Annotated in this window: 106 protein-coding genes and 1 riboswitch (2 of these 107 only partly in view); of the genes, 51 read left to right on the forward strand and 55 right to left on the reverse strand. The window is 62.3% G+C overall.

The window, feature by feature from the left end; genetic code table 11:
* The 6 genes from AC1RJY_RS01295 to AC1RJY_RS01320 form a co-directional block, all read right to left on the reverse strand.
* On the reverse strand, positions 1 to 560 hold the 5' portion of the coding sequence (locus AC1RJY_RS01295) for a YihY/virulence factor BrkB family protein (protein ID WP_210066128.1). The gene continues 367 nt to the left of window position 1, outside the view; 560 of the gene's 927 nt are visible here — the first part of the coding sequence; it begins with the start codon at positions 558 to 560; its stop codon lies beyond the left edge, outside the window.
* 85 nt (positions 561 to 645) lie between these two features.
* A complete protein-coding gene (locus AC1RJY_RS01300) occupies positions 646 to 1,323 on the reverse strand; it encodes a 2'-5' RNA ligase family protein (RefSeq protein ID WP_014921075.1) in 678 nt (225 codons plus the stop codon).
* A 4-nt stretch (positions 1,324 to 1,327) separates the two neighbouring features.
* On the reverse strand, positions 1,328 to 2,452 hold the full coding sequence (trpS, locus tag AC1RJY_RS01305; RefSeq protein WP_498601005.1) for a tryptophan--tRNA ligase: 1,125 nt from the start codon (positions 2,450 to 2,452) through the stop codon (positions 1,328 to 1,330).
* 20 nt (positions 2,453 to 2,472) lie between these two features.
* Positions 2,473 to 3,306 (reverse strand): exodeoxyribonuclease III, encoded by an 834-nt coding sequence (locus AC1RJY_RS01310; protein WP_011773968.1) that lies wholly within the window; start codon positions 3,304 to 3,306, stop codon positions 2,473 to 2,475.
* Positions 3,307 to 3,316: 10 nt separating this feature from the next.
* Positions 3,317 to 3,883: a hypothetical protein gene (locus tag AC1RJY_RS01315; protein WP_014921074.1), complete on the reverse strand. Its 567-nt coding sequence runs from the start codon at positions 3,881 to 3,883 to the stop codon at positions 3,317 to 3,319.
* An 80-nt stretch (positions 3,884 to 3,963) separates the two neighbouring features.
* The gene (locus tag AC1RJY_RS01320; RefSeq protein WP_210064377.1) at positions 3,964 to 5,001 is read right to left on the reverse strand and encodes a LacI family DNA-binding transcriptional regulator; all 1,038 of its coding nucleotides are present in this window, start codon (positions 4,999 to 5,001) and stop codon (positions 3,964 to 3,966) included.
* A gap of 166 nt (positions 5,002 to 5,167) precedes the next feature.
* Between AC1RJY_RS01320 and AC1RJY_RS01325 the strand changes: the two genes are divergently transcribed.
* Both AC1RJY_RS01325 and AC1RJY_RS01330 read left to right on the forward strand, forming a co-directional pair.
* Positions 5,168 to 6,247: a C45 family autoproteolytic acyltransferase/hydrolase gene (locus tag AC1RJY_RS01325; protein WP_011773965.1), complete on the forward strand. Its 1,080-nt coding sequence runs from the start codon at positions 5,168 to 5,170 to the stop codon at positions 6,245 to 6,247.
* A 40-nt stretch (positions 6,248 to 6,287) separates the two neighbouring features.
* Complete coding sequence (locus tag AC1RJY_RS01330) at positions 6,288 to 7,613, forward strand: MFS transporter (protein ID WP_498601008.1); 1,326 nt, start codon at positions 6,288 to 6,290, stop codon at positions 7,611 to 7,613.
* A 27-nt stretch (positions 7,614 to 7,640) separates the two neighbouring features.
* Here the strand turns inward: AC1RJY_RS01330 and AC1RJY_RS01335 are convergent, their stop codons facing one another.
* The 5 genes from AC1RJY_RS01335 to glyA form a co-directional block, all read right to left on the reverse strand.
* A complete protein-coding gene (locus tag AC1RJY_RS01335; RefSeq protein ID WP_011773963.1) occupies positions 7,641 to 8,474 on the reverse strand; it encodes an ABC transporter permease in 834 nt (277 codons plus the stop codon).
* A complete protein-coding gene (locus tag AC1RJY_RS01340) occupies positions 8,471 to 9,325 on the reverse strand; it encodes an ABC transporter permease (protein ID WP_210064379.1) in 855 nt (284 codons plus the stop codon). Before AC1RJY_RS01340 ends, AC1RJY_RS01335 begins: the two co-directional genes overlap by 4 nt.
* Complete coding sequence (locus tag AC1RJY_RS01345; protein ID WP_043805892.1) at positions 9,318 to 10,247, reverse strand: ABC transporter ATP-binding protein; 930 nt, start codon at positions 10,245 to 10,247, stop codon at positions 9,318 to 9,320. Before AC1RJY_RS01345 ends, AC1RJY_RS01340 begins: the two co-directional genes overlap by 8 nt.
* 226 nt (positions 10,248 to 10,473) lie before the next feature.
* Positions 10,474 to 11,367, reverse strand: a complete 894-nt coding sequence (locus AC1RJY_RS01350) for a bifunctional methylenetetrahydrofolate dehydrogenase/methenyltetrahydrofolate cyclohydrolase (protein WP_498601011.1) — start codon at positions 11,365 to 11,367, stop codon at positions 10,474 to 10,476.
* Between the two features lie 155 nt (positions 11,368 to 11,522).
* Positions 11,523 to 12,815: a serine hydroxymethyltransferase gene (glyA, locus tag AC1RJY_RS01355; RefSeq protein WP_014921067.1), complete on the reverse strand. Its 1,293-nt coding sequence runs from the start codon at positions 12,813 to 12,815 to the stop codon at positions 11,523 to 11,525.
* 116 nt (positions 12,816 to 12,931) lie between these two features.
* Positions 12,932 to 13,017: riboswitch (ZMP/ZTP riboswitch) on the reverse strand.
* Positions 13,018 to 13,052: 35 nt separating this feature from the next.
* On the opposite strand from glyA, the gene purU reads away from it, so the two are divergent.
* The 5 genes from purU (at position 13,053) to AC1RJY_RS01380 (ending at position 16,390) form a co-directional block, all read left to right on the forward strand.
* On the forward strand, positions 13,053 to 13,904 hold the full coding sequence (purU, locus tag AC1RJY_RS01360; protein WP_014921066.1) for a formyltetrahydrofolate deformylase: 852 nt from the start codon (positions 13,053 to 13,055) through the stop codon (positions 13,902 to 13,904).
* Positions 13,905 to 13,925: 21 nt separating this feature from the next.
* On the forward strand, positions 13,926 to 14,591 hold the full coding sequence (locus AC1RJY_RS01365; protein ID WP_210064381.1) for a class I SAM-dependent methyltransferase: 666 nt from the start codon (positions 13,926 to 13,928) through the stop codon (positions 14,589 to 14,591).
* Between the two features lie 73 nt (positions 14,592 to 14,664).
* Positions 14,665 to 15,186: a gamma carbonic anhydrase family protein gene (locus tag AC1RJY_RS01370; RefSeq protein ID WP_210064382.1), complete on the forward strand. Its 522-nt coding sequence runs from the start codon at positions 14,665 to 14,667 to the stop codon at positions 15,184 to 15,186.
* Between the two features lie 110 nt (positions 15,187 to 15,296).
* Entirely contained in the window at positions 15,297 to 15,680 is a 384-nt protein-coding gene (locus AC1RJY_RS01375) for a PadR family transcriptional regulator (protein WP_210064383.1), read from the forward strand.
* Positions 15,677 to 16,390 carry a hypothetical protein gene (locus tag AC1RJY_RS01380; protein ID WP_210064384.1) on the forward strand — a complete coding sequence of 238 codons (714 nt, stop codon included), beginning with the start codon at positions 15,677 to 15,679 and terminating at the stop codon, positions 16,388 to 16,390. Before AC1RJY_RS01375 ends, AC1RJY_RS01380 begins: the two co-directional genes overlap by 4 nt.
* A gap of 109 nt (positions 16,391 to 16,499) precedes the next feature.
* Here the strand turns inward: AC1RJY_RS01380 and AC1RJY_RS01385 are convergent, their stop codons facing one another.
* Together AC1RJY_RS01385 and AC1RJY_RS01390 are read right to left on the reverse strand one after the other, a co-directional pair.
* Positions 16,500 to 18,206, reverse strand: coding sequence for a flavin monoamine oxidase family protein (locus AC1RJY_RS01385; protein ID WP_498601013.1), 1,707 nt, complete (start codon positions 18,204 to 18,206; stop codon positions 16,500 to 16,502).
* A complete protein-coding gene (locus AC1RJY_RS01390; protein ID WP_238324632.1) occupies positions 18,203 to 19,633 on the reverse strand; it encodes an amino acid permease in 1,431 nt (476 codons plus the stop codon). The genes AC1RJY_RS01385 and AC1RJY_RS01390 overlap by 4 nt, the downstream gene beginning before the upstream one ends.
* Positions 19,634 to 19,827: 194 nt before the next feature.
* Here AC1RJY_RS01390 and alr point away from each other — a divergent pair, with 194 nt between their 5' ends.
* Together alr and AC1RJY_RS01400 are read left to right on the forward strand one after the other, a co-directional pair.
* Positions 19,828 to 21,060, forward strand: coding sequence for an alanine racemase (alr, locus tag AC1RJY_RS01395; protein ID WP_498601014.1), 1,233 nt, complete (start codon positions 19,828 to 19,830; stop codon positions 21,058 to 21,060).
* Positions 21,050 to 22,663 carry a PucR family transcriptional regulator gene (locus AC1RJY_RS01400; protein ID WP_011773950.1) on the forward strand — a complete coding sequence of 538 codons (1,614 nt, stop codon included), beginning with the start codon at positions 21,050 to 21,052 and terminating at the stop codon, positions 22,661 to 22,663. The genes alr and AC1RJY_RS01400 overlap by 11 nt, the downstream gene beginning before the upstream one ends.
* Here the strand turns inward: AC1RJY_RS01400 and AC1RJY_RS01405 are convergent.
* The gene (locus AC1RJY_RS01405) at positions 22,660 to 23,466 is read right to left on the reverse strand and encodes a carbon-nitrogen hydrolase family protein (RefSeq protein ID WP_043471074.1); all 807 of its coding nucleotides are present in this window, start codon (positions 23,464 to 23,466) and stop codon (positions 22,660 to 22,662) included. The genes AC1RJY_RS01400 and AC1RJY_RS01405 overlap by 4 nt on opposite strands.
* Positions 23,467 to 23,777: 311 nt before the next feature.
* Here AC1RJY_RS01405 and AC1RJY_RS01410 point away from each other — a divergent pair, with 311 nt between their 5' ends.
* The 6 genes from AC1RJY_RS01410 to AC1RJY_RS01435 all read left to right on the forward strand — a co-directional run bounded on the left by AC1RJY_RS01410 (position 23,778) and on the right by AC1RJY_RS01435 (position 31,445).
* A complete protein-coding gene (locus tag AC1RJY_RS01410; RefSeq protein ID WP_011773948.1) occupies positions 23,778 to 24,968 on the forward strand; it encodes an ROK family transcriptional regulator in 1,191 nt (396 codons plus the stop codon).
* A gap of 130 nt (positions 24,969 to 25,098) precedes the next feature.
* A complete protein-coding gene (mmsA, locus tag AC1RJY_RS01415; protein WP_011773947.1) occupies positions 25,099 to 26,655 on the forward strand; it encodes a multiple monosaccharide ABC transporter ATP-binding protein in 1,557 nt (518 codons plus the stop codon).
* A 44-nt stretch (positions 26,656 to 26,699) separates the two neighbouring features.
* The gene (gene mmsB, locus AC1RJY_RS01420) at positions 26,700 to 27,968 is read left to right on the forward strand and encodes a multiple monosaccharide ABC transporter permease (protein ID WP_011773946.1); all 1,269 of its coding nucleotides are present in this window, start codon (positions 26,700 to 26,702) and stop codon (positions 27,966 to 27,968) included.
* A 54-nt stretch (positions 27,969 to 28,022) separates the two neighbouring features.
* Positions 28,023 to 29,120, forward strand: coding sequence for a substrate-binding domain-containing protein (locus AC1RJY_RS01425; protein WP_014921058.1), 1,098 nt, complete (start codon positions 28,023 to 28,025; stop codon positions 29,118 to 29,120).
* A 172-nt stretch (positions 29,121 to 29,292) separates the two neighbouring features.
* Positions 29,293 to 30,750 (forward strand): ABC transporter permease, encoded by a 1,458-nt coding sequence (locus AC1RJY_RS01430; protein ID WP_498601015.1) that lies wholly within the window; start codon positions 29,293 to 29,295, stop codon positions 30,748 to 30,750.
* A 2-nt stretch (positions 30,751 to 30,752) separates the two neighbouring features.
* A complete protein-coding gene (locus tag AC1RJY_RS01435) occupies positions 30,753 to 31,445 on the forward strand; it encodes an ABC transporter ATP-binding protein (protein WP_011773943.1) in 693 nt (230 codons plus the stop codon).
* On the opposite strand, the gene AC1RJY_RS01440 is transcribed toward AC1RJY_RS01435, so the two are convergent.
* Complete coding sequence (locus AC1RJY_RS01440; protein WP_286140272.1) at positions 31,423 to 31,569, reverse strand: hypothetical protein; 147 nt, start codon at positions 31,567 to 31,569, stop codon at positions 31,423 to 31,425. The two genes, AC1RJY_RS01435 and AC1RJY_RS01440, sit on opposite strands and share 23 nt — an antisense overlap.
* Positions 31,570 to 31,648: 79 nt before the next feature.
* On the opposite strand from AC1RJY_RS01440, the gene AC1RJY_RS01445 reads away from it, so the two are divergent.
* A complete protein-coding gene (locus tag AC1RJY_RS01445) occupies positions 31,649 to 32,719 on the forward strand; it encodes a Gfo/Idh/MocA family protein (protein WP_498601017.1) in 1,071 nt (356 codons plus the stop codon).
* Between the two features lie 65 nt (positions 32,720 to 32,784).
* On the opposite strand, the gene AC1RJY_RS01450 is transcribed toward AC1RJY_RS01445, so the two are convergent.
* Genes AC1RJY_RS01450 through AC1RJY_RS01460 form a run of 3 tightly spaced genes read right to left on the reverse strand, consistent with a single transcriptional unit; the run spans position 32,785 to position 34,710 of the window.
* Positions 32,785 to 33,225, reverse strand: coding sequence for a DoxX family protein (locus AC1RJY_RS01450; RefSeq protein ID WP_498601019.1), 441 nt, complete (start codon positions 33,223 to 33,225; stop codon positions 32,785 to 32,787).
* A 49-nt stretch (positions 33,226 to 33,274) separates the two neighbouring features.
* On the reverse strand, positions 33,275 to 33,946 hold the full coding sequence (locus AC1RJY_RS01455; RefSeq protein WP_011773941.1) for a phosphonatase-like hydrolase: 672 nt from the start codon (positions 33,944 to 33,946) through the stop codon (positions 33,275 to 33,277).
* Positions 33,943 to 34,710, reverse strand: coding sequence for a GntR family transcriptional regulator (locus AC1RJY_RS01460; RefSeq protein WP_011773940.1), 768 nt, complete (start codon positions 34,708 to 34,710; stop codon positions 33,943 to 33,945). The genes AC1RJY_RS01455 and AC1RJY_RS01460 overlap by 4 nt, the downstream gene beginning before the upstream one ends.
* A gap of 163 nt (positions 34,711 to 34,873) precedes the next feature.
* On the opposite strand from AC1RJY_RS01460, the gene AC1RJY_RS01465 reads away from it, so the two are divergent.
* The 5 genes from AC1RJY_RS01465 to AC1RJY_RS01485 all read left to right on the forward strand — a co-directional run bounded on the left by AC1RJY_RS01465 (position 34,874) and on the right by AC1RJY_RS01485 (position 39,885).
* Positions 34,874 to 36,091 (forward strand): TIGR03364 family FAD-dependent oxidoreductase, encoded by a 1,218-nt coding sequence (locus AC1RJY_RS01465; RefSeq protein WP_498601021.1) that lies wholly within the window; start codon positions 34,874 to 34,876, stop codon positions 36,089 to 36,091.
* 42 nt (positions 36,092 to 36,133) lie between these two features.
* Positions 36,134 to 37,048: a phosphate/phosphite/phosphonate ABC transporter substrate-binding protein gene (locus tag AC1RJY_RS01470; RefSeq protein ID WP_498601023.1), complete on the forward strand. Its 915-nt coding sequence runs from the start codon at positions 36,134 to 36,136 to the stop codon at positions 37,046 to 37,048.
* Positions 37,048 to 37,833 carry a phosphonate ABC transporter ATP-binding protein gene (locus tag AC1RJY_RS01475; protein ID WP_498601025.1) on the forward strand — a complete coding sequence of 262 codons (786 nt, stop codon included), beginning with the start codon at positions 37,048 to 37,050 and terminating at the stop codon, positions 37,831 to 37,833. Before AC1RJY_RS01470 ends, AC1RJY_RS01475 begins: the two co-directional genes overlap by 1 nt.
* Positions 37,830 to 38,684: a phosphonate ABC transporter, permease protein PhnE gene (gene phnE, locus AC1RJY_RS01480; RefSeq protein ID WP_498601027.1), complete on the forward strand. Its 855-nt coding sequence runs from the start codon at positions 37,830 to 37,832 to the stop codon at positions 38,682 to 38,684. Before AC1RJY_RS01475 ends, phnE begins: the two co-directional genes overlap by 4 nt.
* A gap of 91 nt (positions 38,685 to 38,775) precedes the next feature.
* Positions 38,776 to 39,885 carry an FAD-dependent oxidoreductase gene (locus AC1RJY_RS01485; RefSeq protein ID WP_014921049.1) on the forward strand — a complete coding sequence of 370 codons (1,110 nt, stop codon included), beginning with the start codon at positions 38,776 to 38,778 and terminating at the stop codon, positions 39,883 to 39,885.
* A 63-nt stretch (positions 39,886 to 39,948) separates the two neighbouring features.
* Here the strand turns inward: AC1RJY_RS01485 and AC1RJY_RS01490 are convergent, their stop codons facing one another.
* Positions 39,949 to 42,168 carry an NADP-dependent isocitrate dehydrogenase gene (locus tag AC1RJY_RS01490; RefSeq protein ID WP_011773934.1) on the reverse strand — a complete coding sequence of 740 codons (2,220 nt, stop codon included), beginning with the start codon at positions 42,166 to 42,168 and terminating at the stop codon, positions 39,949 to 39,951.
* A 243-nt stretch (positions 42,169 to 42,411) separates the two neighbouring features.
* Positions 42,412 to 43,389, reverse strand: a complete 978-nt coding sequence (locus AC1RJY_RS01495) for a GlxA family transcriptional regulator (RefSeq protein WP_498601028.1) — start codon at positions 43,387 to 43,389, stop codon at positions 42,412 to 42,414.
* A gap of 153 nt (positions 43,390 to 43,542) precedes the next feature.
* Between AC1RJY_RS01495 and AC1RJY_RS01500 the strand changes: the two genes are divergently transcribed.
* From AC1RJY_RS01500 to AC1RJY_RS01510, 3 genes are all read left to right on the forward strand, one after another.
* Entirely contained in the window at positions 43,543 to 44,109 is a 567-nt protein-coding gene (locus tag AC1RJY_RS01500) for a cysteine hydrolase family protein (protein WP_014921046.1), read from the forward strand.
* Between the two features lie 382 nt (positions 44,110 to 44,491).
* Positions 44,492 to 45,301, forward strand: coding sequence for a hypothetical protein (locus AC1RJY_RS01505; protein ID WP_498601029.1), 810 nt, complete (start codon positions 44,492 to 44,494; stop codon positions 45,299 to 45,301).
* Positions 45,302 to 45,435: 134 nt separating this feature from the next.
* The gene (locus AC1RJY_RS01510) at positions 45,436 to 46,545 is read left to right on the forward strand and encodes a trypsin-like serine peptidase (protein WP_498601030.1); all 1,110 of its coding nucleotides are present in this window, start codon (positions 45,436 to 45,438) and stop codon (positions 46,543 to 46,545) included.
* A gap of 98 nt (positions 46,546 to 46,643) precedes the next feature.
* Here the strand turns inward: AC1RJY_RS01510 and purH are convergent, their stop codons facing one another.
* Together purH and AC1RJY_RS01520 are read right to left on the reverse strand one after the other, a co-directional pair.
* Positions 46,644 to 48,314, reverse strand: coding sequence for a bifunctional phosphoribosylaminoimidazolecarboxamide formyltransferase/IMP cyclohydrolase (gene purH / locus AC1RJY_RS01515; RefSeq protein ID WP_011773931.1), 1,671 nt, complete (start codon positions 48,312 to 48,314; stop codon positions 46,644 to 46,646).
* A gap of 360 nt (positions 48,315 to 48,674) precedes the next feature.
* The gene (locus AC1RJY_RS01520; RefSeq protein ID WP_498601031.1) at positions 48,675 to 49,649 is read right to left on the reverse strand and encodes an endonuclease domain-containing protein; all 975 of its coding nucleotides are present in this window, start codon (positions 49,647 to 49,649) and stop codon (positions 48,675 to 48,677) included.
* A gap of 276 nt (positions 49,650 to 49,925) precedes the next feature.
* Between AC1RJY_RS01520 and AC1RJY_RS01525 the strand changes: the two genes are divergently transcribed.
* From AC1RJY_RS01525 to AC1RJY_RS01535, 3 genes are read left to right on the forward strand one after another with little or no spacing between them, the layout of a single operon-like run.
* Complete coding sequence (locus AC1RJY_RS01525) at positions 49,926 to 50,870, forward strand: N-acetylglucosamine kinase (RefSeq protein ID WP_498601033.1); 945 nt, start codon at positions 49,926 to 49,928, stop codon at positions 50,868 to 50,870.
* Positions 50,845 to 51,804 carry an N-acetylmuramic acid 6-phosphate etherase gene (gene murQ / locus AC1RJY_RS01530; protein ID WP_498601035.1) on the forward strand — a complete coding sequence of 320 codons (960 nt, stop codon included), beginning with the start codon at positions 50,845 to 50,847 and terminating at the stop codon, positions 51,802 to 51,804. The genes AC1RJY_RS01525 and murQ overlap by 26 nt, the downstream gene beginning before the upstream one ends.
* Before the next feature lie 51 nt (positions 51,805 to 51,855).
* Positions 51,856 to 53,208 carry an MFS transporter gene (locus AC1RJY_RS01535; RefSeq protein WP_498601037.1) on the forward strand — a complete coding sequence of 451 codons (1,353 nt, stop codon included), beginning with the start codon at positions 51,856 to 51,858 and terminating at the stop codon, positions 53,206 to 53,208.
* A gap of 57 nt (positions 53,209 to 53,265) precedes the next feature.
* Here AC1RJY_RS01535 and purN read toward each other — a convergent pair whose 3' ends face one another.
* Complete coding sequence (purN, locus tag AC1RJY_RS01540) at positions 53,266 to 53,835, reverse strand: phosphoribosylglycinamide formyltransferase (protein ID WP_014921038.1); 570 nt, start codon at positions 53,833 to 53,835, stop codon at positions 53,266 to 53,268.
* Between the two features lie 11 nt (positions 53,836 to 53,846).
* Here purN and AC1RJY_RS01545 point away from each other — a divergent pair, with 11 nt between their 5' ends.
* Complete coding sequence (locus AC1RJY_RS01545) at positions 53,847 to 54,296, forward strand: hypothetical protein (RefSeq protein WP_498601038.1); 450 nt, start codon at positions 53,847 to 53,849, stop codon at positions 54,294 to 54,296.
* Positions 54,297 to 54,350: 54 nt separating this feature from the next.
* On the opposite strand, the gene AC1RJY_RS01550 is transcribed toward AC1RJY_RS01545, so the two are convergent.
* The 5 genes from AC1RJY_RS01550 to AC1RJY_RS01570 form a co-directional block, all read right to left on the reverse strand.
* Complete coding sequence (locus tag AC1RJY_RS01550) at positions 54,351 to 55,682, reverse strand: cell division protein PerM (RefSeq protein ID WP_498601039.1); 1,332 nt, start codon at positions 55,680 to 55,682, stop codon at positions 54,351 to 54,353.
* A 434-nt stretch (positions 55,683 to 56,116) separates the two neighbouring features.
* Positions 56,117 to 57,154 (reverse strand): VOC family protein, encoded by a 1,038-nt coding sequence (locus AC1RJY_RS01555; RefSeq protein ID WP_498601041.1) that lies wholly within the window; start codon positions 57,152 to 57,154, stop codon positions 56,117 to 56,119.
* 147 nt (positions 57,155 to 57,301) lie between these two features.
* Complete coding sequence (locus AC1RJY_RS01560) at positions 57,302 to 57,679, reverse strand: hypothetical protein (RefSeq protein WP_011773922.1); 378 nt, start codon at positions 57,677 to 57,679, stop codon at positions 57,302 to 57,304.
* On the reverse strand, positions 57,676 to 58,152 hold the full coding sequence (locus AC1RJY_RS01565) for a J domain-containing protein (RefSeq protein WP_498601043.1): 477 nt from the start codon (positions 58,150 to 58,152) through the stop codon (positions 57,676 to 57,678). The genes AC1RJY_RS01560 and AC1RJY_RS01565 overlap by 4 nt, the downstream gene beginning before the upstream one ends.
* A gap of 133 nt (positions 58,153 to 58,285) precedes the next feature.
* Complete coding sequence (locus AC1RJY_RS01570; protein WP_011773920.1) at positions 58,286 to 58,708, reverse strand: Hsp20/alpha crystallin family protein; 423 nt, start codon at positions 58,706 to 58,708, stop codon at positions 58,286 to 58,288.
* Positions 58,709 to 58,861: 153 nt separating this feature from the next.
* On the opposite strand from AC1RJY_RS01570, the gene AC1RJY_RS01575 reads away from it, so the two are divergent.
* A complete protein-coding gene (locus tag AC1RJY_RS01575) occupies positions 58,862 to 59,272 on the forward strand; it encodes a MerR family transcriptional regulator (protein ID WP_498601045.1) in 411 nt (136 codons plus the stop codon).
* Positions 59,273 to 59,502: 230 nt separating this feature from the next.
* Here AC1RJY_RS01575 and AC1RJY_RS01580 read toward each other — a convergent pair whose 3' ends face one another.
* Positions 59,503 to 60,141 carry a hypothetical protein gene (locus AC1RJY_RS01580; protein ID WP_498601047.1) on the reverse strand — a complete coding sequence of 213 codons (639 nt, stop codon included), beginning with the start codon at positions 60,139 to 60,141 and terminating at the stop codon, positions 59,503 to 59,505.
* A 435-nt stretch (positions 60,142 to 60,576) separates the two neighbouring features.
* Between AC1RJY_RS01580 and AC1RJY_RS01585 the strand changes: the two genes are divergently transcribed.
* From AC1RJY_RS01585 to AC1RJY_RS01605, 5 genes are all read left to right on the forward strand, one after another.
* Positions 60,577 to 61,746 carry a glycosyltransferase family 4 protein gene (locus tag AC1RJY_RS01585; RefSeq protein WP_498601048.1) on the forward strand — a complete coding sequence of 390 codons (1,170 nt, stop codon included), beginning with the start codon at positions 60,577 to 60,579 and terminating at the stop codon, positions 61,744 to 61,746.
* On the forward strand, positions 61,743 to 63,128 hold the full coding sequence (locus AC1RJY_RS01590; protein WP_498601050.1) for a UDP-glucose dehydrogenase family protein: 1,386 nt from the start codon (positions 61,743 to 61,745) through the stop codon (positions 63,126 to 63,128). Before AC1RJY_RS01585 ends, AC1RJY_RS01590 begins: the two co-directional genes overlap by 4 nt.
* A gap of 391 nt (positions 63,129 to 63,519) precedes the next feature.
* Positions 63,520 to 63,987 (forward strand): hypothetical protein, encoded by a 468-nt coding sequence (locus AC1RJY_RS01595; protein ID WP_498601052.1) that lies wholly within the window; start codon positions 63,520 to 63,522, stop codon positions 63,985 to 63,987.
* Between the two features lie 139 nt (positions 63,988 to 64,126).
* Positions 64,127 to 64,663 carry an RBBP9/YdeN family alpha/beta hydrolase gene (locus tag AC1RJY_RS01600; RefSeq protein WP_498601054.1) on the forward strand — a complete coding sequence of 179 codons (537 nt, stop codon included), beginning with the start codon at positions 64,127 to 64,129 and terminating at the stop codon, positions 64,661 to 64,663.
* 367 nt (positions 64,664 to 65,030) lie between these two features.
* Positions 65,031 to 66,317, forward strand: coding sequence for an MFS transporter (locus AC1RJY_RS01605; protein WP_498601055.1), 1,287 nt, complete (start codon positions 65,031 to 65,033; stop codon positions 66,315 to 66,317).
* Here the strand turns inward: AC1RJY_RS01605 and AC1RJY_RS01610 are convergent.
* A complete protein-coding gene (locus AC1RJY_RS01610) occupies positions 66,314 to 67,567 on the reverse strand; it encodes an APC family permease (RefSeq protein WP_011773912.1) in 1,254 nt (417 codons plus the stop codon). The two genes, AC1RJY_RS01605 and AC1RJY_RS01610, sit on opposite strands and share 4 nt — an antisense overlap.
* A 21-nt stretch (positions 67,568 to 67,588) precedes the next feature.
* Positions 67,589 to 70,147 carry a helix-turn-helix transcriptional regulator gene (locus tag AC1RJY_RS01615; protein WP_043469876.1) on the reverse strand — a complete coding sequence of 853 codons (2,559 nt, stop codon included), beginning with the start codon at positions 70,145 to 70,147 and terminating at the stop codon, positions 67,589 to 67,591.
* A 1,047-nt stretch (positions 70,148 to 71,194) separates the two neighbouring features.
* Between AC1RJY_RS01615 and AC1RJY_RS01620 the strand changes: the two genes are divergently transcribed.
* Together AC1RJY_RS01620 and AC1RJY_RS01625 are read left to right on the forward strand one after the other, a co-directional pair.
* Positions 71,195 to 71,821, forward strand: coding sequence for an ABC transporter ATP-binding protein (locus AC1RJY_RS01620; protein WP_011773909.1), 627 nt, complete (start codon positions 71,195 to 71,197; stop codon positions 71,819 to 71,821).
* A gap of 25 nt (positions 71,822 to 71,846) precedes the next feature.
* Positions 71,847 to 72,755 (forward strand): hypothetical protein, encoded by a 909-nt coding sequence (locus AC1RJY_RS01625; RefSeq protein ID WP_498601057.1) that lies wholly within the window; start codon positions 71,847 to 71,849, stop codon positions 72,753 to 72,755.
* 77 nt (positions 72,756 to 72,832) lie between these two features.
* Here the strand turns inward: AC1RJY_RS01625 and cspE are convergent, their stop codons facing one another.
* Entirely contained in the window at positions 72,833 to 73,036 is a 204-nt protein-coding gene (gene cspE, locus AC1RJY_RS01630) for a transcription antiterminator/RNA stability regulator CspE (RefSeq protein WP_011773907.1), read from the reverse strand.
* Positions 73,037 to 73,346: 310 nt separating this feature from the next.
* Here cspE and AC1RJY_RS01635 point away from each other — a divergent pair, with 310 nt between their 5' ends.
* The 3 genes from AC1RJY_RS01635 to AC1RJY_RS01645 are packed head-to-tail and all read left to right on the forward strand — an operon-like array spanning position 73,347 to position 75,941.
* Positions 73,347 to 74,591, forward strand: coding sequence for a flavin-containing monooxygenase (locus tag AC1RJY_RS01635; protein WP_498601058.1), 1,245 nt, complete (start codon positions 73,347 to 73,349; stop codon positions 74,589 to 74,591).
* Between the two features lie 45 nt (positions 74,592 to 74,636).
* Positions 74,637 to 75,011 (forward strand): TfoX/Sxy family protein, encoded by a 375-nt coding sequence (locus tag AC1RJY_RS01640; RefSeq protein ID WP_011773902.1) that lies wholly within the window; start codon positions 74,637 to 74,639, stop codon positions 75,009 to 75,011.
* 57 nt (positions 75,012 to 75,068) lie between these two features.
* Positions 75,069 to 75,941, forward strand: a complete 873-nt coding sequence (locus AC1RJY_RS01645) for an SDR family NAD(P)-dependent oxidoreductase (protein WP_498601060.1) — start codon at positions 75,069 to 75,071, stop codon at positions 75,939 to 75,941.
* A gap of 16 nt (positions 75,942 to 75,957) precedes the next feature.
* On the opposite strand, the gene AC1RJY_RS01650 is transcribed toward AC1RJY_RS01645, so the two are convergent.
* From AC1RJY_RS01650 to AC1RJY_RS01665, 4 genes are all read right to left on the reverse strand, one after another.
* The gene (locus AC1RJY_RS01650; protein ID WP_498601061.1) at positions 75,958 to 77,349 is read right to left on the reverse strand and encodes an APC family permease; all 1,392 of its coding nucleotides are present in this window, start codon (positions 77,347 to 77,349) and stop codon (positions 75,958 to 75,960) included.
* Positions 77,350 to 77,659: 310 nt separating this feature from the next.
* A complete protein-coding gene (locus AC1RJY_RS01655; RefSeq protein ID WP_498601062.1) occupies positions 77,660 to 77,860 on the reverse strand; it encodes a hypothetical protein in 201 nt (66 codons plus the stop codon).
* 160 nt (positions 77,861 to 78,020) lie between these two features.
* Positions 78,021 to 81,137 (reverse strand): DEAD/DEAH box helicase, encoded by a 3,117-nt coding sequence (locus tag AC1RJY_RS01660; RefSeq protein WP_498601244.1) that lies wholly within the window; start codon positions 81,135 to 81,137, stop codon positions 78,021 to 78,023.
* Positions 81,138 to 81,377: 240 nt separating this feature from the next.
* On the reverse strand, positions 81,378 to 81,626 hold the full coding sequence (locus AC1RJY_RS01665; protein WP_498601064.1) for an EamA family transporter: 249 nt from the start codon (positions 81,624 to 81,626) through the stop codon (positions 81,378 to 81,380).
* A 78-nt stretch (positions 81,627 to 81,704) separates the two neighbouring features.
* On the opposite strand from AC1RJY_RS01665, the gene AC1RJY_RS01670 reads away from it, so the two are divergent.
* Positions 81,705 to 82,892 carry a TerC/Alx family metal homeostasis membrane protein gene (locus AC1RJY_RS01670; protein WP_011773886.1) on the forward strand — a complete coding sequence of 396 codons (1,188 nt, stop codon included), beginning with the start codon at positions 81,705 to 81,707 and terminating at the stop codon, positions 82,890 to 82,892.
* A gap of 13 nt (positions 82,893 to 82,905) precedes the next feature.
* On the opposite strand, the gene AC1RJY_RS01675 is transcribed toward AC1RJY_RS01670, so the two are convergent.
* The 7 genes from AC1RJY_RS01675 to AC1RJY_RS01705 form a co-directional block, all read right to left on the reverse strand.
* On the reverse strand, positions 82,906 to 83,508 hold the full coding sequence (locus AC1RJY_RS01675) for a TetR/AcrR family transcriptional regulator (protein ID WP_498601066.1): 603 nt from the start codon (positions 83,506 to 83,508) through the stop codon (positions 82,906 to 82,908).
* Between the two features lie 28 nt (positions 83,509 to 83,536).
* A complete protein-coding gene (locus AC1RJY_RS01680; RefSeq protein WP_498601067.1) occupies positions 83,537 to 84,391 on the reverse strand; it encodes an alpha/beta fold hydrolase in 855 nt (284 codons plus the stop codon).
* A 26-nt stretch (positions 84,392 to 84,417) separates the two neighbouring features.
* A complete protein-coding gene (locus tag AC1RJY_RS01685) occupies positions 84,418 to 85,413 on the reverse strand; it encodes an NADP-dependent oxidoreductase (RefSeq protein WP_498601068.1) in 996 nt (331 codons plus the stop codon).
* 72 nt (positions 85,414 to 85,485) lie between these two features.
* Positions 85,486 to 85,959 carry a helix-turn-helix domain-containing protein gene (locus AC1RJY_RS01690; protein WP_498601069.1) on the reverse strand — a complete coding sequence of 158 codons (474 nt, stop codon included), beginning with the start codon at positions 85,957 to 85,959 and terminating at the stop codon, positions 85,486 to 85,488.
* Between the two features lie 98 nt (positions 85,960 to 86,057).
* Positions 86,058 to 87,422 carry an MFS transporter gene (locus tag AC1RJY_RS01695; protein ID WP_498601071.1) on the reverse strand — a complete coding sequence of 455 codons (1,365 nt, stop codon included), beginning with the start codon at positions 87,420 to 87,422 and terminating at the stop codon, positions 86,058 to 86,060.
* Positions 87,423 to 87,541: 119 nt separating this feature from the next.
* Positions 87,542 to 87,802 (reverse strand): SHOCT domain-containing protein, encoded by a 261-nt coding sequence (locus AC1RJY_RS01700; RefSeq protein WP_498601072.1) that lies wholly within the window; start codon positions 87,800 to 87,802, stop codon positions 87,542 to 87,544.
* Positions 87,803 to 87,915: 113 nt separating this feature from the next.
* Positions 87,916 to 88,653, reverse strand: a complete 738-nt coding sequence (locus tag AC1RJY_RS01705; RefSeq protein ID WP_498601074.1) for a GAF and ANTAR domain-containing protein — start codon at positions 88,651 to 88,653, stop codon at positions 87,916 to 87,918.
* 267 nt (positions 88,654 to 88,920) lie between these two features.
* On the opposite strand from AC1RJY_RS01705, the gene AC1RJY_RS01710 reads away from it, so the two are divergent.
* Positions 88,921 to 89,163, forward strand: coding sequence for a hypothetical protein (locus AC1RJY_RS01710; protein WP_498601075.1), 243 nt, complete (start codon positions 88,921 to 88,923; stop codon positions 89,161 to 89,163).
* 9 nt (positions 89,164 to 89,172) lie between these two features.
* Here AC1RJY_RS01710 and AC1RJY_RS01715 read toward each other — a convergent pair whose 3' ends face one another.
* From AC1RJY_RS01715 to AC1RJY_RS01730, 4 genes are read right to left on the reverse strand one after another with little or no spacing between them, the layout of a single operon-like run.
* Positions 89,173 to 90,195 (reverse strand): LacI family DNA-binding transcriptional regulator, encoded by a 1,023-nt coding sequence (locus tag AC1RJY_RS01715; RefSeq protein ID WP_498601077.1) that lies wholly within the window; start codon positions 90,193 to 90,195, stop codon positions 89,173 to 89,175.
* Between the two features lie 23 nt (positions 90,196 to 90,218).
* Positions 90,219 to 90,965 (reverse strand): cupin domain-containing protein, encoded by a 747-nt coding sequence (locus AC1RJY_RS01720; RefSeq protein ID WP_498601246.1) that lies wholly within the window; start codon positions 90,963 to 90,965, stop codon positions 90,219 to 90,221.
* 37 nt (positions 90,966 to 91,002) lie between these two features.
* A complete protein-coding gene (locus AC1RJY_RS01725; protein ID WP_498601078.1) occupies positions 91,003 to 91,965 on the reverse strand; it encodes a DUF6807 domain-containing protein in 963 nt (320 codons plus the stop codon).
* Between the two features lie 28 nt (positions 91,966 to 91,993).
* On the reverse strand, positions 91,994 to 93,100 hold the full coding sequence (locus tag AC1RJY_RS01730) for a Gfo/Idh/MocA family protein (RefSeq protein ID WP_498601079.1): 1,107 nt from the start codon (positions 93,098 to 93,100) through the stop codon (positions 91,994 to 91,996).
* 201 nt (positions 93,101 to 93,301) lie between these two features.
* On the opposite strand from AC1RJY_RS01730, the gene AC1RJY_RS01735 reads away from it, so the two are divergent.
* Positions 93,302 to 95,659 carry a glycoside hydrolase family 3 N-terminal domain-containing protein gene (locus AC1RJY_RS01735; protein ID WP_498601081.1) on the forward strand — a complete coding sequence of 786 codons (2,358 nt, stop codon included), beginning with the start codon at positions 93,302 to 93,304 and terminating at the stop codon, positions 95,657 to 95,659.
* Positions 95,660 to 95,711: 52 nt separating this feature from the next.
* Complete coding sequence (locus AC1RJY_RS01740) at positions 95,712 to 96,212, forward strand: GNAT family N-acetyltransferase (protein WP_210064443.1); 501 nt, start codon at positions 95,712 to 95,714, stop codon at positions 96,210 to 96,212.
* 30 nt (positions 96,213 to 96,242) lie between these two features.
* Here the strand turns inward: AC1RJY_RS01740 and AC1RJY_RS01745 are convergent, their stop codons facing one another.
* Positions 96,243 to 96,932, reverse strand: a complete 690-nt coding sequence (locus AC1RJY_RS01745) for a hypothetical protein (protein ID WP_014921006.1) — start codon at positions 96,930 to 96,932, stop codon at positions 96,243 to 96,245.
* A gap of 344 nt (positions 96,933 to 97,276) precedes the next feature.
* Here AC1RJY_RS01745 and AC1RJY_RS01750 point away from each other — a divergent pair, with 344 nt between their 5' ends.
* The 5 genes from AC1RJY_RS01750 (at position 97,277) to AC1RJY_RS01770 (ending at position 102,065) form a co-directional block, all read left to right on the forward strand.
* The gene (locus tag AC1RJY_RS01750) at positions 97,277 to 97,444 is read left to right on the forward strand and encodes a hypothetical protein (RefSeq protein WP_498601082.1); all 168 of its coding nucleotides are present in this window, start codon (positions 97,277 to 97,279) and stop codon (positions 97,442 to 97,444) included.
* Between the two features lie 79 nt (positions 97,445 to 97,523).
* Positions 97,524 to 97,955, forward strand: a complete 432-nt coding sequence (locus AC1RJY_RS01755; RefSeq protein ID WP_498601084.1) for a VOC family protein — start codon at positions 97,524 to 97,526, stop codon at positions 97,953 to 97,955.
* Complete coding sequence (locus tag AC1RJY_RS01760; protein WP_498601086.1) at positions 97,952 to 98,446, forward strand: DinB family protein; 495 nt, start codon at positions 97,952 to 97,954, stop codon at positions 98,444 to 98,446. The genes AC1RJY_RS01755 and AC1RJY_RS01760 overlap by 4 nt, the downstream gene beginning before the upstream one ends.
* A gap of 42 nt (positions 98,447 to 98,488) precedes the next feature.
* Complete coding sequence (locus AC1RJY_RS01765; RefSeq protein ID WP_498601088.1) at positions 98,489 to 100,423, forward strand: HNH endonuclease signature motif containing protein; 1,935 nt, start codon at positions 98,489 to 98,491, stop codon at positions 100,421 to 100,423.
* A gap of 193 nt (positions 100,424 to 100,616) precedes the next feature.
* Positions 100,617 to 102,065, forward strand: a complete 1,449-nt coding sequence (locus tag AC1RJY_RS01770) for an amidohydrolase family protein (protein ID WP_498601090.1) — start codon at positions 100,617 to 100,619, stop codon at positions 102,063 to 102,065.
* Here the strand turns inward: AC1RJY_RS01770 and AC1RJY_RS01775 are convergent.
* From AC1RJY_RS01775 to AC1RJY_RS01795, 5 genes are all read right to left on the reverse strand, one after another.
* A complete protein-coding gene (locus tag AC1RJY_RS01775; RefSeq protein ID WP_286176303.1) occupies positions 102,062 to 102,703 on the reverse strand; it encodes a YesL family protein in 642 nt (213 codons plus the stop codon). The two genes, AC1RJY_RS01770 and AC1RJY_RS01775, sit on opposite strands and share 4 nt — an antisense overlap.
* 74 nt (positions 102,704 to 102,777) lie before the next feature.
* On the reverse strand, positions 102,778 to 104,427 hold the full coding sequence (locus AC1RJY_RS01780; RefSeq protein WP_210064448.1) for an ABC transporter substrate-binding protein: 1,650 nt from the start codon (positions 104,425 to 104,427) through the stop codon (positions 102,778 to 102,780).
* Between the two features lie 5 nt (positions 104,428 to 104,432).
* The gene (locus AC1RJY_RS01785) at positions 104,433 to 105,302 is read right to left on the reverse strand and encodes a carbohydrate ABC transporter permease (RefSeq protein WP_498601248.1); all 870 of its coding nucleotides are present in this window, start codon (positions 105,300 to 105,302) and stop codon (positions 104,433 to 104,435) included.
* 56 nt (positions 105,303 to 105,358) lie between these two features.
* Entirely contained in the window at positions 105,359 to 106,339 is a 981-nt protein-coding gene (locus tag AC1RJY_RS01790) for an ABC transporter permease (protein ID WP_011773863.1), read from the reverse strand.
* An 11-nt stretch (positions 106,340 to 106,350) separates the two neighbouring features.
* Complete coding sequence (locus AC1RJY_RS01795; protein ID WP_498601092.1) at positions 106,351 to 108,414, reverse strand: beta-galactosidase; 2,064 nt, start codon at positions 108,412 to 108,414, stop codon at positions 106,351 to 106,353.
* A 427-nt stretch (positions 108,415 to 108,841) separates the two neighbouring features.
* Here AC1RJY_RS01795 and AC1RJY_RS01800 point away from each other — a divergent pair, with 427 nt between their 5' ends.
* Complete coding sequence (locus tag AC1RJY_RS01800; RefSeq protein ID WP_043805861.1) at positions 108,842 to 109,594, forward strand: ArsR/SmtB family transcription factor; 753 nt, start codon at positions 108,842 to 108,844, stop codon at positions 109,592 to 109,594.
* An 85-nt stretch (positions 109,595 to 109,679) separates the two neighbouring features.
* On the opposite strand, the gene AC1RJY_RS01805 is transcribed toward AC1RJY_RS01800, so the two are convergent.
* Positions 109,680 to 110,672: a nucleoside hydrolase gene (locus AC1RJY_RS01805; RefSeq protein WP_498601094.1), complete on the reverse strand. Its 993-nt coding sequence runs from the start codon at positions 110,670 to 110,672 to the stop codon at positions 109,680 to 109,682.
* Between the two features lie 82 nt (positions 110,673 to 110,754).
* Positions 110,755 to 112,206, reverse strand: a complete 1,452-nt coding sequence (locus tag AC1RJY_RS01810) for an MFS transporter (RefSeq protein ID WP_498601096.1) — start codon at positions 112,204 to 112,206, stop codon at positions 110,755 to 110,757.
* Between the two features lie 135 nt (positions 112,207 to 112,341).
* On the opposite strand from AC1RJY_RS01810, the gene AC1RJY_RS01815 reads away from it, so the two are divergent.
* The gene (locus tag AC1RJY_RS01815) at positions 112,342 to 113,115 is read left to right on the forward strand and encodes a GntR family transcriptional regulator (RefSeq protein ID WP_043805860.1); all 774 of its coding nucleotides are present in this window, start codon (positions 112,342 to 112,344) and stop codon (positions 113,113 to 113,115) included.
* A gap of 35 nt (positions 113,116 to 113,150) precedes the next feature.
* Positions 113,151 to 113,378, forward strand: the start of a protein-coding gene (locus AC1RJY_RS01820) for a ribokinase (RefSeq protein ID WP_210064453.1). Its footprint extends 681 nt past the window's final position; 228 of the gene's 909 nt are visible here — the first part of the coding sequence; its start codon is at positions 113,151 to 113,153; its stop codon lies beyond the right edge, outside the window.

The raw sequence follows: 113,378 nt of genomic DNA on the forward strand, positions 1-113,378 counted from the left end.
TCGGTGATTCCCTCGTCCAACTTAAGCAAAGCAATGAGCCAGTCCGCCGCAATACCAAAGACGAGCGAGACGCCTGCGCTGATGACAAGGATGACGCCCAGGAGCAGCAGCGTGCCGGCGTCGATAAGTTTTTGAACTATCGGGTTGCGCACCAAAGGGTCAGCCTTCATGATCCCCCGAAGACCTTCCCTGATGCTGGCGATCCAACCCAGGGAAACAAAGACTGTCACCACCGCAGCGATGAGGGCCGTCCATCCAAGTCCCGACGGGTTGAGCAGGGACTGTGGATCCACCAACCCTTCGCCGCCGTTCACCTGAAGTAGCCCGGGGGCAGCAGCAGCCACACTGTCGATCACTGCATCCTGCAGTGCAGGGTTACCTCCCAGGACAATCCCGGCAATGGCGAAACCTGTGGTGAGCAAACCCGTGACGGAGAAGAACATGTTGAAGCCGATGCCGGCACTCAGCAACGGCCCGTGCTGCCGGGTGTAGTGCTGGAAGGCCCGCATGGCCCGGTTGGTGTTCAATCTGGCTAGGAAGAGGGCAAAGAACGCGCCCATCTTTTTCGGAAGGCCCTCGCCGGCGCGCTTGGCATGGCCCCAATCCTGCCTCTTGCGGAGGAGTTGGAGTTTGAGTTTTGCCAGCTCAGTTGGCAGCGGAGGAACGTCCGCCTCTGCGGACTGGATCCGCTTGCTGTGTTTCGTCAGTATCGCCGCCAAAGTCGAGCTCTTCCCGTAGCTGCCAAATTCCATTGGTGTCGTGCTCGTAAAGTCCCATGCTAACCACAGGGAACGTCGCCCGGTAATCCCTGAGGACCGTTTCAGCTTCGTCGAGGTTTTCCTGGGCAACATCGTGGGCCACGGTGACGTGCGGGTGGTACGGGAAGGGCAGCGTCCGTTCCAGGGGACCGGTTTGAAGTTTCTCGTGCAACTGCACGCACTCTTCAAAACCTTCTTCCACGTTGACGAACACCACCGGCGAGACGGGCCGGAAGGAACCCGTGCCGGAAATGGTGATATCGAAAGGTTGCTGGGCCTGTGCAACTTCCCGGACGTGTTCCCGGGTAGCGGCCCAGTCCTGCGTGGGCGTAGTGGTGATCAGGGTGATGTGCGCGGGAATGACCTCCGCCATCGGATCACCGAACGAGGCCCTCCATTCCTGGAGTTCACGGGCGATCTCCGGCGGGAAACCGAGGATGACACCGACGCACATGGTGTCACCGGCACCGCAATCGGCGCCGGAAACAGCGGGCTGGCGGGAGTCGTCCGGACCGGCACCCTCTCGGGTGCCGGTCTTGACGTTGAGCTGGCCAGCGGAGCACATGGACTTAGCGGACTCCCTGGTTCCCGTGAGAGGAATCGCCGCGGTAGGGCAGGAAACCAACCTTGGAGTAGACATCGGCGAGGGTTGCGGCCGCAATTTCACGTGCCTTGTCCGCGCCGAGGGCCAGGAGCCGGTCCAGCTCTGCGGGATCGGCCAGGAGTTCGTTGGCACGCTCCCGGATGGGCGCCAGGTGTCCGGAGACAAGTTCGGCCAAGTCAACCTTCAGGTGGCCGTACATCTTCCCTTGGTAGTCGCCCACGATCTTGTCCACCGGTGTGCCGCTGATGGCCGAGTAGATGGTCAGCAGGTTGGATACGCCCGGCTTGTTCTCGCGGTCGTAGCGGATCTCGGTCTCGGTGTCCGTGACGGCTGACTTGATGCGCTTGGCTACAGTCTTTGGATCATCCAGCAGGTTGATGAGGCCGGCCGGTGATTCCGCCGACTTGGACATCTTGGCCGTGGGGTTCTGGAGATCGTAGATCTTTGCCGATTCCTTCTGAATGAAGGCCTCGGGCACTTGGAACGTCTCGCCGAAGCGGCTGTTGAAGCGGTTGGCGAGGTCGCGACTCAATTCCACATGTTGGCGCTGGTCTTCGCCCACCGGCACGCCATGCGGCTGGTACAAGAGGATGTCGGCGGCTTGGAGGATGGGATACGTGAACAGGCCAACGCTGGCGTGGTCCGAGCCCTGCTTCTGCGCCTTGTCCTTGAACTGCGTCATGCGGGCGGCTTCACCCATGCCGGTGATGCAATTCAGGACCCACGCCAACTGGGCGTGCTCTGGAACCTGGGACTGAACGAAGAGCGTGCACTTGTTTACATCCACGCCGCCCGCGATGTACTGGGCTGCAGTAACCCGGGTACGTCGGGCGAGCTCCGCAGGATCCTGCGGCACCGTGATGGCATGCAGGTCAGGGATGAAGTACACGGCGTCGTACTCGTCCTGCATCCGGACCCAGTTGACCAAGGCGCCGAGGTAGTTGCCAAGGTGCAGGGAGTCGGCGGAAGGCTGCATCCCGGACAAGACCCGGTGCTTGGCGCCCACAGCCAGTTTGGTGGACGTCACGGGTTTGGGTTCGGTGGCAGCATCAGCCGATGCGCCGGTTTCGGTCGTGGTGGAACTAGTCATGGAGCAATACCTTAGGAAGCTTAGAGCCGGTAGTCGACTACCAGCGGTGCGTGGTCAGAGAAGCGGGTGTCCCACGAAGGCGCCCGGTCCACTACAGCCGAGAAAGCGGCTGCTGCGAGGCCCGGAGTGGCCAGGTGGTAGTCGATGCGCCAGCCTGTGTCAGTGTCAAAGGCCTTACCGCGCTGTGACCACCAGGTGTAGGGGCCGGCGACATTACCTGCCAGGCCCCTGTGGACATCCCTCCATCCGATTTCTTCACCGAGGAAGCGGTCAAAGTATGCCCGTTCCTCCGGGAGGAAGCCGGCACGCTTGACGTTGCCCTTCCAATTCTTGATGTCGAGTTCAGTGTGACCGACGTTGAGATCGCCAACCACCAAGGCGTGGTCGCTGTGTTTCGCGAGCTCAGGCAGGCGGACGGTCATGGCATCCAGGAAACGGAACTTGTCCTCCTGCTTGGGTGTGCCAACCTCACCGGAGTGCACATAAGCGCTCACAACGGAGAGAGTAGTGAACTCACCGGCAGCATTTTGCACGGTGTAGTCGGCCTCAACCCAACGACCGGACGTATCGAAGTAATCGTCGCCAATGCCAACGCGGGTAGCGGTGGGCTCCTCGCGGGAAGCGATGGCCACACCGGCACGACCCTTGGCCTCGGCTTCGGTGTGGAGGATGTGCCAGCCTTCGCCGATCAGCTTCCTGACGATGTCGTCAGGAGCGCGGACTTCCTGCAGGCAGAGAATGTCTACCTCGCGAGGCTCCAGCCATTCCGCCATGCCGTTCTTGTAGGCAGCCCGCAGGCCATTGACGTTTACTGATGCGATGCGAAGGAAGTCCTTCTTCAATGCCGTACTCACCCGCTCTACTCTAGTCGATGATGGTGCCGGCCATGGGCTCGTCCGAGCCTCCGGAAGACTTGATCATGTCCCGCGCATTCGTAGCCGTTATGGCGATGGTTTCCAGTGCGCGGTTGATGGTGTCCTGGTCCGCCGTTGCACCCTTGGCACGTTCCTGATCCACTACCCGGACCTGCACCTGGACAATCTTGAATGAGTGGTCCAGCTTGAGGTCGCGGACTTCATCGGCTTTGCTGCGTTCGGCAACAACGCGCGTGCCACCGCTGTCAGCAGCGGACGACGACGGCGCCCGGCCGGCTGCGGCGTTGAAGGCATTTTGCGCTTCGGTCAGTTTGGCACCGGCCCGCTGCGCGGCCTTGCGAATGCTCAGCACCACAAACGTTGCCAAGGCCAACCAGCCGAAAGCGACGACAGCAACAACCCAGCCCACAACATCGTTCTGGTTGGCCGCGAAGATGACGGCTACCAGGAAGGCGATGATGACGACTGTCATGCCCAGGCCGCCGATGCGGAAGCCCTTGAACAGGCCTTTTCCGGCGGGGGACGTGGACGGGTGCGGGTCACCGAGAGATTGCATGAACCCATTCTCTCAAATGCGCAAAGGTGCCCTGTCCGCTTCCACGGACGGCGAACAAGGGAGTTTTGTACAAAAATCCATTAGTGGAAAGGGATCCTGTGGGGCAAGGTGGAGTCGCGCTCCAAGAACCGGGCGGGGAGCAGGACCGGCGCGGGATCCTTGGTACCGTCCATGACGTCAACGAGTTGCTGCACCAGGGCAGCAGCGGCGGCCGGGATGTCGACGTCGAGTGCGGAAATCGGCGGCTGGTGCTGCCGTGAGTGCTCGGAGTCCGAGCCCGTGCACACCAGCAGCTCCCCGGGTATGCGGACGCCACGTTCCTGCAGGGCCTGGGCTGCGCCACTGGCGTGTCTGCCCGTCAAACAGAACACTGCGCCGGGTAAACCATCAGCCAGGATCCGTGCGCCCACCTCGCGGCCACCCTCCACGCCGTCACGTTCGGGTACGTGGTAGATCCGGGGCTCCGTGCCGGTTTCCAGGCACCAATCAACGTAGGCGGCCTCGCAATCGAAGTTCCAGGCGTTCCTGTCTGTGCCTCCAACATAGGCAATGGATGCAGCTCCTGCCGCAGCCAGATGGTCCAGGACAGTTCGCGTGGACGCTGCATCGTCGTGTGCCACCCAGTTCCGGAAGCCGGGGCGGCCCGGGTCGCGGTCCCAGGTGACGTAGGGAATTCCGCGTTTCTCCAGCAAAGCCACCACGGGGTCATCCAAGTGCGGCGCGAAGACGATATAGCCGTCCAAGGACATGGAGAACGGCGGCAAGGGTCCACGGCTCAGGTCGGGTACCAGCATCAGTCCGAGGTTCCTGTTGAGCGTCTCCGCCGCAGCCGCTCCTGCAAGTTTCATGAAAACGTCCACGCCATTGGGACCGTAGTTGCCCAGGCTGTCCAGGGAGCGAAACACCAGTCCGATCGCATTCATCTTTGAACTTCGCAGCCCTCGCGCCATGGCGTCCGCGACGTAGCCCATCTCCGCAGCGACGGCACGGACGTGTTCCCGGGTTGTCTCGCTGATGTTGCCCTTGCCGTTGAGCGAGTGCGACACCGTGGTGATCGACACTCCGGCTTTGCGGGCGACGTCCCAGATGGTGGCACCCTGCTGAAGTTCGCGGGCCATGCGTCCACACCTGCCGTCACCTTGGGAACTGGTTTCAGAAAACAGAATAAATCTTCTGAGCCAGCTACACAAAAACGTTTTTGTTCCGTACTTTGAGCGTCACCAGTGATCCACATCATCCCGGAGCCACTCGCCCCGAACGGGATAGGCCCCCTCAAGGAGACCCATGCAGCTTCACCGCCACACATCAACCGCGTACGATCCCCGCGAGCGCGGCTTGGACATCGGCCGCACCTGGGATGCGCAGACGCGCAATACCGCCAAGCTCTACAGTGACTTCTTCACCACTCTCGGCGTCGCCCCGCAGAAGGTCCGCGACATTGCGGAGCGGAGCCACGAGGCCCTGCGTGTTTGGAGTCCCGCACTGGCAGAGGAAGCCGAAGGCTGGGCCGACGGCGCCGGACTCGAGACGTGGGAACTTAGTGTGGTCAACGCTCGCACTGAGATCCTGGCGGCGGCGCCTAAGAAGGTCAGCTCCCACGAATGCTCAACGGCGGTCTACGCACCTGCCGGCACTGGGGCGCCGCAAACCATGCAGACCTGGGATTGGCACGACGACCTGGCGCCGGAAGGACTCCTGCTCGAGCTGGACCCCTCCCGGGGACGGACCACCAAGACGTTCACGGAGTTCGGGACGCTGGGAAAGATCGGCGTCAACAGTGAGGGCCTCGGCCTTCACTTCAACATCCTTGCCCACTCCAGCGACGACGACTCCGCCGGAGTGCCGGTGCACGCGATCGCCCGCCGCATCCTGGATGAAGCGTCGAGCATCGAACAAGCCATTGCCATCGCTTCCTCGGCCAGGGTCAGCGCTTCCACGGTCTTTACAGTGTTCACAGCTGGAAGCACCCCACGCCGGGCCGTCAGCATCGAGACCTCCCCCGCGGGCACCGCCGTCGTGGATCCCGGCGGCGACGGCTGGCTGCTCCACACCAACCACTTCCTGGATCCCGTCCTCGCAGAGGAGGACGCAATCGACGACGGTGCGTTGTCGCCCCAGCGCCTGGCCCACCTTGGGCGCGTAACGCCGGAGCTGGCGGGCCTGAGCGTCGCGGACCGGGCCAAGCAGTTCTGCTCGTCCGAGGGAGCGTCCTCCGTGGTCTGTTTCCATCCGGATGCCTCGGCACCCCGGCACGAGCAGTGGCAGACACTGCTGACAATCAGCATTGATGCCGTCAATTGCTCCCTCACCTACGCCGCTGCCAACCCTGCCGACGCCGCACGCGATGGCTTCCAGGTCTTCTAACCCTCATCACTCCAACAAACACCCAACGAAAGGCACTTCCTTGCCGCAATCCCTTCAGCCCAATGTTGCGCTGGAACCACAAGGTCCATCGTCCAAGCGCCCCGTCTCCGCTGCGCGTACTTTCTTCATCTCTTGCTTTGGAACAGCACTGGAGTTTTATGACTTCACCATCTATGGCCTGGCAGCAGCTCTGGTGTTCCCACAGCTGTTCTTCCCCAACCTTGACCCCCTGACCGGAACCTTGGTGGCATTCGCTTCCTTTGGCGCAGGATTCTTGGCCCGCCCCTTGGGCGGGATCGTCCTGGGCCACTTCGGCGACCGCCTCGGACGGCGGAAGATCCTGATCCTGACGCTCATCCTCATGGGTGGAAGCACCTTCCTGATTGGTTGCCTGCCAAGTGCAGATTCGATCGGTGCGGCCGCCCCCATGCTGCTCATTGCCTTGCGGCTGGTTCAGGGGTTCTCTGCCGGCGGTGAATGGGGCGGAGCTGCCCTGGTGGGAATCGAGGCAGCACCGGCAGGTCGTCGAGGACTGTGGGGAAGCTTCACAAGCATGGGCATTGGGCTGGGCGTGCTGATGGGTTCCGGCGTCTTTTCGCTCACCGACGCCATTGCAGGCGGTGAAGTGGCCAGCTTCGCTTGGCGGGTTCCCTTCTGGATCGGCGGCCTGCTGGTGGTCGCGGGCCTTATTGCCCGGCTGACCCTCCCCCAGGACGAGCGCCCCTCTACCGGCGAGACACCACGCATTCCGCTGCTCGCTGTCATGAAGTCGCACCCGCGACAAATCCTGATGTCCATCGGCGTGAGCTACGGCTACAACACCTTCACCTACATCGCCACAGTGTTCCTGATGTCCTACGTGCTCCAGCACGGCTACACGGGGAGCGAATCACTGCAATTCCAGCTGTGGGGCGCGGTGGCCAGCGTCATCTCGGCGCCGCTGGCCGCGATCCTTTCGGACAAGATTGGCCGTAAGCCGGTGATGGTGGGCGGCTCCGTGATGCTCATCATCTACTTCGTGGCGTTCTTCCCGGCCATCGAGACACACACCGGATGGATTGCCCTGCTGATGTTCACGTTGGGTGGCGCGCTCAACACAGTGCCGCAGGGCCCGCTGCCGGCGTTCCTGGGCGAACAGTTCCCAGCTGCCTCCCGCTATTCAGCCATCTCGGCGAGCTACCAGATTGGTTCTGCACTCGGTGGCGGTACGGCAGCCACCGTGGCCACAGCGTTGCTGATCGCCACCCACGGTGACCCGATCGGCGTCGTGATTTACACCGTCTCCGCGCTGGCAGTCATGGGACTCTGCTCCTGGGGCCTGCGCGACCACGCGAAGCTGACCATGGCCGACATCGAAACGGCCTAGAACCGGGGCGGGCTGCGCCGGCCGTTCCTACTTCAGGAACAGTTGGCGCAGCCTGCCCGTGGTCAGCATGATGCCCAGCGCGATCATCACCACGTAATAGCCCACATGGATAGCTGTGGCCGGGCTGAACGAGCCCACGCTGATCTGCCGCAGGAGTTCCACGCCGTGCCACAGTGGCATGGCCTGGATGAACCATTGGATGACCTGCGGGTACACACTGAGCGGGTAGAACGTGGCACTGAACAGGAACATGGGCAGCAGGAAGAAGTTGATCCAGTCCATCTGCTGGAAAGTCTTCATGAAGCTGGTAATGCCCATCCCGAAGCTCGCGAAGCCGAAAGCGATCAGCACCGAGGCGGGAATGACCAGGATGGCCCACCAACTGGTGAGCAGGCCCATCACCCCCATGACTGCCGTGAAACCCGTGGCGTACAGGAGGCCCCGAAGGAGAGCCAGGAAGATCTCGCCGATGGCTACGTCCAGCGGACCCAGGGACGTGTAGAGCATCCCTTGGTACAGCTTGGCGAAGTTCATCTTAAAGAAAACGTTCCAGGTGGAGTCGTAAATGGCCCCATTCATGGCGGAGACCGCCAGGAGCGCCGGCGCGATGTACGCGGCGTAGCTGATTTCCTCGCCGCCCGGGCCTTGGACCGTGCCCACTATGGAGCCCATACCCACGCCCATGGCCAGCAGGAACAGCACCGGCTCGAAGAACCCGGACACCATCACCAGCCAGGTGCTGCTCTTGGCCGCCATCAGCCCTCGGCCCACCACTGCCTTGGCGTTACGGGAGTACAGGGAACCGAACTTCCGCTCGCGGGCCAGGTCCGTGGCACTGTGGCCACCTGTCAGGACACTCATGAGCCCATCCTCTTCACGAATTGGCGGCGCACCAGCACCCAGCCCACAACTGCCGTCACCAGCAGGAACACAATATGAGTGATGGTCAGCAACGGGTCCTGGTCCATCCCGTAGGTGAACACCCGGCCCAATTCGGTTCCATGCCAGACGGGTGAAATCCAGCCGATCCAGCGAACTGCGATCGGCAACGAATCCAGCGGGAAGAACGTCCCCGAGAACAGGAACAGCGGCATCACAATGAAGCGTTGCACCAACGCGAATTGCCCTTTGTCCTGGGTGATGCTCGCGGCGTAGGCCATCAATGGCAGGCCAAAGCTCAGGGCAGCCACCGTGGCCACAATGGCGGAGACCCAACCCCACGGACTCGGTGAAGCGCCAAACAGCGCCACCACCACAAAGTAGACCACCGACTGAAGCAGGAACCGCAGGGAACTGGCCATGATGTGGCCACTGGCGATCTGCTGCGGAATCAACGGCGAGGCATGCGGGCCGTAGAACACGCGGCGCCATTTGAAGCCGTCCATGATCGGGTAAGAGAATTCCCCCGACGCCGTCATCACCGCAGCGGAGACTAACAGGGCCGGAGCCACGAACTCCAGATAGCTGACGCCTCCGAACGCGGCCTCGCTGTTGGCGTCCACCAGGCTGGCGAGCCCGACTCCCATGGCGAACAGGTACGCCACCGGCTGCCCCACGCTGTACAAGATGACGGACCAGCCGTAGTTGCGCATGACGCGAAGCACCTGCTCCGCATAGAAGAACGAGCCCCAGCGTCGCGCCCGGGCAGCCGACACCTCGGGTGAGTGGGCCCGCAACGGCCGCTCCGCCGTCGTGCTTTGATTGTCAGTCAACGAGGCTCCTGCCGGTCAGCCGCAGGAACACGTCCTCCAGCGACGAGCGGCGCACCAGCGAGGTCATGGGCCGCAGCCCTCGGGCAGTGACCTGCTCCAGCGCGGCCTCGCCGTCGTGCGCGTAGATGAGCACTCGGTCCGGCAGCGTCTCCAGGCGCTCACCGATGCCTTGAAGTTCGACGCCGATGGTCGCGTTGCGCTCGGAACCGAACCTGAGCTCGAGTACTTCGCGCGACGAGTGCTCGCGGATGAGGTTGGCGGGCGAACCTTCGGCCATGATGCGGCCTTTGTCCACCACGATCAGGCGGTCGCAGAGTTGCTCGGCCTCATCCATGTAGTGCGTAGTGAGGATCAGCGTCACGCCGCTTTCCTTGAGCCTGAAGAGCCGGTCCCAGAGGATGTGGCGGGCTTGGGGATCAAGGCCGGTGGTGGGCTCGTCAAGGAGCAGGATGCGCGGCTCGTTGATAAGCGACCGCGCGATGGTGAGCCGCCGCTTCATGCCGCCGGACAACGCATCCACCTTCGAGTTCGCTTTGTCCGTCAGCTGCGCGAACTCCAGGAGTTCGTCGGCTTTGGGGCGCAGATAGCTCAGGGGCAGGCCGAAGTAGCGACCGTAGACGATCAGGTTCTCGCGGACCCTGAGCTCTTCGTCCAGGTTGTCCTGCTGCGGGACCACGCCCAAGTGCGCCCTGACCTCGGGTCCGTGGGATTCCGGGTCCAAACCCATGATGTTCAGCGTTCCCGAGGTGCGTTGCGAGACTCCACCGATCATTTTCATGGTGGTGGATTTGCCGGCGCCGTTGGGTCCCAGCAGACCGAAAGACTCCCCGGCGGGTACGTCGAAGGAGATGTTGTCCACGGCGGTGAGTTCACCATAGGCCTTGGTGAGGTTCCGCGCGCTGATGACGGTTGGTCGGTTCATGTCGAAGCTGGTTTGCGACGATTCTGACGGTGTTGGTGACGGTGTCGGAGACGGTGTCGGAGAGCGGGTTGCTTCATTGTGCACCCTCAGCAGACTAGTAGCGCCCACCGATATGTGAAAGCGTCAGCTGCGAGGCCGTTTCGGGGCTTGGCTGCCGATGATGCCGTGCGCACGGCATCTTCGGCAGCTTAGCCCCGAAACGGGCCACGGCTGTGTTCGCGGAAACCTACGCGATGCCCGCCTGGCGCTCAGCGCTCTCCACCACATTCGCGAGCAGCATGGCACGGGTCATCGGACCCACACCGCCCGGGTTCGGGGACAGCCAGGCAGCGACGTCGGCAGCGGCCGGATCCACGTCTCCGGTGACAACAGCCTTGCCGTTGCCATCGTCAACGCGGCTGACGCCGACGTCGAGCACCACTGCGCCCGGCTTGAGGTCTTCAGCCTTGATCATGTGCGGCACGCCGGCGGCGGCAATCACGACGTCGGCCTGCTTGAGTTCCGCGGGCAGGTCCACCGTTCCGGTGTGGGCAAGGATGACGGTGGCGTTGACTTCCTTGCGGGTCAGCAGGAGGCCTATGGGGCGGCCGATGGTGACGCCGCGGCCAACCACCAGGACGCGCTTGCCCTTGAGTTCAATGTTGTGGCGGCGAAGCAACTCCACACAGCCCTTGGGCGTGCAGGGCAGCGGGGACTTCATTTCGCCGTTGACGTTGGCCACAAGGCGGCCAAGGTTCATGGGGTGCAGGCCGTCGGCGTCCTTGTCCGGGTCCATGGCTTCCAGGATGACGTCCTGGTCGATGTGCTTGGGCAGCGGAAGCTGGACGATGTAGCCGGTGCACTCGGGGTTGTCGTTGAGCTCGCGAACAACCTTCAGGAGGTCTTCCTGGGAAATGTCCTCGGGGAGGTCGCGGCGGATGGACTGGATGCCGACTTCGGCGCAGTCCTTGTGCTTGCCGCCGACGTACCAGGTGCTGCCGGGGTCGGATCCCACCAGGATGGTGCCCAGGCCCGGGACGATTCCCTTGGCTGCCAAGGCTGCAACGCGGGTGGTCAGTTCTGCCTTGATGGCTGCGGCGGTGGCCTTGCCGTCGAGGATCTGTGCGGTGGACTGTGTCATTCCATCTGCTCTTTCTGGTGGGTGACCTGCGTGAGTGGGCCGTGGGGAGGCCCAAGCAGACGGGACCCGCTGCCGTGGGGTATGGCGGCGGGTCCCGTCAGCCCCGGTTCAATGCCCGGGTTGTGCTTGTTTACTGATTGCTGCGGGAGCGCGGGTTACCACTGCTCGTGCTGCGGGTACAGCGGGAAGTCGGCGGCGAGCTTGTCCACGCGGGCCTGCAGCGACTCGACGTCTGCTGAGGAACCGGCCTTGAGCGCGGTGGCGATGATCTCTGCAACCTCGGTGAACTCAGCAGCACCGAATCCGCGGGTAGCCAGGGCAGGCGTACCGATGCGGAGACCGGAGGTGACCATCGGCGGGCGGGGATCGAACGGAACAGCGTTGCGGTTCACGGTGATGCCCACGGAGTGCAGAAGATCTTCGGCTTGCTGGCCGTCCAGCTGCGAGTTGCGCAGGTCAACCAGGACCAAGTGAACATCGGTGCCGCCGGTGAGGACCGAGACGCCGGCCTCGGCAACGTCGGACTGGTTCAGACGGTCAGCGATGATCTTGGCACCCTCGAGGACGCGCTCCTGACGCTCCTTGAACTCTTCACTGCCGGCGATCTTGAAAGCAACGGCCTTGGCGGCGATGACGTGCATGAGCGGTCCGCCCTGCTGGCCCGGGAAGACGCTGGAGTTGAGCTTCTTGGCCCACTCCTGCTTGCCCAGGATCACACCGGAACGCGGACCGGCGAGGGTCTTGTGAACGGTGGAGGTGACGACGTCGGAGTGCGGGACGGGGCTCGGGTGCAGTCCTGCTGCAACGAGGCCTGCGAAGTGGGCCATGTCCGTCCAGAGGAGCGCGCCCACCTCATCAGCGATGGAGCGGAAGGCAGCGAAGTCGAGGTGGCGCGGGTACGCGGACCAGCCGGCGATGATGACCTGCGGCTTCTCGGCGATGGCCTGCTCACGGAGCTTGTCCATGTCGATGCGGAAGTTGTCTTCTTCAACCTGGTAAGCCGCTACGTTGTAGAGCTTGCCGGAGAAGTTGAGCTTCATGCCGTGGGTCAGGTGTCCGCCGTGTGCCAGGGACAGGCCGAGGATCTTGTCGCCCGGGGTGATCATGGCGGAGAGCGCTGCAGCGTTTGCCTGGGCACCGGAGTGGGGCTGGACGTTGGCGTACTCGGCGCCGAAGAGTTCCTTGACGCGGTCGATGGCGAGCTGCTCAGCGACGTCGACGTATTCACAACCGCCGTAGTAGCGGCGGCCCGGGTAGCCCTCGGCGTACTTGTTGGTCAGGACGGAGCCCTGGGCTTCCATCACGGCGCGGGGGGCGAAGTTTTCGGACGCAATCATTTCCAGGGTGCCGCGCTGGCGGCCAAGTTCCTGGTTGAGGACTGCTGCGATCTCGGGATCGAGATCGGCGAGCGACTGGTTGCTGACAGACGCTGAAGTGGTGGTAGTCACGGAGATCTCCTGGCTAGGGAACGGGTGGTGCTACAGGTCAGGCTACCGGCAGCAGCATTCCCGCGTCCCCTTGATGACAGGAGGCATCGGTCACGTGCGTGCGACGGTAAGACATGACCCTCGGCCCAGGCGTACGATCCGTGGTCTTCGTGATTGCCGCTCCCTGGTGGTAGTCCACCCAACGCCAGTTGCGACCCATTAACAGTACAACAAGGCAGCACCGGTAGGCTTGTCCGTGTGACTGACTCCACCGCTTTTGTTGTGACCCTCTCCTGCCCCGACCGCCCCGGCATCGTGCACGCTGTCGCCGGCGCACTTCTTGACGCCGGGTGCAATATCGCCGATTCGCAACAATACGGAAGTCCCACCACCGGCAACTTCTTCATGCGCGTGGAGGCAACCACTGCGTCCTCCCAAGACGAACTGGCCGCTGCCCTGCGGCCGGTGGCCGAATCCTTTGGCATGACCTGGCAGATCAACCCCGTGGGCCAGAAGGTCCGCACCATCATCCTGTGCTCCAAGGACGCGCACTGCCTCAACGACCTCCTTTTCCAGCAGCGCACCGGCACCCTGCCCATCGACGTTCCGGCCATCGTGTCCAACCACCGCGACCTCGAGTCGTTGGCGGAGTTCTACGGAATCCCGTTCCACCACATCCCCGTGACGCCGGAAACCAAGCCCCAGGCCGAGGCGGAGCTGCTGAAGCTGATCGCCGAGCACGACGTCGAACTGACGGTCCTGGCCCGTTACATGCAGGTTCTCTCCAACGATCTCTGCACGGAGTTGAACGGCAAGGCCATCAACATCCACCACTCTTTCCTTCCCTCGTTCAAGGGTGCCAAGCCGTACCACCAGGCCCACGCCCGCGGTGTGAAGATCATCGGCGCCACTGCCCACTACGTGACGGCCGACCTCGACGAGGGTCCGATCATCGAGCAGGAAGTCATCCGCGTTGACCACGCACGCACGGCTGCCCAGTTCGTGCAGATGGGCCGCGACGTCGAAGGCCGTACGCTGGCCCAAGCAGTCCAGTGGCATGCCGAACACCGCGTGCTGCTCGACGGCACCCGGACCGTGGTGTTCAACTAACGCCGCTCCTATGCTGAGGGTATGCACGGCATCCCCGAGGCCAACCATGAAGCTGACCTGGCGGTTTACTACGACCGCCATGCTCCCGTCCGGAACACCCGGGCATTGACCCCGCATCGGGTTGAATGCAGGGAATGGTTCATCCGGCTGTTGAAGTCCGAGCACCGGCACTCATTGCTGGAACTCGGGTGTGGAACCGGGGTGGAGGGCGTGGAGTTCGTCCGCGCAGGGCTGCATTACACCGGTGTTGACCTGTCCCCGGAAAGCGTTCATTTGGCGCGCTCGGCCGGGCTCGACGCCTCGGTGGCCAGCGGGCGGGACCTGCCTTTTGCCTCTTCTGTGTTCTCTGCGGCGTGGACCATGAGCACTCTCCTTCATGTTCCCAACAGCCGAATTCACGACGTCGTCCGCGAACTGGTGCGGGTCACCGCACCTGGTGCGCCAATCGCCGTCGGGCTTTGGTCAGGTGAGGACGACGAAGTCCTCAACCCGGAGGACCTCGAGGAGCCGCGACGGTTCTTCAGCCGCCGTAGCGACGAAACCGTGCAGCGGATTTTTGGCGAACACGGTGCTGTGGAACACTTCCGGACCTGGCCGGAAGGTGTGGGCGTGGAGTCCGGCCCCGGCGCGGGTCAGTGGAATCAGCACTACCAGTTCCTGGTCCTCCGCACCCCGTTGCCCAACTGAGTCGCACTTCAGGCCGTTTTGGGGCGGCATATCGGCCTGAAGTGCCACCTGATGGGGAACTAAGCTGGGCTCCATGGCTCCTTCTTACACTTTCGCCGGGGATACTCCGGCCATCCATGACACCGCCTTCGTGGCACCCACGGCATCAATTATTGGCAAGGCCACGTTGGCCGAGGACTCCAGTGCTTTCTACGGCGTCTCCGTCCGCGCAGATACGGCCGCGATCAGCGTGGGTGCAGGGTCCAACCTCCAGGACAACGTAGTCCTCCACGCCGACCCCGGCTTCCCGTGCACCGTCGGCGAGCGCGTCTCCGTGGGTCACAGCGCAGTGGTCCACGGCTGCACCATAGAGGACGACTGCCTGATCGGCATGAGCGCCACCATCCTCAACGGCGCAGTAGTTGGATCGGGTTCGCTCATCGCTGCCGGCGCAGTGGTTCTGGAGGGCACGGTCATTCCCCCGCGCTCCCTCGTTGCCGGTGTTCCCGCGAAGGTCCGCCGCGAACTTACCGATGAAGAGTTTGAGGGTGTCAAGCACAACGCGGACCACTACAAGGAGCTCGCTGCGGCGCACAGGGAGATGCACACAAACTGACGCAAATCGCGAGGCCTGCCCTTCGACCGAACCTGAGCGTTCGGTCGAAGGGCAGGCCTCGCTGCATACCATGGCTTTACAGGCTAACTACTTAGAGTGACAATGTAGTCATGACAGCTTCCCATCCAGGTCCGCCGACGTCGGAAGGCGCTGATTGGCCAAGTGATTGGCTGCGTGCGACGCTGGGCTTCCTCTCGCTTCATGCCCTCTCCGCTGGCCCCTCCTACGGTTACGCGATCATCAGTGAACTTGAGCGCCACGGGTTCGGCACCATCAAGGGCGGCACTCTCTACCCGCTCCTCACCCGTTATGAGGCCGCTGGCCTGGTCACCACCGAATGGCGGGCAGGGGACGGCGGACCGGGCCGAAAGTACTTTGCCCTGACTGACCGCGGGCGCACCGAAGTGAAACGGCTCAGCGCGGACTGGCTGCGATTCACCGAGCTCAGCAAGCGATACCTCGACGGGCAGGACACGAAGGAGACCACTACATGATGCAGGAAACCGCCAACAAGAAATGGTTTGACGAACTCGTCCTGGAACTTCGACTCCGCCAGGTACATGGGGATGCAATCGGTGACACCGTGGCAAGCGTCCGGGAACTCCTCAGAGACACCGGCCAACAGGCTGAGGAAGCGTTCGGGCCAGCACGCAGCTATGCGGCCGAGCTCGAACTTCCACGTGCGCCGAAGTTTGAATGGGTAAGGAAGGCGCTCTGGCCATCCATGCTGGGCATCTTGGCCTTTTTGCTTTTCAACCAGGCCGTGGTGCCATGGGCCCGCTCCGAGCCAATGCTGATTTCGCCGGTACAAGCAGCTCTTGTTGCGACGCCGCTCGTAGTCATTGCACTCCTGCCGCTCTATCTCACCGCAGCGGTCCGGCACCACTGGGTGCTCGTAGGCCTTGTTGTCATTTGTGTAGCGTCAGGGCTTGCCTCCGGAGTAGTAGCGCCAACCAACCGGGCGGATGCATGGCTGGAACTGAACCCTCTCCCCTGGCTCATGGGCAGCGCCGCCATCATGGTTCTTCTCTCCATCGTCAACACGATGAGGCACCTTGGCCCGGATAACGACGACATTATCGACCCAACTGCCGACACGAAGCCGAACACCGGAGCGCGGAAGAAGATCGGCGTGCTGGTCACCAACTGGCTTTTCCCGATATTCGCGCTGGCCATGTTTGGCCTCGCCTTAGCCCTCAGCTAGGCGAACATCCCTTCGTGGATAAATACGAATGCGAGGCCCTGCCCTGCATCCCCACCGCCTCCCTGAGGGTTTAGGGTGCAGAGCGGGCCTCGCAACGTATAAGGGGAGATCAGTCCAGGGAGATCGGGCCGAGCTCATCCAGCAGGTCACCCGGACCCGGGTTGCCGGCAGCGGATGCGCCACCCAGGTGGTTCACCACTCCCCACACGGCGTTCAGGCCCGTGGTCACGGCACCCTCAGCCCATCCGGCGGTGAAGGACACATCGTCCCCCGCGAGGAAGATTCCGCGCTGGTGCTCCGCCAGCTGATCCTGCTTGAAGTGCGTGAACAAGCGCTGCTGGTACCGGTAGTGTCCGGGCAGGTTGGCCTTGAACGCGCCCATGAAGTTGGGGTCCGCTTCCCAGGACACCGTGATCGGCTGCCCGATGATGTGGCTTGAAATGTCCACGCCCGGGTAGATCTGCTCCAAGGAGTGCAGCATGAGCTTCACGCGTTCCTCGGCGGTGAGCGCTAGCCATTTCAGGGCGTCGTCGTTCCAGGTGTAGGACAGGAGGATGACAGCGGGCTTGTCCGGGCCGTCGTCGAGCAAGTACGTTGCCCGGTTGAGGCGGTCGGTGAGGGTCATGGACAAGACCTCGCGGCCGGTCTCGGGATCGATGTCCTTCCAGAACGGCCGGTCCACCATCACGAAGGTCTTAGACGACTGCATGTAGTGCGAGCGCTCGATCGCTGTCCACAACTCGGCTGGGAACAGCGCTTCCTCGGTGTGGATGCGCGTGGACAGCAGCCAGGACTGGCAGGTGGTCACCACGGCTTGGTACGTGGCCTCGCGCCCCCAGTTCTCGCGGACCAGGAGGTCGCCGTTCTCCGCCCGGCGGATGTTGTCCACGGCTCCGCGCGGCGAACCGGAGTGCAGGGACGCGAGCGAGGTGCCTTCCGGCCAGTACTTAAGGCCCGACGGCGCGTGGTTCCAGAGTGCCTCGGGGAGCCTTTGCGCTCCTCCCTTAATGGAGCGGTGCTGGTCGTCGGCGTCGGTGTAGACCACGCGGAGGATTTCGAGGATGGAGTTGGGGAAGTCGGTATCCCAACCACCGGTGCCGAAGCCCACTTGCCCGAATGCTTCACGGTGAGCGAACCCGGCCTCCTTGAAGGACTTGCTGGCGGCGATGAAGCCGTAGAAGGTTTGCTCGTCGAGTTCCGGCAGGAGGGCGTTCCAGAGTTCTTTGATCCGCTTGGTGTCGCGGGCCTTGATGGCTTCCTGCATCTCGGCGAAAGCAGCGCCGTCATTCACTGCGGCTTTCCAAGCGTCAGCCACTTCGAGGAAGAACTCCGGCAGCTCGTCAGCAGTGGTGGCGTAGTGCTTCTTACCCGCAAGTTCAATGACCGTGGAAGAAGTTGCCGGCGCCATGGGATTGGGGAAATCGTTGGTGTCCAAGCCAAGGAGGTCCACGTAGTGGTAGAAAGCCTTCCCGGAAACCGGGAAGCGCATGCCGCCGAGGTCCGCCACAACGCCGGGCGCGGACGGGAAGCTCGCAGTCCGGAGACGTCCACCGATCTGGTCGGCCTCGTAGATGACGGGTTTGAGGCCAAGCTTCATGAGTTCATACGCAGTGACCAGGCCGGACAGCCCGGCGCCGATGATGGCCACCTCGGTGCCGTAGAGCTCCTCGGGGACTGAGCCCAAACCGTCCGGGTGCGCCAGGTAATGGTCGTAGCTGAACGGGAAGTCCGGGTTCAACATGGTGATCGGTGCGCCGGCTGCTGCGGCGGGCGCTCCTGGTTCCTCGATGAGCGGGAGTTCGGTGGCGATGGTCATGAGTTTGCTGCTTTCACAGGTTCCGGGCTCACGGCCCTGGTGGTTAGTTCACGGTAGTCCTGTTCGCTGAGCGCGGCTACCTTGGAGTTCCGGCGTCCATAGCCGAAGTAGATGGCGATGCCCACGAGCATCCAGACACCGAAGGTGATCCAGGTATCGGCACCGAGGTTGATCATCAGGTAGGCACACATCAGCGTGCCCAGGATGGGAGTGATCGGATACAGGGGAACCCTGAAGCTTCGCTCAAGATCGGGGCGGTTGCGGCGCAGGTAGATCACTGCAACATTGACCAACGCGAACGCGAACAGGGTTCCTATGCTGGTGGCGTCGGCCAGAGCACCCAGCGGGACCAAGCCAGCGGCAAGGGCGACGCCGACGCCAACGATCAGCGTTCCGGCCACAGGGGTGCCGGTTCGGCGGGAAATGCGTCCAAAGACTTTGGGCATCATGCCGTCGCGGGACATGGAGAGCATGATGCGGGTCTGACCGTAGAGGACTGTCAGCACGATGCTGGCGATGGCAAGAACTGCACCAATGGAGAAGACCAGCGCAATCCACGGCTGCCCGGTGATCTCATGCAGGATCTGCACCAGAGCAGCCTCCGTACCGTCAAACCAACCCCAAGGCCGGGCGCCAATGGCAGCGACGGCAACCAGGACATAAATGCTGGTGACGATCACCATGGACAGCATGATGGCCCTGGGGAGATCCCGCTTGGGGTTTTTGGCTTCCTCACCCGCGGTGGAGGCGGCGTCGAAGCCGATGTAGGAGAAGAAAACGCTCGACGCTGCGGCGGATACCCCTGCGGCACCCATCGGGAGAAGAGGCTCGAAGTTACCGGCATTGAACGCGGTGAACGCTACGGCGCAGAAGAAGAGCAGGATGCCCACCTTGATCACCACGATTGCCGTGTTGATCCACGCACTCTCACGTGCACCGCGGACCAGCAGGACCATGGCCAGAATCACGATGATCATCGCGGGGACGTTGACCACGCCGCCATCCCCCGGCGGCTGGCTCACGGCGTCCGGCAGGAACTGACCGAAGGCAGCCAAGGTCTCGTTGACGTACTGTCCGGCCCCCACGGCAACTGCTGCAACCGAGACCGCGTACTCCAGCACCAGGCACCAGCCGCAGATCCAGGCCATGCCCTCGCCCATGGTGGCGTAGGAGTAGGAGTAGCTGGAACCTGCCACCGGAACGAGTCCAGCCATTTCGGCATAGGACACGGCGGAGAGCAGAGCGGCCAAGCCGGCGATGACGAAGGAGATCCAGATGGCAGGTCCCGCCAGCGGCACGGATTCGCCCAGGATGACCAGGATGCCGGTGCCGAGCGTGGCACCGACGCTGATCATGGTCAGCTGGAGGACCCCGAAGCTGCGGACCAGCGGCGTTCCGCTTTCACTGCTTCCGGCTTCGCTGACCATCTGGCCAATGGGCTTACGGCGCAGGAGTTGCGCGCCCAGGCTCGGCCTGGCGCCGTTGGCCGCAGCCGGGTTTCTGGTGTTCACAGGCACAGTCACCCTTGACGTCCCTTCAAAGTAGTTTCGATTTCCCCTCCACAAGACTGGCATGTGAGCCACCTCTCACCACGGTGCAAAATGACCTATAGTGTTCAACCATGAGACGTAATGCACACTATCAAGAGGCTGCTTCGGCAGCCCTTTCGGGGCAGGTCACCGTGGACCTGTCGGCGATTTCGGACAACATCCAGGCCCTGAAAAAGCGCACTGAGGCGCCATTCTTCATGGCCGTGGTGAAGGGAAATGCTTATGGCCACGGACTGGTGGAAGTAGCCCGCACAGCTGTCAAGGCTGGAGCGGACTGGCTGGGAACGGCCCAGCTCAGCGAAGCGATTGCGCTCCGCCAAGCAGGCATCACTGTGCCGATACTTTCCTGGTTGTATCTGGCATCCCAGACAAGCGCCACCATTCGCGAAGCCCTCGAAAACGACATCGATGTGTCGCTCGGGAGCGTTGGCCAACTGGAGGTGCTGGCAGGCATCGCGAAACGCCTGGGCCGTCCCGCCGTCGTGCACTTGGAACTGGACAGCGGCCTGAGCCGCGGCGGTGCGCGCAAGGAAGACTGGGCCGAGCTCGTGGCGCAGGCCCGGCAGGCAGAGCTCGACGGGAACCTTCGCGTACTCGGCATTTGGACCCACCTGGCCTGGGCCGATGTACCAGCGCACCCCGGCAACCTCACCGCCGTCGCCGAGTTCGAGGACGCTGTTCGCGAAGCGCACCAGGCAGGACTTGCCCCCGAACTTAGGCACGTATCCAGCTCTGCGAACATCCTGGACCGGCCCGAATTCCACTTCGACATGGTCCGCGCAGGCCTGGCAATTTACGGACTCGCCCCGGCCGATCACCTGGACCCTGCCGACTTTGGCCTGCGTCCCGCGCTCAGCGTGACCGCACCGCTGGTCATGCTCAAGAAGGTCCCCGCAGGCACCGGCGTCAGCTACGAACACCAGGCCATCACCTATGAGCCGCGATACCTCGGGCTCATCCCGCTCGGCTACGCGGACGGCATCCCCAAAGGCATCAGCGGCCGTTCGGTGGTGAACATCGGCGGGCGCACGGTCCCGGTGATCGGAAAGGTCTGCATGGACCAGTTCATGGTGGACCTTGGGCCGGACGCGTCGGGAATCGACGTCGGCGACACGGCGGTGCTGTTCGGTGACCCGGCCTGCGGGGCGGCGAGCGCCGACGACTGGGGCGCCGCGATTGGAAGCCACGGCGACGAAATCATCAACAGGATCGCGCCTCGGCTCCCCCGCGCTTACGCCACTACCGCTTACCGGTGCCCCGACTACCAGGAGCCGGCAGCCGCCGGGCCAGGCAATGTCGCCTGAGCCCGCCACCGCCCGCCTCAGTTTCGTCACGCTCGAACAGTTCCTGGAGCAGCTGCCGCCGGAGTTGAAAATGCTTCACGACGGCGGCAGCGGCACCTCGCTGCTGCGATGGGTGGAACCGAGTGAGCTCGAAGACCCCACGCCGTACCTGCCGGAGGGCGAGTTCCTCCTCACCGCCGGGTTGCCCTTCCTTGGGAAGGGCGGCTCGGCGGCCAAGGTGGACGCCTACGTCCAGCGGCTGGTGGATGCCAAGGTGGCTGCGCTCGGATTCGGCATCAGGCCGTATTTCGACGCCGTCCCGGACGTCCTGCTGGATGCTTGCCGCAAGCACAACCTCACATTGTTCGAGGTACCTGAGTCCGTGCCGTTCGCGGCGATCGGCCTGGAATTCTCCCAGCTTCTGGAAACCGACAACGCGAGGGTCTTCCGGCAACTGGCGGACACCAACCGCCAACTCATGCGCGCGGTACTCTCCCCCAGGCCGGAACACGAACTGCTGGCCGCCCTGGTGCAGAGGGTTCCCGTGTGGGCTGTTTTGGTGGGCGCTGACGGACGGGTCCGGGCGCGCGGGCACAACGCCGGCGGCAGCAGCGGCGTCGAACATTCCTTGTTGGCACCGCTCCTGGAGCGGCTGCTGTCAGGCAGCGGTCCGCGTGTAGAGATGGACGGTTTTGAGCAGCCGGGATCGGCGCTGGTGTTCGGGCATCCGTTGCGCAGCACCAAGGATGCAAACCTCGGCGCCCTGATCCTCGGCTCCGACGCGCCGCTGACTCCTGCGCAAAACAATGTGGTGCAGGCGGCCGTTGGTCTGCTGGAGTTGCTGGTGAGGCAGCGGACCAGTGGCTCGTTGGCACCCAGCCAGCTGGCTACGGCCGTGCTGTTGCACCCGGACTCGCTGGCGTCAGGCGGCACTAAACATGTCAACGGGCTGAAGGACCTGCTCGCCCAGAGTCTGTCGTCCACCCGGTCGGCACAGATGCGGGTGGTTCAAGGCGTCCGGGTTGATGGCGCGGCTGACGACGGCCCGGTTCGCGAGGTGCTCCAGTGGCGGCGCCTGTTCGACACCAAGCTCGTGGAGATCACCGAGTACGGTTTCGCGGCCATTACGCGGCTCAGGGTTGACGATTCCCTGCTTGCGGATATCGAGAAGCTGGGCTGGCGACTGGTAATCGGCGAGCCAACGGAACTCCTTGGCCTTCAGGCGGCATACCAACGGGCGGGTTCTTTGCGCAGCCGCGTTGTCTCCACCGGCAAGAGCGCCCGCGTGGACGAGGTGACGTGGTCCGTCACAGGACTCCTGGGCCGTGAAGCGGGAACCATGCTGGCCGAACGACTCCTGGCACCCGTGCTGTCGCTGGAAGCGGACCGGCGGGACCCGCTGTTGAGTGTCCTGCGAGGCTGGCTCAGCGAAAACGGCAGCTGGGACGGCTCGGCCAAACTCCTTGGACTTCACAGGAACAGTGTCCGGCGGCAGATCGGCGTGCTCGGCGAACTATTGGACATGGACCTCAACCAAGCGCAGATCCGGGCCGAGCTGTGGTTCGCATTGCAGTACGTGGACGAGCTGGTGGCCGGCGCTGCAGCTGAAGGGACCCGCGACTAGGCGCGCTTGTCCCACTCTGCATAGAGGTTCGGCCGGCGTTCGCGCAGGTACGGGACTTCCTCCCGTGCCGCGTTGACCGACTCCGTGCCCACCTCGGCGAACAGCAGGGCCGCGGACTCCCCTGCTGCCGCAAGCAACGAGCCGTCCGGTCCGGCCACGACGCTGCCGCCCAGGAACGTGTAGACGTCCTCATGCCCGGAGTGGTTGGCGTACGCCACGTTGAGCTGGCTCTCCAACGCCCGCGCGCGGATGAGGACCTGCGGAACGTTGTCGAACCCGGCAGAAAGAGCTGTTGGCACCAACAGGAGCTCGGCACCACGGGTGGCGGCGGCACGGACCGCCTCCGGGAACTCCACGTCGTAGCAGATCAGCATCGATGTACGGATTCCGTTGAAATCCACGACCGCGGGAGGTTCTTGGGCGCCAACGAACGCCTTGTGCTCCTCCGGGCCAAAGAGGTGGACCTTGGCGTAGTTGAGGACTTCGTTGCCCTCGGCATCCAGGAGGGAAGCGGTGATGTGCCAGGCATTCTCATGGTCGGCGACTGCCGGGAGGCTGTACACCAGGCCGATGCTGTGACGGCGGGCGATCTCGGACAGGCGCTCGCGGATGCCGGGGAGGGTAGCCGGATCCAGTTCAGCGTGGAGACGCAGCGGTGCGTAGCCAACGGGGAACAGCTCCGGTGTGAGGAGCAGCCCGGCCCCGGCTTGAGCGGCGCGCTGGGCGGCGTCGTCGATTGTGCGCAGGTTGGCCTCTACGTCCATGACGGAAGCGTTCGCCTGCAGGACTGAGAGCAGCATCATTACCACCTTGGTTTCGCCTGATCCCGTTGCCAAATTCACGTGCCCGGGAGGATCTTTCCTTCCAGCGTAGGCGTGGGACTCGAGCATCTGGTGAGGCAATTGGACCCGCACGCCCCCAAATCGGGACGCAATGCCCGCGCTCCCTTGCGTTGCGAGGCCACCTCTGCGCGCAAATGGGGGATCTTAGGGTGCATATCGGGCCTCACAACGGGTACTTAAGAGACATTCTTGCGTTGGAGTATGTCGGGCAGGGTTGACTTGCTGTGTTCACTTCTTGACTACAACATCGCTTGTGGGGCAATCTTCTTGTCATGCCCGCTACGCAGCGCTCAACGAAGAGCCACCCAAGAAAACCCGGCTCGCAGTCAGCGCTCCGCCACCTGAATCAGCAACGCATCATCGAATGCTTGTTGAGCGGGCCGTCCACGCAGGCAGAGCTCTCCCGGCAGACCGGACTTTCCACCGCCACGATCTCCAACATCGTGAAAATCATGCAGGACGCCGGCTTGGTTTCCACGGAACCGACCACCAGTTCCGGCCGCCGGGCAACCAACGTGAGGCTGAACAGCAACGGGGCCGTCGCCGTCGGAATCGACTTTGGACGCCGCCACCTGCGGGTGGTCCTCGCATCGTTGGGCTACCACGTGATTGCTGAGGATTACATTGAGTTGCCGCTAGGCCACCGGGCCGAGGAAGGCATCGCAGCGGCGGTGCGGTTACTGGAAAAGCTGCTCGAGGAAAACGGCATTGATCGCACAGCCGTTGTGGGTGCGGGAGCGGGCATCCCCGGCCCCATCGATCGACGCTCCGGCACGGTCGCCCAAGGCGCCATCCTCCCCGAGTGGGTAGGTATCGACATCCTCCATCGGCTGGAGGAAGCCCTGAATTGCCCCGTCTTTGTTGACAACGACGCCAACTTGGGTGCGCTGTCCGAAGTAACGTGGGGTCCCCACAGCGGGGTCTCCAACTTGATGTTCCTCAAGATCGGTTCGGGCATCGGCGCAGGCCTGATACTCAACGGGTTTCCTTACTACGGCAACGTGGGTATCACAGGCGAAATCGGCCACGCGACCATCCATGAACATGGTTTGGTGTGCCGGTGCGGCAACAGGGGTTGCCTCGAGACGATAGCGTCCACCACCACCATGATCGAGCTGTTGGGCCGTGGCCAGGAGACACTCCTGACGCCGCAGGACATCGTGCGCAACTGCCTCGCCGGGGACTCCGCGACCCAGCGCGTGGTGGACGATGCAGGACTTGCGGTTGGCCGCGCGCTCGGCAACGTTTCCAATCTGATCAACCCGGAAGTAATCGTGGTCGGTGGCCCCTTGGCGGGCCTCGGCGACCTTTTGCTGGACCCTATCCGCAGGGGCCTGGTGCGCCACGCAGTGCCCGTGGTGGGCGAGACAACGCACCTGGCCATGTCCTCCCTCGGGGCCCGTGCAGAAGCCCTTGGCGCAGCCGCATTAGTGTTCCAACATGCCGGTATTACCGGTAGGTAACGAAATCGTTAGCTGGATCTTGTGTTCAAGTCTTGACGACAAGATAGGTGATCCAGTTTACTTTTTCATCAGACAGCTCCGCCGTTTGCGGGGCCGACAACGAAGTCATGCATTGGAGGCGTAAGGGCTGATGACATCCCTCAACACGCAAAGTGATCCCGTCCTTTTGGAGATGCGCTCGATCACGAAGGAATTCCCAGGCGTGAAGGCCTTGTCGAATGTGAGCTTGCGCGTGCTGGCCGGCGAAATCCACGCAATTTGCGGCGAGAACGGCGCCGGCAAGTCCACGCTCATGAAAGTACTGTCGGGCGTTTACCCCCACGGCAGTTACACGGGCGACATCGTGTACATGGCCGAAACGCAGCAGTTCAAGGACATCCGCGCCAGTGAAGCGGCGGGCATCGTGATCATCCACCAGGAACTGGCGCTGATTCCGGAATTGTCCATCATGGAGAACATCTTCCTGGGCAACGAACCCACCAAGTGGGGCGTCATTGACTGGGCGGAAGCCCGCAAGCGTTCCATTGAATTGCTGGCCCGGGTAGGCCTGCGGGAAGACCCGGACACCCCCATCAAGGAAATCGGTGTCGGCAAGCAGCAGCTGGTGGAAATCGCCAAAGCGTTGAACAAATCCGTTCGCCTGCTGATTCTGGACGAGCCCACCGCAGCGCTGAACGAGTCGGACTCCCAGCACCTGCTGGACCTGATCCTTGGCCTGAAGGGCAAGGGCATCACCTCGATCATCATTTCCCACAAGCTCAACGAGATCGAACAGATCGCTGACGAGATCACCATCATCCGTGACGGCAAGTCGATCGAGACGCTGAACGTCAAACGGGATGGCGTGGACGAGGACCGCATCATCAAAGGCATGGTTGGCCGGACGCTCGAGTCCCGCTTCCCGGATCACGAGCCGAAGATCGGTGAAGTCTTCTTCGAGGTCAAGGACTGGACGGTGGGACACCCCCAGATCCAGGACCGCCTGATTTGCAAGGGTTCCAACTTCTACGTACGCCGCGGCGAAATCGTCGGCTTCGCCGGGTTGATGGGCGCAGGCCGCACGGAACTGGCGCGATCGTTGTTCGGTCATTCCTACGGTCGGTTCATCAAGGGGCAGGTCTACAAAGACGGCAAGCCGGTCCAGCTCCGCAGCGTTCGCGCCGCCATCGACGCAGGCCTCGGCTACGTGACCGAGGACCGCAAGTCCCTGGGCCTGAACCTGCTGGACGACATCAAGACCACCACGGTTTCGGCGGCCCTGAACAAGATCAGCAATTACACGGTGGTGGACACCCGCAAGGAATTCTCGGTCGCCGAGGAGTACCGGAAATCACTGCGAACCAAGACACCGTCGGTGGAAGAAGGCGTAGCCAAGCTCTCCGGCGGTAACCAGCAAAAAGTAGTGCTGGCCAAGTGGATGTTCACTGATCCCGATCTCCTGATCCTGGATGAACCCACCCGTGGAATCGACGTGGGTGCCAAGTACGAGATCTACGGCATCATCCAGAGGCTGGCCAACCAAGGCAAGGGAGTGATTGTCATTTCCTCGGAGCTTCCCGAGCTCCTGGGCCTGTCCGACCGCATCTACACCATCTTCGAAGGCGCCATCACCGGCGTCCTGGACAAGAACGAAGCAAGCCAGGAAAGCCTCATGAAGCTCATGACTTCCGCCCGCAAATCCGCCTGACCATTGGCCCAGCCTCGCCCCTTCCTGACACAAGGACCAAAACAATGAACGCGCTCAAGAAGCTATTTGGTGGCAATACCCGCCAGTTCGGCATGATCTTCGCCCTGGTGGCACTTATCGTCTTCTTCCAGATCTTCACCGAGGGCCGTACGCTCACCCCCGGCAATGTGATCAACCTGTTCAACGGCAACTCTTACATCCTGATCCTGGCCATCGGCATGGTCCTGGTGATCATCGCCGGCCACATCGACCTTTCCGTGGGTTCCGTTGCCGCCTTCGTCGGCGTCTTCGTGGCCCTGGCCATGCGGGATTGGGGTTTCCCATGGTGGGCCGGTGTCCTCTTCGGTCTAGTCCTGGGGGCAGTGATCGGTGCCTGGCAAGGATTCTGGGTGGCCTATGTGGGCATACCCGCCTTCATCGTGACCCTGGCCGGCATGCTCTTGTTCCGCGGCTTCAACCAGTTCGTCGGCAAGTCCAACACCATCCCTGTCCCCAAGGAATTCCAGTTCCTGGGCTCCGGATACCTGCCTGAAATTGGACCGAACACCGGCTTCAACAACCTCACCTTGCTGCTCGGAATCATTGCCGCCGCGCTCGTGGTGATCATGTCCCTGCGAGCCCGCGCCACCAACAAGGCGCTGGGAGCCGACGTTCCCGAGCTCTGGGTTGAAGTTACCAAGCTGGTCCTGATCTGCGGTGCCATCCTCTACGCCACGTACCTGTTCGCCACGGGCCGCCCCGGTACTTCCTTCCCCATCCCGGGCCTGATTCTGGCCGTCCTGGTCCTCATCTACGGTTTTATCGCCGATAAGACCGTCCTCGGCCGCCACGTCTACGCCGTGGGTGGCAACCGCCACGCAGCTGAGCTGTCCGGCGTGCAGTCCAAGAAGGTCAACTTCCTGGTCATGATGAACATGTCCGTCCTGGCTGGCCTGGCAGGCATGATCTTCGTGGGCCGCTCCACCGCTTCCGGCCCGTTCGACGGCGTCGGTTGGGAACTGGACGCCATCGCAGCCGTCTTCATTGGCGGCGCTGCCGTTACCGGTGGCGTCGGTACCGTGATCGGCTCGATCGTGGGTGGCTTGGTGATGGCCGTCCTGAACAATGGCCTCCAGCTCCTGGGCGTAGGCGCCGACCTCACCCAGATCATCAAGGGCCTGGTGCTCCTGGCAGCCGTTGCCTTCGATGTCTACAACAAGTCCCAGGGCAAGCGGTCCATTACCGGGCTGCTGATGAAGAACTTCCAGCGCAACAACGAGATCAAGCCCGACGAAACCACCTCCACCAAAGAGGTCATCTCCAAGGAAGCGTAATCCGCTTCCAGACAGACTCGCTCCACCCCACCCACACAGAAAGTGAACCAAGATATGCGAATGTTTGGTAAAGCAGGAAAGGCAGCAGCAGTCGCTGCCATCGCGGCACTGGCGCTGACAGCCTGCGGCCGCACTGACAGCGGCTCAAGCAGCAGCACAGCAGGCGGGGAAGCGTTCCCCAAGGACTCGCTGATCGGCGTCGCACTTCCGCAGAAGACCAGTGAAAACTGGGTCCTGGCGGAGAAGCTGTTCAACGACGGCCTCACGGGCGCCGGCTTCAAGGCTGACGTACAGTTCGCCAACGGCGGCGTTTCCGAGCAGCAGAACCAGATCAGCGCCATGGTCACCAAGGGCGCCAAGGTCATCATCGTCGGTGCCATCGACGGTGCGCAGCTCGGCACGCAGCTCCAGCAGGCCAAGGACTCCGGCGCTACAGTCATCGCCTATGACCGTCTGCTTCTGAACACCGAGAACGTGGACTACTACGTGGCCTACGACAACTTCAAGGTTGGTGAACTGCAGGGCCAGGCACTGCTGGACGGCATGAAGGCCAAGAAGGCCTCCGGCCCGTACAACGTCGAGCTTTTCGCCGGCTCCCCGGATGATGCCAACGCGAAGGTCTTCTTCGACGGCGCCATGAGCGTCCTGAAGCCGAAGATCGACGACGGCACCCTCAAGGTAGTTTCGGGCCAGACCTCGTTCGAGCAGGCTGTTACCCAGGGTTGGAAGGCTGAAAACGCCCAGCGTCGCGCTGACACGCTGCTCACCGGCAGCTACGGCACCGCGTCCTTGGACGGCGTCCTCTCCCCGAACGACACCCTGGCCCGTGCAGTGCTGACGTCCGTCAAGGCCGCCGGCAAGCCGCTCCCCGTCGTGACCGGCCAGGACTCCGAGGTTGAGTCCGTCAAGTCGATCATGGCAGGCGAGCAGTACTCCACCATCAACAAGGACACCCGCAAGCTCGTTGAGCACGCCATCACCATGGTGAAGGACCTCCAGGCCGGCAAGGAACTGGAAATCAACGACAAGGACTCCTACAACAACGGCGTCAAGACCGTCCCGGCTTACCTCCTCCCGCCACAGATCGTGACCCTGGAGAACGTCAAGACCGCTTACGTTGACGATCCGGTACTTGGCCCGATCACCAAGTAACTGATACCCGAGTTACACCGCAAGCCCCGGTCCGCCATTGGCGGGCCGGGGCTTTCGCTTTCACAGCCCACGCATAGCTTCGGCTGGCTTCCCGCACAGCAGCACTCACGAGTCTTGAATCTGCAGCCCACGTCCAGTGGGCCAAACAAACTTGCAGGTCAAGAGGAGAAACGTGAGCGTCCTTGCCCGAAGCGTAGGCAATGCCTTCCGCAACAAAATCAGAACGGCGGCGGTAGTTGCCGTCCTGGCCGTAGCCATCGGCCTGGCGTTGGCCATGCTCGTGGCCAACCAAGCCGTGGGCGCCAAGGTCCAGGAGCTCAATGCCTCCGTGGGAACCACGCTGACGGTTAACCCGGCAGGCGGCCAGGGGTTCGAGGGTGGCGGCGAACCACTCACGACGGCGGAAGCTGAGACTGCGGCATCGGTCGCCAATGTGACGTCTGTAGTTGGCACGAAGGCTCTTCGTCTTCAGACAGCAACCACGGCAACCACCGACACCACCCAACTGGCCGGCCCGGGCGGCGGCTTCGGCCCCGGCGGGCAGCAGGCGACGGTCAGCACCAACCTGACGGCCGCCGTCGACGCCGGAACGCTCGGCAACCGGAACAACGCAAGCGGCACCACCGGCACAACCACCCAGCCCGCACGCACGCTGCCGATCACCGCGACGGGCATCGGTGCAGAGGTGGACAGCACGGGCAAGGCCCTGGAACTCACCAGTGGCACAGGTTTGGGCGACTACACCGAGGCAGAAGCCAAAGCTCTCGTGGGCACGTCACTGGCTGAGAAGAACAGCCTGACGGTGGGCTCCACGTTCACCATCCAGGACAAGACCTTCACCGTAGCGGGCATCTTTGACGCCGGGACCACTTTTGGGAACAACGCCGTCTATGTGACGCTTCCGGAAGCCCAGACTCTGGCCGAAACCCCGGATGAGCTCTCCACCATGATCGTCACGGTCAACAGCATGGAAAACGTGGACAGCACCAAGACCGCTGTCCAGGACGCTCTCGGCACGGACAAGGCCGACGTCACCCAGGGCCAGCGCAACCTCGAAACCGCAGTCAGCTCTCTGGACAGCGTCAAGAACATCTCGCTGGTCGCCTTCATCGCTGCCCTGGCAACTGCCGGAATCATCATCCTGCTGATCATGGTCATGTTGGTCCGCGAGCGCCGCCGGGAAATCGGGGTCTTGAAAGCCATTGGTGCCCGAAACCGCACCATCGGACTGCAGTTTGTCCTCGAGTCATTGGTCTTGGTTGCCCTCGGCAGCGTTGTGGGTGCCGTGATCGCTTCGCTGGCCAGCGGCGGCATCGCCTCCGCGCTCATCAGTTCCAATACCAGCACGACGGCGGCCCCCACCACCCAGCGAGGCGGCGGGCTCGCAGGGGCCATGCCGAACGGAACCGTCCCAGGTGGCGGCGGCATGGGTGGTGGCATGCCGGGCGGCGGTCAGGGTGGCCCCTTCGGCGGCGCCTCCCAGTTGCTCACCTCAGTGACCGCAAGCGTCTCCCCCGGCGTCCTTGCAGCAGGTATCGCCGCGGTGTTCGCGGTTGCCATCATCGGGGCGTTGGTCCCGGCCTTGCTGACCGCCCGCATCCGTCCCATCGAAGTACTCCGAGGAGAATAGCCGTGATTGTAGTCAAGGACCTGGTCCGTCAGTTCAAGTCCGGTGACCGGACCATCAAGCCCGTCAACGGCGTGAGCTTCGAGCTTGAAAAAGGCTCGCTGGCGTCCATCGTCGGCAAGAGCGGCAGCGGCAAGAGTACGCTGTTGTCCCTCCTGGGTGCGCTGGACAAGCCCACCTCGGGAGACGTCGTCGTGGATGGTGTGAGCCTGGCGGGGCTGCCGGACGGCAAGCTGACCGAGTATCGCCGCCGGGACATCGGCTTCGTATTCCAGCAGTTCAACCTGATCCCGAACCTCAGCGCCGTGGACAACGTGATGCTGCCCATGGAGTTCGCCGGTGTCCGCAAGGCAGCGCGCTTACAGCGGGCCAAGGAGCTGTTGGAGCAGGTGCAGTTGGATCCGGAGAAGCACTCGCGCCGCACCAACCGCTTGTCCGGCGGCGAGCAGCAGCGCGTGGCGATTGCCCGGGCGTTGGCCAACGAGCCCAAGCTGATCCTCGCCGATGAGCCCACCGGAAACCTGGATGAGCAAACCGGTGAGCACATCATCGAATTGTTGAGCTCACTGAGCCGCGATCACAACACCACCATCCTGGTGGTTACGCATGATCGCAGCCTGGCGCAGAAAACCGAACGTTGCTTCCGGCTTCAGCAGGGCAGGCTTAGCGAGGAGGTCAGAACCGGATCGCGTCGATGACCTTGACGCCCACCGCCACGACCGCAGGGATGGCTCCGGCGAGTGCGCCCACAAGGACTGCTGCGCCGAAGCCCATCAGTGCGGCGTCGAGGGGGAAGGCCGGGTTTCGCCACGCGTCCGCCATTTCGTTCGGACTGCACCTTCATTCGGCGTAAAGGGTGCGCACCACGTCCTGACAACCAGGAAATGAGAGGATGAACGGCATGACACTTCCTATCGCCGTGCCCTGGCTTTCCTCGCAAACCAACCAGGATCCCCGGTCGGCCACCGGTCAGCCTCTGCGGTGGGGAGTGGTGTCCACAGGCAACATCGCCAACAGCGTCTCCCAGGACCTCGCCCTGCTGGAAGATGCCGAGCTGTATGCCGTGAGTTCCCGCAGCCAGGCTGCCGCGGATGCGTTCGCCCACACCCTTGGTTTCTCCAAGGGCTATGGGGACGACGACGGCGTCCCCGGCTACCAGCGTCTCTTCAACGATCCCGACGTGGACGTGGTCTATGTGGCGACGCCCCACGCTCAACATTTCCAGATTGCCGCGGCCGCTTTGAGGGCCGGGAAGCACGTGCTCTGCGAGAAAGCCCTCACCATCAACGCCCGCGAAGCTACCGAGCTGGTGAGACTGGCCCGGGAACAGAAGGTGTTCTTCATGGAAGCGGTATGGAGCCGTTTCCTGCCGAGCATGCAGCGGGCCTTTTCCATAGCTGCCTCCGGCGAACTCGGGCAGATCCAGTGGGTCAGTGCCGACCTCGGTTTCCCGGCACCTTATGATCCCGCCGCACGGATTTGGGCTCTCAATGACGGCGGCGGAGCGCTCTTGGACATCACCGTCTACCCGTTGCTCTGGGCACTGGGTACGCTGGGCTTCCCGCAGTCGGTCACCGCAATCGGCACACTCAACGAGGACGGCGTGGACAGCCAGAACGCCTTGACCCTTGGCTATGACACCGGTGCACATGCGCAACTGACGTCGTCGTTGATGGCGCACGGGCCTCGGACCGCTACGGTGGCGGGCGGGCTCGGGTTCCTGCAGACCGTTGGCTCCGTGAACAACCCCCGCGAACTGGTGATACGGATTGGTTGGGACGAGCCGCGGCGCGAGCACTTTGACGTTGTGGGCATCGGCTACACCTACGAGCTCCGGGAAGTGACCCGCTGTATCCAGCAAGGCCTGACAGAAAGCCCGGTCATGCCGCTGGAGGACTCCATCAACGTCATGCGTCTCTTTGACGGCGTGCGGTCACAGTTGGGCATCCGGTACCCGAACGACGCTCGGTGAGCCGATCGAGGCGTTGACGTCACCGAGCGTGGTGCGTCCCGCCGTCGTGAATTAACCCAGCCGTATTAACGCCCTGTGCGGGCCGGTTGCCTTGCCAGCTTGCGGTCTAGCGACAACGCACCCGGCCCCAGGAACACGAACGCTACGGAGATGGCGACGTAAACGATCAGGAGCTCGGCCGTGACACCGGACTTGTCCGTGAGCAGGGGTTTGCCCGCTTCCGTCACGAACCAGATCCCGGCGAACATGATCGCCGCCAGGAAACCGGCCACCCGGGTCAGGGCACCAAGCACCAAGAGCGGGCCGAGGCCCAGTTCGCCGGCGATCACCAGCCACGCCACAACCTCGGGCTTCTGCACGCCCATTGCGGCAACGGACGCGGCGAAGGCGGCATGCCCGGCCATGAACTTCTGGAAGCCGTGCACCATGAGGAGCGCGCCGAACACCACGCGCAGGATGGTGACTCCGCGGGCAGAGGACTTGGGGGACGGGTGAAGGAATTTCACGGGTTCCAATCTTCCATGCCTGCGTCCCCACCGCCAACCCGGCGGTGTTCTACGAGAGCAGCGCCGGGATGTCCTTCACGCCGTCAAGGATGTGGTGGTGCGGGTGTGCAGCCAAGGCCTCGCGGTCCAGCTTGCCGGTCAGGACACCCACGGCCGTGACGCCCGCGTTGTTGGCGGCGGCGAGGTCGTTCACAGTATCGCCGGCTGCGATCACGGCGCGGACGTCCTGCACGCCGGTCAGCTCCATGGCCCGGTGGATCATGTGGGGTGCCGGACGGCCAGCGGCTACTTCATCAGAACACACGACGGCGTCCAGCAGGTTATCGTCGTGGACGCTCCAGCCCAGCCGCTCCAGGAGGGGCTCGGCCACATCGCGTGAGAAACCGGTAGTCAGGGCCACCTTGACTCCCTTGCTCCGAAGATCGCGGAAGGCTTCTTCCACACCCTCCAAAGCCACTGGCGGGTTGGCGTCATAGAGCTCCACGAGCAGTTCCTTGAACCGGACAAACGCAGCGCTGATGGTGGCCGGGTCCGCAGTCCCGCCACCAGCCTGGATCAGGGCCGTGATGGCCTCAACCTTGTCGGCGCCCATCCACTCCTGCACGGCCTCGGGCGTGGTGGTCACACCGGTTTCCTCCACACAGCGGGCCAAGGCGACGTAGACGTCGCCGTGTTCGTCGATGGTGGTTCCGGCCATATCGCAGGCAACAAGCTTGATCATGGGGTGGCTCCTTCAGTGTGGATGCGGACCAGTGCGGCCCGGCGTTCCACGGTGTTGTCGATGGTGAAGTTTGTCAGTGCCGGCAGGTAGCGGTCCTCGGAGTATTCGAGGGGCTGCCCGTCGCCGGAACGGGTGATACGGCGTTCGCGCAGGAGCGGAGTGCCTTCGGGCTGCTCCAACAGTTCGGCGTCCTCGTCACTGGCTGCGACGGCGTCGATGGTGTGCCGCGCACTGTGCAGGTCCACGCCTTGCTCCTTGAGGAACGCGAAGATGGACCCGGAGTCGGTGTCGAAGTCGAAGAGTTTTCGCCCCACATCCAGGATGAACGTGGTCCGTTCGATCATGGCCGGAGCCTCGTCCAGGTAGCGGACGCGAAGGACCTCCACCACAGTGGTTCCCGGTACCAGCCCGAGTGCCTCGGCGGCTTCCGGGCTGGCTTCGCGGCGTGCGACCTCCAGCGTGCGTTGACCGGGCGTCTTGCCGATCCCGATGGCCCATTCCGTGAATGAGTTGAAGGTGGAGAACGACTGCGACGGCACGGACCTCCGCACCATGGGGGGACGCCCCCGCCCACCCGTTACCGCGCCCTCGGAACGCAGGAAGGCGAGCGCCTGGCGAATCGGTCCGCGCGAGGTCCCGAACTCGCGGCACAGCTCCGCCTCGCTGGGCAGCTGGAAACCCGGCGGCCAGTCACCATCGGTGATCCGGCGCATGAATTCCTCACTGAGACGGACGTGGAGGGGTGCGTTCTGCTGTGTGCTCACAAGTTGATAATACAAGTCCCACAGCATGAGAACGCCGGTTTTGAGGGCCCTTAGATGAACTTGAAGTGAACTCAAATGAGCAGACATTAAGTTCAGGTTAACTTGTATATACAAGTCCCGATTCAGCTTGATTCCTTTCGATCCGCCCACCAGTCTCAATGGTGTGAACAACCCAAGCACCTCCCCCACACCCATCAACAACAGCCCGGGCCAACCCACCGACGTCGTGATTGTCGGCGCTGGAATTGTTGGCCTGGCGCATGCCGCGCACGCTGTTGCCAATGGCCTGACCGTCACCATCATTGAGCGCGACCACCACGCCGCAGGCGCCTCGGTTCGTAACTTCGGCCACTGCTGCATCACAGCCCAGTCCGGTGAACTGTACGAGCTCGCCCAGACCTCCCGGAAGTACTGGCTCGAGTTCGCCGAACGTGCCGGGTTCTGGGCCTCCGAAGCCGGGGCCGTGGTCCTCGCCCGCACCGAGGCCGAAATGAACGTCTTGCGTGAGCTCTCCGCGGTGCGCGAACCGGGACAGGTTGAGCTGCTCTCCCCCGCCGCGACGCGGGCCCGTCTGGGCTCGTCGGCTTCTGTGACTGAAGAAGCGCACGACGGCGCTGGTACTTCAGGCGCAGCATGGCCCGGTCTGGTAGGTGGCGCCTTCCTACGGGATGACCTCCGCGTCGACCCCCGCACCACCGTCGCAACGCTGGCCGAATGGCTCAGCCAGCAACCCGGCGTCGAACTTCACTGGAACACAGCGGCGCTGGGCTTCAGCCAGAGTCCTGCAGGCGTGACCGTCCGGACGTCGCGCGGAGAGCTCAGTGCCAAACAAGCATTCGTGTGCGTCGGCCACGACGTCGATTACCTGTTTCCGGATCTTGCCGAGGAACACCGGATCCAGCGGTGCGCGCTGCAGATGTCACTCGCGGCCAAGCCTGCCGGCGTCGAGTTCGCACCTGCTGTCCTCACGGCCACGTCCATGCTCCGGTACCCGGCGTTCACGGATATGCCTGCAGCTGCCGCGCTCCACTCCGAGGTGTTGGAGAACCAGCCCGAACTGCTGGAGATCGGCGCCAACGTCATGTTCACCCAGCGGCCGGACGGCACCGTCATTCTGGGCGACTCGCACCACTACCACCGCACCGCCGATCCGTTCCTGGACGAAGCGGTGACCACCACCCTCAACGCCGAAATCACGGACAGGATGGGCGAGCCGCTGGAGATCATCCAGCGCTGGCAGGGCGTCTACGCGTCGTCTGACGTGGCTCCCATCCTGGTCCGTGACATCCAGCCCGGTGTCACCGTGGTCTCGGTGACCTCCGGCGTCGGCATGACCCTTTCATTCGGCCTGGCACACCGCAACGTTTCGCGCTTGTACTGATTTCCCCTTCTCCCCTCCAATCCCCTTCGCATAAGGATTCCCATGAAAATCACGCTCTTCACCGGTTCCGCGCTTGCCCTCGCCACCGTTCTGGCGCTGACGGCATGCGGCGGCGCCGCCCAGTCCTCTCCCGAGGCGACGTCGGCCACCTGCCCCAACGGTGAGATCAAGTTCGGCATCGAGCCCTACGAGGACCCTGCCAAACTCAAACCCGCCTACGATGTCCTGGCCGCGGCCCTGTCCAAGAAGCTCGAATGCCCGGTGAGTGTCCAGGTGGTTGAGGACTACGCCGCCGAGGTCCTGGCCATGCGCAACGGCAAGCTGGACCTTGGTCAGTTCGGCCCGCTGGGCTACGTGTTCGCCGACGCTAAGGCCGGTGCTGAGCCGCTGGTTTCCTTCGGCACGGCAGAGAAGGAACTCAGCAGCTACACCGCGGGGATCTGGGTGCCGAAGGACAGCCCCATCCAAGCCATCGGCGACCTCAAGGGCAAGTCGCTGGCTTTGGGTAGCGTTGGTTCGACGTCCGGTGACGTCCTGCCGCGCTTCGGCCTCCGTGAAGCCGGAATTGCCGATGCCGACATCAAGATGGACTACACCGGCGGCCATCCCGAGGCCCTGCTGGCCCTGACCAACGGCAAGGTGGACGCGGCCCAGATCAACTCGCAGACGCTCGCCACGGCCATTGCCGCCGGAACGTTCAAGCCGGACGACTTCCGTCAGGTCTGGACGTCCAACCCGATCCCCAACGACCCCATCACCGTTCGCGGAGACGCCGATCCCGCGTTCAAAGCCGCCGTGAAGGACGCATTCCTGAGCCTGGATCCCGCCGCCGTAGCCAAGGTGGGCGAGTTCCTGGACGTCACCCCTCCGGGTCCCTTGCTCGAGGTCACCAAGGACAACTACACGCCGTTGTTCGAGCTCGCCGAGACCATGGGCCTCACCGAGAAGGACCTGTAATGCCCCTCTCCGTCCAAGGCTTGCGGAAATCATTCAGCGGCCGGACCGTGCTCAAGGGCGTCGACTTCTCCGTTGCAGCCGGTGAGGTGGTGGCTTTCCTGGGCGCTAACGGTTCCGGCAAGTCCACCACCCTGCGCTGTGTCATGGGCATCACTTCGCCGGATTCCGGAAGCATCAGCATCGACGACACTGCGCTGGAGAACCTGCAGGGCCGTGAACTGCAGCAGACGAGGCAGCGGATGGCCATGATCTTCCAGAAAATCCACCTCGTACCCCGGCGCACCGCCTTGGACAACGTCTGCGCCGGCGCACTGTCGCGGATCCCCACCGTCCGCTCACTCAGTCCACTGCTGTTCCCCGCCGACGTTCAACAGGAAGCCCTCGACTGCCTGGACCGGGTCGGCCTCGCGGACCGGGCATTCGACCGTGTCGGCCGTTTGTCCGGTGGTCAGCAGCAGCGCGTGGCCGTAGCCCGGGCGCTGTGCCAGCGGGCCGACGTCGTACTCGCCGACGAACCGGTGTCCGCATTGGATCCGCACGCTGCCGAGCAAGTCATGTCGCTGCTGCGGGAACTCGCGCATTCGGAAGGACTGGCCGTGGCCGCTGTGCTGCACCAGCCCGACCTCGCACTTCGGTACGCGGACAGGTCCATCGGCCTACTCCAAGGCTCCATGACCTTCGACCTCCCCTCCGCAGAGGTCACGGCGGACCACCTCGATACCTTGTACGCCCCGGACAGGATCGCTTCAGACGCGATCGTTTCAGACAGGACCCAGGCAGCATGACACCCCACACCTTGACCCCGGCCGTCGCGCGAGGGGGCTCTTCGGCCCAAACCCGAGTGGCACTGGTCCGCCCGAAGAAGCCGCTGCGGTGGATCACGACGGCGGCAGTGGCTGCCGCCGTCGTCGGACTTCACGCCGTGGCCATCGAAGGGACGGACTTCAAACCCGAACTTTTGGTTGATGGCTGGCAGGGCATGGCAGCGTTCATCGGCGACGCGTTCCCGCCGGACCTCAGCTGGGAGAAGACGCTCAAGCCCGGCCTCGAAGCCACACTGGTGACGTTGTGGATCGGCCTCCTGGGGACTACGTTGTCCGTGCCGTTCGCCCTGCTCCTGGCTGCGCTGGCAGCAGAGAACACCAGCCCGCACCGGCTCGTTTACCAGGCAGCACGCGCCATCCTGTCGTTTTTCCGCGCCGTGCCGGACATTGTGTTCGCGCTGATCTTCGTCACCGCCGTCGGGCTTGGTCCGTTCGCGGGCGTGCTCGCCCTGATCTGCCACAACACGGGTGTGATGGGGAAGCTGTGGGCGGAATCGATGGAGGAGATCGACGCCGGACCCCAAGAGGCACTCCGGACCGCCGGCGCCAACCGGATCCAGCAGGTGGCCAACGCAACGCTGCCCATGGTGGTTCCGCAATTTGTTGGCCTGCTGCTTTACCGCTTCGACGTCAACGTGCGGTCCTCGCTGGTCCTTGGCCTGGTGGGCGCCGGTGGCATTGGCCTGCTGATCAACCAGTCCATCAAGTCGTTCCAGTTCGACTCCATGCTCACGCACATCCTGATCGTGCTGGTGCTGATCATTGTGGTGGATCAGTTCTCCGCGTGGATCCGCAGGCGCTTGGCTGCGTAACGTCCGTAGCTAACGCAACTAGGGGGCAGAATGGGAGGTGGCCCTCTTTGGGGCCCCGGTTGGAGTCGCGGACATTGTGGATGGAGCAGGCATGCAGGTTGACGTCGTAGTCGTTGGCGGAGGAGCCATGGGATCGGCTGCCGCGTGGCAACTCGCCCGGGCTGGTCGCTCAGTGGTTCTGTTGGAGCAGTTCGAGGCCGGACACCACATCGGCGCCTCCCACGGCGCCACCCGCAACTTCAACACCGCTTACGCCGAGGCCGATTACCTGGACCTGCTGGCAGAGTCCAAGACGCTCTGGGACGAACTCGCGGCCGAGCACGGCGCCCCGCTCCTGGACATGGTGGGGCTGGTGAACCACGGCAACGTCCCCCGCTTACAGCAAGTGCGGGAAGCCCACGAGGCACGCGGTATCGAGAGCTACTTCATCTCCCCTGATGAAGCTGCCAACCGCTGGCTGGGCATGAACTTCGCTACCGACGTCCTCTTCGTGCCAGGCTCCGGGCGGATCCGCTCGGCTGACGCCCTGGTGGCGCTGCGGAAATCAGCGGAAGCGCACGGTGCTGTTTTCAAGTACTCGACGCCGGTCCGGGACATTCGTGTCACTGGCGGCGAATCAGCGGTGGTGGTGACGGAGGAGACGGAGTACACGGCCAGCCGCGTGGTGGTCACGGCCGGCGCCTGGACACCCAAGCTCATCGGCAAGCTCACTGATCTCCCGGCTTTGGTGGTCACCCAGGAACAGCCTGCCCACTTCACTCCGAGGGACAACACATTGGTGTGGCCGAGCTTCAACCACAGCCCGGACCCTGATCCGAACAACGAAGCGTACGAGTACTGGTACAGCCCCGTCTACGGCATGCTCACTCCCGGCGAAGGCGTGAAGGCCGGCTGGCACGGCGTCGGCCCCGTCATGGATCCGGACGAGCGCACGTTCGAGCCCATCCCCCACCAGATGGAAGCTTTGGTGCGGTACGCAGAAGAGTGGCTTCCCGGCGTCGACCCTTCCACCGCGGTTCCCATCAGCTGCACCTACACCACCACGCCCAACGAGGACTTTGTGCTGGACCACTTCGGTCCGTTGGTTGTGGGTGCCGGCTTCTCGGGCCACGGCTTCAAGTTCACACCGGCAATCGGCCGGGTGCTGAAGGACATCGTCGACGGCGGCGTGGCACCTGAGCGGTTCCACGCGGAACGCTGAATCCTCGCTTAAAAGCAACAGGCCCGCAGGCAATGCCTGCGGGCCTGTTGCGTTATACCAGGACTACTTCAGGGTCGCGAGGACCTTGTTGAACGTAGCCGACGGGCGCATGATCTCAGCGGCCTTGGCAGCGTCCGGACGGTAGTAACCGCCCAGGTCGACGGCGGTACCTTGGACTGCGGCCAGCTCGCCGACGATTGCCTCTTCGTTGGAAGTCAGGGCTTCAGCGATTGCCGCGAAGTCCTTGGCCAACTCGGCGTCTTCGGTCTGCTTGGCCAGTTCCTGGGCCCAGTACGTGGCCAGGTAGAAGTGGCTGCCGCGGTTGTCCAGCTCGCCGACGCTGCGGCGCGGGGACTTGTTTTCCAGCAGGAACGTACCCGTGGCGCGGTCCAGCGTGTCAGCGAGGACCTGTGCGCGGGCGTTGCCGGTGGTGGTGGCAAGGTGCTCGAAGCTGACGGCCAAAGCAAGGAACTCGCCCAGGCTGTCCCAGCGGAGGTGGTTTTCCTTGACCAGCTGCTGGACGTGCTTGGGAGCGGAGCCACCGGCGCCGGTCTCGAAGAGGCCGCCACCGTTGATCAGCGGAACGATGGAGAGCATCTTGGCGCTGGTACCGAGCTCGAGGATCGGGAACAGGTCCGTGAGGTAGTCGCGGAGCACGTTACCGGTGACGGAGATGGTGTCCTCACCCTTGCGGATGCGCTCCAGCGTGAAGGCCGTGGCTTCAACCGGGGAAAGGATCTTGATTTCCAGGCCCTCGGTGTCGTGGTCCTTGAGGTACTCGTTGACCTTGGCGATGAGGTTGGCGTCGTGGGCGCGGGTCTCGTCCAGCCAGAACACAGCCGGAGTCTGGGAAGCGCGGGCGCGGGTGACGGCCAGCTTGACCCAGTCGCGGACCGGGATGTCCTTGGTCTGGCATGCGCGCCAGATGTCACCGGGGAAGACCTGGTGCTCGGTGAGGACGTTGCCCTTGCTGTCCACGAGCTGGACGGTGCCAGCTGCCTGGATCTCGAAGGTTTTGTCGTGGCTGCCGTATTCTTCGGCTGCCTGTGCCATGAGGCCCACGTTGGGAACGGTGCCCATGGTGGTGGGGTCGAATGCGCCGTTGGCACGGCAGTCGTCCAGCACAACCTGGTAGATACCGGCGTAGGAGCTGTCCGGGATCACCGCCAGGGTGTCGGCTTCCTTGCCGTCCGGGCCCCACATGTGGCCGGAGGAACGGATCATGGCAGGCATGGAGGCGTCAACAATGATGTCCGACGGAACGTGCAGGCTGGTGATGCCCTTGTCCGAGTCCACCATGGCCAGTGCCGGACCGTCTTCGAGGCCCTTGGTGATGGCTGCCTTGACGCCATCGCGGACGTCCTCGGGCAGGTCTTCCAGGCCGCTGAGGATCGCTGCGAGGCCGTTGTTCGGGCTGATGCCTGCGGCTGCGAGCTGCTTGCCGTAGGTTTCGAACAGCTCGGAGAAGTAAGCCTTGACCACGTGGCCGAAGATGATGGGGTCCGAGACCTTCATCATGGTGGCCTTCAGGTGTGCGGAGAAGAGAACGCCCTCTTCCTTGGCGCGGGCAACCTGGGCCTTGAGGAACTCATCCAGGGCGTCGGCGCGGAGGACGGTAGCGTCCACAACCTCGCCGGCCAGTACGGGGAAGTCCTTCTTGAGGACCTTGGTGGTGCCGTCTTCGCGGACCAACTGGATGCTCAGGGAATCGTCGGCCTTGAGGACAACGGACTTCTCGTTGGAGCGGAAGTCGTTCTCGCCCATGGTGGCAACGTTGGTCTTCGAATCAGCGGACCAGGCACCCATGGAGTGCGGGTTCTGACGGGCGTAGTTCTTCACCGACAGTGGTGCGCGGCGGTCCGAGTTGCCTTCACGCAGCACCGGGTTAACGGCGGAACCCTTGATCTTGTCGTAACGCGAGCGGATATCCGTCTCGGTGTCCGAGGAGGGGTTGTCCGGGTAGTCCGGGAGGGCGTAGCCCTGGGCCTGGAGTTCGGCGATGGCAGCCTTGAGCTGCGGCACGGAGGCGCTGATGTTGGGCAGCTTGATGATGTTGGCTTCCGGCTGCTTTGCCAGTTCACCAAGTTCAGCAAGCGCGTTGCCCGTGCGCTGTTCTTCTGTCAGGAAATCACCGAAGACGGCGATGATGCGGCCGGCCAGCGAAATATCGCGGGTCTCCACCTCTACTCCTGCGGTCGAGGCATACGCTTCAACAATCGGCAGGAATGAGTAAGTTGCCAGCATCGGCGCTTCGTCTGTGTGGGTATAGATAATCTTGGCCATTGGTGGGGTTCTCCCTGAAAGTCTGCAGATTTCAACATCTCTAACTTACCCGAGTAGACCGTTTTGACGGCCCTTCGTGTCCGGGATCACTCTCTGCGTTACCGTCCGGGAAAGCGATTAACGCCCGACGGCGGCCTGACCGCCGCCGCTGCCTGCCGACGTCGTGCGCCGGCGGCTTTTCCTGGCACGGGTGGTTTCCGCGTAGGGTCCGGCAGGCCGATATCCCCTCAACGTGCTCTGCTACTACGTCTGGAATCTAAGCCTGTACTCGGTAGGTGTCGTGTTGAGGCGTCGTCGAAAAGCTCGGACCAGGGTATCGATCGAGCCGAAGCCGCAGACCGAAGCGATTCGCTCCAACGTCGCATCGGTGGATTCAAGGTAGCCGCGCGCCACTTCCACCCTGACGGACTCGATGTAGCTATGGGGTGTCATGCCGAGTTCGTTCTTGAAGATTCGGGTCACCTGCCTCTCGCTGATATTGGCGATGTCCGCGAGCTTCCCGATGGTGAGAGTCTGGGCAACGTTGCGCAGGATGTAATGGCGGAGGTCCTCGATACGCCTATTGGTGGAGGTCCTTGCCAACGGAACGCTGAACTGGCTCTGCCCACTAGGGCGTTTCAGATACATGACAAGCTGGCGAGCAACTCTTAAAGCGGTTTCCTCCCCCAGGTCTTCGGCTATGAGGGCAAGGGTCAGATCCAGGCAGGCGCTGATTCCGGCACCGGTCCACACTCTGCCTTGGCGGATGAAAATCGGATCTGGATCCACATCCACCAAAGGATGCTCTGCAGCAAGCTGCTCTGCCGTGGACCAGTGCGTAGTTGCACGTATGCCGTCCAACAGCCCCGCTGCGGCCAGGATATGCGCACCAACGCAGATCGACGCCACGCGATCGGCCCGCCCGGTGAGCTGCTTCACCCGATCTACAACAGCCGCGTGGACGACCGGACGGATTTGGCGGTTGGTGTCGAATTCAACGGCGCCAGGGACGATCAGCGTTTGAATACGCCTCCTGCCCAAGTCCTCGAAAGTGAAATCCGGGACCACTCTGACACCTGCCCCCGTGGTCACCGGCACCAACGTTTCAGCGGCCAGGACTACTTCATAGCTGGCTGCCTCATCGGTCTCCCGTTTGGCAAGTGCAAAGACTTCGGGTGGTCCCGTGACGTCGAGCAGATCGACGTTGTCGAATAGGACGATAACTACCAGCTTCTTGATCATCAGGTTTCTTTCGACTCAACTGCCATGTCGGTTTTTGCATGTTAGGCGTCATTGCAGAGGTGTTGCGTGCGAAGTTAGCCTATCAAATGGTCCATTTATTGGATGCATTCTGCAGATTAGGGAGAAATGATGCCGAGAACTACGCTCCGCCAGTTGAACGGGTTGGATGAAACACCAGCACAACTTGGCGATTCGACGCTAATTCTTATCGATTATCAGAACACCTACACCACTGGTGTGATGGAGTTGGATGGCTGGGAAAACGCCTTGGAGAAAGCCGCCGAATTGCTTGAACGTGCTCGAAAGGCCGGTTCGAAGGTTATTCACGTCATTAACGACGGCGGAGATGGAACGCCTTATGACATTCGGAATGAGATTGGTCAAATCCATCCGAAGGTAGCTCCGATCGAAGGTGAGCCGGTCGTCGTGAAAAAGGCACCTAACGCTTTCCTGGACACGGACCTGGCCGAGCATGTTGATGCTGCCAGGCGGGAGAGTCTGATTATTGCAGGATTCATGACCCACATGTGCGTCGCATACACCGCTCAGGGTGCATTTCTGCGAGGCAATCAACCCACCGTCGTTGCCGACGCAAGCGCAACCCGTTCGCTGCCTGTCGCCGGCACCGAACTGGACGCGTGCCAAGTCCACTATTCGGCGTTGGCCACGATTTCCGATCTTTATGGTGTGGTAGTTGCCACCCAGGAGGAACTGACCTAAGGTCCCACAACCAGGCGGCCGGCAGGGCGCCCCTCCAAGCGCCCTGCCACTCCCCAGTTGCCCACACGCAGAGGCTTCATCCGAGGCGCCTCCAGCATTGGGGCAACAGCCCTAATCATCTCCGCTGTGCCGCTGTCCCGCTGTGCCGCTGTCCCAGGCGAGGGCTACGCCTACGATCGCCGGAGCTCCGAGCCTTCAACGCAAAGCAAGCGATCCTGGCTGTCAATGCCGGGATGAGATCCAACTACGCTGCTTTGAAGGCGGACCTCATCAAGCACCTGTCGCCGGTGATTGTTGTGCAAAACAATGCAACTGGGGAAAATTTACACTCATCACGAATGGAGTACGGGAGTCCGTTGAGCCCGTCCCCCAGGTATTCGAATTGGCGAAATCGATCGCCCACGTTCCCTTCGGCTGCTACTCCATTGTCGCCTCATACCTCACCGACAATGTCCCTAAAGTTGCCAATGGAGCCCGTATCGACGCGCATGACCTCAAGTTGGTTGCTTTTAACGACGACCATTCCAGAAACTGGATCCTCCCGCTTCAAGACTTTGGATCCAAACTCGAGACCGCTCGGAAAGCACTACCCGCAGCCGGTCTCGTGCCGGAGCTGCAAAAATCGTGCCACAACATCCTCACTCGAGGCATGGAGTTCATTTCCGATTCAGTGAAGAATAAGAATTTCAACGTCGCTTCGTTCCAGATATTCGCCAGCAGCGTTTACCCAGACATTCGGGTGAACATGAAATATGCCTCAGAGGCTCAAATCGCGGGCGTCAGGGATGTGATGGGGACGTGGCGCCGAAAACTTGGCGAATCAGCTTGGGCCGATTTGTACACCGTGGTGCTGTCGCAATGGACAACCGCTGAGCTGAACCAGAACACCATCATCATCAAGGATCTTATGAATCCGGCCAAAATAGATACACATCTCATTGACCTTCCGGGACTGGAAACGCCCGCCGATCCCGTGGCAGTGGCATTGGATAACCTGGCGCGAATCGTTCAAGACAACATTGCCGCCGAGCTCGTCTTTTCGCAGGACCCCACCGTTGCAGACGCCCTCAAGGGCAAGCAAGACCTCCTCTCGGAAGAGATTCTTGCTCAACTGGGAACAGGCACTCCCGCAAAACCTGCCCTGCCGGGTTACAACACCACCACCAAGGGCATCTGCCCGGTCAAGAAATAGTCGGCGGTCAGTGACCCACTGAATCGCTGGGGCCGGGCCACCTCCACGAGGAGTGGCCTGGCCCCGTGAGGTGAGCTCGTGTCACCACTGAACGCTGCCACTCGACAAGAAGTGACAGCCAATTATCACAAACTATGAAACATCTCTTTACAAATTTGTCATACGTTGGGTACCTTCAATCACGTCAGTCGGCGGTCGCCATCACTGGCCGCCTCACTCCCTCGATAGGTAGGAACAACGTGACAAAAACCAAGACCCTGGCCACAAGCCTGCTGAGTCTGTCCGCTGCCGCAATCTTGGCGCTGGTTGGAACCACCAGCGCCAACGCGGCTCCGGTAAACACCACAGACTCCAGCGGCGCTGCGGTCAGCAGCCATGTAGTGTCGGACGCCGGCGCTGCAGACTACTGGACACCCGAACGCATGAAGAATGCCAAGTCCGGCGAAATCCTAGCCGCCAAAGCACTGGAACGCGGCAAGCTCCTCAACCTCGGCAAAGCCCCGGTCACTGAAGCCCCGGGCGCCATCAGCAGCATCGCCGGACAGCCGGCAGCAACCGACTCCAAAACCATCGATCGGAAGGTGAACCAGAGCGAAACGCCGGTCAAGCACATCGGCAAGATCTTCTTCACCCTGGGCGGCTCCAACTACGTCTGCTCAGGCAACTCCGTCACCGCAGCCAACAAGAGCACCGTGTCCACCGCCGGACACTGCCTCAACGAAGGCCCCGGCGCTTACGCCACCAACTTCGTCTTCGTTCCCGCCTACCTCAACGGTGCAGCACCCTACGGGAAGTGGACGGCAAAGGCGCTGTACGCCCCCACCCAGTGGGCCTCCAACGGCAACATGCAGTACGACACCGCCTTCGCCGTCATGAACACCCTCAACGGCCAGAAGCTTGCCGACGTGGTTGGTTCCTCAGGCGTCCAGTTCAATGCCGCCCGCGGCCTGAGCTACAAGGCCTTTGGCTACCCGGCAGGCTCGCCCTTCAACGGCGAATCGCTCAAGAGCTGCTCCGGCACCGCTACCAACGATCCCTACAACCCGCAGTTCAACAGCCAGGGCATCCCTTGCAACATGACCGGTGGATCCTCGGGCGGACCGTGGTTCATCGGCAACAGCTCCACCGGCTACCAGAACTCCGTGAACAGCTACGGATACGGCAGCAACTCCACCACCATGTACGGCCCGTACTGGGGCACCGTGATCCAGTCCACGTACAACACTGCAGCGGCGGCTTCATAACCGAATCAGCAAGTCCCTGTTAAATACGACGGCGGCCGTCCCCTACCGGGGGCGGCCGCCGTTGCGTTGTGGTGCTTGGGCCCGTCGGGCTACCTCTTCTAGTGGAAGAAGTGGCGTGCGCCCGTGAAGTACATCGTGATGCCGGCAGCGTTGGCTGCGGCGATGACTTCCTCGTCACGGACGGAACCGCCCGGCTGGACGACGGCGCGGACGCCTGCGTCGATCAGGATCTGCAGGCCATCAGCGAACGGGAAGAACGCGTCCGAGGAAGCAACGGCACCGCGTGCACGCTCAGGTGCGTCCCCGCCGCTGGCGTTTGACGCGCCGCCGGCACCTTCGACGTCGGACTCCACCTTCACGCCCAGCGTGTTGGCGCGCTCCACGGCAAGGCGGCAGGAGTCCAGGCGGTTGACCTGGCCCATGCCGATGCCCACGGCTGCACCGTGGTTGGCGATCAGGATGGCGTTGGACTTGGCAGCGCGGCAGGCAGTCCAGGCGAAAGCGAGGTCGGCGAGGGTTGCGTCGTCGGCGGCTTCGCCGGCTGCAAGGGTCCAGTTGGCGGGGTTGTCGCCGTCGGCGTCCACCTTGTCGCTCATCTGGACAAGGACGCCACCGGAGACCTGGCGCATCTCGGAAGGGTAGCGGCCGTAGCCCTCGGGCAGGGCGAGGAGGCGGATGTTCTTCTTCTTGGAGAGGATCTCCACGGCTTCGGGCTCGAAGTCCGGGGCGATGACAACCTCGGTGAAGATGTCGGCGACCGTGCGGGCCATGCCTGCGGTGACGGTGCGGTTCGCGGCGATCACGCCACCGAAAGCGGAGACGGGGTCGCAGGCGTGGGCCTTGGCGTGGGCGTCGGCGATCGGGTCTGCAGCGTCGGCGGAACCAACAGCTACGCCGCACGGGTTGGCGTGCTTGATGATCGCGACCGCGGGCTCCGCGAAGTCGAAGGCAGCGCGGAGGGCGGCATCGGCGTCGACGAAGTTGTTGTAGCTCATGGCCTTGCCGTGCAACTGGTCGGCCTGGGCGATACCGGCGGGGGCAGCCTTGTCCACGTACAGTGCGGCCTGCTGGTGCGGGTTTTCGCCGTAACGGAGGACCTCTGAGCGTTCCAGGGACAGGCCGGCGTAGGCGGGCCAGTCGATGATGCCGTCGCCGTCTTCGTCCAGGAACTGGCTGGCCGTCCATGAAGCAACAGCGTTGTCGTAGCTCGCGGTGTGCGCGAAGGCCTTGGCGGCAAGGCGGCGGCGGGTGTTCAGGTCGAAACCGCCGTGAGCGGCGGCGTCGACTACTGCGCCGTAGAAGTTGGGGTCCGTGACGATGGCGACGGCGGCGTGGTTCTTCGCAGCCGAACGCACCATGGCGGGGCCTCCGATGTCGATCTGCTCAACGACGTCATCCTGTGCTGCGCCGGACTTCACGGTCTCGACGAACGGGTACAGGTTCACCACCACGAGGTCGAACGTTTCGATCTCCATACCGGCCAGGGTGTCCATGTGGGCCGGGACGCGGCGGTCGGCCAGGATGCCGCCGTGCACGCGCGGGTGCAGGGTCTTGACGCGGCCGTCCAGCATTTCCGGGGAGCCGGTGACTTCTTCGACTTCCTTCACCGGGATGCCTGCGGCGGCGATCTTCTTGGCGGTGGAGCCGGTGGAAACAATGGCGACGCCTGCTGCATGCAGGCCCTTCGCGAGCTCCTCCAGTCCCGTCTTGTCGTAAACCGAGATCAGTGCACGGCGGATGGGAACACGGTCAAGCTGCGTCAAGCTCACAAAAGTCTCCGTCTTAGTTCGCGTAGATATCGCGGGTGGTGGGGATACGGAGAGTTTATCGTGTTTCGTTGCCGCCCCGGTTTTACGTCCTCGTGGGCCCTGCGTTGCGAGGCCCGCTCTGCACCCTCAACCCACCCCATTCCCTGCACACCAGGCCCCACAAATTGCGCCCCAGCGTTGCGAGGCCCGCTCTGCACCCTCAACCCGCCGCATTCCCTGCACACCAGGCCCCACAAATTGCGCCCCTGCGTTGCGAGGCCCGCTCTGCACCCACAACCCACCCCATTCCCTGCACACCAGGCCCCACAAATTGCGCCCCTGCGTTGCGAGGCCCGCTCTGCACCCACAGCCGTGCGCGAATTACGACGCCGGGCCTCGCCACCCGCGCGACACCAACGCGTCGCGAACCTTACGTTCGGCGTTAGCCCATCCACCTTTCATCTGGACATCGGAGAATCTGAGCACGATCCAGCCCATAGCTCGAAGCCGGTCGTCACGTTCGATGTCCTTACCCCACTGCACGGGGTCGGAGCGATGATGGTCACCCTCATACTCCATGGCAATTTTGTACTCCTTGTACTGGAGGTCCGGCGTGGATATGTACCTACCGTGTTCATCGAAGACGGGCTGTGTGACCGCTGGCTCCGGCAGTCCGGCGTCGACGATTTTCAACCGCAGCCGGGATTCCTGCGGAGAGTCGACGCCAACGCGCAGCAACGGCAGAATCTCCCGGGCCATCCTGATTCCCTTGACCTTGGGTCGTCGGTCAATGACTTCCTGGATCGCCTCGATCGAGGACAACGGATTCTCCCGGGCCAACAGAAAGTCTCCGGCGGCCACAAGCGAAGACCGCCCCATGTGCCGCGCCAGATCCATCCAGGTCCACTCCGGCGAAGTCAGTTGGATCCCGTTGACCACGTGAACATCCCTGGCCAAGAGCGGAGCCCGATGCCCGACCACACCGCGACGCTTGACCCGCCCAATTTCGTGTCGTCGCGTCACATGAATAACGCCGTTCTTGGCCTCCTCCTCCAGATATATCGGAAGCGGGATCGACCAGAGGAGCGCAGAGGTCACGTGGCTGGCCGCGCATCTGGGAGTGACGGCCGTGTGCAGCCGTGCAAGTAGCGCCACGTTGGGGCTATCGCTCCGGCTCACCCGGATTCCGCGGCTGGGTGTGACGAGACTTGCCGATTGCAGCCTCCCGCGTGGCACGCCAGCCGCGTACGCATCGCTGACAAGGAAGCCTTCCGGGTCGATCTCCGACGGCAGTGGCATGGGTTTCCGCATGGGACCATGCTTGCCGGAAACGGTCAGCGGCGTTGCGTTATCCACAGATTTGGCCCCTGAGAGGCGCTGCGACTATTCCTCCACAGAAGTTACGCCCGCGTTGCGAGGCCCGCTCCGCACGCTAAGCGCAAGCCATACCCTGCAGATCAGGCCTCGCAACAGAGAGCCCACCCACTGAGAGGCCCGCTCCGCACGCTTAGCGCAAGCCATACCCTGCGGATCAGGCCTCGCAACAGAGAGCCCACCCACTGAGAGGCCCGCTCCGCACGCTAAGCGCAAGCCATACCCTGCAGATCAGGCCTCGCAACATAGGGTTGATCCATGGAAGCCACCGAGGTTGTTCTTGCTGCCGATGTAGGGAAGAGCCGTTGCCGCGTAGAGTTGCGCAGCGGTACGGAGTTGCTGGGTGCCGCCGACCAGCATGGTTTCCCCGGGGTGCACGTGGATAACGGGCCTACCCTCGCGTTCGAACTCCTCCTCGAGACGGTCAGCTTGTTGCCGCCAGGGCTTCCCGTCGGTGCGATCACCAGCGTTGGTGCGGCCGTGGCAGGCGTCGAAGCATCCGCGGAGAAGTCGCAGGAACTCGCCACCATGTTGGCTCAAAGGTTCAGCGTGCCTGCGGCGGTCCTCTCCGATGCCACGGCCGCCCAACTCGGCGCGCTCCAAGGCGCCCCCGGCACCACGCTGATCGTGGGCACAGGTGCCGTGGCTTTCCGCTTCGATGAGGCCGGTGTGCTGCACCGGGCTGACGGCTGGGGACCCTACCTTGGTGATCGCGGCAGCGGTCGATGGATCGGTCAGCAGGGACTCCAGGCAGTTCTTGAAGCGCACGACGGCGGCCCTGCTACGTCGTTGTCAGCCGCGGCTGGCGCTCTGGTGGACTCGGCGGAAATGCTTCCGGGGTGGCTCGCCGCGAACGAGAACCCCTACCGGGCAATGGCCCGCTTCGCGCCGCTGGTTCTGCACGCAGCGGAGGCGGGTGACGCCGTCGCACATGACATCATCGGCGAGGCTTGCCGCATCCTGACCCACACGGTGAAGCTTGCATCCGGCGACGAGGGCGGCAGACCCCGCGTGGCGATGCTGGGTGGTGTGGTGGGATCGGACTTCTTCGCGGCACTCTTGCGGAAGTCCCTCGCTTCGGCTGGGATTGAGGTGGTGGCACCGCTCGGCGATGGCTTGGACGGTGCTGCCCTCGCTGCGACGCGCCGCGGGCTCATCCAGGAAAGGTACATCCACCGTGACGGAACAAACTGGCCCGACTAGCCCCATTGACGCGGACAAACTCGCGGGCCTGCGCACGGAACTCGCCGGATTGCAGACCGAGGCCACAGCCGAGGGGTTGGACAATCTGGACATCCTGGGCACCGAAGAACTCGTTGCCGCCATGCTTGCCCACAGTGCAGGAGTACACGCTGCCGTTGAGGCCGCGAGTCCCGCCATTGTTCAAACGGTCGACGCCGTTGCGGAGCGACTCCAGCGCGGGGGCCGCCTTTTGTATGTGGGAGCCGGAACGGCCGGACGTCTGGGTGTGCTCGACGCGAGCGAGTGCCCGCCGACGTTCGGCACCCCGCCGGGACTCGTCGTCGGACTTATTGCCGGTGGTGTACAGGCCATCCAGAAGCCGGTGGAGTACGCGGAAGACAACGCTACGGCGGGCGCACGCGACCTGCACGATATCAACGTGACCGAAGCCGACGCCGTCGTGGGTATTACAGCCTCGGGCCGGACGCCTTACGTGATCGGCGCGCTGGAAGAAGCACGGAAGCGGGGCGCGTTTACGGCGTCACTGGCGTGCAACAAGGGCTCGGCGGTGAGTCATCTGGCGGATGCCGCGATTGAGGTGGTTGTGGGTCCGGAGTTCATCGCAGGTTCCACCAGGCTGAACTCCGGCACGGCCCAGAAACTAGTCCTCAACATGATCAGCACGTTGGTGATGGTCAAGCTCGGCAAGACGTACGGGAACCTCATGGTGGATCTGCGTGCCACAAACGAGAAGCTGCTGGCGCGCTCACAACGGACGGTTCAGCACGCCACCGGCGTGTCCGCCCAGGAAGCTGCCACGGCTTTGGACTCTGTGGGTGGTTCGGTCAAGGCGGCCATTTTGGTGCTCCTGACAGGCATCGAGGCTGGTCAGGCCAAGGGCGCTTTGGAAGAAGCCGGCGGTTTCCTGCGGAGGGCCATCGAGAACCAGAAGTAACGCGGACGGCGGTGCTCGCCCCAGCGCATAAAGTTGCTTGCAGGAGGGCAAATGAATACATACACAGCCGTGCCCAGCGGCGAACAAGTTGTGCAGGAATTGCCATGGCGGTGGAAAGTCCAAGGCAGGATTTTCCTGATCGGCGGGCTCGGCTTCATGTTCGACGCCTGGGATGTGACGCTCAACGGCATCCTGATTCCGCTGCTGTCCAAGCACTGGTCGCTGCAACCGGCTGATGCCGCGTGGATCGGCACGGCCAACCTGATCGGCATGGCGGTGGGTGCATTCGCATGGGGAACCATCGCGGACACCATCGGGCGCAAGAAGGCGTTCACTGCCACCCTCCTGATTTTCAGCATCTTCACGGTTCTGGGTGCATTCGCCCCGGACATCGTGTGGTTCTGCCTCTTCCGCTTCATGGCCGGCTTCGGCCTGGGGGGCTGCATTCCCGTGGATTATGCGCTGGTGGGTGAGTTCACGCCCCGCAAGCAAAGGGGCAAGGTGCTCACGGCCATGGATGGGTGGTGGCCGATCGGCGCCGCGCTCTGTGGATTCATCTCCGCCGGACTGGTTGCCGTTTTTGGCGACTGGCGGCTCACCATGCTGATCATGGTGCTGCCTGCGTTGTTGGTCTTCTGGGTTCGACGTTCGGTTCCGGAGTCGCCGCTGTTCCTGATCCGTGCGGGCCGCCGTGCTGAAGCTGCGGCGGTGATCGACGGTTTGGTCGAGGCCACCGGCGCCGAGCCCCGCGCGTACAGCCTGCCCGAACCGCAGGCCGCGCCGTGCCTCTCCCCCGGCAGCGCGTGGGCCCAGTTGCGCCGGATTTGGCAGTTCAACTGGAAGATCACCACGGCGGCCTGGGCCCTGTTCTTCAGCATCCTGTTGGTCTATTACTTGTCCCTGACATGGATGCCCCGGATCCTCATCGGTGCCGGATTCGAGGAGTACAAGGCGTTCGTCACGACGGCGAGCATGGCCGCCGTCGGACTTTTAGGCGTGGTAGTGGCAGCGCTGCTGGTGGAGCGTGTGGGCCGCAAGTGGATCCTGGCCATCACCGGTCCACTGTCCGCCTTGACTCTTGTGATCGTGGCCTTTGTGGTGGATGTGCCGTCGGCTGCTGTGTTCTGGCTGCTGGTGTTCGGCTTCGTGGTCCAGGTGGCCATCCCGGTGCTTTATGCGTACGTGTCCGAGCTGTACCCCACCGAACTTCGCGGTTCCGGCTTCGGCTGGGCTTCGACGTTCTCACGCATCGGGGCAGGCTTCGGTCCGCTGGTGTTTGCCTCGTTCTTCTGGCCGGAGTTCGGGTTGGCGCAGTCGTTCGCTATGGCCGGTGGTCTGGTGCTGCTGTCCGTGCTGTGGATGGCGTTCTTCGCGCCGGAAACGAAGCAGCGCGAACTCTCCTAACCCAACTGAGCCGCATTAGTGGTTGTTCCCAGCCCTGGGAACACCCACTAATGCCAGCTAGTTAGGTGCAGCGGCGAGGTCCGCCAGGGTCTGGACCAGGAGGCGGCGCTCCACTACCTTGATGCGCTCGTGGAGGGTTTCTTCTGAGTCCTCGGGAAGAACGGTCACGGCTTCCTGGGCAATGATGGGGCCTGTGTCCACGCCGGCGTCGGCCCAGTGGACGGTGCACCCGGTGACCTTCACGCCGTACGCGATAGCGTCGCGCACTCCGTGGGCGCCCGGGAACGACGGCAGCAGCGCGGGGTGGGTGTTGACGTACTTGCCACCGAAAGCGTTGATGAAGTCCTCGCTGACGATCCTCATGAAACCGGATGACACCACCACGTCCGGCTTGTAGGACAGGACCTTGTCGCGCAAGGCGGAATCCCACTCGGCGCGGGTTTCGAAAGAGTTGAAGTTGACCACGAAGGTCTCAATGCCGGCCTCGTCGGAGCGCTCCACACCGTACGTATCGGGCCGATCGGCGCCCACAGCAGCGATCTCGACATCCAGTTCACCCGACTTCACGGCGTCGATGACTGCCTGAAGATTTGAACCGGTACCGGAGACGAGGACAACAATGCGCATTGCACTAGCTTATGGGCGGCTCGCGTAGGCTGGAAAACATGAATCCCGACGTCGGTCCCAAGCCGAGCCAGCAACCCCGCTCCGAGGCCGAAAAGTCCGCCTTCGGCGTGACCCAGAACCTTTTCCGCGCTTTCCTTTTGACGGCTTTGGGCGCGTTCTTCGTGTTCTCCCTGAACGTGAATTACGTGTGGTTGAGCGCCATCCTGACACTTGCAGGCTTGGTGTTGGGCATCGTCGTTTTAGTACGGACGCTCAAGCACAAGCACCCGAAGCTGATGCTGTTCGGCACCATCTCAGGCCTGGTTGTCACGGCCGTCATGTGCCTCCTGATCCTGACGTCCGCGCTCTTCTTCAACCAAGTCAGCACCTACCAGGACTGCTCACGCTCGGCGCTCACGGAGTCCGCCAAGACACAGTGCCTCACGCAGCTCGAGAACTCGATGCCGGGACCGTTGCGATAACACCGCTGCGGTAACACCCGCTGCGGTACCTCAGCGCTGACTGAACGAACCCGCTCAGGCGTGTTCGTCGTCGTACGCTGCTTCGTCGAGATTCGCTTCGCGGAGCTTCTGGCGGCGTTCCAGCCACGGCCCCACTGCGTAACCAATCACGACGCCGATGCCCACTTCGGCGGCCAGCCAGACCGCCGTCCACAGCGGGTGGGGTCCGATTTCCGTGAGCCGTCCAATGCCGGCGGAACCGCGCGCGATCCATGCCAAGGCCCCGGCAAGAAGCCCGGCAACGGCGCCAATGAACGCGCCCAGGAACAGTGTGGAAACGGTGGCTGTGAACCAGCGGGCTTTGATCTTGATGGAAAGCCACTCGTCAAAGTGGTTCTCGCCTTCGCGCAGGAACCACCAGCCCGCCAGGATCCCGGCGACGACGGGCAGCGCGAGGGCCATGGCACCGAACTCGAGCTGTCCTGCAGGAAGTGCGCCAAGGACCGGCACGGCCGGAAGCGGTCCCACCGCGGTGCCCAGCGGACCCGCGGTGGAACCGATACCGAGCGAGAATCCGGCGCCGGTGGACCAGGACAGGGCAAAAATGACCAGGTTGGGCAGGAAGCCGAGCTGCGCGATGGTGAGTACGGCTCCGCCCAGGGCACCGGCTTGGATACCTTCGTAGACGGCGATAATGTCCGTCCAATGCCACACAATGGTCACGGCCAGGAGCAGTGCGGCCAAGCAGACGGCAGCCATCGTCGCTACGAAGCCAGCCTTCAACGCCGAGCCCACATATGAGCCCGCCCACCGGGAATGCTGGCTGGTCTTCGCGAGCCAGGCGACGGCGTCGACACCTATCAGGCGGCTCCACGAACCCGCCTCACGTCGGGCGCCCACGATCATGCCGAGGCCGAACGAGATCAGCGGGATGGTCATAGCGAACCAAAGGTTGATGACAACCTCCGGGTTTCGGCAAACGAAGCCGGTCGCCGAGCCGAATGCTGCATAGACCACGAACGCGCCAAGGAACGCCTGCCACAGCTGGTCCGTGTACGAGGCGCGGGCAAGTCGGCGGCCCGCCCGCCATGCGAGCAGGAACGGTATAAGCGTCAGGCCGAGCGGAATGAGCGACAGCAAACCCGAACCGGGTTGGGCCGCAGTGCCGAGGTTGACGTGCGCCAGTTCCAACGGAACACCGTGGATCAACAGCCAGGCCTGGCCGGCCAAGCGCGCCAAGGCGTCTACGTTCCGGTTCTGGAACCCGTCGGTGGCCCACACCCCCACCAGGGGCAGGACCACAACAATGGCTGAAATGAACGCTGCCTGAGCCGCTTCCAAACCACCCTGCAGCCAAAGGGGCATCGGGATGCCACGGTTTCCGGTCTGATCAGCGCGCAGTTTCATCGTGATCTATCGTGCCACGGTGCGCAGCACTCCCCCGGCAGGCGCCCCTGAAATACCGCGAATTCCAGCGCTTTTTGCCATGGGCCGCCGTAAAATTGGAGGTGTTCTCCCGGGACGGAGCCCTCAATGACCTCCTCAGCTCCGCCCAGCCCTGCGCAGACTTTGAAAGGCCCGGAAACAATCGAAGCCGGGAACTAGGAGCGGCCAATGGATAGGTGTCACAACTAACAACAGAAAGTCGTACTAGCAGCTGGTGCAGCCGCCTTGGATTCTCTCCATAGGCTGCACCAGCCTTCTTTTGTGTGCTCGCCCTTAGATCCCCCGCCGAGGGGTTAGCTCTCAGCACTTTGAGGCCAACTTACTGCCGAGAGCTCGCCCCTCGGCGATAGAAGAACTTAATGCTCGACGGCGGGTGGTCGCCTTAGTGCCGAGAGCTAACCCCTCGCGAAGAAGTCCACGCCCGACACGTACTCCATGGCTTTCACGAACTTCGGATCCGCAGCGCGGGCATAGGCCTCTTCCCCAGTGAGCTCAGCAACGCGGCTGTGGATCCACCAGAGATTCCCCAACGGATCGCGAACCCGGCCCACTTCTTCGCCCCAGAACATCTCGGTCATGTTCGTAACCGCCGTGGCACCGGCGGCGAGTGCGGCAGCGAAGGTGGCATCGCCGTCGTCGACGTAAACGCGGAGGAAAGCCGGAGTCGGAGGCCAGTCAGGGCGCGAGTCGAAGGCCAGGACGTTCGAGTCACCGATTTTCGCCTCAGCGTGCCCAATAGAGCCGTCCTCCATGGGCACGCGAAACGCTTCCTGGGCGCCGAAAGCAGCAGTGATGAAGTCGAGGAGCTCGGGAGTGCTGCGCGTAATGATCCACGGTTCCACTGATCGGTACCCTGCCGGAACGGCACGGATTCCGTCGGCCCGGACCAGCGGGGCCATTGCCTTGACCGCGTCCGGGACCGGCGCATCGGGTTGGCCCGTCATGTGCCGGCGGAGGGACTCCACTGCGTACTCCATGCCCGCCGTGTACTCGGGAGCCTCCCAACGGCTGGCGGCTTCGTCGTCCGACACGTCCTCCATGTGCGACATGATCCACCAGACGTTCCCCAGCGGGTCCTGGATGCGGGCGCCTCGGTCACCCCAAGCGCTGTTGTCGAGGACCGAAACGATGGTTGCGCCCGCCGCGAGGGCGGCGTGGAAGGCGGCATCGGCGTCGTGCGTGTAGAGGCGGAGGTACGACGGCGTTGCGGGCCAGTGCGGTCGGCTGTCGAAAGCGAGGACGACTGAGTCGCCAATCCGCGCCTCCGCGTGCCCAATGCTGCCGTCCTCACCGACGACGCGGTCGATCTCCTCCGCTCCGAACGCTGCCGTGATGAACTCGAAGAGGGCGTTGGTGTCCCGGGTGATAAGCCAGGGGCTGATGCTGGAGTAGCCGGTGGGAACTGTACTGATGCTCGGGTTTGCCGCGGTCATGTCCGTGTCCTCTTGGTTCGGATTCCGTGGTTTCAGGCTACGACTGGTTGAGGTCAGGATGCGTCCGCTTTACTCCCGTCGAGGGGCGGGATCTCGGGACTTTGGAGCTCGCTTTCGGTCGAGATCCAACCCCTCGCGCCTACCCTGCTATAGCTGGGGCCCGTAAATGAACTCCTTGGCATGGTTGACGGCCTTCTTGAAGGCGTCGTTGCGGAGCGTCACTTGCTCGCGGCTGGCTCCGCTGCTGGGTTCCATAAACGTTGTGGGGCCGGGGCGGAGCATCCAGATATCGCCGGCGGGCGGCAGGTAGAACACGCCGAAGGAGCGGTGCTCGGGGTCATCGGTCCAAATCGGCACGACAGCCACCGCAGCCCCGGTGTCCGGGTTGATCCACTGGGCGCGGGGCATGGGCTGTTCGTGGACTTCGGGATCCAGGAACGGGGCCGTCCCTCTCCCCCAGCGTTTCTCGAACCGTTCGTAGAACGCGGGGATGATGTGGCCGTCGTACGGACGCCAAGCGCTCATGAATTTCTCCTTCGGGTTCTTAAGGGCGATGGTTCCCAGCGGGCTGGTCCAAACGAAAGCGGGGACTGTTCGGGCGGCGGGGGCGTCGGATCGGACCGGTGGAAGCGGACTTTCACCGGCGTTCCGCCCGTGCCGCCGGGCGTCCGCCGCGCACTGTCGTATGCCGCCCGCTTCCCTGGGTCCGACAAAACGACGTACGCCTGCATGATGGCGTGCAGTTCCTGGAGGTCGGCCGCGGAGGTGGTGTCGCCGTCGTCGACCTTTTGGCGTGTGTCCGGGTGGTGGGTCCGTAGCAGCGTGCGGTAGGCGCGGGTGATCTCCCGGGCCGTCGCGTCCGGCGACACGTGGAGAGTGGCGTAGTGGTCAGGTTGGGTGCTCAATGCTGTTCCGGTTTCCTGCTGCGGGTTGGCGATGGCCCCCGGCCTGGACCGGGGGCCATCAATCGGGAGACGACGGGCGGGGGTCGCTTTCATGTGCGCTAAAAAACGCTGTGACGTGGCGCGAGGCCTGCGCCCAACTATTCCGATGCGGCCGCCTCCGTTGTTCCCGGCTGGCGTCCTGCCGGTCGGCTACCCCCGGGTGAGTCTTCCGGCAGGGCGGACGGGATTAGGCGTTGATTTCCTGCCTCTGCCCGTTGGATTGGATCTCGATGCGCCGCGGCTTGGCCTTCTCGGCGACGGGGATGCGGAGTGTGAGTACCCCGGCGTCGTAGCTGGCCTGGACGCCGTCGGTATCCAAGGTGTCACCAAGGATGAGTTGGCGGCTGAAGACGCCTTGGGGGCGCTCGGCGGCGATCATTTCGGTGTTCTCTCCCGCGGGCGACTTGCGCTCGGCCTTGACCGTGAGGACGTTGCGTTCGACGTCCAGGTCAACGGTCTGGGGATCCACCCCTGGCAGATCGAAGGCAACAACGAATTGTCCGTCCTCCTGCCATGCATCCATCGGCATTCCGGCCGGGCGTGCTGTTGTGCCAAAAACCTGTTGGGCGAGCCTGTCGAATTCGCGGAACGGGTCAGTGCGCATCAGCATTTGGTTCTCACTCCTTTGGTCTTGATGCTGATTCTGTTGTTCGTACCAGCCTGCTCGATCCTGCTCGATCTGTGATGGCTGGTATAGATTTTTTATAGCACCGGTGAGAGAGTGGATGCAAGTAGTTTTCTGGAAGATTTTTGGAGGTTCTTGATGGCAGCTTCGGATGGTCAGACTGCCGCTGAAGAGTACGACGGCGGACTGGCGGCTTCTGGTGCGGACGGCACCTCTGGCGCGGGCCTGGGTGCGCGCGGCGTCTACGCGATCTCGGTAGCTGCGGAGCTCGTAGGCACAGGGCAGCAGAACATCCGGCAATACGAGCGCAAAGGCCTGCTCACTCCGGACAGGACCGACGGCGGCACCCGCCGCTACAGCGAAAGCGACCTTGCAACCCTGCGCAGGATTGGCGTGTTGTTGGATGAGGGGCTGAACCTGGCCGGCGTGAAGCTGGTGCTGGAGCTCGAGGCGGAGAACCGGGGGCTGACGGAAGACAACCGCGGGCTCGCCGACGACAACCGGGAGCTGCGGAAGGATTTGAAGCGGGCGCGGGGTGGGGGGGACTGACGGGGCCCATGGTCTTTGACCAAGGTTGCGACCAATCTCAGTCGCAATGCCGCCTCTGAGCATCCGATCCGAAACGATTTGCCCTCGACGTGGTGACATCTGTGAAGAGCTGTCCAGACCCGAGAGCATACATATAAGTCCACTGCAAATAAGTCCACTGCAAACAAATAACAAGGGGGCCGGCGCCGCACACGTACCGGCCCCCAGACTCTAAAATTGGTACTGCCGCTCTACAGACCGGACCCGAACCCGACTATAGTTGGGTCGTTCCTGGATGGCGATGAAAAATCGACTTCCGAAAAGGCCAATCCGATTATCGACGACTTCGCGGGGACGAGATAAGCCCACGTCATGGTCGATTCAAAGCCTGGCTGCAGTTGAGCGTTGCACTCAGGGTTTCCCTTAATCTTGTAGGCGTCTTGGATTGGGCTGTACACCTGCGCCGAACCGTTGAAAACCTTGATGTCGATCGGGTAACCACACGTCAAGTCGATTGGGGCCTTGGCGTTGTTAGCAACGACAGCGTTCACGACAATGTAGCGGCCGCCGCTTTGAGCCGGAACATCTTCATAAGTTTCATATCCGCTTCCGGACCTGTAAGTGGAAGTGTTCATAGTGACCGTCGGAGACGAAACAGCTGAAGTCACGGTAATTTGAATGCCACCGTGAACAGCGACATCCCCGATCTGAGCCGTCTTTTGCGTAGGAGTTGGCGTCGACGTCGGCGTCTTTTGCGCCGGAGTCGTCGGCGTCTTATTCTCAGGAGCAGCTGCAGAGGCTACGCCTGATGACGACTCTGCGGAAACTGGGGCAATCGCCGGAGTGGCGCACCCTGTGAGCACAACCAGCGCACCAAGCGCCAGGAACATAACTTTTCTTTTCAACGGATCCCTTTTTGAGTGATGGCACTCCTAGCGAAAAGGAGCAAACTCAGCATAGAGAATACCGATTTGATTCAGAGCATGTGACATGCTGTGGGGCCCGACCCACAGCCTTCAGTTGACAAGAATGCAACCAATCCTTGATCAACTTGCTGTCTCGGCGGCCGGGGTGCGTACTGTCAAAACGCCCGCGTCGTAACGTACGTGGATTCCGGCGGCATTCGAGGCTGTGGACTAAACGCAGTAGAACGGTGACATGCACCATGTTAGTCACCGGACTCATGACTACATTCCTAGGCCGCTCTCCAAAGGAAACAACATTAGCCACCTCTGAGCCACCCAACCCACCTGTTAACCAACTCTTCCCCCACAAGCCACCCGTTCGAACCCGCAAAGCCAACCACCGCGACCACCGTTGTAGGCGTGAGGATCGCAATCGTCGCCGAATCATTCCTGCCACTGATGAATGGGGTAACCCATTCGATACTGCGGGTGCTGGAGCATCTGCAGGAGCGCGGAGATGAGGTGATGGTGATCGCGCCGTCGACGTCGGACACTGATGTTTCGAGCGTCGAGAAGGGTGCGTATGTGCACCGGCTTCCTTCGGTGCCGCTGGCCGGTTACACGAATGTGCGGGTTGCGTTGGGTGGTGTGAATCGGGTCAAGCGAATCCTTGCCGATTTCTCCCCCGACGTTGTTCACCTCGCTTCCCCGTTCGTCCTCGGCTGGCGCGCCGTGCAGGCCGCCCATCAGCTGGGCATCCCCACCGTCGCGATCTACCAAACAGAGGTCCCCAGCTACGCAGCCCGCTATGGCGTGCCGTTCCTGGAGAACTGGGCCTGGAACCGTGTGGACAACATCCACCTTCTGGCCACCCGAACCCTTGTGCCGTCTACCTTCGCGCTGAACCAGTTGCGCGGGCGCGGCATCCTGCGCGTGGATATGTGGCGTCGCGGTGTGGATACGGCGCGCTTCAACCCCGCAAAACGCTCGACGGCGTGGCGCAGCTCGGTAGCGCCCGACGGTCACCGCATCATCGGCTACGTCGGCCGTCTCGCTGTTGAGAAGCAGGTTGAGGATCTCGCTGTGCTGGCAGATTTGCCGAACACGAAGCTGGTCATCGTTGGCGATGGCCCGCAAAGGGAAGCTCTTCAAGCAGCTCTGCCGAACGCACATTTCGCCGGTTTCCTTGGCGGAGAGGCACTGGCGCAGGCCGTCGCGAGCTTTGACCTCTTTGTCCATCCAGGCGAGTTCGAAACCTTCTGCCAGACCATCCAGGAAGCCATGGCATCGGGCGTTCCCGTGGTGGCGACCGGCCGTGGCGGCCCCTTGGATCTCGTGGAGAACTCACGCACGGGCTGGCTGTATGAACCCGGAAACCTTGCCCAGCTGCGCGGTTATGTGCAGGACCTGATTGGCGACGACGCCAAGCGCCGCGCGTTCGCCTCGGCAGCAACAGCGTCGGTACAGGGCCGGACGTGGCCAGTGCTCAGCGCAGACTTGGTGCGCCATTACAACGAAGTCATCGCTGGCGTGCCCATCGGAACATCCGGGCCCAGCGAGTTCACCTCAAGCAAAGGACCCTCCTCATGAAGATCTCCGTGATCGGTTGCGGCTACCTCGGCGCTGTCCATGCCGCGACGCTCGCTTCGATGGGCCACACCGTGGTGGGTATCGACGTCGATTCCTCCAAAGTCGAGCAGCTCAACAAGGCGCTGGCACCGTTCCATGAACCCGGCCTGGACGAGCTGCTCAAGGACGGTCGCACCACCGGCCGCCTCGTTTTCACCACGGACTTCGCCGCTGCTTCCGATGCCCAGGTGCACTTCCTTTGCGTCGGTACCCCGCAGTCCAAGACATCCGATACAGCCGACCTCTCCTACCTCATGGGCGCTACGAAGAGCCTCCTGCCGCACCTGGCCAAGGGTGCCGCCGTCGTCGGTAAATCAACGGTGCCGGTTGGCACGGTGGAAACGCTCCGCGCGGTTCTGGCCCGACGCTCGGACGTGCTGCTCGGCTGGAACCCTGAGTTCCTGCGCCAGGGCACGGCCGTCAAGGATTCCCTGGTTCCCGATCGCCTGGTTTACGGCGTTCCCGGCGGCAAGGGTGCTGCCGCCGGTGCGCCTGTTACCGCTGTGTTGGACTCCGTGTACGAGCCGCTGATCTGCGCCGGCATCCCGCGTCTGGTCTGCAATTTTGCGACGGCGGAGCTGATCAAGTCGGCGTCGAACGCCTTCCTGGCCACAAAGGTCAGCTTCATCAATGCGATGGCTGAGCTGTGCGACGCGTCCGGCGCTGACGTGAGCGAGCTGAGCGAGGCGATGGGCCTGGATCCGCGCATCGGCAACCGGTACCTGCATGCCGGGCTCGGCTTCGGCGGCGGCTGCCTGCCCAAGGACATCCGCTCTTTCCGTGCCCAGGCGCGCGAACTCTCTGTGCCGTCCGTGGATGAGTGGATGGGCTTGGTTGATTCGGTGAACCTGGACCAGCGTTCCCGCACCGTGGAGGTGGCCCGCGAAATGTGCCGTGGTTTCCTGTCCGGCCGCACGGTGACCATCCTCGGCGCCGCTTTCAAGCCCGACACCGACGACATCCGCGATTCCCCCGCCCTGGACGTCGCCCAGCAACTCGCCGCAGCCGGCGCACACGTGACCGTCACCGATCCCAAAGCCATCAACAACGCCTGGATCCGCTACCCGCAGATCCGCTTCGAAGCCTCCACCAAACGCGCCCTCGAAGGCGCCGAACTGGTCCTGCTGCTCACCGAATGGGACGAATACGTGTCGCTTTCGCCTTCTGAAGTCGGTGCGTTAGTACGACGCCGGATGGTGCTGGACGCTCGCAACGTACTGGACGCTGAGGCCTGGCGGAGTGCGGGCTGGACGGTCCGCGGGCTGGGGACGGGAGCGTCGGTTGTTGCTGCGGAGAACGGCGAGGCGAAGCGTGCGGATAGGAAGAAGCACGCGGCACGCTAAGTCATAGAACACTTCTCCTCCCTTTGAAGTTCCGCGCAGTGTTATGGTCACTGCACGCGCCACCGCATCGGCGCATCTACAAGGGGGCAATACATTGAAAAAGGGTTCTATTACCACGCCCAAAAAGTGGCATTTTCTAAGCAAGACTGCGCGGTCGCAGGGCCGAACGGCGCTGGGGCTAATGGCCGTCACGTCGCTGCTTGTCACAGCAACAGCGTGCGCTCAGGGCACGCCGACAAACGCCAGCTCTGTAAACAGCGCGAAGGCTTCTCCGTCCGCAACACCTTCTCCGACACCCAGCAAGGTAGCTGGGACGGCCTGTTCAAGTGAGAAGGCGACCCAGACTTCATCCGGTGAAACGTTCGTTTGCACGGTCGACCAGGCTGGCAAGTTGACGTGGTTGGATTCTGCGACCGCCAAGAAACTGTCGGATCAGCGAACCGCGGAAGCGGCAGCGGAAGCAGCCGCTGAAAAGGCCGCGGCGGACAAGGCGGCGGCTGATAAAGCTGCGGCGGACAAGGCTGCTGCCGACATAGCGGCCGCCGACAAGGCAGCGGCGGACAAAGCGGCAGCGGATCAAGCCGCCGCCATTCAGGCCGCAGCTGATAAGGCAGCCGCGGATAAAGCCGCTGCGGACGCCGCTGCAGCCCAAATCCAGCCGAAAGTAGTTCCGGCCGCTCCTCCTGCCCAAGGCGGTTGCGACCCCAACTACTCCGGTTGCGTACCGGTTGCATCAGACGTTGACTGCGCGGGTGGCAGCGGCAACGGTCCGGCCTACGTGAGAGGGCCGGTAACGGTCACAGGATCCGACATTTACGGACTGGACAACGACAAGGATGGCATCGGCTGCGAGAAGTAGTCCTCGCCGGGAGCGGCCGCAGCTTTAGCTGGATGTCGAGAACGCATTCACATCGATCGGCCCAAATGACTGCCGCCAGATCTAGCGTCTCCGTCCCTTCCGGAGGACGATAATGCCGACGGCTAGTTCGGAGGCTCCAATGCACGTGGTGGTAGTTCCAGGTATCAACGGCTCGGATGCTGACCACTGGCAGTCGCACTGGGAACGGTCCAGCACCGATTGGAAACGGATTGCTCCAGCTTCTTGGGATCAGCCAGAAGTCGACGACTGGATGGCAGCTTTGGACGCGGCCGTGGGGGATACCAAACCTGTCTTGGTCACGCACAGCCTGGGCTGCCTTGTCGCTGCGCAGTGGAGTTTCGCGAACGCAGGCCGCGTGGCAGGGCTGTTTCTTGTAGCAGTCCCGGATCCATGTGGCCCCAATTACCCTGAGAATGGCCCTCGTTTCGGTGACGACTTGTACGGCCGCATTCCCATGCCAACAGTCTTGGTCACCAGCAGCAACGACCCCTATTGCACCCCCGAGCGTTCACGGGAGTTCGCAGACACGTGGGGGGCTGCCCAGATTCATATCGGTCCCCGCGGTCACATCAATTCGGCGAGCGGACTAGCGGACTGGCAGGAAGGACGCAATCTGCTGACGGCGTTTGCGGCAGGTCTCTCTGTGCAGGGTTAGCGCACTGGGTCAGCCGGCGCCGCCCCTCCCGCACCGCACGTCTTTGACTCAAACACCTAGCCGGTCCCGAAGAGCACCTAATTTTCCTCGGGCAACCCCTAATTGCGTCGTATCTGCCACCTAGTAGCCGGTTTTTGACACCTAGTGCCGGAAACCGCCCATAGTCTCTTCATGTGCCTCTGGAGCGGGAGTCCCGGTGTCCGGCGGGAGCCCCACCCGTTCCTGGCGTATGAGGCACAAAGGCACGGTCCCACCTGACAACCCCCGGGTGGGGCCGTGCCCAGCCGGAACGCTGTAAGTCGTCACAGGGGTTAACGAGAACGATTATTGATAATCTCGAACGAGTCGCCGCCAAGGAAAGCCGTTCATGAAACCCGCCACCAGTTCCGCAGAAACACCGCTCCTTACCGAGGAACTGGGCTCACCACCGGCCAGACCCAATCCGAAACTTCTGCTGTCCAGCCAGCTCATCTTCAACATCGGGTTCTATTCCGTGGTGCCGTTCATCGCACTCACTATGGCCAATGACTTCGCCATGAGCGCAGTTGCCATTGGCGTCGTCCTGGGAGCCCGGACCTTCGCTCAGCAAGGAATGTTCCTGGCGGGTGGCGCCATCTCGGACCGGTGGGGCGCCCGGTACACGATGGTGGCGGGGTGCATCGTCCGGGTGTGCGGCTACTTGCTCTTGGCCGCGGCCGACAATTTCAGCCTCTTTCTGGTGGGCGCAATCGTCACAGGGATCGGTGGAGCATTATTTTCGCCGGCGCTCGAGAGCTTGGTGGCAGCCGCTGAGGAACGGCGAGCGCCTTCCGGGAAGCACCGCCCCACCCTCTTCGCTTCGCTGGTGATCGTCGGTGAGTTCGGTGCAGTGGCAGGGCCGTTACTCGGAAGCCTCCTCTTGGGTTTCGGCTTCGAAGTGTCCCTTTACGTTGCCTCTGGGATCTTCGCGATCATGGCGTTGATCTTTTGGCGCTTCCTGCCACGTGACGGGAAGCGCGGACACGACCACCTCAAGTCGGTACCGAAACACCAGCTTTTGGCCTGCTTGCGGGATAAGCGCTTTGTGGCGTTCGCGTGCTTTTTCGGTGTCAGCCTTTTGGCCCACAACCAGTTGTACTTCGGCTTACCGGTGGAGCTTCGACGCAGCGGACTCGACGCCGGTGCTCTCGGCTTCGTGTTCGCTTACGCTTCGCTCTTGACGGTCACCTTGCAGTGGCCGATCGCCAAGCTTATGCGCCGGTTCGGTGAGCGCAATGCACTCACCTTGGGCCTGAGCCTGAAGGCCACCGGATTCGCAGCGGTCGCTGTGCTGGCTACTCAGCCACCGATCGCAACCGTGCCGGTACTACCCGCGCTGGCTCTGGTCACCGGGCTCTGCCTCGGCAACATGTGCGCGACTCCTACTGCGATGAGGCTCGTCATGGACTTCGCCGGTGGCCGGCCGACCGGCGCCTACTACGGACTGCTCGCCAGTTGCGGCGGCGCCATGGTCCTTATCGGAAACACGGCCATGGCTCCTCTTTACGAGTTTGCTGACCAGTCGTCGACGGCGGCAGGCTCGCCATGGCTTTTCACCGGCGTTCTCGCTGTGGTCTCGGCTGTTGCGATTCGCCGATTCTTGCCGGTTGCAAACCAGGCCAAGGTGATCAGCTAGCGGCTGACCCTCAACCGGATGACCCTGTACGCAATGCCAACCGCGAACATCAGCACACCCAAAGCGGCAGACACAGGCGGCAAAGTGACAACAAGGACCACGCAGGCAATACCGCCCGCCACTTGCAGGAACTTCGGGTAGCGGCGGTCCTGGGACGGCTGCGTGTAGGCGGCGATGTTAGCCACCAAGTAGTAGAGCAGCACTCCGAATGATGAGAAGCCGATTGCGCCGCGGAGATCAGCCACCGCAATAATTACACAGATCACCACGGCTAGCGTGACCTCGGCACGATGCGGGACTTTATAGCGGGGATGTACTGCGGAGAGCCAGTGCGGCAGATCGTGTTCGCGGGCCATGGCCAGGCTCGTCCTTCCAAGTCCTGCGATGAGTGCCAGCAGCGCACCCAGAGAGGCTACAGCAGCACCAACGCGGACTACGGGCGCAACCCACGCCCAGGTGCCGGCACTCACGGCATCGGCCAACGGCGTCGGTGTAGCAGCCACGCCTTCGGGGCCCAGAGCCGCCAGCAAAGTAACCGCTATGGCAGCGTAGATGACAATGGTGATTCCCAAGGCAATGCCGATCGCCCGGGGTATGGTGCGCTTGGGCTCGCGGACTTCCTCACCCATCGTCGCGATCCTTGCGTACCCCGCAAACGCGAAGAACAACAGCCCCGCTGATTGCAGGATGCCGTACCAGCCGTGTGCCAACAGCCCCTCCCCCACGAAACTGCCGAAGTCAGGGCCTGAGCCACCCCAAACGGCTGCGACGGCAATCGACAGGGCAGCAAGCACAGCTATCACCAACACGCGGGTCAACCCGGCTGTGCGCGTCACCCCGTGATAGTTCACTGCGGTCAAAACCACGACGGCGGCAATCGCCACCGCACGTTCCCAACCTTGTGGTGCGGCATAGGCGGCGAAGGTCATGGCCATGGCCGCGGCACTCGCCGTCTTTCCGATGACGAATCCCCACCCGGCCAGAAACCCGGGCCAAGGGCCGAGTCGTTCACGACCGTATATATAGGTACCGCCGGAGGTCGGATACGCCGCAGCGAGCTGGGCTGAGGACGTGGCATTGCAGAACGCGACGAACGCGGCCACTACCAAACCGATGAGCAGTCCTGATCCCGCGGCTGCAGCGGCTGGGGTGAAGGCTGCGAAAACACCGGCACCGATCATGGACCCTAAGCCGATCAGCGATGCGTCGAACGTGCCCAGTCGGCGGGCCAAAGCCGGAGAGTTGCTCACGAAAACCCAGCCTATCCCGCGTCAGCGTGGCGGAAGTGAATTCCCCACCAGCATGAAAAGACTGTTGCGGGATGTGGCGCCCGTCTTCCGCAAGGCGTTTGAGATGTGGTTCTCCACTGTCCTGGCACTGATGCGCAAGTGTTCCCCGATCTCCACGTTGGTGTGGTGTCCGGCCAGGATGGCTACCTCGATCTCCCGTTCAGTGAGCGGTGTGGTCCTGAAGGAGTTGAAGGAAAGCTGTTCGTTGGTTGCCGGGAACCGAACTGCGAATATGGACGAAGCCTGCGCCATGGCGTCAGCTGCCGCGGCATCGCCGTCGATCACGTGGCGTTTGAGGGCTCCTCGAAGCAGCATTCCCACTTGGTACGTGTCGATGTCGGGTTCATAGTGCTTGAGAAGCAGCCCGAGCAACTTATTGTCACCTTCAACCACCGCGGTGGCAATGGCTATGAACTGGTCATGAACCGCTACCCCACTATCGCGCAGGATCTTCTGCAATAGATCCAGAACAGGTCGGCCAGGGCATAGGCAAGTGCAGAGCAGTGCAGTCAACATGGCTTCGAGGATGTAGCCGCTCTTCAACTGTCGCCTGATGAGCCTCGTGGCCTTGCGATCGAACGCTGAGGGCTGAGCATTGTTGTGGGCGATGAGCTCGTAAGCCCCCTTGCCGACGCCGGGAAGCGGCCCGACGTCGGGCACTTCCGTCCGCGCCTGCGCGGCGATGGAAAGCTCAGGCAAAATGGCAGATGTTGCGTGCCTGAGCCCAGCGAGCCTGAGCATGGCGTCGTAGAGGGAGTCGACGACGAAACCTGGGCGACCCATCGCAAAGACACTGCTCATGAGGTACTCGGCCTCTTCGAAATGTCCACGGTAGAGGAGGCCATGTGCGGCCACGTAGCTACTTGTGACCACGCCGAACTGGTCCAGGTTCTTGCGTGCTTCGGACCGCCAGTCCAAGGCAAGTACCAAGGACTCCTCTACCCGGCCGGCAGCGAATAGTGCGAAGCCGCGTATGAAAAGGCGGAGATGTGGAAAGGCATCATCGTCGCCTGCGCCGTCTACGGCTTCCAAGGCTGCGGTCGGTTTGAAGCGATATAGCTCCAGCAACCCATGGACCAGGCTCCCCATTCCTGATCCCCGGCCTTCTGAGGCCTCTGGCACCTTGCTGGTGTCCGGCGGCACCCTGCCGTGAGACGCGCTGATGAACAGAATGGCGTTCTCAACTTCAGCTTTCAGGTGGGGATTGTCTCCCGCGAACTTTTGGAGGATGTCGACGGCGGCACTGTGGCCCTGGCCTGTGTGGATCGCAAGCATAGCCTCAGTGATGGTGACAAAGAGAACATCCTTGGGATCTGCGTCGACATCTGTAGTTTCGGTACAGAGCCGGCTCGCGCGTTCAACATCCACTGGCGCACCCCAATAGATCCGGAGCAGCGCCGCCGCATTCGCCGCTGACTTGTTTGCTTCCCAACGTTCACCGCGGATACGTTCGCGGTCCGCGTTGTGCTCGTGGAAGTGGCGGGAGGCGATGGCGTCGTCGTCGCCCTTCTCAAGGCGGAGAGTTGAAAGTACGCGTGTGAGGCTGTCCGTTGTGACCGGCTTCTCCGAAGCTGCTTGCGGAGCAGCTTCAAGAACGCCAGCGATCTTGCTGCGGAGGAGTTTCCGGTCCCGGAGCTTCTTGCTCCCGCGGAAGTAGTCAGCGATGACTGGCGGGCTGATAGCAGCGATCGAACCATTGTGGTGGTCCGCCAGAACAGACAGGAATCCTCTGCGTTCCAAGCCTTCCAGGGCATCCGGGTGAATCACCTTATGGAGCACGTCCACCCTTGCCGTGCCGAGAATCGCCATGATGTGCAGCGCTGTGAACTCGTCAGCGTGCAGCTCAGCCAACAGGGCCTCGAGAGTGCCGCGAAGGTGCTCATTCCAGAGGGTGTCGCCGGCCATGCACCATTGCTGGTCTTTCATGACCAAAAGGTTGCTGAGCGAGGCGGTTTCTGCGATCCGCACGATGAGACGGGGGTTTCCGGCGGACTTGGTGAGGATGCGGGCAGTTGTGTCTGCATCTGCAGGGGCACCAAGAACCTGTGCAATGAGGAGGTGGACTTGCTCGTAGTGAAGCGGATCCAATTGAAGATGCGCCTCGCGACCGTTGTTAAGGACGGCCAACTGCCCTCTGGAGAAAACCCATGTTTCGGGTGCTGTGGCCACCATAGGGCAATCCGACCGCTGCCTCACGGCCTCGAGGACCGCCAGCGATTCACTGTCAACCAAGTGAAGATCGTCAACCACCAGCAGGTGTTTGCCGGCCGTGGCCAACTTGCTCGAGAACACATCCGCGATGTCGAAAACACCGCTGCGGCCTGGCCTGATTTCCAAACCGAGTCCTTTGATGGCCGCGTACGGGATGGTTCGATGCGTGCGGAGACCACTGATGAAGTGAACGGAAACGCCCGTCTTCTCCAAGTTGCTCATGACACTGCGCAGGACTGACGTCTTACCGCTACCCGGTGCGCCGACAACTCTCACTCCGATTCCGCGTGCGACAAAGTCCAGGATTCGTTGAACCTCTGAATCGAACACGCGACCTAGCCTTCTGTTTTTGTGGATGCCCGACATGCGGCTCACTTCGCAGGCTAGATCTTGAAAACGGGACTAGGTGGCAAAACGGCCTTGCACAGACCGTTTTGGGGGTGTCTAGGTGGTGATTTGGGCCAAATTAGGTGCTCGCCGGGCTCGACTAGGGGACTGCGTTGTTCAGAGGTCAGGTGGCGCATGTGGGATGCTCCCTCGGTTCTGTGGGTGGATTACCTTCCACGCTACGGAGAGCCGCGAGTGAGTTACATGGGTGTAGTTCCCTATGTGGATACATGTTCTAGTCAATGAGTTGGATATCGAACATACATCTGATCGACCCATCCCTCGCCTCTCCGCCAACCGGCGATCCCGCCCGATCGAACGGGTCTCCTTCGACTAAGCCCCAAGTTCTAAGACGATTTGACAAAAGAAGGTTTACGGGTCGAGAGTATTGATCACTCACCTGGCAGAGGGTTACAGAGAAGTTTCCAATTGGCGGGTTGAGTTATTTAGCCGAGACACACCATCGCCGCTCGGAGCACTCCAAGTTCGTAGTTTGACCATATGGCGTGCGCAATCAAAATATTTTCTGCAGTGGCAGATCACTTTCATTTGGGGAAACACGAATATGAAATTTCGCACAGTTATCACAGCAATCACTCTGGCAGTCTCCATCGCAACGTTAGCGTCTCCCGCCCACGCTGCTGACGAGCCGGACATCGCGCAAACACTAAAAGACCTGACTGTCCCTAAGTCAGTTTCGAGCACGGGAAGTTCCCACGTGTAGGCGCCTTCGGATTCAACACGGTACAAGCCCTGGGAATTAACCGTAGCTACACGAGTGACTGGGAGCATTCCTACCGCGCCCTAACAGATGCTGGCGTAGGTTCTGCTACACCTTGGGGAAACGTAAATATTTACCATGCCACGGTCATCCAAGGGGCTGCTGTATATGGCGATGGCGCCTGGTCAGCTTGGCAGCAGTAGCGTCCAAAGCATGAGCCGTCAGGGGTCGGTCAGCTCTGGCCGACCCCCTGTCATTGATGAGGATTAATGTTGCACATCACGAATCTCTCCAAGAGCTACGGTCACAGGAAGATCATCGATAATGTCACATTCAGCATCCCTTCCGCGGGGATTTTTGTTGTCCGTGGCGACAACGGCCACGGGAAGACCACGCTGTTCAAGTGCCTTGCCGGCCTCGAACGATTCAATGGAAATGTTCGCTGGTTGGACACCGATCCGGATGGTCAAATAGCTGCAGCGTTTGATGACTCCGAGGTTCATGGACGACTGACGGGACTGCAAAATCTCAGCATTCTCTTGGATATTTCTCCCAAAGAAGTGTCGGCGGTGCCTGTAGTCAAGCAGTTCATCAGCGATGATCTACTGCGTAGGAGATCATCCTCCTATTCATTAGGGCAAAGAAGAAAACTCAAATTGGCAGCTGCGTTTGCGACCGCAAGACCATGCATTCTGCTCGATGAGCCTGCATCTGGACTCGATGCAGCCGGACGTCGTGCACTTCGTAGGTCGTTAGAATCCGTTGCGGCTAAGAAATGCGTCATCATATCTGATCATGAAGATTCGTCTTACCAAGATTTGGTCTCCTCTGAATTCACTATCCGGCAGGGGAAGGTCCACCGTCAGTTAAATTCGAAACAAGAATCTGATGAATAGGTATATGCGTTCTTTGCGAACAGAAGTGCGTTATCAATTGTGGGGCAGGTCAGTCTTCCTTGCTGTCGGCGGCCTGACGGTTTCACTTCTTTTCGCGTTCACCGGGAGCATCAGCAACGTGACCGCCAGATTGGCCAGGCTACAGGTTACAGAGGCCCAGGCATTGGGTAGCGGAGTGACATTGGCGGACGCCATGGGACATCCGAGCAATGTTGTAGTCCAAGGCGGCCAACGGATGCTGGACAATCCTGTGCGTTTTGACTACGAGGCTGCGTATTTCGCCTACCGCGCTCTCGAAGCACCGTATGCCGTCGGCACCGGTCTGGAGATGATCACTTTCCTGGTGATCCCGCTGCTCTTCTTCGTCTACGGGTGTGGAACAGCTGTAAGTGACATTCGGCAACGCATTTTGAAGGATCGGATTGTCATAGAGGGCCCGGGGCCCTATATCGCTGCGAAGGCTGCCGCAGTGGTTCTGGTTTCATTCGGTGCGACCATGCTTGCCGCCCTTCTGAGCTTCGGAGCGGCACCCCTCCTGAAAGCCCTGTTCCTGCCCGACCTCAGCAGAGATTTTGAGTATGCCGTGGATGACTCAGGCGTGGGCAATCCGGCTGTGCAGGTTGCATTCAGCGCGGGTGTAGCAGTGCTTTTTGGTCTCTTGGGGCTCTTTATTGGGCTCGTGGCCAGGAGCATGCTCATACCGAGCTTGGCCGCTGGAGGGCTGCTCATGCTGATGCCGTTCACCTGGTCATATGATCCCCGGAACATCCTCACGGCCGCCGGTGAAGGTGTATTCAACTATTGGGGCGGATTCAACCCCCGCCCACCGCTTCCTGTGGAGACGACGTTTGGCCTGGGGATGCTGTATGGCGCCCTGGTCCTGGTGGCGCTCATTTCCATCGCGGTATGGTCACGCATGTCAAAGTTCATCTAGCCCCCAAGCACCCTGCGAGTGCAGACAAAAAAGCAGGGCCGGTCAGTGACCGGCCCTGCTTCTTAGTTATCCGAAGACTAGATAGCCTGGATGTTTACTGCCTGGGGACCCTTGGGGCCCTGCTCGACGTCGAAGGAAACCTTCTGGTTCTCTTCGAGGGAGCGGTAGCCCGAGGAGTTGATCGCAGAGTAGTGAGCGAAAACGTCCTGGCTGCCATCTTCAGGAGAGATGAAGCCGAAGCCCTTTTCGGAGTTGAACCATTTTACGGTACCTGTAGCCATTTTTTTCAGTCCTTACTGAAGGTGGAGATTGTCCCGACTTTCGGGTCTCCGGGTGTGGGGTGTTCTCCACCGTTACTTCAGAAGGTCACGATCCGGAAGGATCGTGGGGACTGCCTGAACTACCAAATGCCAAACACAACAACACCGTCAAGTCTACATACATCTGAGCAGATAGCTAGTGCTGGGAAATATTTATCCATCGGATGTTGATCGACGTCCGTCTTGAGAGCACAAAGCGCCTCTGAATACGTCCCGGATCCCACTCCGCTGTTGCCTGTTCTGAAAGCACCCCCAAGCGTAAAGTGCACCCATGGGACCGACCCCGGATACGGTCATCATCGGCGCAGGCCAAGCCGGCCTGACGACGAGCTACTGGCTGACGCAACTCGGCGTCGAGCATCTGATCTTGGATCGACGCGATTCACTCGGCGGCGCTTTCCAGGACCGCTGGGACGGCTTCTACATGAACACCCCGAACCTTTCGCTGGACCTCCCTGGGATGCCGTACGACGGCGACGACCGGGACGCTTTCATCTCCCGCGACGCTGTGGTGAACCTCTTCAGGCAGTACGCGGAGCTGATCTCCGCTCCGGTCCACACGGGTGTCGACGTCACCCGACTATCCGCGGCACCGGATGGCGGCTTCCACCTTGAAACGTCGCTCGGGAGCCTGCGTGCACGAAGCGTTGTCCTGGCAACGGGTGCCTACCAGGTTCCCAAGATCCCGGCCCTGGCCGCCAAGCTCCCTGCAGGCATGACCCAACTGCATACCAATGATTACCGCAATCCGGAGCAGCTGCCGGACGGTGCGGTGTTGATCGTCGGAACGGGTCAGTCAGGGGGCCAGATCGCCGAGGAACTCCACGCCACCGGCCGCGACATCCACCTCTCAGTCTCAATCGTCCCCGAAGCGCCCCGCCGATACCGAGGCCAAGACCTCATCTATTGGATGCTCGAAACCGGCAAACACGGCCCAGACTACGGCGTCAACGCCCTCACCACCGAGGCGCTCCCCTCCCCCGCACTGCGCTTCGCGCCCAACCCGCTGCTCTCTGGTATCGACCGCGGCCACGCCATTCACCTCCGAGAACTCGGCCGGCGCGGCATGCACCTGCACGGCCACCTGGAGACAATCGACGACGGCGACATCACCTTTAGTGACGACCTCCCCGACCGCCTCGCGGCAGTCGAGTCGGTCTTCGCCCAACGCTCGGGAAAAGCAATTGATGCTTACATCGCGGCGGCAGGGATCGACGCGCCGGAGCAGCCTCCCCCGCCGCCAGATAGTTGGCTCCCCCTCGATCAGGTTGAGCTGAACCTCGTCGATTCGGACATCACATCCGTTTTGTGGGCAACCGGCTTCAAGCTCGACTTCGGGTTCGTCGACATGCCACTTGTCGATGAATGGGGCTACCCCAAGCACACGCGCGGTGTCACCGGGATTCCGGGTTTGTACGTCGTCGGGCTCCCTTGGCTAACCCGGCATTATTCAGCCATAGTCGGTGGCGTGGGCTTGGATGCCAGATATGTCGCTGACCGAATCTCCAGCCCGTGAACACTAATTCCACACTCAGGCAAACGCTCCCAGGAGGACGATTCCATGCAAATGCCAAAGCCTTCAGAGGCGGACAAGGAACGCTTCCGCTCGGCCGTTCCCGAAAGTCCAGACGTGGTGGTCAAGCCGATGTTCGGGAACCTCGGCGCTTTCGTCAACGGCAACATGTTCGCCGGCTTGTTTGGCCCCACCATCGGCGTCAAGCTCTCCGTGGCCGACCAGCAGGAGCTGGAGGCCAATCACCAAACGCAACCCTTCGGCCCGGAAGAGCGCCCCATGGGCGGTTACGTCGGTCTTCCCCAGTCCTGGCAGGACGACGCCGAGCAAACTGCGGAATGGGTGGCCAAGGCCTTAGAGAACGTGGCGAAACTGCCGCCGAAAGCACCGAAGGAACCCAAGGCAAAGCTGCCCAAGAAATAGGGAATTCTTCAAGCAAAAGCCCTCGCCAAAAGTGTCAGGAAGTGCTGTGATCCTGCTATGGCATCAATGAATGGGCGGGTTTCCCTCGTGACCGGTGCTACTGGCGGCCTTGGCAAGGCCATCGCTACTGCGCTGGCCCGCGAAGGAGGGACCGTCGTCGTGCTTGGCCGTTCTGAAGCGCGGGCAGAAGACTCAATCCGCGACATCCATGCTGTGGTCCCCAACGCAGCGCTGGAGCCGCTGGCCTGCGATCTCTCAAGCCAGGCCTCAATCCGGTGGGCCATTGAGGACTTCCATTCCCGTCACCAAAAGCTCAACGTGCTCGTCAACGCTGCCGGCGTGTTCCGCAAGGAACGCCAAGTGACCCCGGACGGCCTTGAAGTCACGTTTGCCACCAACGTGATGGGCTATTTCCTGCTCACCAATTTGCTCTTGGACTCGCTGAAAGGCGGTGCAGGTGCCGACGATGCCTGGACTTCGCGGGTGGTCAACATCGCGTCGAAGTATTCGGGTGGACCGTCGGTTACCAAGATCGACTTCGAAGACCTCCAGACCGCCAATCGCAAGTACAGCTATACGCGCGCTACCCCACCAACAATGCTCGGCCGGGTTCTGTTGACGCAGGAGTTCGCGGAGCGCCTTCGCGGGTCGAACGTCGTGGTGAATGCCGTGCACCCGGGCCTGGTTAAGAACACGGGGCTGCTGCAGGACGTTGGCGGACCATTCCGCTGGCTGACGAACACCTTGGGCAAGCCTGCCGAGGAAGCGGCCGATACGCCCGTCTGGCTGGCCACCTCACCGGAGACTGCGGCGGTGTCCGGCAAGCTCTGGGCAAAGCGCAAGCAACTGCCGACGCCGGGCATGGGTTCTGACCCGGCCGCCCGGAAGAGGCTGTGGGAGGAATGCACCCGGCTGGCGAAGATCCTCTGAGCTTCCGCTCAGGAAACTACGCCTCCTTCAGGTCCAGCTGCGGCGCAGGTTTGCGGAACCCTCGCGTCAAGAATGCCAGGTAGGCCAATCCCGCGCCTGCCCAGATCAACCCGAAGGTGAACGACAGGCCACTGAGGCTGGTCCACAGCCAGATCGTAAGCACAAATCCAATGCCCGGAAGCACAAGGTTGTGGATCACGCCACGGGCGCCGCGGACCTTCTGGTCGAAGAAGTAGTGCTTGATCACGGCCAGGTTGACCACGGAGAACGCGACCAGGGCACCGAAGCTGATCAGCGAGGAAATCGTCAGCAGATCCAACACGAAAGCCAGCAGCGACACCGCGGAGGTCAGCAGGATGGGCAACACGGGGGTGCTGAAGCGGGCGTGGAGCCGCCCCAACGCTGCCGGGAACACGCCGCTGCGGCCCATCGAATGAATGATCCGCGAGACCGAAGCTTGGGAGGTCAATGCAGATCCGAGACTGCCGGCAATGTAGGCGGCCGTGAAGAAGGCAACCAGCAACTCACCGCCCGCTGCGCCAATGACCTCGATGGCCGCCGAGTCCACGTCGTTGAAGGTGCTGACGGGGAGAACCAAGTGGCTGATGTACGCGAGTCCCAGGAAAATCATGCCGGCCAGGATTGTGGTGATCATGATGGCGCGGGGCAGATTCCGTTTGGGATCCTTGGTTTCCTCCGCGAAGGTTGAGACGGCGTCGAACCCCAAATAGGAGAGGCAGAGAATTGCGGAGCCGGCGAAGACGGGCGAAAGTCCTTCGGCACCTTCGACGCCGGTGAAGGGCGCCAGTAGGTCAACATTGCCGGTTCCCGTGATGGAGGAAAGTCCCAGAGCCACAAACAACACGATGAAGAGCGCCTGGAGACCCACCACCACAAAGTTGGCCTTCGCAATCGCAGTAATGCCGAGGATGTTCAGCACGGTCACAGCCAAAATCGAGACGACCATGAACACCCACGCCGGAATCGCCGGGAATGCGGCTTCCATGTAGATGCCGATGAGTAGGTAGTTGATCATCGGCAGCAGCAGGTAATCCAGCAGAAGCGACCAACCAGCCATGAAGCCAAGGCCTGGCCCGAAGGAGCGAGTCGCATACGTATAGGCGGATCCACCGAACGGGAACGCCTGCGACATCCGGCCATACGAACGGGCCGTGAACAGCATGACCACCAGGGTCACGGCATAGGCAGCGGAGAGCCGCCCACCAGTTAGCTCCACGACGATGCCGTAGGTGCTGAAGATGGTCAGCGGCACCATGTAGACCAAGCCCAGCAAGACCAGTGATGGAACGCCGAGGACACGGCGCCAACTTTGGGAAGGCGCCTGGGCGGAGGCTGGCCCCACAGGCTTCTCGCCTGCCGGTGTATCAGTTTCGAACGTGGGGGTCATTGGGAATCCTTGGTGGTCATACTGTTGTGTGCTTGGAAGCTGCGACGCTGCAGAACTTCGTAGCGGCGACCGGATCGACGGGGTCGCCGGGATCCTGAAGTGCTGGGGTGGCTCATGGGCGCTTGATAGAGGCCGCTGGCCATGTGATGTGAGATGAAATGAATAGCGTTCATTTATTGTGACGGTGAGGCGGGTCACAGTCAATATGTGACGGGCAATTGTGGAGACTGCGGCGCACGGCCCCCGAGAACGGCGATCTTGGCGGGCTTCAACTAGCCGACGCGAACCTAACGTCAGTCCTACGTGCGAGCTACGCCGCGTCCCTCATCTTCTCGGCGCCCTGGCGCCGCTCAAGGATCACCCAAGCGACCGTCGTCGGGGCCCCGATGAGCACGATAAGTGCCATGCTCCAGAACCCGCTGATCACTTGAGTGGATTGCAGGATCACAACGGTCAACAACAGGAATGTGGATGCAATGTTCAAAATGCGGAGTTTACGTGCAGTAGTCATTTTCACAATCGTTCCCCCCTACGATGTCGTCCACGAAGCGTAACGTCTTCAGTCCAAGAAATTCTTGCGTACGCGGGTATATAGGCATGGGTGGCTTCAGTAACAAAGAAGCGGGGAAGCTGCGGGGGTTCGAATCGACAGAGCCACTCCGAGTGTTTATCTACTGCGCAGCCGCCGCCACCCCAAATACATCTGCGGGCATAGGGCGTTGCAACCTCCAAGTGATCGCTAGCGGCTTGTCCCCGGAATGTTGGACGTAGTCAAGCTGTCCCAGGCATATGTATGGAACGGTTAGGCCAGTGTCGTCCTCAGCCGTATCGCGGGTGAACAGCACTATCTGGGAGGCGTGCGTTCGTCGGTTCAGATATCGCTGACCAACTGGGCTAGTAGCTGAGGTATTGTTCTGCGACTCCCAGTGGAACAACTCGGGACTGATTGCATAGTCCTTGTACATAGTCGTAGCTGAGTGCTTCCGCTGGTCCTTATTCAAGGTGACGAAGAAAGCGTCGGTCGCCGTTGCTGCACTCCACGCCACACCCTCGCGGTGCTGCACGTTCCTTCCGCGCTCGAGCGAGCCATACTCCAGCGCGGCAAGAATTTCCTCGCGCCGGTATGTGGCATGCGAGAGTAGCGGAATGTGTTGGAGCCCAACGCCGAGCCCCTTCGGGGTGTGCTTCGATGCCGCCACGCCCAGGCTGACAATCTGCCGGATCTCGCTGCACACAAACGGATGGCTCCGCAGGTGGTCGAGCCCGTCGTCGTACGTCTTGAAACCGCCTCCGTCGTCCCAAAGGGTGTAGAACAACATCCGCGCGAATGTCTGTTCCCGTGGCCCCAAGTCCGCGTAGCGGGGTGCATCCGCGCCTACAAGCATGGTGTAAGCCGCAGCCCGCTCGGGATCATCGACGTGGATGAAGGCAGCCATACGACCCAGGAGCTTCTTCTCCTCCGTATGCGAACGGTCGTGGTGGGTTCCCTTGAGCACGGACTCAAGACCCGAGAAGCCCTCAATCAATTGCGCTTGGCGGAGGTAGCTCGTCCACGAGTCCCAGGTTGACCGGTAGATGGACTTCAGGTCGCTGCCCGATTCTCGCAGATACGCAGCCAACTCGGTTTCCGCATAGGAGGCTATGTCCCTAACCAACTGCGCGCGGTTGAAACGCAGCTGCGCCTTGATGTTATCCAGGACCACCTTCTGCGCCACCCTATCGAGCACGATTTGTGAGCCCGACGGAAGGAACGGAAACTCGTCCTCGACCGCTTTCTTCAGATCCGTCCGCCCGTACCCTGTCAGAGCCCGATAACGGAGATCGAACCGGAATTCACGGCGCTGTTGGCCAATGAAATCCAGGACAGTGAGAACAGCCTTATCGTCCGCTCGGCGCAAGCCGCGTCCCAGTTGCTGCAAGAAGATTGTGGCGCTCTGGGTGGGCCGCAGCATCAGAATGGTGTCCACCTGCGGGATATCCAGGCCTTCATTGAACAGATCCACAGCAAAAATGCAGTTGATTTCACGGTTACGAAGCTGTTCGAGAGAGCGTGCACGTTCCGCCTCGTCAGTGCCACCGTCCACGGCTACTGACGGAATGCCGGCAGCGTTGAATACCTTTGCCATGTAGTGGGCATGTTGGACCGAAACGCAGAAGCCAAGGGCTCGCATGTGTTCGGTTCCAGTTACTTTGTCTCGGAGCTCGCGGATGACCTTAGCGGCCCGGACATCATTGCCCGTGTACAAGCGATCCAGTTGACCGGTGTCGTAATTGCCGCGTTTCCATTCCACCTGGCTGAGATCTACGTCGTCAGATACGCCAAAGTAGTGAAACGGTACTAAGAGGTCGGCATCCAACGCATCCCAAAGACGAAGCTCGCTGGCAGTGCGACCGCCGAAGTACTCGTTGGCTACGTTGCCGCCGTCCCCCCGTTCCGGGGTAGCCGTAAGCCCCACAAGCTGCTGAGGTTGAAGATACTCAAGTAGTTTGCGGTATGTGGGCGCCATGGCGTGGTGGAACTCGTCGATGACAACCACGTCGAACTGGTCCGATTCAAGCGTCTCGACGCCGAGGGACGCAAGTGACTGTACCGAGGCGAACACGTGATTCCAGTGGCTCGGTTTGTGCTCTCCTACATAAAGTTCGCCGAAGGCACCGTCCTGAATGACATTCCGATACGTGCGGAGCGACTGCTTCAGAATCTCCTGTCGGTGGGCCACGAACAGCAGTGTCAACGACCTTCCAGCGGCTTCGCAAAGGCGTTGATAGTCAAGAGCAGCGATGACCGTCTTTCCGGTCCCAGTCGCGGCCACGAGAAGATTCTTTGTGAAGCCCTTTGAACGCTCAGCTTCAAGATCTTCAAGCATTTCCTCTTGATGAAGGAATGGCACCATTTCAAGCCCTGTGACAGCGTCGGGCGCCGAGGTTCGTTTGCCCCCACTTCGTTCGAGGGCGGCGTCGAGCTTATCGCCGTCACGATCAGGATCGTAACTCTGGAATGCACGCTGTTCCCAGTAACTATCGAAAGTGACCTCAAATTTCTTGAGCAGGTCGGGCGTCGCCACAGAACTAAGTCGCACATTCCACTCGAGACCGTCCAGAAGTGCTGCCTGGCTAAGATTGGAACTGCCCACGTACGCAGTGTCAAAGCCGGTTTCCCGCCTGAAAAGCCAAGCCTTTGCATGAAGGCGCGTTGCCTGTGTTTCATAGCTGATTTTCACTTCGGCGTCGTAACGGCGCACGAGTTCATCGATGGCCCGACGTTCAGTGGCTCCCATGTACGTAGTGGTGATGACTCTAAACTTCACGCCACGCTCACGAAGTTGCTCCAGGGCTGGCTCCAGAAGCCGCAGTCCGGTCCAGCGCACGAAAGCGCAGAGGAGATCTACAGTGTTGGCTGACTCGATTTCAGTTCGGAGCTCGGCAGCCAGATTCGGCTCGTCCTTATTATTTGTAAGAAGTGCCGAATCGCTGAGCTTGGTGCTGGGGCGTCGAAGCTGTCGCCGCTTCAAGGCATCCGGCCGGTGCAGCGAAAGCAGCTGCTGAGGGCCTGGCGTGATCTGATTGTCTGTCTGGATCTCGGCCAGGAGTCGGTTTGCCAAGGCAACTCGTTCTTCTGGCCTTGCGGCTATGAGTGCGCTTCGGACGGCATCGGCGACGTGACGGGACAGTACGTCCGGAGTATCGTTCTCGTCGACGTTGATAACTGACGCTTGCAGCCCCGGCACCAGTTCGAGGTCGGCTGCGACGCCCGTCGTGTGGAGAAGCTCGTATAACCCCTCCGGCAGGCTAGCTCCTGCGGTCCCCCCAATGAATGTATTCACTGCGCCAGGGTATTGGGTAGGTGCGACAAAAAACAAAGATTATAGGGCGAATTCTCTTGCCACTTGTGAATAACATTCAGTCCTTTGGGACGTCAGTCCTTTGAGAACGGATTAGGGACAAGCTCAAGATTCGCCCGCCTGTCGGCCCGGATCCCAACGCATATACAAACGCCAGTGGGGTCGTCGAGCATTACCCTCTTGCAGTCACCTGAGTGTCTCCGCCTTTGACCGAAGACTTGCTCCCACATCAGCCCCCGGCCGCTGCACCAAAAACACCGCCCCCAGCACCAGCACCGCCCCCACCAATTGCCGCCCCGACAACGCCTCCCCCAGGAACACGAACCCCAGCACCGTAGCCACAAGCGGGCTCAGGAATCCTAGGATGTTCAGTGACGCCAGCCTAGGAAAGTACTTTCCCAAGCTGCAGAACGCCACACAGTTATCACCAGCCACAGGGAAGCCGGTAAATTTGATCCCAGAAGTTCTGACCCTCGGTGAGTACCACGCCGCACCTCACGAAAGCAGGATCATATGACTGTCTCTCCCCTCATTTGGGGCATCACCATCGTCGTTATTCTGGCGCTGCTCGCCTTCGACTACTTCTTCCACATTCGGAAGGCGCACGTCCCGTCGCTCAAAGAAGCAGCCATCTGGTCCTCCATATACGTAGGGTTAGCCGTGCTCTTCGGAGTCCTGGTCCTGATATTCGGCGGCGGCCAAATGGGTTCGGAGTACTTCGCCGGCTACATCACGGAGAAGGCCCTCTCGGTGGACAACCTCTTTGTGTTCCTGATCATCATGGCGAGCTTCAGGGTCCCTCGTGAAGATCAGCAGAAGGTCCTTCTCTTCGGCATCGTATTCTCGCTGATCGCCAGGACCGGCTTCATTTTTCTGGGCGCAGCACTCATCAATTCGTTCGCGTGGGTGTTCTACATCTTCGGCCTCATCCTGCTCCTGACGGCCGGCAACCTCCTCAAGCCCGGCGACCACGGGGACGGTCAGGCTAACAACTTCATCATCCGCATGGCCAAGAAGCTCTTCCACACCACGGATAAGTACGACGGCGACAAACTCTTCACCATGGTCAACGGCAAGAGGGCCCTTACTCCCATGCTGCTGGTAATGGTGGCCATCGGCGGCACGGACATCCTGTTCGCCCTGGACTCCATTCCGGCGATCTTCGGCCTGACCCAGAACGTCTTCATCGTCTTCACAGCCACAGCGTTCTCACTGATGGGCCTGCGCCAGCTCTACTTCCTGATCGACGGCCTGCTGGACCGCCTCATCTACCTCTCCTACGGCTTGGCTGCCATCCTCGCCTTCATCGGCGTCAAGCTGATCCTGCACGCCCTGCACGAGAACAACTTGCCGTTCATCAACGACGGCGAGCACGTCAACGTCATCGAAATCACCACGGGCCTTTCGCTGAGCGTCATCATCGGCGTCCTGATCATCACCGTGGTGCTCTCACTGATAAGCCCCGCGGGCAAGGCCCAGACTGCTATCAACAACGCCCGCCGTCACGCCGTCAACTACCTCGACCTCGACTACACGGCCGACGCCAACGAGCGTGAGCGCATCTACCGGGCCCTGACTGCGGAAGAAGCCCAGATCGTGCAGATGCCTTTGAAATACAGGAACAAGGCCAAGGACGTTGAGACCATCCGCGAGCAGGTCGCCGAAGCGCACCGCCAACACGAGGCGTTCCTCAACCGCTAAGGCCCGTCAAACGTCAGGCGCCCAGGAGCACGCAGATCTGATCCCGGATCTCGTCGCCAACCTGGGCGTCTGTGAATCCCATGGTGGCCGACGACGACATGCTGACGAACATGATCGATGAAATAATCCGCGCCAGCTTCGCCGGATCGCGGGCAACCAGCTGATCGTCCCGGCCAAGGATCTCGGCGATGGCTTCTTCTGTGCGAATGGTGAGAGACAGCGCTTCTGCATGGTGCGGCTCGGCGGGATCCCCGAAGACGATTTCCTTCAGGTAGGTTCGGCCGTTCTCGATCTGGACTCGGTTGCACTCAATGATGGGACTGATGATGGCCATCACTGCGTCGAGAACAGCCTTCTCCGTGGAAGCGGCCTCAACGCCCGAGGCGAGCGCCTCAGCGTATTTCATGTTGTGTACCAGCAGCAGCAGCTCCGCCTTGGTCTTGGCGTAGAGGAACAAGGTTCCCGATCCGACGTCGGCCTTTTCAGCCACCTGCTGGGTGGTGACCTCATCCACTCCGTATTGGGTGAAAAGTTCTCGTGCGGCCGCGGTGATGCGGTCAAGCTTCTCCTGCTTATTCCGCTCACGTCGGCCAAGTGTCTGGGGCGCAGGCTGCATTCAGCTACCGTACCAGCGGTCCGCCAAATCAGCGGCCAAGAAATTCGAGGGCTACTGGGACAAACCTGTCATGGAATTGGAAGATGCCGCCGTGCCCTGAATCGGGGTAGATGACCAGCTCGCTGCCCGGAATCCTTCGGTGCATGTCGCCGGAAAGCTTGGAGGGCACCATGCGGTCGTTATCGCCGTTGGCGATCAGCGTCGGCTGGGTGATGACTCCCAGATCGGCCGACGGCGACAGCCCCCACCGCCTGATGGCCTTCAGTTGGGTCTGGAACGCCTGGAGCTTGATGGGCGCCTCGCGGTTGGTGGTGCGTTCCTTGAGCCGATTAATGAACGCCCTCGCAGCGGGCTTGCCGGCGGTGTTCCGGTTGAAGAACAGGAACTCCTTGGGGTCCTGCCGGGTGAGGGTAGCCCTGAGCATGTCGTAGTAAGTGATACCGATGATTTTCTGGATGCCCTCCCCGCCAGCAGGACCGGTACCAGCCAGGACAAGTTTGCGGACAAGCCCGGGATGCTTCACTACCAGCGACTGGGCGATCATGCCACCGAGTGAGAAACCGAAGAGATCCACCTTCTGATACCCGAGGGCGTTGATGAAGCTCACGGCGTCGTCGGCCATGCTTTCGATGCTGTCCGGAACGGTTCCCGTTGAGGCGCCCACGCCGCGGTTGCTGAACGTGATCACGTGATGTTTCTCGGTGATGGGATCGATGATGCGCGGGTCCCAATTGTCCATGGTCCCGGCGAGATGAATCAGGAAGACTACTGGGATTCCGCCCTTGGGCCCCATTTCACGGTATGCGTAGCTGACGCCGTTAGCCGTCACGGTTTTAGCGGGCACCTGGAAGTAGCTGCTTTGGTTTTGCTGTTCACTGCTCATGATGTTCGTCCTGTCGGTTTGAGTGGTTAGAGATGGCTAACAACGGTCTTGCCGCGGACGCCGCCCTTATCAAGGGCTGCCAGAACGTCGGAGGTCTGATCGAACGGAATGACCCGTCCCACTATTGGCTTGATGTCTCCGGCGTCGATGAGTGCTGCGATCTCGCGCAACTGCTTGCCGTTGGCCTGCATGAAGAGGAACTCGTACGTGACTCCCAACCGGCGGGCTTGGCGGCGGATCCGCGAGCTGAGCAGGGTCATCAACCCGAGCAGAACTGGGTTTCCGCCCAGCTGGCGTGCGAAGCCGGCATCCGGCGGCCCTGCGATGCCAATGGCCCGGCCACCCTTCTTCAGGACCTTCAAGGAGCGCTCCAGGTTCTCGCCCCCGAGGCTGTCAAGGACCAGGTCGTAGTCGTGAAGGATCTCCGTGAAGTCCTCGGACCGGTAGTCGATCACCACATCCGCTCCGAGTTCCCGAACAAAGCCCCTGTTCCCGGCACTGACCGTAGTAGCTACCGTGGCCCCGAGGTACTTAGCGAGCTGGATAGCGATGGAGCCCACTCCCCCGGCGCCCGCGTGGATGAGTACTTTCTGGCCCGGGCCCACGGAGCCCCGCTCAACAAGTGCCTGCCACGCGGTCAGCGCCACCAGCGGAAGCGAGCCGGCCTCTTCCATACTGATGGTTGCCGGCTTGATGGCCAGGTCTTCCTCGGCGACAGCGACTCGCTCCGCGAACGTCCCGATGCTGTCATTTCCGGGGCGTGCAAACACCTCGTCGCCGGGTTTGAAGGACCGCACCTTCTCCCCGATCTGCACAACGGTACCGGCCACATCATGACCAAGAACCTGCGGCAGCTTGTAGGGGAGGACCTGCTTGAACTCCCCCAGCCTGATCTTCTCGTCGAGCTGGTTCAGTCCGGCGGCTTTCACTTGGACCAGTACGTCATGATCCCCGAGCACGGGCTCCGGGACGTCGATCTGCTGCAACGGTTGCTTGTATTGGGTGAGGACGAAGGCTTTCATGGAACGCTCCTTGGATAATTACTGACTTAACTCAATTATGAGCGCACTCAGTAATTTGGTCAAGGAGCAGTTCTATGGCTTGACGGCGCTTACCCCGGGAGGGAAGGACGCGGACCTGCGGTACCCACTCGGGCTGACCCCGTACTCGCGCGAAAACGCAGCGCTGAACGTGAAGGCGTTGCTGTAGCCGACTTCCTCGGCAATCACGGCAGTGGTGACGGTGCTGGACGCCAATCTGTCCGCGGCCAGCGCCAGTCGCCGCGTGGTCAGGTAAGCCATGGGTGACTGCCCGACGGCGGCACGGAAGCGGGCGGCCATGGTCGCCCTTGAGACGTGGCACCTCAGTGCCAATTCAGCCACGGTCCATGGCGCCGCCGGTTCCTGGTGCAGGGCCGCGAGTGCCCGGGTAACGATAGGATCGCGGGTTCCAGCGGCCCAACTCGGATTGCCGGATTCGGCGCGGTCTGCGTTGATGCGCACCAACTGCAGCAGGAGAAGGTCCAAGATCCGCCGCTCAACAACCGCTTGCCTCAGGGCGCCATCCACGATTGGAGCCAGTTCTTGCGGGGCTGGGTTCCGGCAAATCACGTACGCGCAGCACTCTCCATTGCTGGCGCGGTGGGACTGCTGATCCCGCTAAACCCCTAAACCGCTGGCTTCCGCCACATCACCGCAAGCACCAGCACTACAACACTGAGGCCAAGCATCACCAGGACCATGGTCCCCCAGTTCGCCTGGTTCACGCCCGGGCCGTAGAGCACGCCAATCAGTACGGTCGCGGTGATGGCTCCGAGGTAGCGGCAGGTCTGGAAGATACCGGCGGCCACTCCCCTTTCTTCGGGACGGGCAGAAACGTAGAGGCCTTGGTTAGACGCTGTGCTGACCACCCCGTACGGCACACCCATCAACGCCGTCAGCACGAACACCAGCGGCGCCCACAGAGTCATGGTCAGGAACCCGAGAGTGCCGGCCGCAATAGTCAGGATCAGCACCCCGGTGATCAGGACGGGACGCACGCCGAACCGCTCAATGAACCGCACGGTTAGTGGCGTCACCACAACCGACAACGCCGCGAGGGGCAGCATGAGCAGGCCCACCACGCCGGCGTCGTAATGCCCCGCCTCCTGCAGCAATTGCGGAAGGCCGAAGAACGCAAAGTAATAGACGCCGCTGAACACGACGAACAGCAGGTAGACCAGCAGCAGCGGCCGGTTCCTGCCCAGCAGACGGAGGTCCAGAAACGGCGGTTGGAAGCGCAGCTCGCGCCAAGCGAACAGCGCGCCGATCACAGTGGCAGCACCCAACAGATACCAGCGGTAGCCGGGCAGCACGTTGAGCAGCGCCATCATGGCAAGCATTAGTGAGGTGACGAACGCCAGTATGCCGGGGATGTCCGAATCGCGGATCAGTTGGCCGAGCCTGCCGGTCTCACGCCCGGAATCCACAGGCGCCACTTTGTAGACCACGATCATGGCCAGCAAGGCGATGGGCACATTGATCGCGAAGAGCGCCTGCCACCCGACCAGGCTCACCAAGAGCCCTCCCACCACGGGCCCAACAGCCGCCGCCGAGGTGTTCGCCATCTGGATCCGGCCCAACGGCCGCGTGGACGGCAAATTGGCCAGCCGGCTCAGCTCGGTGACCATCACGACGGCGGACGGGTACGCCGTCGCGGTCCCTACAGCCATGAGCGCGCGGGCCACACAGACCAAGGCGAAGTTGGGCAGGAACGGCGCGATCGCGCATGTGACCGCCACTAAGGCCATACCGAACATGAACAGGCGTCGCGGACCGAAACGATCTGCGAGCCGGCCCATCAGGGGCTGGCCAGCGGCGGACGCGAGATAGAACGAGGTGATCACCCAGGTGACGGTGGCGACGTCGAGCTCGAAATGCTCCCGCAACACCACCAGCGCCACGGCGATCATGGACGAGTTCAGCGGGTTCAGCGCCGTCCCGAGGCTCAGCGCAGCAATTGCGAGGCCGGGACGAGGTTTGTTGGCGGTCACCCGTCCAAGTCTGCTCCATGGTTGCCTCGGGTCACGAACCCGAGTCACCACACCGGGTAACAGGGCGGACGCCGCCCTAGCTTTGGACCACCCATCGATGCCGGGTAGGGACCTAGGGCTTATCCGAAGTGGCTCCGCCGCAGGGCATTCAGGCGGGCGTTGTATTCAGTATCGTCGATCTCACCGCGGGCAAACCTTTCCGCGAGAAGCTCCTCCGCTCCGCCCGTACGGTGCGGCCCGCCAGCGTACCTCCGGCTGCCGGCACCCATGGACCGGGCAAGAAAGACGATCGCAGCGATGATCACTCCCCAAAACAGTATGAAACTCACAGCCATGAGTGCGTATCCCCAGACGCCCATGTTCCCGTCCCAATACATCATGGCTACTCCTTCAGACCAGCGGGCGCGTCCGTGCTCCCGGCCTCCACTATCCCCCGGCAAGGAGCGGCGCGTCAGAGTCTTAAGTCCCCCGACGGCGGCAAACATCGGAGCGGCTACTCCTCGAAGTGCGTGGTGATCTTCCCTGATGAAACTGCGGAGATGATCGACTTGGCCAGGTGCCGCAGCTTGATGTTGCGGTTACTGGACGCGGTACGAAGGATGGTGAAGGCCTCGTCCTGGCTGCAGTGGTTCTGAGCCATGATGGCCCCGACCGCAAGATCGATCACCGTGCGGGACTGCATAGCCGCTGCGAGGTCGTTCCGGGCATCGCTGAGCTGCGCGATCTTCAGCGCGAGCCGCAACGACTTTGAGGCGTGCGATGCGAACACTTCAGCCCGCTCTACGTCCGCTTCGCTGAACGCGTCCGGCTGCTCGGAGTAAAGGTTCAACGCCGCACGCGTATCGCCTTCCACCAAAAGCGGGACGCTCAGGATGGATCGCAGCCCTGAATGCGAGGCAGCCTGCACATAGTCGGGCCAGCGGTGTTCCTGAAGAAGGTCTGGCACCATCACCGGCGTGAGCTTGTCCATGGCCGTGAGGCAAGGGCCATCAAAGTCGTTTTGAAGCTCGTCCATTGCTCTGGCGCGATCGTCGCTGCTGGCTGCGGTGGCCGACTTCTTGCGACGCAATACGGTGATGCCACAGAAGACGGGTGCTTCTGTGTGCGAGAGGCTTTCGGCGGAGAAAGCCGCCAGATCGCCGAGAAAAGCCTCGACGTCTTCGCTGCCCAGGACGAGATCCAAAAAGTATCCATTCTGGAGAGCTTCCTGCTCAGGGCGGGGGTTGACCATGCACGTTCCTACTGACTGAAATGCGTCCCCAGCAGACAGCAAAGGAGCGAATATTGCCGCCCTCTGCAAAACGGTCTGGCAATACCTTATCGCCCAACGATCAACGGTACAAAGTGCTGCACGGAACGGCCTGACCTGCGGATACGTGAGTCCGAATGTGCCATTTGTCAACTAAGGCAAGGGTTTCACGCAACCCGAAAAGTAAGTATGCTTACTAACACAATCCGAGATCCGCCATCCGGACAGTTAGTACAAAGGAGTCATCTGATGGGCGTAGAAGACAGCATCCCCAAGGCCACCGAAAACGCAATGGAAGACCTCGCCGGTACCTCCGATCCCGTCGACGACGGGCATGTCCCCGAACCCGGAGAGAAGGACGACGACATCCAGGTTCACTCCTCCATCAGCGAAGGCTCAAACGCCATGGACGAGGACTCACCCAACGGCAATCGCAAAGGCGGACAGGGCCGTCATCGTGCGGACGGAGCGCCCGACGGCGGCCGGGGCTAGGAAAGAGCGCTAGGAAGCCGGGGCCGCCGTCGAGCCCCTCACCACCAGCTCCGTTCCCAGTTCGATCCTCTGCGGCAACTCCTCGTCCCCTTCAAGGTGACGGAGGAGTGCGCGCATGGCAGTCTCGGCCATCTGGACCACTGGCTGGCGGATGGTGGTGAGGCCGGGCTCGATCCACTCGGCAGCGGGAATGTCGTCGAAGCCGATAATGGAGAGGTCCTCCGGAATGCGCAACCCAGCGGATCGGGCTGCGCGGTAGGCACCGAGGGCCTGTGCGTCGTTACCGGTGAAGATGGCCGTCGGTCGCTCGGGAAGTGCCATGAGAGCTTCAGTCCCCCGGGCGCCGGACTCGGTGGAGAAGTCACCCGGAACCATGAGCGCAGAATCAGCCTCAACCCCACCTCGCCGCAACGCCGCCAAATACCCGTCCTCGCGGGCACTGCTGCACTGCAAATCCTCACGGCCTCCAATCATGCCGATCCGGGTGTGGCCAAGCTTCAGCAGATGCTCGGTTGCCGAGAAAGCACCGTCCCAGTTGGCGGCGCCAACCGTCATGAGGTCCGGTCCCGGCTGCCCCACTGGATCGATCAGGATCACGGGGATGCCAAGCGATTTAATGCGCTGGATCTGCTTGGAGTCCAGTTCGTAAACAGCCAGCAGCACGCCGTCGGACTTGCGCTCTGCTAGGTTCGCCAGCCACGGGCGGATCCGCGAACCGTCCAGCGACAGGCTGCTGACCACGGTGCCGTAACCGGCTTCCTGAGCCACGCGTTCCACGCCCTCGATGATCTCGCACGCCCACTCGGAGCCCATGCCGGGGAACACCAGGTCAATGAGGCCGGCCTTTTTGCTGCGCTTGGCAGGCCTGCGGGCGTAGTCGCGCTTGGCGATGATCTCTTCAACTTTGGCGCGGGTGGCCGCGGCGACGTGCGCGTGGCCGTTGAGGACCTTGGAAACCGTGGGCACGGAGACGCCAGCCTCCCGCGCAATCTCGCTGATCGTTGCACGCCCTGAATCCTGCTTGGTCACCACGGTCCCCACCTTCCAGCCGGAATTTACGTCCCAGCGACGACAGTTTCGGAAACTTCCCACGCTTGGATCCGGCCGCACATGCCATAGATCCTGCGGGATTTCCGTTCGCCCATCGTAGTCCTCGCCTCCTGCAAGTAGAAACTTTCCAACGACCCGAGAGAATCCAACTGCTGCCCCGTCACGGCTGCCTGCCGTTCCGCTCCCCCGCTGAGAAGGTCCCGCCAGCCCTCCGTCCTGGCGCTCACCAAACCCGCCGCTGCCGCATGGAATTCCGCGAGCGCCGAGACTCCCGACTCCAACACCGCGGCCTTCAGCTCCAGATACCCCTCCAACGCCAGATCCCGACGACGGCGCGCAGCCGCCTCAGCTGCAGCGTCACCGGCGTCGGCGTCTTTGAACACCAAGGTTGCGGCGCGAGAGTACGCGTCGACGTCCACCAAGTGCTCGGCAGCGAAAGTCAGGACGGCGTCCCCATTCTCGGGCAGCCCGGCATTCTGCATCACCACGAGGACCCTGAGGTCGCCACTGTCGTTGATGGCGCGGTGGATAGTGCCGGGCGTGAACCAGACAACAGTCCCGGGCGCGAGCGGAGTAGAGGTAAAGCCGCGCGAATCCAGGGTTTCCAAGCGGCCTGTCCCCTGCTGCACTACATAGGCCTCCGTCGATGCCGTGTGCATATGCGGAGACCCGCCGGCTGCGCCGTCCAACCCCGGCCAATCGTAGATACTGACCTCGGACACCGCCGTGGCGCCCGGGAAAGAGGTGCGCATGTCAGGTGAGGTGCGCATGTCAGGTGAGGTGCACATGTCAGGCCCAGGCATCCAGCGCGGACTTAGCGGCGTCGGCGAGCGCGGCGGCTTGCTCGTCTTCCAGCGAACCGTCGGTAATCACGACGGCGTAGCGGTAGCTGAGCGGTTCGCTCACCTTCAGGGGGACTACTTCGCTGAAGAACGGGGCCGAGCCGAGGCAGGCGAACATGGAGGAGCGGGCGAACCACTGATTCGCGGCGCCAGGGTTGGCTTGGTCCTCGACGAACAGGATGCTGGACTTCCGGCATGTGTCGTCGTGCTGGCCAGTGAAGGCGATCCAGGGTGAGCGGGTGCCCATGAACTCGTCCGCGCCGGTCCCGTTTTCTGATCGGAACTCACCGCCGGTGAAGGATCGGGGTCCACGCCAGAACAGGCCACCGTAGCCAGCGTTGTCGCGGCCTTCCGTGGTGGGGCTTCCGATGTCGATCTGTCTGCCGGAGACGTTCTCCATGGTGGTTTCGAAGAGGAGTGCCCACGCGTTTCCGGCCGGAAGGAGTTGGATGGCAAAGCGACGCTTTTCACTGATGAGGGGTTGGCCCTGCTGCCCGGGTCCGACGGGTTGGGCAGTCCAAAGCATTGTTTCTGTGGCGGTAATGGAGGTGCCGGATTCCTCGATGCTAGTGAACGCCTGATGGTTCATGGCGCCGTTGTTGTCCAGGTTGGCGTAGCCGGTCTCCCGTGTGTAGGTGGCTCCGCCCCAGAAGTTGTGCTCGCCTACGTTCGGCAGCGCCCAGGAAAGACCTTTGTGCCACACGTGGTCCCATGGCCGGGAGATGGTGACTTCGTCTCCTTCCAAGGTGGTCAGTGGATGGAAGTAGGGGCGGGGGCTTTCGTACTGGTCATCGGCCGGGAGGTAGGTGTAGCTCGCGATGTCTTGGTCCCCCACCGTGAAGGTTAGGGAACGGCCGTCGTCGCTATAGCTAAGGGTGTCGGTCACGGCGGACTGGGCGGTGGTGGTCATGAGGGTTCTCCGGTTTCAGTGAAGGAATTTAGGCGCGGGCTGTGGAGGCCAGGACACGGGTACCGCGGCCGTCGCCGTCCATGCCCTCGTAGAAGGCATGGCCGGGGACGATTTCCCCGCGGCGCACAGCTCGTCCGGTGAAGGCCGAAGCGTAAATTGCGGCAGCGAACTCCAGCGTCTGCCGCGCTGAGTCCGCGCCGGCTGGGAGCGGCAGCCCGGCGTCGAGCGCGTCATACATGGCAAGGAACTGAGCGGAGTGTCCGCTCCCCCGCTCCAACGGTTGGCCGGTCCACGCACCTGAAACGGCCTCATCGTGTCCGGGTGCCGCCGTGATGGTCCAATCCTTGGTGCTGTAGCCGTAAAGGTGGCTGAGTTCGATGGTGGCGAACTCGCAGTCGACGCGGATGTCCGAAGTTTCGCGCGGTGAAAGCAACGAGTTGATCACCGTTGCGGCGGCGCCGTTGTCGAAGCGGACCAGCGCGGCGGAAAAGTCCTCGGTGGAGGTTGCTCGAGCTTGCCTTGAGGCGATGGCGCTGACCTCTTCCCACGGACCGAGCAGGTGGAGGAGAAGATCGAACTGGTGGATGCCGTGCCCCATGGTGGGTCCGCCGCCCTCCGCCTTCCAGGTGCCACGCCAAGGTAGGTCGAAGTACTCGTCCGGGCGGTACCAAAGGGTATCGCAGCGGGCCACGAGTGGGCGGCCAAAGTCGCTGCCGCCGATGAGGCTCCGTGCGGCTGCCGAGGCATCGCCGAACCGGTGCTGGAACACGCAGGAGAACTGCGCGCCGCCTCTGGCTTCGGCCTCGTTGAGGCGATCGAAGTCGGCCAGGCTCAAGGCCGGCGGTTTCTCTGACAGCACGTGCGCCCCGGCCTCGAGGCACTCAATTGCCTGGTCAATGTGCATCATGGGCGGTGTGCAGAGATGCACGATGTCCGGCTTGGCCTCGGCAAGCAGCTCCGTGAGGCTCTGGTAGCGGCCGGCTATTCCGTGGTTGTTGGCGAAGGCCTGTAGGCGTGCGTCGTCAACATCGCATGCGGCCACTAACTCGGCCCGATTGTCTGTGCGGGCGAGGTTGGATGCGTGCACTGCCGCGATTCCACCTGTGCCCACGATGGCCACTTTGTACGTCTGCATGTGTGAGTCTCTCCGTCGAGCTTGCTTGATCATGTCCGAAAGTTTCGTATCGCCATGTGAGGAATTTCCATGACTGAATTCCCGTCAGTGCTCAACGCTATGGAGAGCGGTCAAGCTAAGTCAAGGGATATGGGCTATGGAAAGTAAACATGGATTTCTGATAGTTTCTAAAAATCATCGTCAGAATCCAAGGAGAAGCCTGTGAGCACCGGCGCCGCCGATCAGCAAGCACTTGCCCGCATATCCGCATCGGACGTCGTGGAGCACCTCATACGTGAAATGACCCTTGAGGAAAAGCTCGCGCAACTGGTGGGAGTGTGGGTCAACGCATCCACTGACGGCGATTCCGTGGCTCCCTTGCAAAGCCAGATGGCCGGTGACACGCGTTCTTGGGATGACATCATCGCCAACGGACTCGGGCAGATCACTCGCATGTACGGCACCGTCCCCGTGGAACCCTCCGAAGGCGCGCGCCGCCTGGCCGCAGCCCAGGAACAGATCATGGCCGCCTCCCGCTTCGGAATACCAGCGCAGGTTCACGAGGAATGCCTGGCCGGTCTGGCTGCCTGGAAGGCCACGGCCTTCCCTGTACCACTCGCCTGGGGCGCTACCTTCAACCCTGTGTTGGTGCGGGAAATGGCATCCCGTATCGGAGCGACCATGCGGTCCTTGGGCATTCACCAAGGTTTGGCCCCCGTCCTGGACGTGGTCCGCGATCTCCGTTGGGGCCGGGTGGAGGAAACCATCGGCGAAGACCCGTATTTGGTGGGCACGGTGGCCACCGCGTACGTGCAGGGCCTGGAAACAACCGGAATCGTGGCCACCCTCAAGCACTTCGTGGGCTACTCAGCTTCCCAGGCGGGCCGCAACCACGCGCCCGTCTCCATGGGCCCCCGAGAACTCGCCGACGTCATGCTGCCGCCGTTTGAAATGGCGATCCGCCACGGGGCCGCGCGTTCGGTGATGCACGCTTACACCGACGTCGATGGCGTACCGGCCGCCGCGAACCGCGCCCTTCTCACCGGGCTGCTTCGTGAGGACTGGGGCTTCGCCGGGACGGTAGTGGCCGACTACTTCGGCGTCGCGTTCCTGGACATCACCCACGGAGTAGCCGCTGACTCCGGTGACGCTGCCGTGCTGGCGCTGTCCGCAGGCGTTGACGTGGAATTGCCTACTGTGAACTGCTTTGGTGAGCCGCTGCTGCGTCGTATCCGCGACGGAGTACTGGACGAATCCGTGGTTGACGAGGCACTGCGACGGGTACTCACGCAGAAGGCTGAGGTTGGGCTGTTGTCGCCCGACTTCTCGGCCGTTCCTCCGGTGCTATCCGGTAGTAGTGCGGCTGGTTCGATTGAGTTGGATCCCTCCGAGAACCGTGCGTTGGCGCGAGAGGTGGCCGCCCAGTCTCTGGTGTTGTTGAGCAACAGGAAGTTCCGTGATGCTCCGGCCCTGCCACTCGAACCGGTGGGCTCCCTGGCAGTTGTGGGTCCGTTGGCCGACGACCCCTTCGCCATGCTCGGCTGCTACTCCTTCGACGCCCATGTTGGTGCGTCGCATCCCGAGGTGCCGATGGGTATCTCTGTTCCTTCAGTCGCGGCCGTTGCAGCTGGGCGGTACGGATCTGTGCTCAGCTCAGTCACCGGTAATTGCGAATCGGCCACGGACGAGCAGATCGCCGAAGCCTGCCGTGTAGCGTCCGGCGTGGACACCTGTGTGGTGGTGGTCGGCGACAACGCCGGACTGTTTGGCCGGGGCACCTCGGGCGAAGGCAACGACGCCGCGGACCTCCGCCTCCCCGGCGACCAGCACCGGATGCTGGACCGTGTTCTCTCTGCATGCGAGGCGTCCGGAACTCGTGCCGTGGTGGTGGTTCTCAGCGGGCGACCCTACGCACTGGGCGACTTTGTTGACCGGGCACACGCGATCGTCCAAGGCTTCTTCCCCGGCGAAGAAGGTGGCGAGGCACTCTGGGATGTGCTGACCGGCGTCGTGAATCCTTCCGGCAAGTTGCCTGTCTCGGTGCCCCGAACCTCCGGTGGCCAGCCAGGCACGTACCTTCATTCCAAGCTCGCCGGTCCCAGCGGGGTCAGCGCGCTGGACCCCTCGCCGCTGTTCGGTTTCGGGCACGGCCTTTCCTATACGACGTTTGAGCTGTCCGATCACCAGCGCAGTGCGCCGACGATGTCGACGTCGGACTCGGTGGTTGTGAGTTGCTCTGTGACGAATACTGGTTCGCGTGCTGGCGCTGAAGTTGTCCAGCTGTACCTGACGGACCCGGTGGGCGAAGTGGTTCGTCCCGTCCGCGAGTTGATTGGCTACGCCCGCGTCGAACTGGAAGCCGGCCAATCCGCCGTCGTGGATTTTATGGTTCACGCGGACCGCACGTCCTTCACCGGGCTGGACCTTAAGCGCGTGGTGACGTCAGGGCTGGTGAAGCTGCACGTTTCCACGTCCAGCGTGTCCGATGTTGCTTCGCATGAGGTCATCCTGCACGGGCCGCGACGAGTTGTGGGGTTCGAGCGGGAGATGCTGACGCCGGTGGAGGTGCGGCAGCGCTAACGTACCGGCACTACTGCTGAAGGTACAGGCATGGTGTCGGTAGGCTTTTGAGATGCTCCCCCACCCGACGGACAGGCTGCGCTTCCGCGAAATGACACCGTCTGACCTGGACGTGATGAGCTCGATGCTCGGCGATCCCGCGGTCATGACGTACTACCCGGCGCCGAAAACCCGGGAAGAAGCAGCAGCTTGGATCGCTTGGAACCAGGCGAATTACGCTCGCGAAGGCTTTGGGCTCTGGATTATTGAAACGCACGACGGCGGCTTCGTGGGCGACTGCGGGCTGACATGGCAAAACGTAAATGGGCGGCCCGAGCTCGAGGTGGGCTACCACGTGCGATTGGAGCTTCAGGGCAGGGGGTATGCAAAGGAAGCGGCCTTGGCGTGTATGGAATATGCCCGGACTTTGCTCGGGACGACCAAACTGGTGGCGATCATCCACCCGGACAACGTTGCGTCGCGACGGGTTGCCGAGGCTATTGGGATGCGGCACCTTGAAGACGATCTGGGCGGATCCATGGTGCGGACCGTGATGGGCGTTGAGTTCAGCTAGCTGTTGTAGCGTCCCGACCCCCTTTTTGCGTCAAGCAGATCGGACATCCGTTTCCGGGTCCCTGCGAGTGTCGAGCATGCTGATGATTTTGCTCTCCAGCGCGGCAACGGTCGCCTCGGGCAGGACGATCAAGCCATCCAGTTCCTTGCGGGCTCGTTTGTACGCGGTTTGACGTTCGGCGGGCGTGGCTGCGGTGTCCTCCGCGATCCGTAGCAGCTTCCGTGCCGTAGCCAGCCGTTGCCGCTCAGGGCCGGTGAAGTTGCCATCTTTGATACGCCTGGCTTCCCGTTCGGCAACGTCGAAAGCGAGTTCGTAGCTGTGGACTGCCGCGCGGTACTCAGCCAGCCGGGCCGGCGTCGAAATTTCTTCCGGGGTTGCGGGCCGCAAGCCGTCGGCTTCTTTCTTGGCCCGCAGGAAGGCGACGGTGAGCGGTTCGCGGACGTCCGTCATGAGCGGGAAATCAATGAGGTTGCCGACGTCGAGCTCGTAATCCAGCCACCTGTGATTCACCGAGTCATGCGCGGCAATCAACGAAACAACCTCAGCCTGGTTGGCTTCCTCGTGCACCGCGAGTTGGTTCCGCAACTTCAGCAACTCAACCTTCCGGCGGTGCCGCTCTGCGCTGGCCTTGGACCACTGACTTGCCCAGCCACCAGCCATCCCGCCGATCGGGAAAATGAGCCACCAGTAACTGCCAAGGAAATCGAAGAGGGGTTCCACTGCTCCATCCTCCCACCAGCTCTGACCGGGCCTCAACAGGACCCGGCAAGTCTGCCTATTCCGTGATGTTGAGTGGTTTCGTGGGGAGAACGCAGGAGGCCCTCTCGAGCGCTAGCTCACCTCGCCCTACCCGGTTGTTCCTACCAGTGTCGTCACACCAATCGACCCCGTAGGGGATGGCATTCACGGCCATGACACCTCGGGCGGACTGCAAAGGGACTTCGACGGCGGCGCTGAACCCGCCGGCGTCAGTCATGGGTGCCGTTGTCCTAAGTACCTCAATCCCGGCCGCATCAACGAGGACGATGCTGATCCGGGCGTCGGCACCGTATCGGGGATGGCACTTGGCATCCGCTGCAGACACGGTGACCGAATCTCCGAGTTTTGCCGAGGACGGACTCACGGCATACTCGGGCGGCAAACACGGCGGCGCCCCGCTCATGGAGGGACCGCACCCCGTGGTGACCGCCATCGTTAACGTCGCCGCAGATATCGCCAGCGCCACGCGTTGAAGCAGGCGCTGGGTCTGGGCTGCTTCAACCATGCCCTCATTGTGGCATTGCCGTCGTACCTTCCCGCTACGATGCCCGTATGGACCAGCGACTGCATTTCCTCACATTCGCCACCAAGGATCTCGACGCCGCGCGCGCGTTCTACAAGGACGGGCTCGGCTGGGATCCGGTTATGGATGTTCCCGGCGAGATCCTCTTCTTCCAAGTAGCACCAGGACTGATGCTCGGCCTGTTCGACGCCGCGAAGTTCGATCAGGACCTCGGCGCTACTGCTCCGACGCCGGGAGTCAGCGGCGTGACACTCTCACACAACGTGAGCAGTGCGGCGGAGGTTTCCAGCACCATCGACACCCTGACGGCGGCGGGCGCCACTGTGGTGAAGCCCGCCCAAGCAGGCGTTTTCGGCGGCATCTTCCACGGCCACGTCAAGGACCCGAACGGAATCGTCTGGGAGATCGCCCACAACCCCGGCTGGCGCGTTGACGACGACGGCACGGTGGTTTTCGGATGACTGCGTTCCCGCCGACGTTCGCTGACGACGTCATCAACCAAGATTCTCGAGCTCAGTTCGATAGCTTCTTGGAGGAGCACCGCAGGGCCCTGAACGCCAGCTTGGATGGACTCACCGAAGAGCAAGCACGACGGTCTTTGGTGCCTTCCCGCACAACTCTTCTAGGCTTGGTGAAGCACGCAATCTTCGTGGAGAAAGTGTGGTTCGACGAAGCCATTACGCGGAGGCCCCGCGCTGAGATCGGCATCCCGGCATCACCCGACGAGTCGTTCATTCTGGACGACAACGACACCATTGCCAGCATTCAAGCAGCTCACCGCGAGGCGTGCGAAGCTTCCAGGCGGGCTGCGGCTCCCCTTGGGCTTGACGACCTTCTGCTGGGAAACCGCCGCGGTCCGCTGCCGCTCAGATGGGTTTACCTGCACATGCTGCGGGAGCTCGCCCAGCACTGCGGTCACGCCGATATCCTGCGGGAACAGGTCACGTCGTAGCCGCGAGCTAAAAATGTCAGACCCCCATGACAGGGTTGTTTCATGGGAGCCATCGGGACAATCTTCGCGCAGCGGGTTAGGGTGTCGCGCGCGTCGATGTTCCCACGAGGCGTCCCCGCTAAGTCACTAGGCGTGCCAGGGAGGATTGCCGCGTTCAAAAGCACGACGGCGGCAGGCACCCTCGCGGATCGCCCCCGGGCCGGTGAGCTGCCTCGCGGGCCGGTGTCGTTGACATGGTCGTCGGGATTCAGCTCGACCGCAAACGTGAACCCAGTGGCCATGGATCATGGTATGCGTATGACGCAGGCGGACGACGCCCTGAGCTCGCTCCGCGAATCCATCACCGACGAGGCCCTGCTGTTCGGGTTTGTTGAGGCCGCGGATTTCGCCGGCAGGGTCGAGGAGATCTCCCGGTCGGTGGAGTATTTGCAGCTGGTTGCTGCGCAGGCGGTGGAACGGACCCGGAAGGAAGCTCAGCAAGCCCGGCCGGGGGTGTCGGCGGCAGCGCCGGAGTGGCGGACGGGGTGGACTGAGCCAGCCGGTGCTTCGGCGGTTGCTGGAGACGCAGCGTCACCAGGCGCCGGCCCGGCGGGAGCATTCCTGGCGGGAACGAGCCACAGTGCGGCCCACGTGAGTGCGGCCCTGGCGGGAGTAGCCCATGCCGCGGCGACGGCCCCGGCGGGAGTAGCCCATGCCGCGGCGACGGCCCCGGCGGGCAGTTTTTTGGATGATGGGTATCGGAACGCGGCGGAATTCCTTCGGGCACGGTTGCGGATCGGTATCGGAGAGGCCCGGCGCAGGCTCGCACTCGCCGCCGAGGTCCTCCCCCAGGCCGGCATAACCGGGCAGGACGTCCCCGCCCGGCGGGAAATCCTCGCCGACGCCATCGGATCGGCTTTGGTGCCCTCCCGGTCCGCGACGATCATCAGCACCGCCCTGGACAAAGTCCAGCACCTCGCAGAACCCCAGACCATCACCGACATGGAACACGCCCTCACCACCACCGCCATCGAATCCGATCCCGACTTCGTCACCAAAATGGCCCGACGATGGACCGACCTCATCGACCAAGACGGCCCCGAACCCACTGAAGAAGCACTCCGCCAACTCCAAGGCGCGTTCCTCCGCCGCCGACGCCGCCACGGACTCCACCACCTCGAAATCTTCGCCACCGCAGAACAATACGAAACCCTCACCACCGCCATGAACGCCGCCACCAACCCCCGACTCAATGGTCCGGAGTCCGGCACGGCACCCAGCGAAGGCCCGGATCAAGGACCTGGCACAGGTTACCCGGCCGGATCAGGAGCCGACGAAGCAACCATGCAAGAAGCAGATCTCGGATCAAGCGGCCCGGACCTGGACCGGCGTTCGAGGGCGCAGAAACTCCTCGACGGCCTCGTCGGTGCGTGCAGCGTCGCGATGAGCACCGGGAAACTCCCGTCGAACGGCGGCCTCCGACCCCAAGTCACCGTCACCATCGACCGCCGCGACCTCTTCAACCAACTCCAACTCAGCCCCACCCAGCCCGGCTCCGGGAACCGGCTCAGCACCGGGACCGCCACATTCCTGGGCCCGATCCACCCGAACACCATCCGCAAAATCGCCTGCGACGCCGACATCCTCCCCGTCCTGCTCGGCAGCGACTCACGCGTCCTGGACATCGGCCGCACCACCCGGATCTTCCCACCCCACATCCGCAAAGCCATCACCGCACGCGACCAAGGCTGCGCCTTCCCCGACTGCACCATGCCCGCACCCTGGTGCGAAGCCCACCACACCACCTACTGGTCCCACGGCGGCACCACAGGCACAAACAACGGCACCCTGCTCTGCAGCCACCACCACCACCTCACCCACAAGGAGCAATGGCGCATCGACATGACAACAGGCATCCCCTGGTTCATACCCCCACCCCACATCGACCCCCACCAAAAACCCCGACGCAACCACCACCACACACCCCACAAGACATAAGTGTGTTGCGTGGGATACGCCGCGGGCGTAGGTGAAAGTGAACTTCGGGGTCTGATTATTGGGAGGGCCACGCGACACTTTGTTCGCTTCCGGGCAGCTCCCCGTGTCGGCCCGTGCCCGCAACGAAGAGGATCCCCACGTCCCCGACAAGCGAGTCCCCATTTTGGCATACCAAAACTCCGAAATTATCTCAATGGGCGCAGATCTCACTTGCATCGAAATGCGAGACTGGGGCATTCTGGAATACCAAAAGCATGCCGCCGTCAATGGCGGCTCCGACAGCTCGTCCCCCGGGAGTACAACGATGTGCCTTCACGACCACACCGCAGCCCCCACGCCCAAGGGTGAACTGCCTCGCCGAGGGATCCTCGCCGGAGCCGCCGCACTGGCCGGGATCTCCGTAGCGGGCATTGCCGCGCAGTTGGCATCAGCGCCCGCGGCCCTCGCAGATAACGCCCCGTCCGGACCGAACTACCCCGGCAAGCCTCTGCCTACCCAAGCAGTGATCATTGAGGGTGGAACCGTGGTGGACCCCAAGACCGGCGATGCCGTGGCAGACGGCGTGCTGGTTCTCGACGGCGGCAAGGTCACCGCCGTCGGAAGCCGCGACGAGACGCGGAAGGCAGTGGCCGCCGTCGCAAAGCGTGCCCGCGTACTGAACGCTTCGGGCAAGTGGGTGCTCCCTGGCCTCGTCGATGCCCACGTCCACGCCAACGCGCTGGCCGATGCCCGCGCGCTCCTGCAGGGTGGGGCCACCAGTGTCCGCAGCGGCTCTAGCACCTTTTACCAGGACATTGCCTTGGCCGCCCTGCCGTCGTGGGCCCCCGGTCTCTCACCCAGGATGACACCGGCAGGCTTGTTCATCTCCCCGGATCAGGGCGATTCCCTCTTGGCCGATCCGGATCTGGCCCCTTTGGCGACGCTGAGTGGCGGAGTCAAGGAGCCCCAGGATCTTGCGTACCTCACCCGTGTCAACCTCAAGCGCGGTGCCCAGGTCATCAAGACCCGCGCCAACCCACGGGCCGGCCTTCCCGAGCAGGACCCCCGCGAACTGGTGTACAACGTGGACCAGATCGGAGCGATCGTCAAGGCGGCCAAGGGTGCCGGCGTCCTCTGCCACGCCTACAGCGCCGAGGGCATTGATGGCGCAGTCCGGGCCGGTGTCCGAAGCATCGAGCACGGCGTCTTCATGACGGAGAACACCATCAGCGAGATGGCCCGACGCGGGACGTTCTTCACGCCCACCATGGATGCCATCACCAGCATGGCCAATTCTGCGAACCCTATTCTGGCCGCCCGCGGTAAGGAGTACACACCCATCTTGCAGGCCGCAGTCCGTGCAGCCAAGGATGCCGGCGTCACCATCGTGGCCGGAACAGATTCCTTCGGAACGGATGTCACGCCAATCGGCACCGAAGCCCGGCTGCTCGCTGAAGCCGGCCTCACCCCCTTGGAGGCGCTCCAAGCCGCCACCACGAATGCTGCCCGTTTGCTTGGACGAGGCGAAAGCGTGGGACGGCTGGTCACCGGCTCGATGGCCGACGTCGTGGTGGTTGACTCCGATCCGTTGACGGACGGCTCCGCTTTGGAGAAGGTCAGCACGGTAATCGCGCAAGGTGCTGTAGTCCGGACGAACCTCTAGCCGCCCTCGGAAGGCCCGGCGGCCACCGTGAACCTGGCCTCAACAGACGCCAACAATGGCCGGGAGTTAAGGCACGCCAGGTACACCACGAGTCCAGCGACGAACAGGATCAGCCAGGCGGTTGTCATGACCAGGACAAAAGCGGTGACAAACAGGATGCCGGCATTCCCCAACGACCCCCTCCGCTGTGCGCCCAAGGTGTAGACGGACAAGCGGTAGATATCCCTGGTGCGGAAAGTGAAGCGGGACAGGAGGAGCATCGCGTTCATGGCTGCAGTGCAAACCATGAGCGCGAGCCCTACCAGCCCTACCCGCGCGGCCAACTGGACAGGATCCGCTTCGCCGGACCCCGGCGAAGCGGATCCTGGCAGGACGCTCAGGTTGAACGCGATGATGCCGAGGAAAAGCATGTACGGCAGCCACACCGCCACTGCCTGGCCGAAGTTGCTCCGATAGGACTTCAGGAAATCCTGGAACACCCCGCTGTCCTCGCCTGCCAGGAGCCGGTTGAAGGCGTAGCAGGAAGCCACAACGGAGGGTCCAAGCAGCATAAATCCCAGCAACGCCAGAGGACCAACCCCAAGCAACAGTGGAACAACCAGCACGTTCGCCAGCACCAGTAAAGTGCTGCTGACCATAACGCCGTATACCGTGCCCGCCGCTTTGAATAACGGCCCGGACCCGTATTCTGCCTCCCTGCCTGCCATCTGAACTATTTCTTGTCCGCGTAAGCCTTGTAGGCCTTGTTCGCCAGCTCGACGTACTTTGTCTGTCCCTTGCTATCGAGTTCCTTCACATAGGCGTCGAACTCGCTGAGGCCGCGCTGCCCGGTAATGAACTTGAGGGTGTTCTGCTTGACGTGGTCCTTGAGCGGGGTGAGCGCCAATGTGGCTTGTTCGCGGTCGACGTCGTTGAATGGCACTGGCGGCGCAACCGGGCGCGGCTTCTTGGACTTCATGGCCTTCTGGAACGCGAGTTCCTCATCGTTGAACGTGGAATGCAGCAGTTCCGTAGCGCCACCATAGGCGAAGTTCCCACCAGAGAAGCCGTAGTCCACCCGCAGGTCCTTGGTCCCGGCGGGGTTGAGTCCCTGGAAGTTGATATCGGCGGCGAGTTGGCGCTTCCCGCCGGACTTGGTGAACGTGGTTCCTTCCACGCCCCACTTGCTGAACTCCTGGCCGGCGTCGCTGTAGAACAACCAGTCGATGTATTGGATGAGCGCCACAAAGCTGTCCTTGTCCTTTACGGACGAGTTCAACATGATGCCGTTCTCCAGCCGGGTCCCGCCGATGATGTCCCCTGCCGGGCCTCCGGGAACCGTGATCTTGCCGATCTCGAAGTTGCCCTTGCCCAAGGTCTGTTCCATGGAGGTGCGGTAAGTGATGACGTTCTGCGAGTTGGCACTGATAACAAACGATTTGCCGGAGACGAACTTTTGAATGGCGGCGTCGTCGGTCTGCGTGAAGCTTTCGGGGTCCATCAATCCTTCGGAAACCAAGGAGTTGAAGTAGGTCACCACTTCCTTGAACTCGCCGGAGCCGGCAGCGAAGCCGAACTCCTTCTTGTCTGCATCAAACTGCAGCCCATCCACCAAGCCCCAACCCGCCACGGTTCCAAAGGACGGGGCGGCAACGTTGAGGACGCAGTCACCTTTGAAGCGGTCCGAGAAGGGCACGACGTCGGGATAAGACTTCTTGAGCGACCGCAACACTTCGCGGAACTCATCCCAGGTGGTGGGCTCGGCAAGCCCCTCCTTCTTCAGGATGTCTTTCCGGAGGCACAGCGAGTAGTCGGGCCACAGTTCCTCGTGCAGGCCGGGAAGGACGTAGTACTTGCCGTCTTCCTGGGTGAGCGCTTCAATCTCGGGCTCAAGCTTCCACTTCTTCACCTTCTCCTGGAAGTGCGGCATGAGGTCCACATAGTCGCTGACGGGGAGAACCGCCCCGGCGGAAACGAACGCCGCTTCCTGCCCGGGGTACGTTTTCGCGATGATCTCGGGGGCGCTGCCGGAGCTGATGAGCAGGCTGCGCTTCTGCTCATAGTCGCTGTTGGGAACGATGGTGGGTTCCAGTGTGACGTTGTTGTCGCTGGCCATCTTGGTGAACAGAAGCCAGTCCTTTTTGTACGGGTAGGTTGGCTGGTCCGAGAACAGGAAGGTGAACGTCAAAGGCACCGTCGCTTTGAAGGTGTCTCCTACCTTGAAGCTGTCCATCGCACCGTTGCGGGATTTGGTGGTGTCTACTTTCTCGGCGGTGTCGGAGTCGCAACTTGTCATCATCAGACCGATGGTGACCACGGATGCGAGTCCAAGGAAGTCGCGCCTACGGAACTCTCGCTTGTGGATCATTGAATGCCCTTTCATAAGTGTTATTCCTTGACGGACCCGAGCATCACGCCCGAGAAAAAGTACTTCTGGACGAATGGGTAGATACAAAGGATGGGGATGACGGTCAGGACGATGGTGACCGACTGGATGTTCGCGGCGATCTGGCCGACGTTTTCCGCTGTGCCGCCGGCTGAGCCCGCTGTGGTGACTCCGGCGATCATGTTGCGCAAGTAGATGGTGACCGGAAAGAGATCCGGGTTGTCGAGGTAAAGGAAGGCCTGGAACCAGGAGTTCCAGTTGGCCACCGCGTAGAACAGCACCATGGTGGCCACGATTGCCTTGCTGAGCGGCAGCACCACCCTGAAGAGGACGCCGTACTGGGTGAGCCCATCAATGGATGCTGCTTCGTCCAGCTCACGGGGCATGTTCTCGAAGAACGACTTCATGATGAGCAGGTTGAAGACGCTGATGGCGTTCGGCAGCACCACCGCCCAGATGGTGTCCCGCATGCCAAGTGAACTGATGAGGACGTAGTTGGGAATCAGCCCGCCGTTGAAGAACATGGTGAACACTGCAAGGCCGATGAAAACGCTGCGCCCCTTGAGTTCCTTCTTGGCGATTGCGTAGGCGAAGGACGTGGTCAGCACCATGGAGATCGCCGTCGCCACTACCGTGTACAGCACGGTGTTGCCGTAGTTGTTCCAGAACGTGGAGTCAGCCAGGATCAGCTTGTAGGTTTCGGTATTGAACCCCATAGGGAACAGGTTGACCTGCCCGGCGTTGATGAAGCCCTCGCTGGAGAACGACTGGGCAATGATGTTCAGGAACGGGTAGGCCGTCAAGAACACCACGAGCAGCAGGAACACCAGGTTGAGGGCCCGGAAGACCCGCATGCCGGTAGACACTTTCATGTCTTTCAGGAGGACGCCTTGGGCTGGAGCACCCTTGATGGCAGTAGCTGTCTTGTTCACCACAGGCTCGTTCCTGCGACGCGCTTGGAGATCGCGTTCGCTGAGAGGATCAGCGTGAGGCCAATGACGGATTCGAACATTCCGATTGCGGCCGCGTAGCTGAAGTTGCTGGATTCCAAACCCACCCGGTACAGGTAGGTGGAGATGACATCTGACGTTGCGTAGTTGAGCGGGTTGTAGATGAGGAGGATCTTCTCGAACCCCACCGCCATGAACGTGCCGATGTTCAGGATGAGCAGCGTGATGATGGTCGGCCTGATGGCGGGAAGGGTCACGTGCCAGGTCTGTTGCCAGCGATTGGCGCCATCGATCCTGGCCGCCTCATACAAGGACTCATCCACGCGGGTCAGCGCCGCGAGGTAAAGGATGGCACCCCACCCCATGGTCTGCCACACCTCAGAGCTGATGTACATGGGCCGGAACCAGCCCGGATCCTGCGTGAAGTTCACGGTGGTTCCGAACAGGGTTTCCGCGATCTGGTTCACGGTGCCGGTCATGGAGAAGTTCTGCAGGATCATTCCGGCGATGATCACCACTGACATGAAGTGCGGCAGGTAGGCCACGGTCTGCACGAACTTCTTGAACTTCTGCGATCTGAGTTCGTTCAGCATCAACGCGAAGATGATGGGCATCGGGAAACAGAAAACCAACGTCAGGACACCCAGGATGATGGTGTTCTGGAAGGCCTGCCAGAAGCTGGGGTCGTTGATGAACAGGGTGATGTATTTGAAGCCCACCCATTTCTCGCCGAAGATACTTCCGCCCGGCTGGAATTGGCGGAACGCGATCACGTTTCCGGCCATCGGCAGGTACCTGAAAATCAACAGGTACAGCAGCGGCAGTGCCAACAGCGTGTAGAGCCGCCAGTCGCGTTTGAGGGCCAACTTCCAGCTGCCGGGCTTGTCGCGCCGCTTCTTTGCCTGCCCGGGCTCAGCGCCCGGGACAACCTTGGGGGGAACGTCCAGTCGTAGTGCCATGGTTCGCCTCCCTATCCTGCTGTTTCGTCGAGAATCAGGACGCCGTTCGCAGGGAGCTCAACCAACCCCCGAACCGCGCCTCCGGTGAGTCGGTCAGTGCCGCCGTCGAGGACGTCCACGCTGGCAGGCGCGTCGTTGTGGTTGAGCACCATGAGGAAACTTCTGCTGGTGCCGTCGACGCTTTTGCCGGCACGACGGCGGGCCTGGACTCCCGTAGGCGCCTTCAGTTCCGGTTCCACACCGGCGGCGAGAAGTTCGTCGTCGAGGAGCTGGTTCAACAAGCCTTCATCAACGCGTGCCGATAGGTACAACGCCGATCCCTCACCGAAGGAATTGCGCGTGACAGCCGGGGTTCCCGCCAAGCGCCCGGATGTGTAACTGGCCACGACGTCTGCAGTTTCGGCGTGCAGATGCTCAGTCCAGTAAGTGGCGGAGGACGTTCCGCCGTCGGGCGTTGAGAGTTTTACTTGTTCGCCGTCCCCGGCGAGCGGATGCATTTCCTCGCTCCACGCGCCCAAAACGTTCCGCAAAGCGCCGGGGTAGCCGCCCAGCCGGATGGTGTTGTTCTGGTCCACGATGCCGGAGAGGTACGAGACCACCAGTCGTCCGCCGTCGGACACATAGTCTTCGAACCGCCGGGCGGCGAGGTCCGTAAGGAGGTACGACGCCGGCATGATCACCACGCTGTACGCGGAAAGGTCGCTGTTGGCATTGACCAAGTCAACGGTGATGTTGGCATCGAACAGTGGCCGGTAGAAACGCAGGACCTCCTGCGCATAATTCAGGTCGGAGCGGGGCGAGTTGCCCAGTTCCAAGGCCCACCAGCAGTCCCAGTCGAAAACGATGGCCACGTGAGCCGTGGAACGGGTACCGGTCAGGTCCCCCAACGCCTTGAGTTCCTCTCCCAGCCCGCAGACTTCACGGAAGATCCGTGTATTCGGACCAGCGTGGTTGACCATGGCAGAGTGGTAGCGCTCAGTCCCACCCTTGGCTTGGCGCCATTGGAAGAAGAGGATGGAATCGGCGCCCTGGGCTATGGCTTGATATGAACTCAGGCGCATTTTGCCGGGAAGCTTGGACACGTTGACGGACCACTGACTAACCGCGCCGGTAGCTTGCTCCATGACCATCCACGGCTGGCCCTGGCGGAGTGAGCGCATGAGGTCGAAGTTCAACGCGGCGGCGACGTGAGCGTCGTCTTCGCGTGGGTCCGGGTAGATATCCAGTGCAACAGCGTCTTCTTCTGCAGCCCAGGCCCAGTAGTCGTTGGTCTTGTAGAAGCGCATGAAGTTGGTGACGATCGGCAGGTCCGGGCTGTGCCGGCGGAGAATGTCCCGTTCTGCCGTGAAGTGCTCCAGCATGCTCTCCGAGGTGAAGCGGTGGAAATCCAGTCGGCGCGAGGGGTTGGACCATGTGCGGGGCTGCGCTGGGACACGGACTTGGTTCCAGTCTGTGTAGAGCTGGCCCCATACCGCGGTGCTCCAGGCTTCGTTCAGCTCATCCAGTGAGGAGTACTTCCGCTGCAGCCACGCCCGGAACGCTTTCTCGGCCCACGGACCGTAGGACACCGGACCGTATTCGTTGCCCACATGCCACATTCGGAGCGCGGGATGTTTGGCGTAGCGCTCCCCCATCTTCTCCGCCAAAGCCAGCGACTTGGCCCGGTACACGGGGTGGGAAACGTCAAAGTGCTGCCGGGATCCGAAACCGAAGATGCTGCCGTCGGCTCGTTCCGGCATCATGTCCGGGTGCTGCTCAACAAGCCATGCCGGCGGTACAGCGTCGGGTGTGGCCAGGTCCACGCCGATGCCGTGCTGGTGCATGAGGTCCATGACGTCATCCAGCCAGCCGAAGTCGAAAACGCCGTCACTGGTTTCCAAGCGGCTCCACGCGAAGACAGCCAAGGTCACCAGGTTCACTCCTGCTTGCTGCATGAGCTTGGCGTCCTCGAGCCAGACTTCGCGCGGCCATTGCTCGGGGTTGTAATCCCCGCCGTACGCAATGCCGCCTATTCGTTGATGCAGTTGCTGCAGCCGCGCCTCGGCAGTCCGCAAATCCTCAGGGTGGATGGTCATCGTTGTCCTTCACTCGGCCTTCGTCGCCCTGAACAACAGTGCGACGCACATCACAGAGAGAAACTATCGTAAAGTTTACGCAATAACAACAGGCTGGTATCGGAAACTTACGAGCAACCGGGAGAGCAACGGGTGTGGGGATTAGGGCGAAACCACGCGACTTTCGGAGGGATGGATCGCAGTCGCAGCGGGCATGAATGGGCGATGGATCACGTAACTTTCCGACCGAAAATGGAAACTATCGGAATTAGCCTGTCTCACCGAGATCGCGGGAAGCGTGCGGAGAACCTGGAAACCGGGGCGCGGGAGCACCGAGAACGCCGGAAGCTTGCGGATACGCCGGGACAGGAACGGCGATTTCGCAGGGTTCCAGCGACCTGGCGGCAACCCGTTGACACGTGACCAAACAGTCACCTATTCTGAGCCCATGGACGTAGTGTTCAAGGCCTTGGCAGACGCAACCCGCAGGGAACTTCTCGATGAGCTGTTCCGCGAGGACGGCCAATCCGCCTCCGCCTTGGGAGCCCGGTTCGAGATGACCCGTTTCGGCATTGCCAAGCACCTCAAGCTGTTGGAGGACGCAGGGTTGGTGGTCACCCGCCGTCGCGGGCGCGAAAAGCTGCACTTCCTGAACCCGGTTCCCATCCGTCTCATCCACGATCGCTGGGTGAGTAAATACGCAGAACCATGGGCCGCTGCCCTCAGCGACCTCAAATCCAGATTGGAAAGTCCCATGGAAAAGATCTTCGAGATTTACATCAAGACCACTCCGGAACGGCTCTGGGAAGCCATCACCAATAGCGACATCCGCAGCAAATACCAGTTCGGCAACACCTTCACCTCGGACTGGACTCCGGGCAGCCGCTTCGAGATGCACAACGTCAAAGCCGATGCGCCGCTCGGAGAGGGCGAGAACATCGAGGTGGATCCCCCACGCCGGCTCGTTCAAACAATGCGCGCGCTGTGGGGCGAGGACGTGAAGGCTGAGGGAACGTCGCGGATCACCTGGGAGATCGAGCCCGTCGGCGATTCCTGTCACCTCACCGTCACGCACGATCAGCTCCGCGAAGGCGCGAACGACCAACTCTACGGTGGCTGGCCCATGATCCTCTCGGGCCTCAAGACCTGGCTGGAAACCGGTGAAACGCTGACTACGCCCGGCTCGCTCATGTACGCGTAGCCACTTTCGGGGGCAACGGCTTAAACGAGGACGACGACGGCGGGCCGCTGCCGCCGTCGTCGTCGATACCTCAGTCTCCCGCCAGTCAGGCGACAGGCGCCGCCGCCTGTTCCTCTGTAAGCCAGGCTGCCTGCATGGTTCCGAGGAGGTGCGGAGCGAAATCTTCCCCTATTTCCAGCACCACACGGCACCGTGCACCGCGCTGCTCCGGGTACCCGGCGTACTGTCCGCGGAGATCGCACACCGTCTGGCCGCGGCCGGGTCCGTCGGTGGTGTCAACCTGAACCCGGACAGTCGGGGCCAGGGTGAGCTCCACTCCCCTGACGGCGATGGCTGCAGCAAGAGGATCGTGCATCGCCGAGCAAGCCCGCCCGAAAATATCAACGTAGAAACCGAAGTAGTAGCCGAGCATCTCGCCCAGTGCCTGCGAGACCGGGTGCTCGCTGGCCAGCAGCTCTTGGCGGTGGTTTTCCTCCAGGACGTTGGTCATGGTGACATCCAGGGGTACTAGCGTCACGTTCCAGTCGGCGGCCAGGACTTCGGCGGCAGCCTCAGGATCGTTGGCGATGTTGGCCTCAGCAACAGGCGTGATGTTTCCCGGGGCCAACGCTGCGCCGCCCATGATGGTGACCTCGGCGATCAGCTCGGGCAGTTTCGGTTCCAGGCGCAGGGCTTCGGCGATGTTGGTCAACGGGCCGATGGCCACAAGGCGAAGCTCCCCCGCATATTTGTGCGCCAATTGAACCAGCAGCTCCGCGGCTGTGACCTTGACGGGCTCACGGACCGACGGGACTAGATCTACCCCGCCGATGCCGTTGTCACCGTGGACGTGCGGAGCGCCGCCGTGGAAAGATCCAACCTGGGGATCGTGGGCGCCGATAGCCACGGGGATGTCCGGGTGGCCGGCCAGGTTCAGCAGGTCCAGGGTGTTCCGGGCGCCGCCTGCCGCACTGACGTTGCCACTGACAGTACCGATGCCCACGAGGTCTGCCCGCGGGGAGGCCAGAAGGTAAGCCAGGGCGAGGGCGTCGTCGATGCCGGTATCGCAGTCAAGGAAGAAGGGGGCGGGCTGGGTCATGATGGTCTCTCGTTTCAGGTGGAGCGGACAGTGGTGATGCTGCGTTCGGTGGCGCGCCAGGGCCGAGTGCCGGCGTCGTGCGTTAGATCTTTTCGCCCTTGGGGGCCGCGATGAACAGGCTGACAATGAAGGCAAGCGCCGTAATGGACACCGAAATCCAGAGGGCTGCGGAGTATCCGGCCGCGGTGCCCTGGCCTGCGAACGGTGCAACAACCACGACGCCGAGGCTCGCCCCGATGCCGAAGGAGGCACCGTTGATGCCCGGCAGCGCGGCCGGCGCTTCTTTGGGCGAGAGCAGCACGGACAGGCCGTTGATGGCGGTGAGGAAGAAGCCGTTGTAGAAGATGCCCAGGGCAGCGATCGCGATGAGGACTGCGATCTGGTTGTGGGCGAAGAGCGCCGCGACGATCGCGCAGGCCAAGCTGGTGGCGGTGCCCACGCGGACCGTCTTGATCCAGCCGCGGCGGTCGGCGATCCAGCCTGCGAGCGGGGCAGCAAAGACGCCGATGAGCGCTGCGGGCGTGAGGAACAGCAGGGCTGCGACCGAAGCGGACAGGCCGAAGCCGTTTTCCTTGTCCTGGCTCAGCAACACCACGGTGAAGTTGATGATGGCGAAGATGCCGGCGAGCGTCAGCACAGTGGTGGCGATGACGGGCCACACCTGGCGTGAACGGAGATGGTGAACTGCCACGAGGGGGGTTTCGCGCTTCTTTTCAATGAGCCAGAAGGCTGTGAAGGACGCGATGCTTCCGGCAAGCAGGCCAAGGGCTGCAGGCGAGGTCCACCCAGCCGAAGAACCCGTGGACACGAAGTATGTGATGAACACCAGGAACACGGACAGGGAACCCGCACCCCACCAGTCCATCCGGCCCGGCGCAACCGCAGCCTTACCGCCCGGGACTACTTTGAAGACGCAGACGACGGCGATCGCGGCCAGGACGAGCACGGCAACGAAGATCGACTGGAAGCCCAGGGTCTCGGCCATGAGTCCGCCGAAGTAGCCATCCACGCCGCCAACGCCGCCGTTGATCGCTGCGATGATGCCGATGGAGGTGCCGAAGAGTCTGGCGGGCAGGTACTCGTTGAGGACGATGTAGGAGAGCGCGAAGATGGCGCTCGAAACACCCTGCATGAAGCGGCCGGTGACCAGCAACGGCAGGGTGGGCGCGAAGATGCACAGCACGGTACCGGCACCCATGATGGCCAGCACCAACAGGAGTGCATTGCGACGGCCGATGAAGTCACTCCAGCGACCGATCACGGGTCCGGCGATGGCGCCGGCGAGGAAGAACATCGACTGCACTTGAGCCACGGCCTCGGGTGTTTCGCCGAAGAACGAGCCGATGTGCGGCAGTGCGGGCGTGATCATGCTGGCGTTGAGCTGGAACGCCAGTACGGCCAAGACCAGCGTGGCGATCAGCAGCGCGGCGGCTTTGCCCTGGAAGCGGCTCTGGTCCGTCGCTGTCTTGGGGTCCGCGGGGGCTGGGGCCTGCGGGTCTACAGCCTGCGTGCCTGTGGCGGTGGGGATGTTCACATCAAACTCCTTTGTCCGAGGGCGCGGGGCGGCGCCATGAGATGTGAGTTGTTATACAAGCATGTATTACGAGCTTGTGCAACCTGTCACAGTCATCCGGTACAGTGTCGGTAACCCATCTCAAGTGAGGCACCCTTGACCGACAACGCCGTCCAGTTCCTGTCCCGACCCATCGCTACCCAACCGGGGCAACCTTTGCGCGTCGCGGCCTACTCGCGCATCGCCGAAGCGATCCGGACCAAGATCCTGCCGCCAGGTTCCTTGCTCCCCACGGAGACAGAGCTAGGCATCATGATGGATGTCAGCCGTACCGTGATCCGGGAAGCGCTGATGTTGCTCGAAGAAGACGGCCTCACCCGGGCACGCCGCGGAGTTGGCCGCTTTGTAGCCGATTCGCTGCCCCGCATCGGCATCGAACACATCCGCCCCTTCGATCAACTTCTTGGCGGACCGGACCAGGACATCCAGGTCAAGCGGGTAGCTGCCATCAAACAGCCGGCGTCGGAATTCGTGGCGCCGGGCATCGGCGTGCAGCCCGAAGAGGACGTCTGGTTCTGGGAGAGCGTGCTCATCCGGAACGGCGAGCCTGTGGCCCACCTCCAGGAAAACGTCTCGCAGGCAACCCCTGAAGCCGAGGCCCTGGCCGAAGCTGCGGAGGCTCCCACGCTTCCCGCGTCAACACTCCTGGAAGTTCTCAGCGGACTGCCCGGCGCAACCCTTGGCCCCGGCGAATGCCAGATCAGCCTCAGCACCGCCGGACCCAGCCGCGCAAAGTTACTGGGACTCCGCCCCTCCGATCCCGTGTTGGTCCTCACCCAATACGTCCGCCGGAACGGTTCCCCGTTCTATCTGGCCAAATGCCTCGTGGCCGCCAAAGCCGGGCATCTCTCCGTTATCCAGTCCTCCTGACCCTCCCCGAGCTGATTCCCCGAAAAGGACCTTTCATGAGCACGTCCCTGCAGCCTTCTGCGCCCATTTCGTCCCTCACACTCACGGTGATGGGCAGCATCAACCTCGATATCACCGCCACAGCAAACCGTCTCCCCTCGCCGGGCGAAACCGTGGGCGGAGGCGTTCTCCGTCAGCAGCCCGGCGGCAAGGGCGCCAATCAGGCCGTCGCCGCGGCCCGGCTCGCGGGAAGCTCCCGCATGGTGGGGGCCGTGGGCCACGAC

The sequence above is a fragment of the Arthrobacter sp. GW822-FHT05G07 genome (genome assembly GCF_058799755.1).

Excerpts from the sequence above, each read along its gene's own strand:
- AC1RJY_RS01300 (WP_014921075.1), bottom strand. The coding sequence starts at position 1,323 with ATGTGCTCCGCTGGCCAGCTCAACGTCAAGACCGGCACCCGAGAGGGT.
- trpS (WP_498601005.1), bottom strand. The coding sequence starts at position 2,452 with ATGACTAGTTCCACCACGACCGAAACCGGCGCATCGGCTGATGCTGCC.
- AC1RJY_RS01315 (WP_014921074.1), bottom strand. The coding sequence starts at position 3,883 with ATGCAATCTCTCGGTGACCCGCACCCGTCCACGTCCCCCGCCGGAAAA.
- AC1RJY_RS01320 (WP_210064377.1), bottom strand. The coding sequence starts at position 5,001 with ATGGCCCGCGAACTTCAGCAGGGTGCCACCATCTGGGACGTCGCCCGC.
- AC1RJY_RS01325 (WP_011773965.1), top strand. The coding sequence starts at position 5,168 with ATGCAGCTTCACCGCCACACATCAACCGCGTACGATCCCCGCGAGCGC.
- AC1RJY_RS01335 (WP_011773963.1), bottom strand. The coding sequence starts at position 8,474 with ATGAGTGTCCTGACAGGTGGCCACAGTGCCACGGACCTGGCCCGCGAG.
- AC1RJY_RS01345 (WP_043805892.1), bottom strand. The coding sequence starts at position 10,247 with ATGAACCGACCAACCGTCATCAGCGCGCGGAACCTCACCAAGGCCTAT.
- AC1RJY_RS01350 (WP_498601011.1), bottom strand. The coding sequence starts at position 11,367 with ATGACACAGTCCACCGCACAGATCCTCGACGGCAAGGCCACCGCCGCA.
- AC1RJY_RS01365 (WP_210064381.1), top strand. The coding sequence starts at position 13,926 with ATGCACGGCATCCCCGAGGCCAACCATGAAGCTGACCTGGCGGTTTAC.
- AC1RJY_RS01370 (WP_210064382.1), top strand. The coding sequence starts at position 14,665 with ATGGCTCCTTCTTACACTTTCGCCGGGGATACTCCGGCCATCCATGAC.
- AC1RJY_RS01375 (WP_210064383.1), top strand. The coding sequence starts at position 15,297 with ATGACAGCTTCCCATCCAGGTCCGCCGACGTCGGAAGGCGCTGATTGG.
- AC1RJY_RS01380 (WP_210064384.1), top strand. The coding sequence starts at position 15,677 with ATGATGCAGGAAACCGCCAACAAGAAATGGTTTGACGAACTCGTCCTG.
- AC1RJY_RS01385 (WP_498601013.1), bottom strand. The coding sequence starts at position 18,206 with ATGACCATCGCCACCGAACTCCCGCTCATCGAGGAACCAGGAGCGCCC.
- AC1RJY_RS01390 (WP_238324632.1), bottom strand. The coding sequence starts at position 19,633 with ATGGTCAGCGAAGCCGGAAGCAGTGAAAGCGGAACGCCGCTGGTCCGC.
- alr (WP_498601014.1), top strand. The coding sequence starts at position 19,828 with ATGAGACGTAATGCACACTATCAAGAGGCTGCTTCGGCAGCCCTTTCG.
- AC1RJY_RS01400 (WP_011773950.1), top strand. The coding sequence starts at position 21,050 with ATGTCGCCTGAGCCCGCCACCGCCCGCCTCAGTTTCGTCACGCTCGAA.
- AC1RJY_RS01405 (WP_043471074.1), bottom strand. The coding sequence starts at position 23,466 with ATGATGCTGCTCTCAGTCCTGCAGGCGAACGCTTCCGTCATGGACGTA.
- AC1RJY_RS01410 (WP_011773948.1), top strand. The coding sequence starts at position 23,778 with ATGCCCGCTACGCAGCGCTCAACGAAGAGCCACCCAAGAAAACCCGGC.
- mmsA (WP_011773947.1), top strand. The coding sequence starts at position 25,099 with ATGACATCCCTCAACACGCAAAGTGATCCCGTCCTTTTGGAGATGCGC.
- mmsB (WP_011773946.1), top strand. The coding sequence starts at position 26,700 with ATGAACGCGCTCAAGAAGCTATTTGGTGGCAATACCCGCCAGTTCGGC.
- AC1RJY_RS01425 (WP_014921058.1), top strand. The coding sequence starts at position 28,023 with ATGCGAATGTTTGGTAAAGCAGGAAAGGCAGCAGCAGTCGCTGCCATC.
- AC1RJY_RS01440 (WP_286140272.1), bottom strand. The coding sequence starts at position 31,569 with ATGGCGGACGCGTGGCGAAACCCGGCCTTCCCCCTCGACGCCGCACTG.
- AC1RJY_RS01445 (WP_498601017.1), top strand. The coding sequence starts at position 31,649 with ATGACACTTCCTATCGCCGTGCCCTGGCTTTCCTCGCAAACCAACCAG.
- AC1RJY_RS01455 (WP_011773941.1), bottom strand. The coding sequence starts at position 33,946 with ATGATCAAGCTTGTTGCCTGCGATATGGCCGGAACCACCATCGACGAA.
- AC1RJY_RS01470 (WP_498601023.1), top strand. The coding sequence starts at position 36,134 with ATGAAAATCACGCTCTTCACCGGTTCCGCGCTTGCCCTCGCCACCGTT.
- AC1RJY_RS01475 (WP_498601025.1), top strand. The coding sequence starts at position 37,048 with ATGCCCCTCTCCGTCCAAGGCTTGCGGAAATCATTCAGCGGCCGGACC.
- phnE (WP_498601027.1), top strand. The coding sequence starts at position 37,830 with ATGACACCCCACACCTTGACCCCGGCCGTCGCGCGAGGGGGCTCTTCG.
- AC1RJY_RS01485 (WP_014921049.1), top strand. The coding sequence starts at position 38,776 with ATGCAGGTTGACGTCGTAGTCGTTGGCGGAGGAGCCATGGGATCGGCT.
- AC1RJY_RS01490 (WP_011773934.1), bottom strand. The coding sequence starts at position 42,168 with ATGGCCAAGATTATCTATACCCACACAGACGAAGCGCCGATGCTGGCA.
- AC1RJY_RS01495 (WP_498601028.1), bottom strand. The coding sequence starts at position 43,389 with ATGATCAAGAAGCTGGTAGTTATCGTCCTATTCGACAACGTCGATCTG.
- AC1RJY_RS01510 (WP_498601030.1), top strand. The coding sequence starts at position 45,436 with ATGAAACATCTCTTTACAAATTTGTCATACGTTGGGTACCTTCAATCA.
- AC1RJY_RS01525 (WP_498601033.1), top strand. The coding sequence starts at position 49,926 with ATGGAAGCCACCGAGGTTGTTCTTGCTGCCGATGTAGGGAAGAGCCGT.
- AC1RJY_RS01535 (WP_498601037.1), top strand. The coding sequence starts at position 51,856 with ATGAATACATACACAGCCGTGCCCAGCGGCGAACAAGTTGTGCAGGAA.
- purN (WP_014921038.1), bottom strand. The coding sequence starts at position 53,835 with ATGCGCATTGTTGTCCTCGTCTCCGGTACCGGTTCAAATCTTCAGGCA.
- AC1RJY_RS01545 (WP_498601038.1), top strand. The coding sequence starts at position 53,847 with ATGGGCGGCTCGCGTAGGCTGGAAAACATGAATCCCGACGTCGGTCCC.
- AC1RJY_RS01550 (WP_498601039.1), bottom strand. The coding sequence starts at position 55,682 with ATGAAACTGCGCGCTGATCAGACCGGAAACCGTGGCATCCCGATGCCC.
- AC1RJY_RS01555 (WP_498601041.1), bottom strand. The coding sequence starts at position 57,154 with ATGACCGCGGCAAACCCGAGCATCAGTACAGTTCCCACCGGCTACTCC.
- AC1RJY_RS01560 (WP_011773922.1), bottom strand. The coding sequence starts at position 57,679 with ATGAGCGCTTGGCGTCCGTACGACGGCCACATCATCCCCGCGTTCTAC.
- AC1RJY_RS01565 (WP_498601043.1), bottom strand. The coding sequence starts at position 58,152 with ATGAAAGCGACCCCCGCCCGTCGTCTCCCGATTGATGGCCCCCGGTCC.
- AC1RJY_RS01570 (WP_011773920.1), bottom strand. The coding sequence starts at position 58,708 with ATGCTGATGCGCACTGACCCGTTCCGCGAATTCGACAGGCTCGCCCAA.
- AC1RJY_RS01575 (WP_498601045.1), top strand. The coding sequence starts at position 58,862 with ATGGCAGCTTCGGATGGTCAGACTGCCGCTGAAGAGTACGACGGCGGA.
- AC1RJY_RS01580 (WP_498601047.1), bottom strand. The coding sequence starts at position 60,141 with ATGTTCCTGGCGCTTGGTGCGCTGGTTGTGCTCACAGGGTGCGCCACT.
- AC1RJY_RS01590 (WP_498601050.1), top strand. The coding sequence starts at position 61,743 with ATGAAGATCTCCGTGATCGGTTGCGGCTACCTCGGCGCTGTCCATGCC.
- AC1RJY_RS01600 (WP_498601054.1), top strand. The coding sequence starts at position 64,127 with ATGCACGTGGTGGTAGTTCCAGGTATCAACGGCTCGGATGCTGACCAC.
- AC1RJY_RS01605 (WP_498601055.1), top strand. The coding sequence starts at position 65,031 with ATGAAACCCGCCACCAGTTCCGCAGAAACACCGCTCCTTACCGAGGAA.
- AC1RJY_RS01620 (WP_011773909.1), top strand. The coding sequence starts at position 71,195 with ATGTTGCACATCACGAATCTCTCCAAGAGCTACGGTCACAGGAAGATC.
- cspE (WP_011773907.1), bottom strand. The coding sequence starts at position 73,036 with ATGGCTACAGGTACCGTAAAATGGTTCAACTCCGAAAAGGGCTTCGGC.
- AC1RJY_RS01635 (WP_498601058.1), top strand. The coding sequence starts at position 73,347 with ATGGGACCGACCCCGGATACGGTCATCATCGGCGCAGGCCAAGCCGGC.
- AC1RJY_RS01640 (WP_011773902.1), top strand. The coding sequence starts at position 74,637 with ATGCAAATGCCAAAGCCTTCAGAGGCGGACAAGGAACGCTTCCGCTCG.
- AC1RJY_RS01645 (WP_498601060.1), top strand. The coding sequence starts at position 75,069 with ATGGCATCAATGAATGGGCGGGTTTCCCTCGTGACCGGTGCTACTGGC.
- AC1RJY_RS01650 (WP_498601061.1), bottom strand. The coding sequence starts at position 77,349 with ATGACCCCCACGTTCGAAACTGATACACCGGCAGGCGAGAAGCCTGTG.
- AC1RJY_RS01655 (WP_498601062.1), bottom strand. The coding sequence starts at position 77,860 with ATGACTACTGCACGTAAACTCCGCATTTTGAACATTGCATCCACATTC.
- AC1RJY_RS01670 (WP_011773886.1), top strand. The coding sequence starts at position 81,705 with ATGACTGTCTCTCCCCTCATTTGGGGCATCACCATCGTCGTTATTCTG.
- AC1RJY_RS01675 (WP_498601066.1), bottom strand. The coding sequence starts at position 83,508 with ATGCAGCCTGCGCCCCAGACACTTGGCCGACGTGAGCGGAATAAGCAG.
- AC1RJY_RS01680 (WP_498601067.1), bottom strand. The coding sequence starts at position 84,391 with ATGAGCAGTGAACAGCAAAACCAAAGCAGCTACTTCCAGGTGCCCGCT.
- AC1RJY_RS01685 (WP_498601068.1), bottom strand. The coding sequence starts at position 85,413 with ATGAAAGCCTTCGTCCTCACCCAATACAAGCAACCGTTGCAGCAGATC.
- AC1RJY_RS01700 (WP_498601072.1), bottom strand. The coding sequence starts at position 87,802 with ATGATGTATTGGGACGGGAACATGGGCGTCTGGGGATACGCACTCATG.
- AC1RJY_RS01705 (WP_498601074.1), bottom strand. The coding sequence starts at position 88,653 with ATGGTCAACCCCCGCCCTGAGCAGGAAGCTCTCCAGAATGGATACTTT.
- AC1RJY_RS01710 (WP_498601075.1), top strand. The coding sequence starts at position 88,921 with ATGGGCGTAGAAGACAGCATCCCCAAGGCCACCGAAAACGCAATGGAA.
- AC1RJY_RS01720 (WP_498601246.1), bottom strand. The coding sequence starts at position 90,965 with ATGCGCACCTCTTTCCCGGGCGCCACGGCGGTGTCCGAGGTCAGTATC.
- AC1RJY_RS01725 (WP_498601078.1), bottom strand. The coding sequence starts at position 91,965 with ATGACCACCACCGCCCAGTCCGCCGTGACCGACACCCTTAGCTATAGC.
- AC1RJY_RS01730 (WP_498601079.1), bottom strand. The coding sequence starts at position 93,100 with ATGCAGACGTACAAAGTGGCCATCGTGGGCACAGGTGGAATCGCGGCA.
- AC1RJY_RS01740 (WP_210064443.1), top strand. The coding sequence starts at position 95,712 with ATGCTCCCCCACCCGACGGACAGGCTGCGCTTCCGCGAAATGACACCG.
- AC1RJY_RS01755 (WP_498601084.1), top strand. The coding sequence starts at position 97,524 with ATGGACCAGCGACTGCATTTCCTCACATTCGCCACCAAGGATCTCGAC.
- AC1RJY_RS01760 (WP_498601086.1), top strand. The coding sequence starts at position 97,952 with ATGACTGCGTTCCCGCCGACGTTCGCTGACGACGTCATCAACCAAGAT.
- AC1RJY_RS01765 (WP_498601088.1), top strand. The coding sequence starts at position 98,489 with ATGGGAGCCATCGGGACAATCTTCGCGCAGCGGGTTAGGGTGTCGCGC.
- AC1RJY_RS01770 (WP_498601090.1), top strand. The coding sequence starts at position 100,617 with ATGGGCGCAGATCTCACTTGCATCGAAATGCGAGACTGGGGCATTCTG.
- AC1RJY_RS01775 (WP_286176303.1), bottom strand. The coding sequence starts at position 102,703 with ATGGTCAGCAGCACTTTACTGGTGCTGGCGAACGTGCTGGTTGTTCCA.
- AC1RJY_RS01780 (WP_210064448.1), bottom strand. The coding sequence starts at position 104,427 with ATGAAAGGGCATTCAATGATCCACAAGCGAGAGTTCCGTAGGCGCGAC.
- AC1RJY_RS01785 (WP_498601248.1), bottom strand. The coding sequence starts at position 105,302 with ATGAAAGTGTCTACCGGCATGCGGGTCTTCCGGGCCCTCAACCTGGTG.
- AC1RJY_RS01790 (WP_011773863.1), bottom strand. The coding sequence starts at position 106,339 with ATGGCACTACGACTGGACGTTCCCCCCAAGGTTGTCCCGGGCGCTGAG.
- AC1RJY_RS01795 (WP_498601092.1), bottom strand. The coding sequence starts at position 108,414 with ATGACCATCCACCCTGAGGATTTGCGGACTGCCGAGGCGCGGCTGCAG.
- AC1RJY_RS01800 (WP_043805861.1), top strand. The coding sequence starts at position 108,842 with ATGGACGTAGTGTTCAAGGCCTTGGCAGACGCAACCCGCAGGGAACTT.
- AC1RJY_RS01805 (WP_498601094.1), bottom strand. The coding sequence starts at position 110,672 with ATGACCCAGCCCGCCCCCTTCTTCCTTGACTGCGATACCGGCATCGAC.